Origin of the sequence: Pantoea sp. JZ2, assembly GCF_035191405.1 — a bacterium.
GTDB classification, from domain to species: Bacteria; Pseudomonadota; Gammaproteobacteria; order Enterobacterales; family Enterobacteriaceae; genus Pantoea; species Pantoea stewartii.
The window spans coordinates 172,197-284,318 of record NZ_CP045248.1 but is presented as its reverse complement, the minus strand read 5'-3'; the positions used below and the strand labels follow the sequence as shown (position 1 = coordinate 284,318).

Annotated in this window: 99 protein-coding genes, 2 pseudogenes and 1 riboswitch (1 of these 102 cut by a window edge); of the genes and pseudogenes, 45 read left to right on the top strand and 56 right to left on the bottom strand. The window is 52.9% G+C overall.

The window, feature by feature from the left end; translation table 11 throughout:
- The first annotated feature begins 618 nt into the window (after window positions 1-618).
- On the top strand, window positions 619-2,556 hold the full coding sequence (locus GC087_RS23770; RefSeq protein WP_324030699.1) for a methyl-accepting chemotaxis protein: 1,938 nt from the start codon (window positions 619-621) through the stop codon (window positions 2,554-2,556).
- Window positions 2,557-3,263: 707 nt separating this feature from the next.
- Here the strand turns inward: GC087_RS23770 and GC087_RS23765 are convergent.
- From GC087_RS23765 to GC087_RS23745, 4 genes and pseudogenes are all read right to left on the bottom strand, one after another.
- A complete protein-coding gene (locus GC087_RS23765) occupies window positions 3,264-4,061 on the bottom strand; it encodes an inositol monophosphatase family protein (RefSeq protein WP_022623065.1) in 798 nt (265 codons plus the stop codon).
- A complete protein-coding gene (locus GC087_RS23760) occupies window positions 4,058-5,119 on the bottom strand; it encodes an ABC transporter ATP-binding protein (protein ID WP_014606777.1) in 1,062 nt (353 codons plus the stop codon). Before GC087_RS23760 ends, GC087_RS23765 begins: the two co-directional genes overlap by 4 nt.
- Window positions 5,112-7,118, bottom strand: a pseudogene (locus GC087_RS23750) (ABC transporter permease). Before GC087_RS23750 ends, GC087_RS23760 begins: the two are co-directional and overlap by 8 nt.
- On the bottom strand, window positions 7,115-8,071 hold the full coding sequence (locus GC087_RS23745) for an extracellular solute-binding protein (RefSeq protein ID WP_324030696.1): 957 nt from the start codon (window positions 8,069-8,071) through the stop codon (window positions 7,115-7,117). Before GC087_RS23745 ends, GC087_RS23750 begins: the two are co-directional and overlap by 4 nt.
- A 185-nt stretch (window positions 8,072-8,256) precedes the next feature.
- Here GC087_RS23745 and GC087_RS23740 point away from each other — a divergent pair, with 185 nt between their 5' ends.
- Window positions 8,257-9,486, top strand: a complete 1,230-nt coding sequence (locus GC087_RS23740) for an ROK family transcriptional regulator (RefSeq protein WP_022623068.1) — start codon at window positions 8,257-8,259, stop codon at window positions 9,484-9,486.
- 118 nt (window positions 9,487-9,604) lie between these two features.
- Here GC087_RS23740 and GC087_RS23735 read toward each other — a convergent pair whose 3' ends face one another.
- On the bottom strand, window positions 9,605-10,207 hold the full coding sequence (locus GC087_RS23735) for a site-specific integrase (RefSeq protein WP_054634134.1): 603 nt from the start codon (window positions 10,205-10,207) through the stop codon (window positions 9,605-9,607).
- Window positions 10,208-10,420: 213 nt separating this feature from the next.
- Between GC087_RS23735 and GC087_RS23730 the strand changes: the two genes are divergently transcribed.
- The 3 genes from GC087_RS23730 (at window position 10,421) to arsC (ending at window position 12,626) form a co-directional block, all read left to right on the top strand.
- The gene (locus GC087_RS23730; protein WP_054634133.1) at window positions 10,421-10,774 is read left to right on the top strand and encodes a metalloregulator ArsR/SmtB family transcription factor; all 354 of its coding nucleotides are present in this window, start codon (window positions 10,421-10,423) and stop codon (window positions 10,772-10,774) included.
- Between the two features lie 90 nt (window positions 10,775-10,864).
- A complete protein-coding gene (locus tag GC087_RS23725; protein ID WP_054634132.1) occupies window positions 10,865-12,154 on the top strand; it encodes an arsenic transporter in 1,290 nt (429 codons plus the stop codon).
- Window positions 12,155-12,197: 43 nt separating this feature from the next.
- A complete protein-coding gene (gene arsC / locus GC087_RS23720) occupies window positions 12,198-12,626 on the top strand; it encodes a glutaredoxin-dependent arsenate reductase (RefSeq protein WP_054634131.1) in 429 nt (142 codons plus the stop codon).
- Window positions 12,627-12,692: 66 nt separating this feature from the next.
- On the opposite strand, the gene arsH is transcribed toward arsC, so the two are convergent.
- The 4 genes from arsH to GC087_RS23700 are packed head-to-tail and all read right to left on the bottom strand — an operon-like array spanning window position 12,693 to window position 15,543.
- Window positions 12,693-13,406, bottom strand: a complete 714-nt coding sequence (gene arsH / locus GC087_RS23715; RefSeq protein ID WP_324030695.1) for an arsenical resistance protein ArsH — start codon at window positions 13,404-13,406, stop codon at window positions 12,693-12,695.
- A gap of 5 nt (window positions 13,407-13,411) precedes the next feature.
- Entirely contained in the window at window positions 13,412-13,744 is a 333-nt protein-coding gene (locus GC087_RS23710; protein WP_033769959.1) for an ArsR/SmtB family transcription factor, read from the bottom strand.
- 48 nt (window positions 13,745-13,792) lie between these two features.
- Window positions 13,793-15,019 carry an MFS transporter gene (locus tag GC087_RS23705; protein WP_054634130.1) on the bottom strand — a complete coding sequence of 409 codons (1,227 nt, stop codon included), beginning with the start codon at window positions 15,017-15,019 and terminating at the stop codon, window positions 13,793-13,795.
- Window positions 15,016-15,543, bottom strand: a complete 528-nt coding sequence (locus GC087_RS23700; RefSeq protein ID WP_058702411.1) for a GNAT family N-acetyltransferase — start codon at window positions 15,541-15,543, stop codon at window positions 15,016-15,018. The genes GC087_RS23705 and GC087_RS23700 overlap by 4 nt, the downstream gene beginning before the upstream one ends.
- A gap of 98 nt (window positions 15,544-15,641) precedes the next feature.
- On the opposite strand from GC087_RS23700, the gene GC087_RS23695 reads away from it, so the two are divergent.
- The 5 genes from GC087_RS23695 to GC087_RS23675 all read left to right on the top strand — a co-directional run bounded on the left by GC087_RS23695 (window position 15,642) and on the right by GC087_RS23675 (window position 23,370).
- Window positions 15,642-16,547, top strand: coding sequence for a LysR family transcriptional regulator (locus tag GC087_RS23695; protein ID WP_028722792.1), 906 nt, complete (start codon window positions 15,642-15,644; stop codon window positions 16,545-16,547).
- A gap of 256 nt (window positions 16,548-16,803) precedes the next feature.
- Window positions 16,804-17,952 (top strand): efflux RND transporter periplasmic adaptor subunit, encoded by a 1,149-nt coding sequence (locus GC087_RS23690; RefSeq protein ID WP_058708840.1) that lies wholly within the window; start codon window positions 16,804-16,806, stop codon window positions 17,950-17,952.
- 1 nt (window position 17,953) lies between these two features.
- Window positions 17,954-21,115 carry an efflux RND transporter permease subunit gene (locus GC087_RS23685; RefSeq protein ID WP_324030694.1) on the top strand — a complete coding sequence of 1,054 codons (3,162 nt, stop codon included), beginning with the start codon at window positions 17,954-17,956 and terminating at the stop codon, window positions 21,113-21,115.
- The gene (locus GC087_RS23680) at window positions 21,115-22,545 is read left to right on the top strand and encodes an efflux transporter outer membrane subunit (protein WP_081049509.1); all 1,431 of its coding nucleotides are present in this window, start codon (window positions 21,115-21,117) and stop codon (window positions 22,543-22,545) included. The genes GC087_RS23685 and GC087_RS23680 overlap by 1 nt, the downstream gene beginning before the upstream one ends.
- A gap of 243 nt (window positions 22,546-22,788) precedes the next feature.
- Window positions 22,789-23,370 (top strand): TetR/AcrR family transcriptional regulator, encoded by a 582-nt coding sequence (locus GC087_RS23675; protein ID WP_058702430.1) that lies wholly within the window; start codon window positions 22,789-22,791, stop codon window positions 23,368-23,370.
- A gap of 1 nt (window position 23,371) precedes the next feature.
- Here GC087_RS23675 and GC087_RS23670 read toward each other — a convergent pair whose 3' ends face one another.
- Window positions 23,372-23,935, bottom strand: a complete 564-nt coding sequence (locus GC087_RS23670; RefSeq protein WP_058702578.1) for a TetR/AcrR family transcriptional regulator — start codon at window positions 23,933-23,935, stop codon at window positions 23,372-23,374.
- 505 nt (window positions 23,936-24,440) lie between these two features.
- Between GC087_RS23670 and GC087_RS23665 the strand changes: the two genes are divergently transcribed.
- Window positions 24,441-25,694 carry a chloride channel protein gene (locus GC087_RS23665; protein ID WP_058708842.1) on the top strand — a complete coding sequence of 418 codons (1,254 nt, stop codon included), beginning with the start codon at window positions 24,441-24,443 and terminating at the stop codon, window positions 25,692-25,694.
- 305 nt (window positions 25,695-25,999) lie between these two features.
- Here the strand turns inward: GC087_RS23665 and GC087_RS23660 are convergent, their stop codons facing one another.
- From GC087_RS23660 to GC087_RS23650, 3 genes are read right to left on the bottom strand one after another with little or no spacing between them, the layout of a single operon-like run.
- Window positions 26,000-26,668, bottom strand: a complete 669-nt coding sequence (locus tag GC087_RS23660; protein ID WP_058702432.1) for a haloacid dehalogenase type II — start codon at window positions 26,666-26,668, stop codon at window positions 26,000-26,002.
- A gap of 52 nt (window positions 26,669-26,720) precedes the next feature.
- Complete coding sequence (locus GC087_RS23655; RefSeq protein WP_375094329.1) at window positions 26,721-28,052, bottom strand: aspartate aminotransferase family protein; 1,332 nt, start codon at window positions 28,050-28,052, stop codon at window positions 26,721-26,723.
- A 9-nt stretch (window positions 28,053-28,061) separates the two neighbouring features.
- Window positions 28,062-29,123 carry a phosphotransferase gene (locus tag GC087_RS23650; RefSeq protein WP_324030693.1) on the bottom strand — a complete coding sequence of 354 codons (1,062 nt, stop codon included), beginning with the start codon at window positions 29,121-29,123 and terminating at the stop codon, window positions 28,062-28,064.
- A gap of 159 nt (window positions 29,124-29,282) precedes the next feature.
- On the opposite strand from GC087_RS23650, the gene GC087_RS23645 reads away from it, so the two are divergent.
- Window positions 29,283-30,743, top strand: coding sequence for a MocR-like pyridoxine biosynthesis transcription factor PdxR (locus GC087_RS23645; protein WP_058702435.1), 1,461 nt, complete (start codon window positions 29,283-29,285; stop codon window positions 30,741-30,743).
- A 570-nt stretch (window positions 30,744-31,313) separates the two neighbouring features.
- Window positions 31,314-31,796, top strand: coding sequence for an anti-virulence regulator CigR family protein (locus tag GC087_RS23640; RefSeq protein ID WP_324030692.1), 483 nt, complete (start codon window positions 31,314-31,316; stop codon window positions 31,794-31,796).
- 439 nt (window positions 31,797-32,235) lie between these two features.
- On the opposite strand, the gene GC087_RS23635 is transcribed toward GC087_RS23640, so the two are convergent.
- Entirely contained in the window at window positions 32,236-34,152 is a 1,917-nt protein-coding gene (locus tag GC087_RS23635) for a methyl-accepting chemotaxis protein (RefSeq protein ID WP_058708845.1), read from the bottom strand.
- Window positions 34,153-35,573: 1,421 nt separating this feature from the next.
- Between GC087_RS23635 and GC087_RS23630 the strand changes: the two genes are divergently transcribed.
- Complete coding sequence (locus GC087_RS23630; RefSeq protein WP_324030691.1) at window positions 35,574-35,711, top strand: hypothetical protein; 138 nt, start codon at window positions 35,574-35,576, stop codon at window positions 35,709-35,711.
- A gap of 336 nt (window positions 35,712-36,047) precedes the next feature.
- Here the strand turns inward: GC087_RS23630 and uca are convergent, their stop codons facing one another.
- The 6 genes from uca to GC087_RS23600 all read right to left on the bottom strand — a co-directional run bounded on the left by uca (window position 36,048) and on the right by GC087_RS23600 (window position 43,809).
- Window positions 36,048-39,650, bottom strand: a complete 3,603-nt coding sequence (gene uca, locus GC087_RS23625; protein WP_324030690.1) for an urea carboxylase — start codon at window positions 39,648-39,650, stop codon at window positions 36,048-36,050.
- A gap of 110 nt (window positions 39,651-39,760) precedes the next feature.
- On the bottom strand, window positions 39,761-40,396 hold the full coding sequence (locus GC087_RS23620; RefSeq protein ID WP_039339340.1) for an urea amidolyase associated protein UAAP2: 636 nt from the start codon (window positions 40,394-40,396) through the stop codon (window positions 39,761-39,763).
- Between the two features lie 10 nt (window positions 40,397-40,406).
- Entirely contained in the window at window positions 40,407-41,135 is a 729-nt protein-coding gene (locus GC087_RS23615) for an urea amidolyase associated protein UAAP1 (RefSeq protein WP_058702452.1), read from the bottom strand.
- Entirely contained in the window at window positions 41,132-41,914 is a 783-nt protein-coding gene (locus tag GC087_RS23610) for an ABC transporter ATP-binding protein (RefSeq protein ID WP_058708847.1), read from the bottom strand. Before GC087_RS23610 ends, GC087_RS23615 begins: the two co-directional genes overlap by 4 nt.
- Window positions 41,911-42,726 (bottom strand): ABC transporter permease, encoded by an 816-nt coding sequence (locus GC087_RS23605; protein ID WP_058702454.1) that lies wholly within the window; start codon window positions 42,724-42,726, stop codon window positions 41,911-41,913. Before GC087_RS23605 ends, GC087_RS23610 begins: the two co-directional genes overlap by 4 nt.
- A 24-nt stretch (window positions 42,727-42,750) precedes the next feature.
- Window positions 42,751-43,809 (bottom strand): putative urea ABC transporter substrate-binding protein, encoded by a 1,059-nt coding sequence (locus tag GC087_RS23600; RefSeq protein ID WP_324030689.1) that lies wholly within the window; start codon window positions 43,807-43,809, stop codon window positions 42,751-42,753.
- Window positions 43,810-43,864: 55 nt separating this feature from the next.
- Window positions 43,865-43,963, bottom strand: a riboswitch (guanidine-I (ykkC/yxkD leader).
- Window positions 43,964-44,328: 365 nt separating this feature from the next.
- On the opposite strand from GC087_RS23600, the gene GC087_RS23595 reads away from it, so the two are divergent.
- Window positions 44,329-44,988 carry a DUF1345 domain-containing protein gene (locus GC087_RS23595; RefSeq protein WP_058702579.1) on the top strand — a complete coding sequence of 220 codons (660 nt, stop codon included), beginning with the start codon at window positions 44,329-44,331 and terminating at the stop codon, window positions 44,986-44,988.
- Between the two features lie 94 nt (window positions 44,989-45,082).
- On the opposite strand, the gene GC087_RS23590 is transcribed toward GC087_RS23595, so the two are convergent.
- Window positions 45,083-45,304 carry a hypothetical protein gene (locus GC087_RS23590; RefSeq protein ID WP_033742263.1) on the bottom strand — a complete coding sequence of 74 codons (222 nt, stop codon included), beginning with the start codon at window positions 45,302-45,304 and terminating at the stop codon, window positions 45,083-45,085.
- Between the two features lie 954 nt (window positions 45,305-46,258).
- On the opposite strand from GC087_RS23590, the gene GC087_RS23585 reads away from it, so the two are divergent.
- A complete protein-coding gene (locus GC087_RS23585; protein ID WP_006122092.1) occupies window positions 46,259-46,615 on the top strand; it encodes a cupin domain-containing protein in 357 nt (118 codons plus the stop codon).
- A 44-nt stretch (window positions 46,616-46,659) separates the two neighbouring features.
- On the opposite strand, the gene GC087_RS23580 is transcribed toward GC087_RS23585, so the two are convergent.
- The 6 genes from GC087_RS23580 to GC087_RS23555 all read right to left on the bottom strand — a co-directional run bounded on the left by GC087_RS23580 (window position 46,660) and on the right by GC087_RS23555 (window position 50,760).
- Window positions 46,660-47,352, bottom strand: a complete 693-nt coding sequence (locus GC087_RS23580) for an aspartate/glutamate racemase (RefSeq protein WP_324030688.1) — start codon at window positions 47,350-47,352, stop codon at window positions 46,660-46,662.
- A gap of 95 nt (window positions 47,353-47,447) precedes the next feature.
- A complete protein-coding gene (locus GC087_RS23575) occupies window positions 47,448-48,683 on the bottom strand; it encodes a protein-disulfide reductase DsbD family protein (protein ID WP_006122090.1) in 1,236 nt (411 codons plus the stop codon).
- 23 nt (window positions 48,684-48,706) lie between these two features.
- Window positions 48,707-49,270, bottom strand: coding sequence for a peroxiredoxin (locus tag GC087_RS23570; protein ID WP_058702457.1), 564 nt, complete (start codon window positions 49,268-49,270; stop codon window positions 48,707-48,709).
- Between the two features lie 213 nt (window positions 49,271-49,483).
- Window positions 49,484-50,017 carry a DUF4865 family protein gene (locus GC087_RS23565; protein WP_058702458.1) on the bottom strand — a complete coding sequence of 178 codons (534 nt, stop codon included), beginning with the start codon at window positions 50,015-50,017 and terminating at the stop codon, window positions 49,484-49,486.
- 11 nt (window positions 50,018-50,028) lie between these two features.
- The gene (locus GC087_RS23560; RefSeq protein ID WP_058702459.1) at window positions 50,029-50,436 is read right to left on the bottom strand and encodes a tautomerase family protein; all 408 of its coding nucleotides are present in this window, start codon (window positions 50,434-50,436) and stop codon (window positions 50,029-50,031) included.
- Between the two features lie 9 nt (window positions 50,437-50,445).
- Window positions 50,446-50,760, bottom strand: coding sequence for a carboxymuconolactone decarboxylase family protein (locus GC087_RS23555; protein WP_058702460.1), 315 nt, complete (start codon window positions 50,758-50,760; stop codon window positions 50,446-50,448).
- A gap of 103 nt (window positions 50,761-50,863) precedes the next feature.
- Here GC087_RS23555 and GC087_RS23550 point away from each other — a divergent pair, with 103 nt between their 5' ends.
- On the top strand, window positions 50,864-51,739 hold the full coding sequence (locus tag GC087_RS23550; RefSeq protein WP_058702461.1) for a LysR substrate-binding domain-containing protein: 876 nt from the start codon (window positions 50,864-50,866) through the stop codon (window positions 51,737-51,739).
- Window positions 51,740-52,127: 388 nt separating this feature from the next.
- Here the strand turns inward: GC087_RS23550 and GC087_RS23545 are convergent, their stop codons facing one another.
- Genes GC087_RS23545 through GC087_RS23525 form a run of 5 tightly spaced genes read right to left on the bottom strand, consistent with a single transcriptional unit; the run spans window position 52,128 to window position 57,185 of the window.
- On the bottom strand, window positions 52,128-53,036 hold the full coding sequence (locus tag GC087_RS23545) for a metallophosphoesterase (RefSeq protein WP_058708853.1): 909 nt from the start codon (window positions 53,034-53,036) through the stop codon (window positions 52,128-52,130).
- A gap of 10 nt (window positions 53,037-53,046) precedes the next feature.
- Window positions 53,047-53,865, bottom strand: coding sequence for a carbohydrate ABC transporter permease (locus GC087_RS23540; RefSeq protein WP_324030687.1), 819 nt, complete (start codon window positions 53,863-53,865; stop codon window positions 53,047-53,049).
- On the bottom strand, window positions 53,862-54,779 hold the full coding sequence (locus GC087_RS23535) for a carbohydrate ABC transporter permease (protein WP_193750323.1): 918 nt from the start codon (window positions 54,777-54,779) through the stop codon (window positions 53,862-53,864). Before GC087_RS23535 ends, GC087_RS23540 begins: the two co-directional genes overlap by 4 nt.
- 4 nt (window positions 54,780-54,783) lie before the next feature.
- The gene (locus GC087_RS23530) at window positions 54,784-56,061 is read right to left on the bottom strand and encodes an ABC transporter substrate-binding protein (protein WP_058702464.1); all 1,278 of its coding nucleotides are present in this window, start codon (window positions 56,059-56,061) and stop codon (window positions 54,784-54,786) included.
- A gap of 20 nt (window positions 56,062-56,081) precedes the next feature.
- Window positions 56,082-57,185, bottom strand: a complete 1,104-nt coding sequence (locus GC087_RS23525) for an ABC transporter ATP-binding protein (protein WP_058702465.1) — start codon at window positions 57,183-57,185, stop codon at window positions 56,082-56,084.
- 320 nt (window positions 57,186-57,505) lie between these two features.
- Here GC087_RS23525 and GC087_RS23520 point away from each other — a divergent pair, with 320 nt between their 5' ends.
- Complete coding sequence (locus tag GC087_RS23520; RefSeq protein WP_054687887.1) at window positions 57,506-58,246, top strand: nitroreductase family protein; 741 nt, start codon at window positions 57,506-57,508, stop codon at window positions 58,244-58,246.
- A gap of 50 nt (window positions 58,247-58,296) precedes the next feature.
- Here GC087_RS23520 and GC087_RS23515 read toward each other — a convergent pair whose 3' ends face one another.
- From GC087_RS23515 to GC087_RS23490, 5 genes and pseudogenes are all read right to left on the bottom strand, one after another.
- Entirely contained in the window at window positions 58,297-59,841 is a 1,545-nt protein-coding gene (locus GC087_RS23515) for a sensor domain-containing diguanylate cyclase (RefSeq protein WP_058708856.1), read from the bottom strand.
- 249 nt (window positions 59,842-60,090) lie between these two features.
- Window positions 60,091-61,449 carry a cytochrome c gene (locus GC087_RS23510; protein ID WP_324030686.1) on the bottom strand — a complete coding sequence of 453 codons (1,359 nt, stop codon included), beginning with the start codon at window positions 61,447-61,449 and terminating at the stop codon, window positions 60,091-60,093.
- Window positions 61,442-63,046, bottom strand: a complete 1,605-nt coding sequence (locus GC087_RS23505; protein WP_324030685.1) for a GMC family oxidoreductase — start codon at window positions 63,044-63,046, stop codon at window positions 61,442-61,444. Before GC087_RS23505 ends, GC087_RS23510 begins: the two co-directional genes overlap by 8 nt.
- A 24-nt stretch (window positions 63,047-63,070) precedes the next feature.
- A complete protein-coding gene (locus GC087_RS23500; protein WP_324030743.1) occupies window positions 63,071-63,574 on the bottom strand; it encodes a sugar dehydrogenase complex small subunit in 504 nt (167 codons plus the stop codon).
- A 432-nt stretch (window positions 63,575-64,006) separates the two neighbouring features.
- Window positions 64,007-64,587: pseudogene (locus GC087_RS23490) on the bottom strand (ABC transporter six-transmembrane domain-containing protein); the annotation flags it as partial.
- Window positions 64,588-64,681: 94 nt separating this feature from the next.
- On the opposite strand from GC087_RS23490, the gene GC087_RS23485 reads away from it, so the two are divergent.
- The 4 genes from GC087_RS23485 to GC087_RS23470 all read left to right on the top strand — a co-directional run bounded on the left by GC087_RS23485 (window position 64,682) and on the right by GC087_RS23470 (window position 69,066).
- Window positions 64,682-65,266 carry a TetR/AcrR family transcriptional regulator gene (locus GC087_RS23485; protein WP_039339320.1) on the top strand — a complete coding sequence of 195 codons (585 nt, stop codon included), beginning with the start codon at window positions 64,682-64,684 and terminating at the stop codon, window positions 65,264-65,266.
- 463 nt (window positions 65,267-65,729) lie between these two features.
- A complete protein-coding gene (locus GC087_RS23480; protein WP_324030742.1) occupies window positions 65,730-67,112 on the top strand; it encodes a diaminobutyrate--2-oxoglutarate transaminase in 1,383 nt (460 codons plus the stop codon).
- 14 nt (window positions 67,113-67,126) lie between these two features.
- Window positions 67,127-68,593 (top strand): pyridoxal phosphate-dependent decarboxylase family protein, encoded by a 1,467-nt coding sequence (locus tag GC087_RS23475; protein WP_324030684.1) that lies wholly within the window; start codon window positions 67,127-67,129, stop codon window positions 68,591-68,593.
- 185 nt (window positions 68,594-68,778) lie between these two features.
- Window positions 68,779-69,066 (top strand): VF530 family protein, encoded by a 288-nt coding sequence (locus GC087_RS23470; protein ID WP_054687883.1) that lies wholly within the window; start codon window positions 68,779-68,781, stop codon window positions 69,064-69,066.
- A 74-nt stretch (window positions 69,067-69,140) separates the two neighbouring features.
- Here GC087_RS23470 and mqo read toward each other — a convergent pair whose 3' ends face one another.
- Together mqo and GC087_RS23460 are read right to left on the bottom strand one after the other, a co-directional pair.
- Window positions 69,141-70,790, bottom strand: a complete 1,650-nt coding sequence (gene mqo, locus GC087_RS23465; RefSeq protein ID WP_324030683.1) for a malate dehydrogenase (quinone) — start codon at window positions 70,788-70,790, stop codon at window positions 69,141-69,143.
- 371 nt (window positions 70,791-71,161) lie between these two features.
- On the bottom strand, window positions 71,162-72,094 hold the full coding sequence (locus GC087_RS23460) for an Rpn family recombination-promoting nuclease/putative transposase (RefSeq protein ID WP_205952993.1): 933 nt from the start codon (window positions 72,092-72,094) through the stop codon (window positions 71,162-71,164).
- 287 nt (window positions 72,095-72,381) lie between these two features.
- Between GC087_RS23460 and GC087_RS23455 the strand changes: the two genes are divergently transcribed.
- Window positions 72,382-73,971, top strand: coding sequence for a sensor histidine kinase (locus tag GC087_RS23455; RefSeq protein ID WP_058702581.1), 1,590 nt, complete (start codon window positions 72,382-72,384; stop codon window positions 73,969-73,971).
- The gene (gene dcuR / locus GC087_RS23450) at window positions 73,968-74,687 is read left to right on the top strand and encodes a two-component system response regulator DcuR (RefSeq protein ID WP_006122071.1); all 720 of its coding nucleotides are present in this window, start codon (window positions 73,968-73,970) and stop codon (window positions 74,685-74,687) included. The genes GC087_RS23455 and dcuR overlap by 4 nt, the downstream gene beginning before the upstream one ends.
- On the opposite strand, the gene GC087_RS23445 is transcribed toward dcuR, so the two are convergent.
- Both GC087_RS23445 and GC087_RS23440 read right to left on the bottom strand, forming a co-directional pair.
- Window positions 74,593-75,648 (bottom strand): FAD:protein FMN transferase, encoded by a 1,056-nt coding sequence (locus GC087_RS23445; protein WP_058702471.1) that lies wholly within the window; start codon window positions 75,646-75,648, stop codon window positions 74,593-74,595. The two genes, dcuR and GC087_RS23445, sit on opposite strands and share 95 nt — an antisense overlap.
- Window positions 75,649-75,715: 67 nt before the next feature.
- Window positions 75,716-78,493: an NADH-dependent fumarate reductase gene (locus tag GC087_RS23440; RefSeq protein WP_006122069.1), complete on the bottom strand. Its 2,778-nt coding sequence runs from the start codon at window positions 78,491-78,493 to the stop codon at window positions 75,716-75,718.
- A gap of 584 nt (window positions 78,494-79,077) precedes the next feature.
- On the opposite strand from GC087_RS23440, the gene GC087_RS23435 reads away from it, so the two are divergent.
- Entirely contained in the window at window positions 79,078-80,589 is a 1,512-nt protein-coding gene (locus tag GC087_RS23435) for a DASS family sodium-coupled anion symporter (RefSeq protein ID WP_039339314.1), read from the top strand.
- Between the two features lie 157 nt (window positions 80,590-80,746).
- A complete protein-coding gene (gene fumA / locus GC087_RS23430; protein ID WP_058702473.1) occupies window positions 80,747-82,393 on the top strand; it encodes a class I fumarate hydratase FumA in 1,647 nt (548 codons plus the stop codon).
- A 44-nt stretch (window positions 82,394-82,437) separates the two neighbouring features.
- On the opposite strand, the gene GC087_RS23425 is transcribed toward fumA, so the two are convergent.
- On the bottom strand, window positions 82,438-83,091 hold the full coding sequence (locus tag GC087_RS23425) for an SDR family oxidoreductase (RefSeq protein ID WP_006122066.1): 654 nt from the start codon (window positions 83,089-83,091) through the stop codon (window positions 82,438-82,440).
- Between the two features lie 89 nt (window positions 83,092-83,180).
- On the bottom strand, window positions 83,181-84,248 hold the full coding sequence (locus tag GC087_RS23420; RefSeq protein ID WP_058702474.1) for an SDR family oxidoreductase: 1,068 nt from the start codon (window positions 84,246-84,248) through the stop codon (window positions 83,181-83,183).
- Window positions 84,249-84,347: 99 nt separating this feature from the next.
- On the opposite strand from GC087_RS23420, the gene GC087_RS23415 reads away from it, so the two are divergent.
- From GC087_RS23415 to proP, 4 genes are all read left to right on the top strand, one after another.
- Window positions 84,348-85,250, top strand: coding sequence for a LysR family transcriptional regulator (locus tag GC087_RS23415; RefSeq protein ID WP_324030682.1), 903 nt, complete (start codon window positions 84,348-84,350; stop codon window positions 85,248-85,250).
- Window positions 85,251-85,495: 245 nt separating this feature from the next.
- On the top strand, window positions 85,496-86,320 hold the full coding sequence (locus GC087_RS23410; protein ID WP_058702475.1) for a CDP-diacylglycerol pyrophosphatase: 825 nt from the start codon (window positions 85,496-85,498) through the stop codon (window positions 86,318-86,320).
- Window positions 86,321-86,538: 218 nt separating this feature from the next.
- Window positions 86,539-87,741 (top strand): MFS transporter, encoded by a 1,203-nt coding sequence (locus tag GC087_RS23405; RefSeq protein ID WP_039339306.1) that lies wholly within the window; start codon window positions 86,539-86,541, stop codon window positions 87,739-87,741.
- Window positions 87,742-88,073: 332 nt separating this feature from the next.
- Window positions 88,074-89,549 (top strand): glycine betaine/L-proline transporter ProP, encoded by a 1,476-nt coding sequence (gene proP, locus GC087_RS23400; protein WP_324030681.1) that lies wholly within the window; start codon window positions 88,074-88,076, stop codon window positions 89,547-89,549.
- Between the two features lie 58 nt (window positions 89,550-89,607).
- Here the strand turns inward: proP and GC087_RS23395 are convergent, their stop codons facing one another.
- Window positions 89,608-90,144: a YbhB/YbcL family Raf kinase inhibitor-like protein gene (locus GC087_RS23395; protein WP_054687876.1), complete on the bottom strand. Its 537-nt coding sequence runs from the start codon at window positions 90,142-90,144 to the stop codon at window positions 89,608-89,610.
- Between the two features lie 342 nt (window positions 90,145-90,486).
- Between GC087_RS23395 and GC087_RS23390 the strand changes: the two genes are divergently transcribed.
- The gene (locus GC087_RS23390; RefSeq protein WP_006122059.1) at window positions 90,487-90,660 is read left to right on the top strand and encodes a GhoT/OrtT family toxin; all 174 of its coding nucleotides are present in this window, start codon (window positions 90,487-90,489) and stop codon (window positions 90,658-90,660) included.
- A 172-nt stretch (window positions 90,661-90,832) separates the two neighbouring features.
- On the opposite strand, the gene clcA is transcribed toward GC087_RS23390, so the two are convergent.
- Window positions 90,833-92,227, bottom strand: a complete 1,395-nt coding sequence (clcA, locus tag GC087_RS23385) for a H(+)/Cl(-) exchange transporter ClcA (RefSeq protein WP_033742298.1) — start codon at window positions 92,225-92,227, stop codon at window positions 90,833-90,835.
- An 83-nt stretch (window positions 92,228-92,310) separates the two neighbouring features.
- Window positions 92,311-92,460, bottom strand: a complete 150-nt coding sequence (locus tag GC087_RS23380; protein WP_155489655.1) for a hypothetical protein — start codon at window positions 92,458-92,460, stop codon at window positions 92,311-92,313.
- 22 nt (window positions 92,461-92,482) lie between these two features.
- Between GC087_RS23380 and glsB the strand changes: the two genes are divergently transcribed.
- Window positions 92,483-93,403 (top strand): glutaminase B, encoded by a 921-nt coding sequence (gene glsB, locus GC087_RS23375; RefSeq protein ID WP_006122057.1) that lies wholly within the window; start codon window positions 92,483-92,485, stop codon window positions 93,401-93,403.
- Window position 93,404: 1 nt separating this feature from the next.
- On the opposite strand, the gene GC087_RS23370 is transcribed toward glsB, so the two are convergent.
- The gene (locus tag GC087_RS23370) at window positions 93,405-94,346 is read right to left on the bottom strand and encodes a D-2-hydroxyacid dehydrogenase (protein WP_058702479.1); all 942 of its coding nucleotides are present in this window, start codon (window positions 94,344-94,346) and stop codon (window positions 93,405-93,407) included.
- A 206-nt stretch (window positions 94,347-94,552) separates the two neighbouring features.
- Here GC087_RS23370 and GC087_RS23365 point away from each other — a divergent pair, with 206 nt between their 5' ends.
- Together GC087_RS23365 and GC087_RS23360 are read left to right on the top strand one after the other, a co-directional pair.
- Window positions 94,553-94,978, top strand: a complete 426-nt coding sequence (locus tag GC087_RS23365; RefSeq protein WP_058702582.1) for a DUF2946 domain-containing protein — start codon at window positions 94,553-94,555, stop codon at window positions 94,976-94,978.
- A gap of 67 nt (window positions 94,979-95,045) precedes the next feature.
- Window positions 95,046-96,773: a DUF2534 family protein gene (locus tag GC087_RS23360; protein WP_058702480.1), complete on the top strand. Its 1,728-nt coding sequence runs from the start codon at window positions 95,046-95,048 to the stop codon at window positions 96,771-96,773.
- A gap of 35 nt (window positions 96,774-96,808) precedes the next feature.
- Here the strand turns inward: GC087_RS23360 and GC087_RS23355 are convergent, their stop codons facing one another.
- On the bottom strand, window positions 96,809-97,051 hold the full coding sequence (locus GC087_RS23355; RefSeq protein WP_324030741.1) for a hypothetical protein: 243 nt from the start codon (window positions 97,049-97,051) through the stop codon (window positions 96,809-96,811).
- 168 nt (window positions 97,052-97,219) lie between these two features.
- On the opposite strand from GC087_RS23355, the gene GC087_RS23350 reads away from it, so the two are divergent.
- From GC087_RS23350 to crtB, 6 genes are all read left to right on the top strand, one after another.
- A complete protein-coding gene (locus tag GC087_RS23350) occupies window positions 97,220-97,750 on the top strand; it encodes a YtfJ family protein (protein WP_058702481.1) in 531 nt (176 codons plus the stop codon).
- A 245-nt stretch (window positions 97,751-97,995) separates the two neighbouring features.
- Window positions 97,996-98,907, top strand: coding sequence for a polyprenyl synthetase family protein (locus GC087_RS23345; RefSeq protein ID WP_033742307.1), 912 nt, complete (start codon window positions 97,996-97,998; stop codon window positions 98,905-98,907).
- A 9-nt stretch (window positions 98,908-98,916) separates the two neighbouring features.
- On the top strand, window positions 98,917-100,212 hold the full coding sequence (locus GC087_RS23340; protein WP_058702482.1) for a glycosyltransferase: 1,296 nt from the start codon (window positions 98,917-98,919) through the stop codon (window positions 100,210-100,212).
- The gene (crtY, locus tag GC087_RS23335; protein WP_058702483.1) at window positions 100,196-101,344 is read left to right on the top strand and encodes a lycopene beta-cyclase CrtY; all 1,149 of its coding nucleotides are present in this window, start codon (window positions 100,196-100,198) and stop codon (window positions 101,342-101,344) included. Before GC087_RS23340 ends, crtY begins: the two co-directional genes overlap by 17 nt.
- 11 nt (window positions 101,345-101,355) lie before the next feature.
- Entirely contained in the window at window positions 101,356-102,834 is a 1,479-nt protein-coding gene (locus GC087_RS23330) for a phytoene desaturase (RefSeq protein WP_006122048.1), read from the top strand.
- Window positions 102,831-103,760 carry a 15-cis-phytoene synthase CrtB gene (crtB, locus tag GC087_RS23325; protein ID WP_039339600.1) on the top strand — a complete coding sequence of 310 codons (930 nt, stop codon included), beginning with the start codon at window positions 102,831-102,833 and terminating at the stop codon, window positions 103,758-103,760. Before GC087_RS23330 ends, crtB begins: the two co-directional genes overlap by 4 nt.
- Here crtB and GC087_RS23320 read toward each other — a convergent pair.
- The 3 genes from GC087_RS23320 to GC087_RS23310 all read right to left on the bottom strand — a co-directional run bounded on the left by GC087_RS23320 (window position 103,699) and on the right by GC087_RS23310 (window position 105,952).
- The gene (locus GC087_RS23320) at window positions 103,699-104,226 is read right to left on the bottom strand and encodes a sterol desaturase family protein (RefSeq protein WP_033742309.1); all 528 of its coding nucleotides are present in this window, start codon (window positions 104,224-104,226) and stop codon (window positions 103,699-103,701) included. The genes crtB and GC087_RS23320 overlap by 62 nt on opposite strands.
- A 112-nt stretch (window positions 104,227-104,338) precedes the next feature.
- Window positions 104,339-105,355: an NADPH-dependent aldehyde reductase Ahr gene (gene ahr / locus GC087_RS23315; protein ID WP_006122045.1), complete on the bottom strand. Its 1,017-nt coding sequence runs from the start codon at window positions 105,353-105,355 to the stop codon at window positions 104,339-104,341.
- Window positions 105,356-105,367: 12 nt separating this feature from the next.
- Window positions 105,368-105,952, bottom strand: a complete 585-nt coding sequence (locus tag GC087_RS23310; RefSeq protein ID WP_058702484.1) for a flavin reductase family protein — start codon at window positions 105,950-105,952, stop codon at window positions 105,368-105,370.
- A gap of 343 nt (window positions 105,953-106,295) precedes the next feature.
- Here GC087_RS23310 and GC087_RS23305 point away from each other — a divergent pair, with 343 nt between their 5' ends.
- Window positions 106,296-106,847, top strand: a complete 552-nt coding sequence (locus GC087_RS23305; protein ID WP_205954613.1) for a DsbA family protein — start codon at window positions 106,296-106,298, stop codon at window positions 106,845-106,847.
- 59 nt (window positions 106,848-106,906) lie between these two features.
- On the top strand, window positions 106,907-107,320 hold the full coding sequence (locus GC087_RS23300; protein WP_006122042.1) for an ASCH domain-containing protein: 414 nt from the start codon (window positions 106,907-106,909) through the stop codon (window positions 107,318-107,320).
- Between the two features lie 23 nt (window positions 107,321-107,343).
- Here GC087_RS23300 and GC087_RS23295 read toward each other — a convergent pair whose 3' ends face one another.
- The gene (locus GC087_RS23295) at window positions 107,344-107,715 is read right to left on the bottom strand and encodes a YybH family protein (RefSeq protein ID WP_205954612.1); all 372 of its coding nucleotides are present in this window, start codon (window positions 107,713-107,715) and stop codon (window positions 107,344-107,346) included.
- Window positions 107,716-107,780: 65 nt separating this feature from the next.
- Here GC087_RS23295 and GC087_RS23290 point away from each other — a divergent pair, with 65 nt between their 5' ends.
- Genes GC087_RS23290 through GC087_RS23280 form a run of 3 tightly spaced genes read left to right on the top strand, consistent with a single transcriptional unit; the run spans window position 107,781 to window position 109,334 of the window.
- On the top strand, window positions 107,781-108,155 hold the full coding sequence (locus GC087_RS23290; RefSeq protein WP_006122041.1) for a VOC family protein: 375 nt from the start codon (window positions 107,781-107,783) through the stop codon (window positions 108,153-108,155).
- 52 nt (window positions 108,156-108,207) lie between these two features.
- Window positions 108,208-108,810, top strand: a complete 603-nt coding sequence (locus tag GC087_RS23285) for a LysE family translocator (protein ID WP_324030680.1) — start codon at window positions 108,208-108,210, stop codon at window positions 108,808-108,810.
- Window positions 108,811-108,869: 59 nt separating this feature from the next.
- On the top strand, window positions 108,870-109,334 hold the full coding sequence (locus GC087_RS23280; RefSeq protein WP_324030679.1) for a GNAT family N-acetyltransferase: 465 nt from the start codon (window positions 108,870-108,872) through the stop codon (window positions 109,332-109,334).
- Window positions 109,335-109,356: 22 nt separating this feature from the next.
- Here the strand turns inward: GC087_RS23280 and GC087_RS23275 are convergent, their stop codons facing one another.
- The 4 genes in view from GC087_RS23275 to GC087_RS23260 are tightly spaced (at most 9 nt apart) and all read right to left on the bottom strand, a layout consistent with a single transcriptional unit that may run on beyond the window.
- Complete coding sequence (locus GC087_RS23275; RefSeq protein WP_324030678.1) at window positions 109,357-110,319, bottom strand: HesA/MoeB/ThiF family protein; 963 nt, start codon at window positions 110,317-110,319, stop codon at window positions 109,357-109,359.
- A gap of 9 nt (window positions 110,320-110,328) precedes the next feature.
- On the bottom strand, window positions 110,329-111,087 hold the full coding sequence (locus GC087_RS23270; RefSeq protein ID WP_205954610.1) for a thiazole synthase: 759 nt from the start codon (window positions 111,085-111,087) through the stop codon (window positions 110,329-110,331).
- A 2-nt stretch (window positions 111,088-111,089) separates the two neighbouring features.
- A complete protein-coding gene (thiS, locus tag GC087_RS23265) occupies window positions 111,090-111,287 on the bottom strand; it encodes a sulfur carrier protein ThiS (RefSeq protein ID WP_006122036.1) in 198 nt (65 codons plus the stop codon).
- Window positions 111,272-112,122, bottom strand: partial view of an FAD-dependent oxidoreductase gene (locus GC087_RS23260; RefSeq protein ID WP_039339581.1) — the 3' portion only. 94 nt of this gene lie beyond the right edge of the window; only the last 851 of its 945 coding nucleotides appear in the window; its start codon lies beyond the right edge, outside the window; it ends in the stop codon at window positions 111,272-111,274. Before GC087_RS23260 ends, thiS begins: the two co-directional genes overlap by 16 nt.

Below are 112,122 nucleotides of genomic sequence, written 5' to 3'. Positions count from 1 at the left end.
GTGAACACCTGAAAAATATGTAGATATGCGCGAGTATATAAATCATTCTTATCAATCGTCTAGCCCTGCTGTAAGTATCCCTATAAAACGAACCATTATTTTTAGAGGGCGTCTGGTACTCCAACTTCCGCTTTTGGCACAAAGCGGATGGGCTTATTGAGCTGGAGAGGTCCGCTATAAGCGACTTTGAGCATTGCTAACAGCACTCTGTGTGAATCAACGGGTAGCAGGTCACTCGCAGCGATCAAAGCGCCTGCCAGGTCAGATAGTTTTGCTTCACCTTACACCCCCGAGACAACGTCTTTAGGCGACATGTAAATAATACATGTGCGCGATCCGCATTTAGTTCAGCCGACTCATTCAAATCTCAGTAAAAATTCTCAGACGAAAATTCAGCAAAGGCTGATGGTGATGCGTCCAGAATTTCATCCCGTGAAATAATGATTATTTAGCTTAAGTACTTTGTTTAACGTTACTAAAAGTTTATTCCGTAAAGCAGTAAATCAACAATGCGGTATAAAGTTAATGAATAAATAACCGATAAAAAAGGTTAAGGTGCTTTACAAATGTATCTTTTGTAATTGTCACTATAACGAATTAATTCACCAGGAATCATAAATGAACAAGATTCTTAACAATATAAGTCTTACCGCCAAATTTGCCATTCTGGGACTGTTTTCCCTTGTTCTGTTCTCAGTTCCTACCATGCTTTTTGTGTCCGAAGGCAATAAATACATTCAGGACAAGCAAAGGGAGGTAACGGGTGTACCTGTAGAAAATAAGATTTTAGCCCTGCTAAATTTGATACAGCGCCATCGTGCAGAAACCGCCATTGCCATTGCAACCAAAAATCCCGCAACACCGTCCCGCGTTCAGGTCAGAGATGAAATTGAAAACATCACTGATGTTATTACCAGAGATATGGCCAGAACAGAAGGCAGCGCAGCCATCATCAGCAAAATCAATGATGTGCATACACAGTGGAGCCAGCTACAGCAAAGAATCGATTCTTCACAACTGAGTCTGACAGCCAGTCTTGATGCGCATGCCCTCCTCATCCGCACACTTTTGAACGCGAACCGTGATGTGCTGGATTTTTACGGGCTTTCACTCGATTCAGATATCAACACGTACCGTTTAATTATGAGTAATTTTTCATCACTGCCTGAGCTGACCGAAAGTCTTGGAAAAATACGTGCATTCGGCACCTCACTTCTTGCACGAAATGAAAGCATAAGCGAAGCAGACTCTGTCCGTATGGAGTCTTTAATCAGTAATGGTTCGTATAACCTGAATTTATTTGCTCAGGATTCTGAAAAACTGTTTTTATCTGATAACACACTTAAGCAAAAGTTCAGTGCAGATGCAGATGCAGCCGTTCAGGAGGCAAACAGTGCTCTCAAAACCGCTGAGGCGATTTTTATCAATCGCAGCATGACCAATCAAAACCCGAAGGACTATGCAGCGCTCTTTACGCACGCTATTAATAAATTCAGCGACTACGCCATTGCCGGGGGTAATGAACTGAATGAAATGCTGAATGGGCAGATTAAGGAACACCGGTATGAACAATATGCGCTACTGACCGTTCTTGTTTTTATCGTCCTGCTGGCAGTAATTTTCGCTCTGGTTATCATTCGCTCCGTTACCAGACCTATCAGTGCAGCATCAAAGCTGGCGCTTGAAGTCGCAGGAGGGGACCTTACGTCAACATTTACGGTAACGGGGCGTAATGAAACTGCCGGACTGCTCAGGGCATTACTGCAAATGAGTCAGCGTCTTACGCTTACGGTTGAAAACATTAAAAGCAACGCTGTCACTATTGCTACGTCATCAGAAGAAATTGCCCGTGGAAATGGTGATCTGTCTGCGCGAACGGAAGAACAGGCAGCCTCTCTGGCTGAAACCGCGGCCAGCATGGAGCAGTTATCGTCAATCATTGGTAATAATGCAGATAACACGCGTCATGCTGCTGAAATGGCCAGCTCCGCGACCAGTGCGGCCCTGAGAGGCGGTGAGGCGATGGAGTCAGTGCTGGATTCAATGGAAAAAATAAGCAACAGTGCGGGTCAGATAAAAGAAATCATCTCCGTTATTGACGGGATAGCATTTCAGACGAATATTCTTGCTTTAAACGCAGCCGTCGAAGCTGCCCGGGCAGGTGAACACGGTAAGGGCTTTGCTGTTGTTGCATCTGAAGTCAGGGCGCTGGCACAGCGATCGGCTGGAGCGGCGAAGGAAATCAAAGGGCTCATTGAGCAGTCAGTTGAGCATGCCGAACAGGGAATTTCGATGGCCCGGGATGCCGGTGACAAAGTTAAGCAAAGCGTGGAAGCTATTGAGCAGACATCGCAATTAGTTAAAGAGATTTCATCTTCTTCTGAAGAACAGAGTGCGGGCATATCACAGATAAATATTGCGGTGTCACAGATGGATCAGGTTACGCAGCAGAACGCCGTGCTGGTTGAAGAGTCTGCATCGTCTGCTGATGAACTTGCAAACCGGGCCGCAAGCCTGAGAGATGCTGTCAGCGTATTCCGCACAAACGCTGTATAAGTGGTTCAAACGCATTAGTTGTGTGCCATTTAACGCGGCAACACTTTTACAAAACTGCGTCTGTATTTGCACTTGATAAGCCATCTTCATGGATGGCTTATCTCATTTAAAGCCATGATAAACTTATACTGTTGCAATTAAAGGCCCGGCGGACTAATCAAACGCCTGTTCAAATATTTGGCATTAATCACCCAATTACCCTATGAGCTTCGCTCATAACATCCGAAGTGCGGCCTTAAGCGGGTTCCTCTTTAAAGTTGTTTCTGTTGCAGCTGGCCTTGATACTTCCTCTTGTGCCGGACGGCGCGTTACACCTTCCCCCTGGGGCGCTGTTCTGCACTCGCGCCATCCGGCCATTCAGTCAAATCTTTTACTGCGCAGTTTCATCAATCAGACTTCAAAATTGAAAATGCCGATATGCAGCAAATCATTAGATGCGGGGTTAGCTGCATAGAGGCGCTGACCTGCTCCCGGTAAACTAACATTCCATGATGCAAGCAACGTCCGCTTTTGGCACCAAGCGGACATTAAAGAATACCTGAGTCCGTTATGTGCGACACCGGTCAAAGTCGGGTCAGAAGTTAAAACGAACCCTACTGACATGCATACTTGAGGTCTGTGGTGCTCAATAGTTTTAAAAGCTATGGGCTGACACATCTTGCCTGTGCGCACTTCATATATGCATGTAGATATAGCTCACTGAGGGGTTATGAAAAGCGTTGATGGAACCAGTCATAAAGTTCAGGACGCGCTGCTACCACCGAACCTTCACGGGCTTCTTCGCCAGAAAATTGCCTGACCTGAATGCCGTTCTCCTGGGCAATCAATTTTCCTGCGGCGATATCGTAATAACTCAACCCGTCCTCAAAAAACGCGTCCAGTCTGCCTGACGCGACATAGGCAAGATCGAGCGCCGCCGAACCCAGTCGCCGGACGCCTGCGCTTTCAGCCATAAGCCGCGCCAGGCCGTTAAACAGCACCGCCCGGTCAATCACCTTTAACTGGCCTGGAACGGGCAGCGAGACTGAGCATAGTGCTTCAGCCGGTGTTTTCGCCGTCAAACCGGGAAGCGGCATACCATCCAGGCGGGCACCGTGACCTCTGATGGCGGTAAAGCACTCTTCCCGAAGCGGATCGTATACAACGCCCAGTATTTCCCCCTCGTCATCGCAGAGCGCAATGCTGACCGCAAAGTAAGGGATACCCCAGATAAAATTGCTGGTGCCATCCAGCGGGTCGACGACCCAGTATTGCGCATGGTGGCCGCGGGTAAACCCCGTTTCTTCTCCCAGGAAACCAAAACCCGGCGCGTCTTCGTTAAGACGCGAAAAGATGATGCTTTCTGCAGCCAGATCGGCGGCAGAAGCATAATCTGCGGTGCCTTTCTTACTGATGTCGGTGTCTTCCAGACTGCCAAAGCGCTTAACCAGCTCAGCACCGCCTGCCCGGGCTGCGCGTTTCGCCGCCAGAAGAAGGCGAGGTCTGTCGAGGTCATTTTTTGTCATGCCTCCTCCTTCATAAAACGTGGGTTGCCAAACGTAATGCCAACTCGCTTGCCGCGCGGCAGAGGGGCGCTGGCTTCAGCTGAGAGGCTGTGCAGGGGGCTGAATGACAAGGTGTGAACCCATGCGCGGCCAATATAACGTACATCCGTGACGGTCACGTCGCAGGCGCCAGTGCCCGGCTCACAAAAGTGAACGCTTTCGGGACGCACGAAAAAGGTTGCTCGTCCTCTGCGTGACGGATCGATGATGTTTAAAAAAGGACCGTCATCCGGTCTGAAGCCCTGGTCTTCCAGTACGCCGTCGATAAAGTTGGCCTGACCGACAAAGTCTGCCACAAAGCGCGTTTCGGGACGGGAATAGACCGCTTCCGGGCAGGCGAGCTGATCGACTTTTCCTCCCTTCATCACGGCAATGCGGTCAGACAGCGCCAACGCCTCTTCCTGATCGTGTGTGACATAAATAGCGGTCACACCGATGCGCTGCTGTAATTCACGCAGTTCCTGCCTTAACGAGACGCGGAGTTTTGCGTCAAGGTTGGACATCGGCTCATCCAGTAACAACAGTGGCGGATCGATAACAAGTGCGCGGGCCATTGCGATGCGCTGCTGCATGCCGCCGCTCATTTCAGCCGGATAGCGGTCTTCCACATGGCGAAGCTGCACCTGAGCCAGTGCAAGGCGAACCCGCTTTTGAATGTCTTCTCTACTGATTTTCCGTAACTTAAGTCCGTAAGCCACGTTATCGAAGATGGTTTTATTGGGCCACAGCGCGTAGTTCTGGAAGACAAAACCGATATTTCTGTCCCAGGGGGCGCGTGTTGACACGTCGACGCCGTCAAATAAGATGTGGCCGCTGTTAATCGCATGAAAGCCTGCCACTGAACGAAGTAATGTCGTTTTACCGCAGCCTGACGGGCCCAGCAACGTAAAGAACTCACCCGGTCGGATCGTCATTGAGACATCATCCAGAACAAGATGCGTGCTGTAGCGTTTTGATACAGACTGAATAGTCACCTCACAGCCTCGCCGCGATGCTGCGTCGTGATGAATGTCAGACATAATTGTTCCTCTCCGACTGCCCGTAGCGGACAACGGCATAAAGTGGCACATAGATAATCAGCATCAGCAAAATCGTCTGGGCTGCAGAAATGCCAAAATCGGCATCGACCAGCGTGTTTTCAAATATTACGGCCGTCATGGGCTTCCAGGGCGGACGTTAGAGGACGATTGTCGAAGACAGTTCAGTGACGATATGTAAAAAAGTCAGCGTCGCACCGGTGAGTGCCCCGGCCAGCATTAGCGGGGCCGTGATGGTCAGAAAAACGCGAGCGGGTCTGGCACCTAAGCTGATGGCGGCTTCGTCGAGAGCAGGATGAACCTGGCGAAGTGCGGCTTCAGACGCTTTAACGGTAAAGGGCAGGTTTCGGACGACGTAAGCCAGTGCCAGAATAAACCACGTCCCGGTGAGCTGCAGAGGTGCCTGATTGAAAATCAGGATCAGCCCGATGCCCAGCACGGTTCCAGGAATAACATAAGGCAACATGACAAGACCGCTAAGCGAAGGCGCAAGGAATGTGTAGCGTTTACGCACCAGAACGTAAGCCACGCCCAGTCCACCGGCAAAGGCAAACAGCGTGCCCGAAAGACCCAGTGACAGCGTGACCCATGCGGGCATCAACCCGTTTTGCCACATGGTTATATAGTTAGCCAGCGTGGGCGTCAGCGTTGGCAGGCCCACACGCCATTTAACAAAGCTGGTAACCAGGACAGTGATGTGCGGGACAAAGGCCAGCAGCAGAACACAGCCGCTCAGAATAAGGGTCAGGCAGTGACCTGCACGTGAGAGTTCGCGTTGTTTGGGACGCCGTGATGAAACGGCAGCATACCCACGACGTGAAAGATAGAGCTGCTGCATCATGAGAAAAAGGCTGGAAATCGTAACCAGAACCACTGAACCCGTGGCCGCCAGTGCAGGGTTTCTTCCCGCTTCACTCAGAAACGCGTTATAGATCAGTACAGGTAAGACATTCAAATCAAGACCAATGATGCGCGGTGTGCCGAAGTCTGACAGGGCCGCCATCATCGCCAGATAGAGCCCTGTCACGATTCCCGGCATGGCTAACGGAATCTCCACTGTCAGACGGGCACGTAAGGGGGATGCGCCCAGAGACTCTGCTGCCTCAATATGGGACGCATCCAGTTGCCGAAAGGCGCTGTAACTGAGCAAAAATATAACCGGAAAAACCAGCCAGGTGATGACCCAAGTGACCCCATAAATGCCCACAATTGACGTCTGCAAGTCCAGCAACGTCGTCACAATCCCGTTGCGTCCCAGCAGAAGCCGCCAGGCATAGGCACCAAGGAAAGGGGGAGAAACCGATGCCATTGTCACCATGAAAACAAGCGCGTTGGCGCCTGCAATTCTGAAGCGCGCGATCATATAGGCCAGCGAAACGCCAATTAACGCGGCGAGCGTCGTGGCAAAAAAGGAAATCATCAGGCTGTTCAGGGTAGCGTGCAGCGTTTCACTGGTGGCAATAAAGGCAAAATAATGGCTGAGCGTATAGGTCAGCGTCGGATTTTCTGCTGTGATAAATGCATTCGTCGCGTGCCCGAGAATGACTGTTCCGTCTGGCTGCAAGGTAGCCGTTAGCGATTTTGCCGCTGTTCGACTGAAAAGGCTTCGCGGCGCTTGCTGAGTCAGGAGTAAAGTGTCGCTGCCCACGCCTAAATGCATTTCTCCGCGGCTTGCAGAGGTAACGCTGAGCGGCGATGTACTGTGAATCACTATTTTATTTGTGCCCGAGGCGACAAAACGCAGTGGTTCATCGCCACGTTTTGTCACCGTCACGCCATCCTTATCTGTTTTCAGCGTATAGTCGCGAGTCATTTCCGGAACGGCGTCAAGCCCTCCAGCCCGACTTACAAGGGTAAATTTGCCACTGTCGCTCAGCAATGATGCGCTGAGCAGGCGAGCCTGAGGCCAGAGGATGGTTATTCCACAGAACAGCAGCATAAGGACGGTGAACCAGCGCCATGAATCACGAAGCCCTTTCATTTTGGTAACGCCGCCTGAAAACGTGCGACGACAACCTGTTTAGGGTCCTGTGGCGAGATAATATTGAGCGTGCTCAGATCGGGAAGCGCAGCGGGAGGCGCGACATCTGAGCGGGCTGAACGACGTATCGTGAGATCCCTGACTTTTTCATGCGTGTCTTTCTGTCCGAGAAAGTCGATAAACAGTCTGGCCTGATTGGGATGAGGAGCGCCCTGAACGACAGCCTGTGCATCAATCTGACCGGTCACCGCATCAGTGGGATAAACAATGCTGACCGGCAGTCCGTTGGCTTTCCATTTAGCGCCCAAATCTTCGTTTATCCAGCCTGCCGCGGCTTCGCCATCACGGACGGCGTTGAAGGCATCATCGGAGCCTGCTGCGATCCGTGCACCTTTGACCAAATTGCTGATAAACGGCCAACCAAACTGTCCGGCAAGCGCCGATATCAGGGTATAACCGGTTCCCGAACGGGCCGGATCGGGGATGATCAATGTCCCCTGTTTTCGCCATTTTCCTGTCACCATATCAGCCTGCGAGGACGGCATTTCTGTTGAAGGGACACGCTTCGTACTCACGATGATGGGTTGCAGAAGAAGGGTAAAAGGATGCCAGATATGACGTGGATCTGCGGTGATCATTGCACTGTCTGTTTTGCTCTCATAAGGCTGGAACAGAGCCGCATTTTCATCATAAATCTGTGTGGGGCCGCCCCACAGGAGATCGGCTGAAGGGTTGCCTGCTTCGGCGCGCAGCCTTTCGACCACTTCGCCAGTACCGCCTCTTACCAGTGTGACGTTAATTTCCGGATGCACTTTTTTAAACATCTCAAGGACAGGTGATGTCGTCGTTTCACCGTGAGCCGTGTAAATCACCAACTCAGAAGAACTGGCGGTGCCCGTCATTAATAACGCGCTGACGGTCAACGCGACCAAGGAATAAAACACCTTACTCATTGTCGGCACACTCCTGCATTTAAATCCAGTTAATGGTTTAATTAAATTGTGAATGTGGGCAATTAAACGGGGCTTTTATGATTTTTTTATGACAAAAATCGATTTTTTTAAAAATTGAGCGCTGGACGTGATTAGGCTCTCCATTCTATTATCCATTTAATGGATTTAAAAAAGGCGAAAGCACTGTGGCATACCCGGGTAATAACCATGCCTTTTCAGGCCGCTATAATCGCAGGCTGGTTTTTGATCTGATCCGTACGGCTGGTGTGCTATCGCGATCGGACCTGGTCAACGCAACAGGACTCCAGCCTCAAACGATTACTAACATCACAAAGGATTTGCTTGAGCGTGGGCTGGTCAGTGAGGAAGGGCGCCTGCAACACCGACGCGGTGCCCCGCAAAAGTTGTTGCGGCTTAATCATCGCGCAGGTTGTGCTTTAGGAATACATCTTGATCGGAAAGGGATTACTGCTGTCGCCTGTGACCTTGCCGCAAATGCGTTAGCCAGCCTGCACGCGCCAATGGAGTGGAATAATCCTGAAGCGAGCCTCGACACCATCGCCCACGTCATTGCCGATCTGACGCTGAAGTGTGAGGGGATACCTGTGTGGGGAACCGGCATCGCGATGCCGACCCTGCAGGAGGCCGGATACGAGGAGTACGTCGGTGCACCGGGTTGGCAGTCGTGGAGCCAGATTCCCGTCGCCGACAGGCTTGAAGCGCGCTGTGGGGTACCGGTTATTGTTGAGAATGATGCGACTGCCGCTGCGATAGCAGAACGCCATGCGGGGGCAGCCAGTGGAATGACGCATTACGTCTATATCTTTGTCGGTCACGGACTGGGTGCCGGAATCATTGTCGACGGTCTGCCGTTTCAGGGGGCGTTTAACAATGCGGGTGAGATTGGGATGATCTGCTGGCCACCTGAGTTAACGAAGTGCCCCCGCGATATTCCCCCTTTCTCATTAGAGGAGCTGGCAACCACGTTGAACGTTGACCTGGATGCGGTTGAAAAGCCCGGCTATCTTGAAAAATTGTACGTTCAACGAGACAGTCAGCTGATGTCATGGCTGGAATGCAACAGTAAGCGGTTACGTATCCTTATTTCAGTCATTGAAAACATGTTCGATCCGCAGAAAATTTTGATTGGGGGCTATCTTCCTTCAGCGCTGTTTTCCTCGCTGGTTGATCGCACCTATCCATTACTTCCTTCTGTCTCTGCCCGAAAAACAAGAGACACGTCGCGGTTAGAAAGTGCGCGTCTTGGAGCTATGGCCCCTGCAATTGGCGCTGCGCTTTTGCCCGTAATAGCTCATGGCAGCCCGCATTTCAGACAACTGTCGCTGATGCGCACCAGAACTCAAACTATAGATCCTGAGGTTTTATTTGATCGGATTGCTGGTAAGGTTGATTAAAATCGTTGCCAGTTGGATGGCATGAAAGCATATCTAACCGTGCTTTCATTTTTTAATTTGTATATTCCTCAAATGATGTCTCCTTTTGGCACCGGGCTGCTGTTGCAGCCCTCCTAAATCAAACTTCAATAGACTCAGATATCTCCAGGGCATCATCCACTTCAATACCGAGATAACGGACGGTACTTTCGAGATTTTTGTGACCTAAAAGTAGCTGGATCACTCGAAGATTCTTCGTTTTTTTATATATCAGACATGGCTTGGTTCTTCGCATAGAATGCGTACTGTACAGAGTCTCGTCGAGACCCAGCTTATCAATCCATCCATGAAAAATACGGTTATATTGCCTGGTTGAGATATGTCGTGAAGAACCGACGCGGGACTGGAATAGATAGTCGCTACTATGTAGATGAGCCATTTTGATCCAGGCTGCTACAGCCTCTCTTGTTCCTTTAGTAAGTTCAAACTGTACAGGACTTCCAGTTTTTTGCTGCAGCACTGTCGCTCTGCCCGAAACAGAGTGGCCATAGGCTACATCAGAAACTTTTAGCTTTACCAGATCACAGCCCCGAAGTTTACTGTCCAGAGCCATGTTAAACAGAGCTAAATCGCGTACTTTTCCTTCCAGCTCAAGTCTGATACGGATACCCCAGATATGAGAGATCTGAAGAGGCCGTTTCTGGCCAATAATACGGCCCTTGTTCCAGGGGGATGTTGTCATGCTCAATCTCCTTTGGGTTAGGAGATGTGATTATGGTTGTCCCATATGAGCGAGGAGCGGACCTTGATCGATTACAACTTATTTATCGACGTACTCTATATCTGACCTGCAAGATAAAAAACCACCAAAAATATATATGTTTTAACGAATGTATAGTTGCTCGCTACCCCCTACTTAGCGATACTGCTCACTGTTTGTTAAACAGGAGTTTTAATGCTTCAGCTCAATCCTCTACAGCTTTTCAAAACGCTTTCTGACGAAACACGGCTCAGTCTGGTGCTGTTGCTGCGGGAAAAGGGAGAACTTTGCGTCTGCGAACTCACATCTACTCTCAGAGAATCTCAGCCCAAAATTTCTCGTCATCTTGCATTACTTCGGGACGCCGGTCTGCTTATCGACAGGCGTGATGGCAAGTGGATTCATTACCGGCTGTCACCTCATATGCCCGCTTGGGCGGCAGCTGTAATTGAACAGGCTTATCTGTGCCAGCGGGATGACATCCTGCAGCTCAGCCAGCAGGCTGAGCTGGACAATGTAACCACCAACGGCAAGCCAATCTGCATTTAAATTTTTTAATTATTCATATGCGTTTTAACGTATGTATATCTTTAAGTTCTCTGCGCCAGGTCTGACAGGTGCAGTATTAAAGGAGAGTATATGTTTCTGGCGGGTGCGATTTTTGTTCTGACGCTGGTACTGGTTATCTGGCAGCCGAAAGGACTGAGTATTGGCTGGAGTGCCGTTATCGGGGCCGCTCTGGCGCTACTGACCGGCGTGGTGCATATCGGTGATATTCCTGCGGTATGGCAGATTGTCTGGAATGCGACGGCCACGTTTATCGCGGTCATCATCATCAGCCTGCTGTTAGATGAGTCCGGCTTTTTTGAGTGGGCAGCACTCCATGTTTCCCGCTGGGGAGGCGGCAGAGGAAGGCTGCTGTTCACCTATATTATTTTGCTGGGCGCGGCAGTGGCATCGCTGTTCGCCAATGACGGCGCGGCGCTTATCCTGACGCCAATCGTTATTGCCATGCTCCTGGCGCTGGGCTTCAGTCCGGCTGCCACGCTGGCATTTGTAATGGCAGCGGGCTTTATCGCGGACACTTCCAGCCTGCCGCTGATCGTGTCGAACCTGGTCAACATCGTCACGGCGGACTTCTTTAAGCTGGGCTTCAGTGAGTATGCTTCCGTCATGGTGCCGGTGAATATTGCTTCCGTGGTGGCTACGCTGGTGATGCTGCATCTGTTTTTCCGCAAAGAGATCCCGGCAACCTATGACCTGGCGAAGCTGAAAGCGCCAGCGGAAGCTATACGCGACATGCGCACCTTTCGGGCTGGATGGTTTATTTTACTTCTGCTGCTGGTCGGATTTTTCGGCCTTGAGCCCCTTGGAGTACCGGTCAGCCTGGTAGCAGCGGTTGGGGCGTTTGTTCTCTGGCTGGTTGCCCAAAAAGGACAGGTTATCGACACCCGCAAGGTGCTGAAAGGTGCGCCCTGGCAGATAGTCATTTTCTCGCTGGGCATGTACCTCGTGGTATATGGCCTGCGTAACGCCGGCCTGACAGATTACCTTTCTGCTGCTTTGAACCGTTTTGCTGAGCACGGCGTCTGGGGCGCTACACTTGGCACCGGCTTCCTGACTGCGGCACTCTCTTCCGTAATGAACAACATGCCTACCGTGCTGATTGGCGCGCTTTCGATTGACGGCAGCACGGCTCTGGGCGTGGTGAAAGAGGCAATGGTATACGCCAACATCATCGGCTGCGATCTCGGCCCGAAAATCACACCCATCGGCAGCCTGGCGACACTGCTGTGGCTGCATGTGCTGGCTCAGAAAAACATCACCATCAGCTGGGGCTACTACTTCCGCGTGGGCATTGTGATGACCCTGCCGGTACTTTTTGTGACGCTGGCGGCGCTGGCCCTGCGCCTGTCTTTTCAACCTTAACCCCGGGGCTGCGTCTGTGCAGCTCCTTAACGGAGTACCGTTTATGACTGATATCACTATTTATCACAATCCGGCCTGCGGAACGTCCCGTAATACTCTGGCGCTTATCCGTAACAGTGGCGTGGAGCCAACAGTGATTTTGTATCTGGAGATGCCACCATCCCGCGACGAGCTTAAAAAGCTGATAGCTGATATGGGTATTAGCGCACGCGCCCTGCTGCGCAAAAATACAGAGCCGTATGAGCAGCTGGAGCTGGCAGAAGACCGGTTCAACGATGATGAACTGCTGAATGCGATGCTGGCTCACCCTATCCTCATCAACCGCCCCGTGGTTGTGACGCCGCTCGGCACAAGACTCTGTCGTCCGTCTGAAGCGGTTCTGGACATTCTGCCTGACCCGCAGCAGGGAGCATTTACGAAAGAGGACGGCGAAAAAGTCATTGATGAACACGGAAACCGGATCAGCCACTGATTTTTTCAGTGTGCTGCCGGCAGGAAGGGAGACGCAAAAACAGAAGCCGGCAGATGCCGGCTTTTTTCATATACTGCGCTGATTAACCCGCTCAGAGAGCTGCGCGGCACTTTCTTTCCTTTCGCTGTAGCGATCGGTCAGGTACTCACTGCGCCCGCGCGTCAACAGAGTGAACTTCATCAGCTCCTCCATTACGTCCACGATGCGATCGTAGTAAGGCGAAGGCTTCATGCGACCATCTTCATCAAATTCAGCCCAGGCTTTTGCCACGGATGACTGATTCGGGATAATAATCATACGCATCCAGCGCCCCAGAATGCGCATCTGATTAACTGCGTTGAAAGACTGCGAGCCGCCGCTGACCTGCATGACGGCCAGGGTTTTTCCCTGCGACGGGCGAACCGCACCTGACGTCAGCGGTATCCAGTCAATCTGCGCCTTCATGATGCCGGTCATAGCGCCGTGACGGTCCGGGGAGCACCAGATCATGCCTTCCGACCAGAGAACCAGTTCACGCAGTTCCACAACTTTGGGATGCGTTTCAGGGGCATCATCAGGCAGCGGCAGACCGGACAGATTAAAAATTTTGACCTCTGCACCCATTGCCGTCAGCAGCCGGGCGGCTTCTTCCGTCGTCAGCCGGCTATAAGATCGTTCCCGCAGCGAGCCGTAGAGCATCAGAATGCGGGGCGGGTGCGCCACTTCTGCAGCCCTCAGCTTATCTTCCGTCAGCGGCACGTCCAGGAGTGAAGTATCAACATTTTTCAGGGTATCGTTCATGTCATTCACAATGAGGTCTCTTCGTGAGTCGTCGCGGGTGACAGGCTGCAGCTACTGCCTGCGCAGCATTCTTCTGTAAGAAAGGCCATCAGTTGTTCAAGCTGCGTATAGCAAGGTCTGCAAAACAAGGTACGGCTCTGCCGTTCCTGGCTGATCAGGCCCGCGGACATCAGCGCCGAAATATGATGACTGAGCGTGGAGGGCGGAATACCGAGGCGCTTCTGCAGAACACCGACTGGCAGGCCGTCATGACCCGCTCTCACCAGCTCCCGGTATACGCTAAGACGGGTCGGGTGCCCCAGCTCCCGAAGCGCATTTGCTGCTGTTTTTAAATCCATACGCCCTCCTTGAACTATATTTCCAGAATAATAGAAATATAATCAGCGTCAAATATTTTTCCCCGGAATGGATGGCTCGCCCTTATCCCGGTTCGGTCCAGCAGAGGAAGGATGACGACGCCAGATCACTATGGAAATCGCCGTGATGAACAGGGTAAGGATGGCAGATAAAAGCAGCGTGCCGGGTGTGCCGTATTGCTCCAGCAGTATGGCGTAAACTGACGGCGCGAGCGCCGCGAGCAAAAAAGCGGGTGACAGCAGTAAGCCTGTTTTACGGGCATACTGCTGCGGATCAAACAGCACAAGAGGCAGGACGGCCTTAATGACCGTACTCAGTCCGTTTACAGCCCCGTAACTCAGAATAAAGATGGCTGTAGCCACCGGGGTAACATTCCCTGCAAGGCCAACCAGAAAGCATAATGGCAGAATAATGCCGGTAAACAGGCTCAGACGGATCGCTGAAGTACGTGCACCGGAAGCCACGTCCAGCAGTCTGGCGCTCACCTGTCCCACCCCCCACAACATACCCGCTACGGCGGGCATACCATAAGCGGCCAGTATCTGAGGAAAATGAGCGGACACGCCGGTGGAAACAAAGCTTATCAGCGCTATCAGCGTGGCGTACCACAGGCCGCTGATGAAGGCTTTCCGGTCTTCTGCTGGTCCGATCGCCTGAAGAGCGGGCTGCCCGGCAACGGGAGGTTGACGCCGATAACCTGCCGGAACGGTGGTCAAAAAAAGCAGGCTGACAATGCCTGCACAGCCGTAAACGATAATGGCATGCCGCCAGTCGGTAAAGTGCAGTAGCGCAGCGCCAGCAGGCCAGAACGCGACTGACGCGAGACCACCCAGCAGTGTGACCAGGGTGATTGCCCGACGGGCCTCTGCGCCTGCAATTTCTACAAGCAGCGCAAATGCGGCATCATACAGGGCAAGTCGCATGCCAGCTCCCATCAGGAGCCAGACGGCAACCCACGATGTTGTTGAATGGGTAAAAGCCATCAGAAAACAACCGAGGACTATGACGAAGGTTCCCACCATCATCACCGTACGCCCGCCGGTACGTGCTATAAGGGGGCCGGTAAGTGGCGAGACAAGCCCCATAACAAGCATGGCAATAGTCAGCCCGGAGAATGTCACAACTGGTGACCGGCCTGTCTCCGACATGATGGCGGTCCCGAAGACCCCCGGCATATAGAATGTGATACCCCAGTTGATTAGCTGCGTCATGCCAATGCAGAAAATGGTGCGGCCTGTCAGATGCCCGTCAGTCAACCCGTGCTCTCCGGAAATGTGGCGTCGCCCTGCCCGAGCGTACGCTGCATGATGACCGTATCAAGCCAGCGTCCGTGCTTGAAGCCCACAGATCTGAGCGTTCCTGTAATGCTGAAGCCTGCCGCGCGATGCAGAGCAAGAGAGGCGCTATTTTCGCTATTTCCAACTACGGCCACGAGCTGGCGAAAGCTACGGTCCTCTGCCCATGTGACTGCACTCAATAACAACTTTTTTCCGATCCCCTGGCCCTGAAAGTTGGGGGCAATATATACAGAATTCTCCAGGGTGAATCTGTAGGCACACCGTTCCCGGTAGAGTGACAGGTAGCAGTATCCGCGGACATTGCCGTCCTCAACAGCCACAAACCAGGGCAGTCCTGCTGCACGCACCTTTTTCAGGCGGGCTGTCATTTCAGCCGGATCCGGCGGTTCAGTTTCAAAAGTGGCGGTGCCATGCAATACGTGATAAGCATAAATCTGCTGGATGGCAGGAATATGTCGTTCATCTGCTTCGGTTATTTCCATCGGTACGGCTCCTTCTGCGGTCATAAGCAGAGACTAACCGGAATGAATAATTTCAGACAGGCAGCAGGACTTATCAGCGGTATAAGGAAAATTTTGGCATGGCAAACCTGAACCTCGATCACCTGGCTACTTTCAGACTGGTCGTCAGCCGGGGCAGTTTCTCCGGAGCGGCTGAAGCACTTGGTCTGTCGCAGCCGGCAGTGAGCCTGCATATAAGACAACTGGAGCAGGCGCTTCAGGTCCGGCTTATTGAGCGAACCAGCCGGGGAGTAAGGCCCACGCCAGCCGGGCTGACTCTCGTTGAGCACAGCATGAAAATTGATGCAGTGGTAAGTACAGCAGTTGAATCGGTGTGCCAGCATTCTGATGAGATAACCGGCACTGTTACTGTTGGCACAGGCGCAACGGCCTGTATTCATTTACTTCCCCCCTTACTACAGCAACTGCGGCAGGCCCATCCCCTGCTGAAGGTGGACGTACGCACAGGTAACACTTCCGATATAGTGCGGGGCGTGGAGGAAAATCGTATAGATATTGGCCTGGTGACTCTGCCAGCTGCAGGTAAAAACCTGAGCATCATCCCGCTGGGTACGGATGAGTTTGTTGTCATCATGGAAAAGGATGCATCAGAGCCGAGTGCGAAAATATGGAATCCGGGCGCTTTGTTGCCGCTGCCGCTGATTATCTTTGAACCGGGAAGCGGGACACGCGCCCTGATTGACCAGTGGTTCCGGGAGACGGGACATATTGCCTGCCCGGTCATGGAGCTTGGCAGTATCGAAGCTATTAAAAGAATGGTCCGTGCCGGTCTTGGCTACAGCATTGTTCCCAGAATGTCCGTTGCATGCATTGAGGAAAGATCGGGGCTCGATCTTTACTCTGTGACGCCCTCTCTTCACCGGACTCTCGGGACAGTCATGCGGGAAGACCGGATTGTAAGCAGAGGTATCAATGAAGTGCTGAAAAACCTAAACAGCAGTTTTGCAAAAAACGAAATCAGATAAATATTCTTCGATATCTAAACCGGACAGGTCTACTCTCTCCGGCGAAGTATCACTACAGCTTTTACCAGCTACCAACGTCCGCTTCTGGCACAAAGCGAGCAGGCTGACTGAGTTGGAGGTCCGCTATGAGCGATGAGCGGACGTACGCATCAGTTTTATGTTTCCAGATCCCCTTCTTTTCGTTTTGCTGACATACATTTTGTCCCTGATTAATTAGACTGACAGGTGAGAATGAATGTTCATTACAGGGTAATTCATGAAAAATTTTCAGCGCAGTATGATCGCCGGGCTGGCGTTGATCATGGTGGGTTGCGATCAAAGCGGTCACCAACCTGATGCAGACATGACAACCGAGGTCGGGGTGAAAACGTTGCAAAGTACATCGGTAACGTTGACCAGCCAGCTTGCCGGACGCGTCACCGGCAGTATGACGTCGGATGTCAGGCCGCAGGTTGACGGTATCATCCAGAAACGCCTGTTCACCGAGGGCGATGACGTGAAAGCCGGACAGGTGCTGTATCAGATTGATCCTGCAAGCTATCAGGCCAGCTATGATCAGGCCGTCGCGCAACTGAAGAATGCGCAGGCCCTCGTGAAGAGCAGTAAACTGAAAGCCGTACGTTATGCGGCGCTGGTAAAAGATAACGGCGTGTCGCGGCAGGATGCGGATGATGCGCTGGCAACCTATCAACAGAACGTCGCCTCCGTCGATCAGTACCGTGCTGCCGTGGAAAGTGCGCGTATCAACCTTAACTATACCCAAATCAAAGCGCCGATTAGCGGTCGTATCGGTATTTCGTCGGTGACGCCCGGCGCACTGGTGACCGCCAGCCAGACCACAGCACTGGCGACGATTCGTGCACTGGATCCCATCTATGTCGATCTCACGCAATCCAGCGTTCAGTTACTCAAACTGAGACGCCAGCAGGCGTCACTGCAGCAGAACAAAGATGGCGTACCCGTGACGGTGAAACTGGAAGATGGTACGACCTACGATCATCCCGGCAAGCTGGAGCTGACGGAAGTCTCGGTAGATGAAGCCACCGGCACGGTCACACTGCGCGCGATCTTCCCCAATCCCCAACATGAACTGTTGCCTGGCATGTATGTGCGCGCCAGCGTTGTCAACGGCGTGAAAAGCGATGCCATTCTGGCACCTCAGCAAGGCATCACCCGTGATGCCAAAGGCAATGCGACAGCGCTAGTGGTCGACAAAGCGAACAAAGTCGAAAGCCGCGATGTGGTAACCGATCGCGTGATTGGCAACAACTGGCTGATTAGCTCGGGACTTAACCGGGGTGACAAGCTGATCATTGAAGGCACCGCGAAAGTCCAGCCTGGCAGTGTCGTCAAGGCGGTGGACGTGACGCCGGGCGATACCGCCGCCAACAGTGAGGGCCACTGATATGTTGGCGCAGTTCTTTATTCGGCGGCCCGTTTTTGCCTGGGTGATCGCCCTTTGCATCATGCTGTTCGGTATCCTGAGTATTGTCAGTCTGCCGGTGGCGCAGTATCCCGATGTCGCCCCTCCGCAAATCAGTATTCAGGCCACCTACACGGGCGCATCGGCGGAAACGCTGGAAAGCAGCGTGACCCAGGTTATTGAGCAACAGCTCACCGGACTGGATGGGTTGCTCTATTTCAGTTCGACCAGCACCGCCTCGACCGGCCAGGTAAAAATTAATGTCACGTTTAAACAGGGCACCGATCCTGATATTGCCCAGGTCCAGGTGCAGAATAAGGTGCAGCAGGCCGAGAGCCGCTTACCGAGCGCCGTGACCGCACAGGGCGTGAATGTGCAGAAAGCCCAGAGCGACTTTCTGCTGATTCTGGCGGTGTACGATACGCGTAATAAAAGCAGCTCATCCGATGTCGCTGACTATATGGTCAGCAACATGGAAGACACGCTGGCGCGCGTGACAGGCGTAGGTAACGTACAGGTTTTTGGTGCCGAGTACGCGATGCGTATCTGGCTCGATCCCAGCAAGCTGGCGTCGTATTCGCTTACGCCTTCGGATATCACCACCGCCCTGGAGAGCCAAAACACCCAGGTCTCTTCGGGGCAGTTGGGCGCGCAACCGTCCAGCAACACGCAACAACTGGTCGCGACTGTGCGCTCGCGTTCGCGCCTGCAAACGCCTGAGCAGTTCCGCAACATCGTGCTGAAAAGCCAGGCCGATGGTTCTGTGGTACGTCTGAGCGACGTCGCCCGCGTAGAAATGGGCGATGAAGACTACAGTGCCAATGTCATGGCAAACGGCCATCCGGCATCCGGTATGGCTATCCAGCTGGCATCGGGGGCCAACGCACTCTCTACCGCCGAAAAGGTGAAATCCACCATTGATGAATTCCGGAGCAGCATGCCTGCCGGCTACGAAATTGCGTACCCGCTCGACAGCACAGACTTTGTCAAAATCTCGATTGAAGAAGTCGTGAAAACGCTGATCGAGGCGGTGGTTCTGGTGGTGATAGTGATGTTTGTGTTCCTGCAAAACCTCCGCACGACGTTGATTCCCACGATAGCCGTTCCGGTAGTGCTCATGGGCACCTTTGGCGTACTGTCCCTCTTCGGTTACTCCATCAACACGCTCACCATGTTCGGTATGGTACTCGCCATCGGCTTATTGGTGGACGATGCGATCGTCGTGGTTGAAAACGTTGAACGGGTGATGCGCGAAGAGGGATTACCGCCGCGTCAGGCAACTGAGAAATCCATGAAGGAGATTACAGGGGCACTGGTCGGGATTGCGCTGGTTCTCTCTGCCGTGTTCCTGCCCATGACCTTTTTCAGCGGTTCGACGGGCGTGATTTACCGTCAGTTCTCCATCACAATTGTCTCTTCCATGGTGCTGTCGGTTATTGTGGCGCTCACGCTCACGCCTGCACTCTGTGCCACCCTGCTCAAACCGCATCTTCACGGCAGTGGCAGCAAGGGATTCTTCGGCTGGTTTAACCGCCGCTATGACAACGTGCAGGCGCGCTATCAACGTGGCGTCGGCCATGTCATGCACCGTTCCGTACGTTATCTGTTGCTGTACGGCGTGCTGCTGATCGGTTGTGCCGTGCTCTATATGCGCCTGCCGACCGGTTTTCTGCCGACCGAAGACCAGGGCTATATCATGGTGCAGTATCAACTGGCGCCGGGTGCGACAGAAAATCGTACCCGTGAAGTCCGTCGTCAGGTACAGCAGTACTTTGAGACCCAGGAGAAAGCCAACGTCAACGTGAGCATGCTGGTGGATGGCTTCAGTTTTGCCGGTAGCGGACAGAATGCAGGGGTGGGGTTTATCTCGCTGAAGAACTGGAGTGAGCGTAAAGGCAGCGAGAACAGTGCCGATGCTATAGCAGGCCGGGCGATGGCGGCGCTGTCGCGTATCCGTGATGCACGAATCTTTGTGCTGTCGCCGCCGTCCGTTTCCGGTCTGGGTCAGTCCAACGGCTTTACGTTTGAACTGCAAGCGCGCGGTGCCACCACTCGCGATAACCTGCTGAAAATGCGTGACCAGCTGATTGCAAAAGCAAATCAGGATCCGGGACTCAGTGCCGTCCGTGCCAACTCCCTGCCAGATCTCCCTCAACTGGATGTCAGCATTGATGATGCCAAAGCACAGTCACTGGGCCTGACTATCAGCGATATTAACACCACACTCAGCGCGGCGATCGGCGGAAGTTATGTGAATGACTTCACCGACCGTGGCCGCGTGAAGAAAGTCTATATTCAGGGCGATCAACCGTTCCGCAGCAAGCCAGAGGATATCGAACAATGGTATGTACGTGGTACCGACAGCAGCAGTAACAGCACCATGGTGCCCTTCTCGTCCTTTGCCTCGTCGGGGTGGTCCTATGGTCCGGATGTGCTCTCTCGTTATAACGGCCTGGCCGCCTATGAAATTCAGGGATCGGCCGCCGAGGGGAAGAGTTCCGGTGATGCCATTACCGCGATGGAAACACTCGCCGCGACCTTGCCAGCTGGCTACACGTTCTCATGGAGCGGGCTCTCATATCAGGAAAAACTTGCCGGTAATCAGGCACTGTCGCTGTATGGCATTTCACTGATTGTCGTTTTCCTGTGCCTAGCCGCCTTGTATGAGAGCTGGTCAGTGCCGCTCTCGGTGATGCTGGTGGTGCCGTTGGGCGTTATCGGTTCGCTGCTGGCGATTACACTGCGTGGTCTGGAAAACGATGTCTACTTCCAGGTGGCCCTGCTCACCATTATCGGGCTTTCAGCGAAGAACGCCATTTTGATCGTGGAGTTTGCCGAGGAGCACTACCGCAAAGGCGAAAGCCTGATCAGCGCGGCGGTGCATGCAGCAACACTGCGCCTGCGTCCCATAATCATGACCTCGCTGGCGTTTACTGCGGGCGTCCTGCCGCTGGCGATCTCCACGGGTGCGGGAGCCAACAGCCGTATCGCCATTGGTACGGGCATTATCGGCGGCATCTTAACCGCAACCCTGCTGGCTATCTTTTTTGTCCCGCTGTTCTTTGTGCTGGTGCGCCGTGTCTTTCCTGGCCGACCGCACAACGATGTACCGTCAACCGAATCAGCGGTGAAGGCGAAGGAATAATGACAATGACTGCAAAACTTTTCACCCTGTTCTTACCCTGCCTTCTTGCAGGATGCGTCTCACTGGATCCGCATTATGATCGCCCTGCGGATGCCGTGAATGCGGTAACCCCAACCGGAGATGCCTATCGCAATCTGGAGAGGAAAACCGTTAATTATCGGGATATCGGTTGGCAGGATTATGTCCTGGACAGCCAGCTCCGCCAGGTTGTCGGGATGGCGCTGGACAGCAGCCGCGACTTACGTGAAGCCGTGGCGAGCGTGGAATCCGCGCATGCGCAATATGCGGAGCAACGTGCCGATCTCTTTCCCGCAGTCAACGCCGGAGTAAGCGGGACACGTTCTCGCGCACTGACCGGGGAAGGCAATCAGACAGCACTGGGCAATTCCTACTCTGCCGAGGGCAGCGTCAGCGCATTTGAGCTGGATCTGTTTGGTAAAAACCAGAGCCTGTCGCGCCAGCAGTATGAAACTTACCTCGGTACACTGGAAGGAGCACGAAGTACGCGCCTGACGGTGCTGTATAACACCATTAATTACTGGCTACAGCTGGCGGCGGATCGCAGCAATCTGTCCATTGCAAAAGAGACGGCAGAAAGTGCGCGGCAGTCACTGGAGGTCACGCGGAAACGCATGCAAAACGGCGTAGATTCGATGGTCGATGTGGCTTCTGCGGAAACCACCTATCAGTCAGCACAGGCCGACGTGGCCAGTTATACCACTCTCGTGGCGCAGGATAAAAACGCACTGGACGTGGTGGTAGGGAAAACCGTTCCCGGCAGGCTGCTGCCGCAAAACCTTGAATCGATTGGCCAGGCGTTGCGCGATGTGCCGGCGGGGATAGCGTCGGATGTGTTGAATAATCGTCCTGACGTCTTGCAGGCTGAGCACAACCTGAAGGCGGCGAATGCCAACATCGGGGCGGCGCGGGCTAATTTCTTCCCAAGTATTTCACTGACCGCCAGCGGTGGCGTCGGCAGTGCCGATCTTTCGTCGCTGTTTAAAAACGGGGTGGGCATTTGGTCGTTTTCACCGAGCATTACCCTTCCCATTTTCAAAGGCGGCTACAACGTTGCTTACCTGAATTACACTAAAGCGCAAAAAGCCTATTACGTCGCGGCCTACGAGAAGTCAGTGCAGACCGCTTTCCAGGAGGTCGCCGATGCTCTGGCGCGTCGGGGAACCCTCAAAGACCAGTTGACCAGCCAGCGTAATAATGTGGCGGCCTCACAGACTTACGCCCATCTGGCAGACAGGCGTTATCAGAGCGGCGTAGATACCTGGCTGAACGCGCTAACTGCGCAGCGTACGCTCTACTCTGCCCGAACCAGTCTGATCAGTGTGGAACAGGCGTACTACCAAAACCTCAATACCTTCTACAAGGTGATGGGGGGCGGTACGGCGTTGCAGGAATCGGAAGTAAAGATTTAAGTTAAAGGTGTGCATTCAGGTGCGCATGAATGTACATCCTGTCTAACATTAAGAATAACGTCGGAGAGTTACCGTTCATGCATGGCCACCGAAACATGCAGAGTCAACAGATAGTCAGAAGCTGTAATCAGAAGATACTCTGTCTGGAGTTGTAGTCAGCATTCCATCGCACGCCGGTGTGGGGTACCATAACCTTGTGACTAAAGATGGCGGTTATCTCTCATTCTGTCAGCAGGAGATTTTTTGAGTAAGTCAGATAATGATGATTTCATACGGCAGCGGCAGCTGAAGATAATTTCGGCAGCGAAAACCTGTTTCAGCCTTTCAGGTTTTCATGGCGCAAGTATGGCTGATATAAGCCATGAATCGGGTTTGGGGGCAGGTCAGATTTATCGGTATTTTAGCAGCAAGGAAATTATAGTTAACGAGACAATAAAAAGTATTGCAGAAAAGTGGCGAATTTTTTTACTGGATAATTTTAAAGTTAATACCAGTACATCTAATATTGTCGAGACTGAATCGGAGTTCTGGCAGAATTGGTCTTTCAGAGATCGCTGTTTACTGCTGGAGATGTATTCGGAAGCATCACGTAATCCATCAGTGCGTGAGATAATCGAGCATGAAGAAAAAATACTGGTGGCGGAACTTGATACATTATTCAGGCATAAAATGCCTGCAGCGAGTCCGCAAAAGCGCAGCAATCGTATTCAGTTTTTACTGATGCTGGCAGATGGGGTAGCCTGTCGTACGTTCGGAGATAAAAATGTTGACCAGGAGGAATTAGCGCGGATCAACAGCATTCTTGCCGGCCATCTTTTTTCCTGAATCACGTGACACTGTGCTGATTAATGTCGCGGGTAACCTTATCGAAGAATGCCATAAAACTGGTATCAATTTCATGCTGTTTCATACAGCGGCGAATGATCAAGCCGTCTATCACGAGTGACATAACATACAAGCGGGTGTGAATGATATCAGCATCCAAAGTCGGATTGAGAGCCTGCTCCTGAGTGATGAAATTCTCTTTTAATACCTGCCAGGCATCATAAATAATCTGACGAATGCGTTCATTTCTTGTGGATTCTGATGATATATCAATGAGTAGTACAATGCTGCTTTCAACTTCTTTTGACAAAAGGTCGTGTGCGGAATGTGTGACCTTACCTGCATCAGCAAGTTTGTCAAAATCAGCTTTCAGTAAAGCTGTCATACGCTGCACAACATTTTCGATCAGTTCTTCGATAATCGCTTCTTTATTTTTATAATATTTGTAAATCAGGCCGACGCTGACATTTGCGTGCCTGGCAATACTCTGAACCGATGTTTGATAAAAACCTTTCTGTCGCATACAATATTCGGCTGCTTGAAGGATTTCTTTTCTGCGATTCATGATTGCGCTCATTTTTTAAATTATTTTACTTTATTTTTTACTGCTTAAGTCTATTAGATTTTTAAGAAAAATTCAATTGCAATTTTCTTTTCGGACTTAAATATCACCCCGAATAATTATATGAAAGAGATTGATTAAAGTATTGTGGTTCGGATAACTCCAGCATCCTGAAGTATAAACTTTCTGTTCTCAATGCAAACGTATTAACGATGAGAATTTATGGATTCCTGCGGCACAAACGGTGTCGAAACCAAGACAAATTTGGTCTTTACCTAAATTTCTGACCACAATAAAACAGGAAGTTAAGAACTTAAAGTTTAAGTGCCTCTGAGCACACCTAAAACGAAGCTGGAAACGTCTCATAACGGCGGTGAGCTTTTTCTGCGCCACCCGTTAATAAACAATAAAGCATGGCAATCATAGCCTTGCCTGGCTCGTCAGTGAGATACTATTGAGGTGATGTTCGTTACTATACGCGTATGAAAACTCAGGAATTCAGAAAGAAATGAAAGATTTGGCAGGAAACGCCAGTTATCTCATAAGGCTTTTTGCAGTTGTGGCAACAGGCTTAGCGGCAGGTCTGGCAGGGATGGCGCTGGGGCTGATTTTACACACAGTGCAGCACTTCGCATTTGGCTACAGCATGTCACATGTTATCGGTACGGTATCTTTTCTTCAGGGCGTCACTGATTCTTCCTCTCTGCGACGCATTGCAGCCATTATGGCTGGCGGAGTCATCGCGGGCTTCGGATGGTGGTTGCTGAGTCGTTATGGCAAACCTCGCGTATCGATCAAGGACGCTGTCTCTGTGCCCTCACGGGCAATGCCCCCGGGCACCACGACCGTTCATGCGCTGCTACAGATCGTGACTGTTGCGCTGGGCTCCCCACTGGGACGTGAGGTTGCCCCACGTGAAATGGGGGCGCTTGCCGGAGGCGCTATCGCACGCCGGTTGGGCTTAAACGAGGGCGAGGTCCGGATTCTGATTGCCTGTGGTGCAGGCGCTGGCCTGGCGGCTGTCTATAATGTGCCACTGGCAGGGGCCTTGTTTAGTCTGGAAGTTCTGCTGATCGCTTTTAGCTGGGAAAAAGCATTCGCCGCCGTCGTCACCTCTGCGCTCGCGGCTTGGATCGCCACATTTGGCCTGGGGAATGAATCGCAGTATCATTTTCTGTCCGTTGCGCTTCCTCATACCTTTATACTCTGGGCCTGTCTCGCGGGCCCGCTGCTGGGCCTGGCGGCATGGGGATTCCGGATTATCACAGGGAAAGCCCGCGCCGGGGTCAAAAATAACTGGCAGATGCCTGTTATCTGTCTGATTGCCTTTACTGTGCTCGCTGTCCTGAGTCTTTATTATCCTCAGTTACCGGGTAACGGTAAGGGACCGATGCAGATGGCCATCAGTGATGAACTTGATTATCGCCATGCTGCTGTTTTGCTGGGACTGAAACTTCTGGTGATCCTGGCCGTTCTGCGGGGCGGCGCGGAGGGCGGCCTGCTGACGCCCGCCCTTGCGGTCGGCGGGCTATTGAGTCTTCTGCTTTGTGCCGGATGGCAGCTTATTTTTCCTGGCGGTAATGCCCCCAGTTTTGCACTTGTTGGAGGCGCGGCATTTCTGGCGGCATCCATGCAGATGCCCCTTACCGCAGTCGTCCTTGTGATGGAATTTAGCCAGATGGAGCACAGTTATTTTGTTCCGGTGCTGTTATGTACGGCAGGCTCATATCTCACCTGCCGTATCCTCGATGGAAAGTATTGATACTGAAATGGCGCGAACGTCAGTTAAATGACAGCTGTAACTGTAACTGACGTCGCCGCCAGGGAATAGCAACCTGGAAAAATCAATAGTCGAACAAGGCAAAGGATATTTTCTTTCTCCACTTGGTTCTAATGTCAGGAGTAGTATTTCTGAAAGGCGGTTAAGAGCCATCAGCAGACGTTGCTAACAATATTCTGTTCGCATCGACGGGGAGCAGGTTCGACTCTTTCTTTTACAGCCTGTTTTTTTCCGGATAAATGAACCTGTGGACCGGGCGCTCATTGGCTGAGTGCCTGGTGTTGGATTTAAAGACCCAGTACGCCCGCCAGGCCACCAATATCCCTGATTTCATGATACTGATAAAAAGGCGTGCCCGGCTCGTGGCCACGCTGTACGAAAACCTTATGAACAATGCCCATATCATGAGCCGTCATCAGGTCATAACGCATGCTGGATGAAACGTGCATAATCTCTTCCGGTCCGCATCCCAGTTGATCCAGCATATATTCAAACGCCTTCATCTGCGGTTTGTAAGCCTGCGCCTGCTCTGCGGTGTACACCGCGTGAATGGGGGCCCCCAGTCTGGGCACATGGTACGTGATTAAATCGTTCATCGAATTCGTCAACAGAACCAGGGGTATCTCTCTGGCCACCTTGCTCAGTCCGGCAGGAACATCCGGATGCGGTCCCCAGGTCGTCACAGCGTGATTAATAGCCGCACAGTCCTCGTCGTGGCAGACAATTTTCCATTTTTTACAGGTGCGTCTGACGGAATTGTTCACGACTTCCGCGTAGGGTTTCCAGGCACCAAGCACTTCATCAAGACGATAAGCCGCAAAATCTTTAACAAACGCCGCCATATCGTTGCCGTTAATACGATCGGCAAATTGTGTCCGGGCTGCACCGGCCATATCGAAATTGATCAAGGTACCGTAGCAGTCGAACGTAATATATTTTGGTTTGAACAGTGACATCGTCATATTCTCCTGGTTGTCTGTTTTGTTTAAAGCATGCTGGCGATCATTTTTAATTAAACATCTCTTCCATTACGTCGGTCATGACAGCAAGAAGGTAGTGCGCGTTTTCCGCAGAGAAAACCAGGGGCGGCCGTATTTTTAAAACATGACTGTCCTTACCACAGGCGCTGATGAGAATCTGGCGCGACCTTAAACGGTTAACTACATCCAGCGCATATTCCCCGGCCGGTTTTTTAGCTGCATTATCGCTGACCAGCTCCGCGCCAATAAATAATCCACTCCCTCTGACATTGCCAATAACGGGAAAGCGTTGTGCCAGCGTATTCAGCCCGTTAATCAGTAACTGGCCTGTTTCAGCGGCGTTCTGTTGCAGCTGTTGTTTTTCGATAACATCAAGCACGGCCATCCCGGCAGCGCAACTGACCGGGTTACCGCCAAACGTATTAAAATAACGGGCTATCCCGGCGAAGCGTTGCAAACAGGCTGGCCGGGCAACCACGCCACCAATGGGAAGACCATTGCCCATGGGTTTCCCCAGGATGACTAAATCGGGAACAATACCGTGGCGCTCAAATCCCCACATGTGCGTGCCCAGTCGGCCAAATCCTGGCTGAACTTCGTCGGCAATAAACAGCCCACCCGCCTCACGAATCGCCTCTACCGCCCCCTGCAAAAAGCCTGCCGGTCCGGAATAAATTCCATCGCTCGAAAAAATAGTATCGGTGACCAGCGCGGCGGGACGAATACCGTGGCGCTGCAGATCGGCTATGGCGCTGCGCACAGCCTCTGTAAATAAATCGGCTGTATTTCCCTCGCCCTGGTGATAAGCATTGGGTGCCGGGACAACACGCACGTGATCGCCCAGCGGCACGCCCTTACCCAGCGACGGTGAGATTTCAGCAACCGCGGCGGTAATGCCGTGATAGGCATTTTCCGTCACAATGATGCCCGTACCGTCTGTGTGGCAGCGGGCAATACGAAGCGCGAGGTCGGACGATTCACTGCCTGTGCAGGTAAACATGACATTGCTTAGGGCTGACGGAAACGTTGAGACCAGCCGTTCGGCATAATCCAGTACCACCTCATTCAGATAACGTGTATGCGTATTCAGCGTGCATAATTGCCGACTGACCGCGTCAGTGACGGCGGGATGACAATGCCCCACTGCGGGTACGTTGTTATAAACATCCAGATACGCTTTACCATATTGGTCATAAAGCCATACACCTTCACTGCGAACGACGTGCAGCGGATGTTTATAAAATAATTTATATGAGGGACCCAGCACACGGCCCCGACGCGCAATTAACGCGGCGGTATGGGGATCCAGGATGGTATTTTCAGACGGTTCGTAGGCATTGACCATTAGTGCAGGTTTCATCATTCCCCCTCAGTTACAGGCCGCGCGCAGTATTCTGCGGGCAGATAAAAAATCGATCGTTATTAACCGGGAAAGTCCCAGCCACGCAGAGTGGGTATTTTTTAAGATGTATTTTCTGTTTTCCTGATAGAGACGAGCGCGATATTCGGTAATGACGATCGTCATACATAATCTGGCGATAATCAGGTCATACAGCATGTCAATTTCTCCCCTCTCGAGCGGAAAGACAGAGTGATAGCCCTGCACTAAAGGAATAATATGATCAAACGGATTCTCACCTGAAAGATGATAACTTGCTGCAATGGCAATATCGTTCACGCGCGCCGTATGCGTCATATCACCGAAATCAAAAATACCCGATATACTTGCCGGTTCGTGAGGTGACATGACAAAATTATGCGGATTCATATCGGCATGTATGATCTGCTTACTGAAGTTTCTTATCGGCCCCACAATCCGCGTATCGATGTTGTCGAAAAACTGATAAACCGCTTTCCATTTTTTGTCCGGGCAGTGACCGGGCAAAAAGACCTGACAGTCAGCGATATGACTCAGGTCCCAGTTTAAAGGCCGGAACGCACCATCATGACGAAAGTCTTTTAAAACGTGTCCCAGTCGGGCCAGCATCACACCGATATTAAAGAACTGTGCCTCACTGTGCGGTAAAGTTCGCAGAGGCACGCCGTCCAGCCAGGTGCTGAGCCAGGTCAGACGCGGTGGCGTCCCGGACTGAGCATCCAGTGTCTGACTTAATAATACAGTCTGGCCGGTCCGACTTTTTATGATTCTCGGCACTGGTAAATCCGGTGCCTGACGGGCTATCCACTGCAACGCCTGCACCTGCAGATCCGTTGTTTCGGGACAGTCAGCGGGGTTGGCCAGCCGCAATATACCGCGCTTCCCGGAAGCATCCTCCAGGCAAAAAAGCTCATCCCGCTCGCTCGCCAGCCGGTGAGCACGGGCCTCCCAGCCATAATTTCGCCTGACAAAATCCTCAATGCGCTGCGGCGAAGACGCGTCCACCGACGTGATCATACTGGCATAAAGCCGGACATCATAAGACTGCGCCATAGCTTGTCCCGGTGTTGAAGCAACCGATTTCACAGCCGCCCCGTTACCCGACAATAAAAAGTGCGGATGATGGCACAGCGTGATTATCCCCCCGATGAGGTTGGCTGAAAAATAAGACATAATGGACTGACTCTCTATAGCCAATCCGGATCAATTTTTATGTCCACTCCACAATCCGTTCTGCTCTGTGACCTTATTCTTCAGGATATTGATGCCGGTGCGCATCGTCCCCTGCAGGTCAGGATTTTCAGCATTATTCAGAAGGCGATACTGGGTGGCATGTTGATTTCCGGATCCAGGCTGCCCTCAACACGTCAGCTTTCTGCTGAGCTCGGTGTGTCACGTATGACGCTGACGCTGACCTATGACAGACTCTCCGCTGAGGGCTACATTCTTTGCCAGCGTGGCAAAGGCACCTTTGTCGCCGACATTGCACCTTCAGCAACTCCCCGGCTGGTGCCTGCGCTCTCAGAGGCCCAGGCGGCGTTGTCATCGCGGGCGAAAATCATGATTTCAGGTGTTTCCGGCGTTTCGCAGCATGCAGGCGCGTTTGTGCCCGGGGTAGTTGAAACCAGTAACTTTCCCTTTCCGGTGTGGAAGCGCATGCAGAACCGCCATATCCGTCGGCCCGCGGCGCACATGACCGGCTACGACAGCGAAGGTGGCTATTTACCTTTGCGCGAAGCGCTTGCGCATTACCTGCAGGTTTCCCGCTCGGTGGTGTGCCAGCCGGAACAAATCCTTATCACCATGGGCAGTAATCAGTCACTGAGCCTGTGCGCCCATATGCTGGCGGATCCCGGTGACAGTGCGTTAACAGAGGACCCCTGTAACTGGAGCACCGCCCTGCTCTGGCAGGCAGCAGGACTGAACGTTATCCCCGTACCCGTTGATGATCAGGGCATTGATATCAGCCAGTTTTCGTTTGCGGCCCCGTTTCCCAGATTGCTGTTCACCTCGCCGTCACATCAGTATCCGATGGGCGTTGCGCTCACGTTGCAGCGCAGGCGTCAGCTCACCGAACTGGCTGCCGAATACGGCTTCTGGATCGTTGAGGACGACTACGACAGCGAGTTCCGTTACGACAGGAGTCCGGTCTCGTCTCTGCAGGGGCTGGACTGCTACCAGCGCGTCATTTACTGCGGGACGTTCAGTAAAGTCATGTTTCCGGGATTACGCATCAGCTATATGGTGTTGCCGGAAAAACTCGCGGGCGCCTTTAAAAAAGGGCTGGTTCAGCTTTATCGCCCCGGCCAGTTTACGGTGCAGGCGGCGCTGGCTGACTTTATCAGTGAAGGCTATTTTTCCACCCATATCAGACGGATGCGCGGGATTTACGCTGAGCGTCAGCACACGCTGCGCAGCGCGCTGACTCAGGCTTTTGGCAATGAAGTCACGATGTCAGGGGGGAATGCAGGGCTGCACCTGACGGCCCTGTTTAACGCGTCAGTTGATACAAACAGGATGACGGCCAGTGCGGCCAGCAAAGGTGTCGCGTTAAGGGGGCTCGGGCACTATTATTTTCAGCCCCGTCAGAGCAACGGCTTTGTGCTGGGCTACGGTGGCATAAAGAGCGAAAACATTGCTTCGGCCGTCAACATTATGGCGGAATCAATCTGACGGGCCTTTAAGCAGGCATGAAGAGCGATAACAGACATGACAGAAATGTTGTAGAGGTGTGATATGGTGACCATCGATACACTGATGCGAAAACATTGCTCAATGTTGTTATGGTCCCCTGAAAACGGGAACTGACTTTTGTAACGGTGATTCCTGTGCTACTTGAAATACCTGACTCAGACTGAGTTGACACTTTGCTGACTGAAGAGCTCATGATAGTAACCGGGCGTAGTCTGCTATCAGCGATAAGCAGCCACTTGAACAGTAAACTAACAATAGCTGCTTACCGCCATTGCTCTTACTCGATATCTACAGCCAGTGAATTCCGCATCACATAATGATCAAACGAAATTACCTTTCCAGAAATACTTTATCTGACACAACTTGAATGCGGTTTTCTTCCACCAGTAAACAGCAAGACCATTCATTTATTAATCAACTACCGGATTACTAAAATTTTTTTTTCTCAACTCACCAAGAGGCTTTAATTTCAGACATCATGACATGGTTAAGATTGTAGCCTCGTCCTATATTTTGATGAAGCGATAAATACCTTTAAGGAAATCTTTCATGCTTGCACAATGCACTCTTAAAACAGCCTTAGCGGTGGTGATAAGTTTCGCCGTTTTTGCTGCACCTGTTTATGCAAATCCCGGCAATGGCAATGGCAATGGCAACAGCAGTCACGGTAATAATGGCGCGCACGGAAATAAAGGGCAGGGTTACACACAGTCGAAGAACGAACATGGATATCGCAAGAATGGCAGACAACCCGATCATGTCGAATCTGACATCAACTTTTCCCGTGCACGTGCCCTTGCCATCAACTATGGTCTGGTGGGCTATCAGTCGCTGCCGCCGGGAATCGCTAAAAAAGTTGCGCGTGGTAAACCATTGCCACCGGGTATCGCTAGGAAAAATTTGCCAGCATCAATGATAAATGCACTGCCTCATTATCCGGGCTACGAGTGGCGTGCTGTGGGCGATGATTTAGTGCTTGTTGCGTTAAGCACTGCGGTTGTGACCGCCATGATTAACGGTGTGTTCAACTAATCACTGTTCTGCGGCCCGGCTGAAATCAGCCAGAGCCTCAGGACAGTGATGCATAAGTTAATAACCTGTTGCCTTTAATAAGTTGCATACAAATCAGGTGGTATGTGCTTCTGGGACAAACCGGACGTGAGCGCAGAAAGTTTACGTCCGGTAATCCTGCAAGCCTGTTTTGGTACTGACGGGCTCACTGAGAAGAATGAGGGCACTTATTATCTCGTTTTGCCTTGCCGGGTCAGGCTCTTCCCTGAACAGCAGACTCAACCTGGCAATGACCTTCGCCCGGCTGACTGATTCAGCATCATAAAAAAGGGCTTCCACTGCCTTACCGATATAAACATGCGATGCATTGCTACAGTTTCCATCACACATTAACTACCTCACCCGCACTGAAGGATGCAGCCAGATGGCCTCAAGCCCGGCTCTGGCTGCAGGATGATTATCAGAACGTTTCCCAGTTCGCTTCCGGCGTTCTGACGGCCGGCAGAGGCTTTAACACGGGTGTGGCCACCTTAGCCCCCGGCGTCAACAGTCCGGAAGAAGGCACGCGGAAAACGGCAACCGTTTTTTCAAGTTCAAGCGCCTGTTCCTCGAGACTGCTGGCCGCTGCGGATGACTCTTCAACCAGCGCAGCATTCTGCTGGGTTGTGGTATCCATCTCCGTCATGGCCTGCGCAATCTGGGTAATTCCCCGGTTCTGTTCGTCAGACGCAGCGGCAATCTCGCCCATAATATCCCTGACCTGCGTTACAGACTTGACGATATCCTCCATCGTAACACCGGCGCGGTTAACCAGTTCAGTCCCGTTACTCACCCGGCTCATGGATTCACTTATCAGCGCCTCAATTTCTTTGGCAGCAAGTGAGCTGCGCTGTGCAAGGTTGCGGACTTCACCGGCAACAACCGCGAATCCCCGTCCCTGCTCTCCTGCCCTTGCCGCCTCGACCGCGGCATTGAGCGCCAGGATATTCGTCTGGAAAGCGATGCCGTTAATGACGGAGATGATTTCACCGATTTTACCTGAGCTCTGACTTATTCCGCCCATAGTGCTGATCACGTCACTGATAATTTCCCCGCCGCGGCTGGCATTGTGTGACGCCTCGGTGGCCAGCTGGCTGGCGTGATGAGCATTCTCCGCATTCTGCTTAACGGTGGATGTCAGTTCTTCCATACTTGCAGCGGTTTCGACCACCGCAGCCGACTGCTGCTCTGTGCGTGAGGACAGGTCGGTGTTACCGGCCGCAATTTCAGATGAGGCGCGGGCAACGTTATTCACACCGTCCCTGACCCGGGAGATGATGTTACGCAGGCTCTGGTTCATCGCGCCCACGGCAGACATCAGCTCGCCGAGCTCATCGGTACGGGAGGTGGTGATTTCGGAGGTCAGGTCACCTTCAGCAATGCGCTGTGCAGACGAAAGGGTTTCTCTCAGCGGGACGGTGATGCTCCGCGTCATCCGCCAGGCAATCAGGAGGCTGAGGATGATGCAGGCAAGGGTTGCAAAACCAATTTCCCAGAGTGCGTTCTGGATATACTTCGCAGCCAGCTCTGACTGAAAAAACGCGAGGCCGGTGATGGACTGACTCAGTTTGCCTGCCGCTTCGGTCATTTCATCTGAGGCCAGACTTTCAGCCTTCACCGAAAGGAGGTAATTATTTAACTTTACGGAGCCCGAACTCATTTTTTGCTCCAGGTCTGCCAGCAATGCATCAAGGGCGCTGTCAGAAACGCCTCTGAGCGGGTTCAGAAGCGGAGAAATTGTGTCACTGACTCCACTGAATTTATCAAGCACCGAAGCCTCCGGCTTTCTGATAAACTCCTGGACATAAAATGCTGCCTGCTCTGTTTTGAAGCTGAGTGAAAGAAGTGAAGTAACAATATCAGCAGAAACGGAAGCCTGGCGGGCGACCAGTTTTTCAGCCAGTGAGACCAGGCCCAGTGTGTGTATTTCACTCAGCGCAAGCGCGGCCCTGTCGCTGCTTTCAAGAAAGGCCTGACGCTTTCCCTGGTACTGCGTAAGAATCGTACTCAGGAGAGAAAGCCTCTCTTCCCCTTCGGCTGACCACGCGTATTTACTGAGGCTGTTTCGTAAACCAAAAAGCTGATTCATTGCCTCGCCGTTAAGGTCGATAAACTTTTTCTCGCGGGTGTACTGAAAAAGGGTGCGGTTAAGTCTGGCTTTCGCCAGCGTGTCCAGCATCTGAACGGTGACGTCACGCTTGGCCGAGTTATCCTGAATGCTTAAAAAGCAGCGAAACGCCAGCGCCGATATGATAACAGAGGCCAGTATGACCAGCGTAAAGCCCAGCCCCAGCTTACCGCCAATTTTTAAACCCCTAAATTTTTTTATAATATTCATTTAAATTACCCCAGTGTTGAATAATGCCCTGAGCCATATATCACCTCAGGGTTCAACTGTTTATCGGCCAGAAAGATGTATTGTTTATGCCTGTTCTGGTTGTCAGTATAAAAATAATGAATTTTATTGACGCAAATCACTTAACTTCCCCTTTGCCTTTAACACCTGAAATTAATGGTATGAATTATCCTTAAGGAAATCGTCTGGTACCTAACCTTTTTAAGCGATGCGGTACTTTTAATTTACCCTGACGGATGCTTTAACTTAATTTCAGAAAGTTAACGCAACCATTAAAAACGTGAAAGCCTGTGAGGTCAGCGACAGAAAATTAAATAAACGGGCAGGTATGGCATTCTGCAGCAGCATACATCTGTAAAAACTCAGAATTGCGTCGCATCTTTATACAGCAAGGGATAAGTCATTATGAAATTTAAAAAAACTTTCGTTCCGGTGTGAATTTTTATGCGGGGCAGGTAAGGATACTGCTGGCTGATTACCGGCAACATTTGCCGCCTCGCTTGTGAAAATCCTTTTTCACAACATAATTTGGGAGTGCAGGTGCCTGCTGGCTCCCGCCGCTAAAGAAGCCTGGAACCGTGAATTTGGTTCGCCCCCGCTCTGAGGCGGGGGCTCTTTTTTATTAACCGAACTTTCATTATGAGCATTTTATAAAGTAGCTTCCGGAGCACCACTGAACCCCGGGAAAAACGCCTTCGCATCCATTCCCCGGCATTTAATAACCGGATGAATTAATAAACCCGGAGGCTTCAGGAAAAATACGCCCGCCAGCTTTCGTTATTTAAACGTATAAACCTTTCGCTGTGACAGTTAAAAAATTTGAATTTATTTTAAAGAAAAAGGTAACCATGACGATAAACTGTAACAGACAGACCCTTAACCAGAAACGTGATAATAATAACACAGCAACACAGAACCATTGATACGGGGCCACCCTGCCCCTTTTTTTTTAAAGTATTTCATTTCTTATCTCTCAGAACACGCGCATTTCGTATGCTTTTATCACAGCATGTAGCGAAAGGTATACCGCAGATTAAATCGCCTTTTTTCGACGAAACTTTTTCATGAGCATACACAGCCAATTGTTGTCCGGCAGACAGCACCTTCGTAATCATCACGGTGAGTGATGATTTTGCCAGATCCAGACTGAGCAGATGACTGTGTCACAACGAGATGAAAACACGACACACGTCATTATCAGCGAAGCCGCACTGCATCCTGTTCTGGCGGAAAAGGCATAAACATTCATTCCCTTCTGGATGAACCCGGGCTTACGGCAACAGGCAACTGCCGCGACGAAAGCCTGAGTAAAATCTCAGAAGCCATAGCGTGGCTGGGAGAATTTATTGATTCGGGCCTTTCGGTACGGCCCGGGTCTCAACTATACATCCTCACAGGACTGAATGAGTAAAGGCATTTTAAAAAGGGCAAAATCAGGTTCTGATAAGAAGATGACAGGCGAAATGCCCTCACCGGGCTCAGGCGGTTTTATCCCCGCTCGTGATAAAAAAGTCATACAGTTGACCAGCCCCGCCTTTTAAGGAGGCTCGATTTTAGCAACGTTCACTTCTGGCACAAAGCGGACGTTTTAATCTGAACTACCCCCTGTAGTGAGAGCCGTATTCAGAATGCCGCTTCAGCGGCATTAAGGCGCAAGATGACATAAAAGATGGCGCAGAGGCTGAACGGCGCCGTACGCCCGGCGCAGCCGGTTACAGGCCTGTAAATCGTACCCTACTCCACCTTTTCCTGAACAGACTTACGGACCTTCAGCAATAAAGAAGCTCAGGTACCGGCTTCGCGCCAGACGGAGATCACCAACGAGCGTGATCAGCCCCGGCGATAACCGCTATCCGGGGCCCGAAACCGCTCCCGCTTCAGACGTTCTCTTCCCTTATCACCGCAACCCGCTGTCCCGCGCGCACAGCACTGCCTGGCTGCACGTTTATCTGCTGAATGATGCCGTCGCATGGTGCCAGTAGCGGAATCTCCATTTTCATGGATTCCAGCACGACCAGCACATCCCCCGCATGCACGCGACTTCCCGCCGTGGTTTGCACCTGCCAGAGATTGCCGGAAACCGGGCTTTCGACGCCCTGTTCGCCCTGCTGTAATGACCTATCGCCGCCCTCTTCCACCACGCTTTCCTGGCTGTCGAAATGAGCCTGCCCGCTGGCGATCCAGCGATCGCGTTCCGCATTAAACGCCTTTTGCTGATGGTCACGAAACGCCGCGATGCTCTGCGCCTCCTGAGCAAGAAACTGCTGATAATCGCTTAACCGCAGCGTGCTGTGCTCAATGCGCAGCGGATAGCGTCCCAGTGGAAAATCGCGGCGGATTTGCATCAGTTCCCCGGCGGATACGGGGTAAAAACGCAGTTGATCGAAGAAGCGCAGTAGCCAGGGTTTTCCGGCAAAATCGGTGACGTCGCGATAGCGGTTCCACATCTGAAGCGTGCGGCCCACGAACTGATAGCCACCGGGCCCTTCCATACCGTAAACGCACAGGTAGGCCCCACCGATACCGACCGAATTTTCTGCCGTCCAGGTACGCGCCGGATTATATTTTGTGGTGACAAGACGATGGCGCGGATCCAGCGGTGTCGCTACCGGCGCGCCAAGATAGACATCGCCCAGCCCCATAACCAGGTAGCTGGCTTCAAATACCGTTTTCCAGACCGCCTGCTCGTCAGGCAGATCGTTAATCCGACGAATAAACTCCAGGTTGCTGGGGCACCACGGCGCATCAGGACGTACCGTGGTCATGTATTTTTCAATCGCCTGACGGCAGGCGGGATCGTCCCAGGAAAGCGGCAGATGCACCACGCGCGTCGGCACCTGCAGATCATCATGCATACAAACTGTGAGCCACTCGCCGCGCACCCATGCCAACAGCGCGTCATGGGTGAGAATTTCAGGCTGAAAATGGATTTGCAGCGAACGGATCCCCGGCGTGATATCAATCACCCCGTCTTTTGCATGCGCTTCCAGCGCCTGCATCAGGGCATGAATGCGAAAACGCAGAACCAGATCCAGTTCCGGCTCCCCGGCTTCGAGGAGCAGATGCGTATCGCCCGAAAGCCGCGCCACCAGGCGCTTATCGGCCTCGCCGCAGGTCATAACAATCGGCGAGGTCAGCGGCGCAGGTTGCCAGGCCGTCTCCTGCGCGCAGAGCGTTGCCAGCGCCTGGCGTTGCTCCCGGGCCAACTGACGCGCGGTGGGCAAATCCACTGCGGTAAAGCGCACGTTATCACCGGCTTTCAGTTGCCCCAGCTGCCATAGGTCGGCTTCTATGACCGTGACCGGACAAACGAAGCCCCCCAGACTGGGTCCATCCGGGCCCAAAATTACCGGCATATCGCCGGTAAAATCCACCGCGCCAATAGCGTAGGGGTTATCGTGAATATTCGACGGGTGCAGTCCGGCTTCGCCGCCGCTGTCGCGGCTCCAGTCAGGCTTAGGTCCAATCAGACGAACGCCCGTGCGACTGGAGTTGAAATGCACTTCCCAGTCCGTGGCAAAAAAGGTGGCGATATAGTCCGGCGTAAAAAACTCCGGCGCGCCATGGGGGCCATAAATCACCCGCAAGGTGCGGACCTGCGGAAGATTCGTACGCAAAGCCAGAGGAAGTTTCGTGCCCGCCTGCGCCGTCTGCGGTGCCAGGTGCAGGATATCACCGCTGCGCAGGGCGCGTCCGGCATGACCACCAAACTGGCCGAGCGTAAAGGTGCTTTTGCTGCCTAAATATGTTGGCACCTGAATACCGCCGCTCAGGCAAAGATAGCTTCGCACGCCCGCACCGTTTACGGCACCCAGCTTCAGCGTTGCTCCGGCGGATATCGTAAACACACAATCCATCGGCGCGGGCTGGCCATCCAGGGTAGCGCTCAGCGATGCACCGCAAATCACCGCCTCAATGGCGGTGTTAAATTTTAGGATGGGTCCGGTGAGGGTGATTTCCAGCGCGGCTTCGCCCTCCTCATTCCCCAGCAGCCGGTTGCCTGAACGCAGGGCGCGATCATCCATCGGCCCGGATGGCGGTACGCCGACTGCCCAGTACCCCAGACGGCCTGGGTAATCCTGAACGCTGGTTTGCGTACCGGCACTCAGCACCTCAACTGTCGCCGCCTGATAACACAGCTGCTCAAGACAACGGGTCCAGGGTTCTCCGTGGACAAAGGGCGCAAACGCCAGGATTTGCTGCAGATAGAGGCGATTGGTTTCAACACCGTACAAACGCGTCTCCCCCAGCGCCTGCGAAAGCGTGGCAATGGCCTCATCGCGGCTGGGCCGCCAGGCGATCATTTTTGCCAGTAGCGGATCAAAAAACGGCGGCACTTCACAACCGGCTTCAACCCAGTGATCAATGCGCAGGCTGGCATTCTCGGTTTCGGGAAAGGCCACCTCCGTGAGCAGTCCGGGGGAGGGCTGAAACTGCCGTCCCGGATCTTCCGCATAAATCCGTGCCTGAACAGCATGGCCCTGTGGTTGAAGCCCCGAGGCCAGCTCACGCAGCGGCGGCAAGGTGCCCGCCGCCAGTTCAATCATCCATTTCACCAGGTCAACGCCCCAGACCTGTTCCGTTACGCCATGCTCTACCTGAAGGCGGGTATTGACCTCCAGGAAGTAAAACTGGCGGGCGACGCTGTCATAAACAAACTCCACCGTGCCCGCACTGCGATAGTTTACCGCTTTACCCAGCGCAACCGCCGCCTCGCACAGCGCCTGCGCCATTCCTTCGGGCAGATTGGGCGCGGGGGTTTCTTCGATGACCTTTTGATTACGCCGCTGCACCGAGCAGTCACGCACGCCCAGCGCGATAACCTCACCCAGTCCGTCGCCGAAAATCTGTACCTCAAGGTGGCGCGCCCGCTCGATATAGTTTTCGAGAAACACGCCGGCGTCGCTGAAGTTGTTTTGCCCCAGCCGCTGTACCGTATCGAACGCGTCGGCCAGCTCGTGCGCATCGCGGCAAACGCGCATGCCAATTCCGCCGCCGCCCGCGGTGCTTTTCAGCATCACCGGATAACCGACTGTCCCGGCGACACGGCAGGCTTCGGCGGCATCGGCCAGTAATTCGCTGCCTTCCAGTAAGGGCACACCTTCGGCTTTCGCCAGGGCCCGGGCCGTGTGCTTCAGGCCAAAGGTTCGCAACTGCTGCGGCGTTGGGCCGACAAAAATCAGTCCTGCGGCCTCACAGGCTTCCGCGAACGCGGCATTTTCAGAGAGAAAACCGTAGCCCGGATGAATGGCCTGTGCGCCACTTTGCTGCGCTGCGGCGATAATTTTTTCGGCGACCAGATAGGTTTGCGCCGCTGGGCCGTCGCCAAGGCTTAACGCTTCATCCGCGTCGCGAATATGCAGGCTACCGAGATCGGCTTCGGCATACACAGCCACACCCTTCACCTGCATGGCACGTAGGGTGCGCAAAATGCGGCAGGCAATCGCGCCACGGTTGGCAATCAGTAAGGTATCAAACATAAGCGGAACTCTCAGGGAAGCGGGCCGTCCCGCACAAAGTCGATATGTCCCCGGGGCCGTCCCCGGGGCTGATGTTGTTCAGGCGCGCGTAACGCTCAGCCGCGCCGGACTCAGTTCCACACCAGTACCTCGGCGGGTGTAGGGTTCCAGCCGTTGCAGGGGTTGTTTAACTGCGGACAGTTAGAGATCAAAACCACCGCATTACACTCAGCACGCAGTTCAACGTATTTACCGGCCGCAGAGATGCCGTCCTCAAAGGTCAGTCCCCCTTGCGGGGTAACAGGGACATTCATAAAAAAGTTGATGTTGGCACCGATATCGCGTTTATGCAGACGGCCATCGTGCAGACAGGCACAGAGAAAATTATCCCGGCAGCTGTGCATATAGCGCTTGTCATGAGCATAGCGCACAGTATTACTTTCCTGCGCACAAGCCCCACCCAACGTATCGTGACGGCCGCAGGTATCGGCGACAATAGTCAGCAACGGATTGCCCAGATTGGAATAGAGTACGCTGCCGGTGGTCAGGTAAGCCTTACCCTGACGGCGTAGTGTACGTTGAGGATCGTAACGTTCACGCGGGTTATCCGCGTTGTAAAACAGCGTATCGATCGCCTGATTCCCTTCCAAATCGAGCAGACGCAGTGTTTGCCCTTTTTTAACCTCAAACAGCCAGGGCTCTCCCGCCGGGATCACGTGACGGTACACGGCATCTTCAGGGCGGCGGTCGCTGGAAATCATGGTCATCACTGCCTCCTTACAGGGCAAAAAGTTGGGTATTGCGAATCGCGCGCTGGTTTTCATCGCGGATAAACAACGCTTCGGTAGCGGCCTGTTCGTCATCCGCCTGATACCAGCTCAGCTGAATGGGGCGCGGGGCATAGTCCGGGGCAGGATCCATCGGATGTGGCAGCGCGGTCAAAACGATCAGAACGTCCATAGGGGCAAACAACTCAACAAAATCCCCTGCGCGACTGTTCGCTGTGATGAAGTGGAAGTAGCCATCTTCATCTACAGTGACTTTGCTGAAGAAGTTAACGACCATGAGCAGATCTTCCAGACCCAAATCCCATTTGCCCATTTCGACCAACAGATTATCGACGCCGTTACGATGGAAGCCATTCCGCAGCTCCTGATAGCGCCCCGTGCCATATTTTTCGTGCGTTTCTGCCGCGTTCAGTACGCCACTAAACGGGTCGTGCCAGCCACAGCTGTCCGCCACGATTCCGGCGAGTACGCGGCCCATATCGGAGTAGAAACAGTGCCCGATGGTGAGCCGGGCAGTATGCTGACCCTTTAGCGTATCCGGCAGATTCAGGCGTTCACTTTTTTCGTGGGGATTGAGCATCATCATGCTGACGTTAGCGCCGCCGTCGAGATCGGTCAGGCGCAGGATCTGTCCTTTACGCAGAATGAGTGAGGTATGCGCCCCGCCGGGAAGCCGCTCTTCGCGCAGGCTGGGAGCCGAGTGAAAACGTGCGGTCATTGCTGTCTCCTTAATGCATAAACGTTGTCTTTACTGTCTGCCATTATCTGTGCCATTCGCGCCTCATTAAGCGGAATGTCGTAAGTAATACGTGCGCCCCAGGCATCAGGGGCCTGGGGATCGTGACGGACTTTGTCGAATACCAGTAGCCGGGTACCCAGGTTGAAGCCTTCGGCAAGATCGTGGGTGACCATAAACACCGTCATACGGGTTTCACTCCATAGTTGAAGCAACAGCGCATGCATATCTTTGCGAATGCCGGGATCCAGTGCGCCAAAAGGTTCATCAAGCAACAGCACGCGCGGTTGCATGATGAATGCCTGGGCAATCGCCAGCCTTTGCTGCATGCCGCCGGAGAGCTGCGCCGGATATTTATCCAGTGCATTTCCCAGCCCCACCTTCTCCAGCATCGCGCGCGCCTGCTGGCGGGCCTCGCGTTTCCGGGCACCAAACAGGCGGCCAAACAGCGGGGAAGCAGGTAACTCAAGTCCCGTCGCGACGTTATCCAGGACGTTGAGATGGGGAAACACGGAGTAGCGCTGAAACACGACGCCGCGGCTACGGTCTGGTTCTGTTGCCAGAGCCTGGCCATCCAGCGTGATCTCTCCCCGGGTAGGTTTCTCCTGACCCAGCAGCAGGCGTAAAAATGTCGACTTTCCGCAGCCCGATGCACCGACCAGGGAGCAGAATTCACCCTCTTTAACCTGTAAATTGATACGCTCCAGCACTACATGATCGCCGTACTCCTGCCAGATATTCCTGATGCTGATAAAACTCATTTCCGGTCTCCTTCCGCCCAGGGGAAACAGGCGTTGTGCAACCTGCGCAGGCCCAGATCCATCAGCCATGCCAGCAGCGTGATCCAGATGACATAAGGAATAATCACATCCATCGCCATGTAACGCCGTACGAGGAAAATGCGATAGCCGAGCCCGGCGGTCGCCGAAATCGCTTCAGAAGAGATTAAAAACAGCCAGGCCGATCCCAGCAGCAGACGTAGCGAGGTAATAAGCCGCGATAACAGCTGCGGCAGGACAACCCGCAGCACAACCGTCCAGCTATTCGCCCCCAGGGTTTGCGCTTTGATAAAGAGTTCTGCCGGGATTTCCCGCGCCCGGTGTTCAAGATCGCGCGCGAGCATCGGCGTAATGCCAATGACGATAAGCATCACTTTTGACAACTCATCCAGGCCGAAAACAATAAACAGCACGGGCAGAATCGCCAGCGGCGGAATCATCGAGACAACCGTCAGCAGGGGTGACAGGGCGGCGCGGGACAGCGGGAACACCCCTGCGGCGATACCCAGACACAGGCCGATCAACGAGGAGAGCGCCAGCCCCAGCAGCAGGCGGCTCAGGCTGGTAAACGTATCGGTCCACAGCAGGTATTCACCACTGCGCTTATCCGGCGTGAAAGCCATCCGGTCAATGGCATCAATCATCTGCGACAGGCCGGGCAGCAGTTTGTCCTGCGGATTGGCTTCGAGCCGCACCGCCGACCCGATAAACCAGGCGGCGATAATCAGCACGAAGGGCAACAGCATTAGCGTCAGGCGCATGCCCTGGCGGGGATAGCGGTTGATGAGGCGCATGGCACGAACTCCCGTGGTCAGTGGTTACAACTTGCCCGCGGCGGCCAGCTTCAGATAGCTGTCGTCGAAGCGCAGCTTGCTGTTAGCCCTGTCGCCAATGGTGACGTTGCCCGGGAACGTCATGCCGATAAAGTCAGCGCTCTGTGCGCCCTGACCCAGCAGCCCTTTATCAAAGGAGAATGTCGCCACGCGCTGCATGGTTTTTGGTAATTCCGGGGAAGAAATAAAGGCCAGCGTTTCGGCAGGTGTCCAGAACAGGTGGGTCGTTTTCAGCTGGGCCTGATAGCCCGCAAGGTCGGTACCGGAATCAGCAGCCATCTCACTCAGCACTTTTGTATCGCCTGCGTGCATTTTTGCCATCATTTCAAACCAGGCTCCGGTCAGCGCTTTGCCGAGAGCCGGGTTATCTTTCAGCGTCTGGGTGCTCACCACCATCATGTCGATGAGTTCACCGGGGACCTGGGAGGAGCTGAACACTTCAGTGGTTTGTGGTGTCTTTTTGATGACGGACAGTTGCGGGTTCCAGGCGACCACCGCCCGCACGTTGCTGGTGCCAAAAGCCGAGACGATATCCGCATCCGAGGTATTGACGACCTTCACGTCCTTTTCCTGCAGTCCGGCTTTTTCCAGTCCGCGAACCAGAAGATAGTGCGATACCGACAGCTCAGGTAAATAGACCGACATGCCCTTCAGGTCGCTGAGTTTTTTATTCACCCCTTTCAGGACTATACCGTCGTTGCCATCGGAATAGCTGCCGGTGATCAGCGCAGTCGAATCCACGCCGCCTGCCGCCGGGATAGTCAGCGCATCCATATTAGTCATGGTGCAGCCGTCAAACTGTCCCGCTGTATACTGGTTAATGGATTCGATGTAGTCGTTGAGTTGAACGATATTGATTTTGATGCCGTATTTGCTGGCCCATTTATCAATAATTTTTTCATTACTGATGGTGCCCCAGGGCATCCAGCCCGCATAGATCGTCCAGCAGATGTTGAATTCTTTTTTGACCGCGGCGAAGGAAGGAAAGCTGATCAGCAAGATCAGTGACAGCAAAAGCGTGCGGATGAACGACGTTGTTTTCATGGTTAACCTCTGGTTGGCACAAAAAAGGAGCAGCGCGACACCTCACGGTGCTGCTGTCTCCCGGGCTTTTGTCCCGCCGTGTAACCTCGCAGAGGTCGCCAGCTCTCGGACCAGACATTCACCTGCGTGAACCGGAACCCTAGCCAGCTATTGCTATCAGATTATGTGTTGCGCTGCGTACTGTTCACAGTTTTGCAATTGACGTGCCAGAAATCATGTTGCCAGAAATCAGGCAATTACCCGATTTTCAGGCCGCTAAGCACCAGAATGATGAGTAATGAATGTGCGTTGCACATTCTCGGTGCCGGTACAGAACAGAAAGACGAAATGGGGTGACATCGCACGTAACCGCATCTGTTTGCCTGACTTAAGGTGTGGTGGCTGGGGCATTTGACTCAGAGCTGAATGTCATCATTATCCCATTCACAACGCAGGGTAAATCTCGTGCTTTTTTTACGGCAGGATAATCCGGAATACACTAGAGTTAACTGATTCAATTACCAGTAAAAACCCATGACCATGCACTCTTCCTTTGGCTCAAATCTTTTCGCCCGGTTGCGCCTGCTCATCTTTGTCGTTGCGGGTATCGTCTGCTATTTTTTACTGCCCGAACAGTTGGGGCAAATGCAGCGACTCTTGATAAGCTGGAACGTGCTGGCGTGGCTCTATCTTTGGTTTATCTGGTTTCGTATGTTACGCACTGCGCCTGATCAGATTAAACGAATCGCCCAGATGCAGGATCAAAGTGCCGCACTGGTACTGGGGCTGGTGATTGTAGCCTGTACGATCAGTATGGTGGCCATTATGAGTGAGCTTCCCACGCTGAAAAGCCTGACGGGCACACCGCGGGCCCTGCATTTGCTTCTGACCGCCATAACGCTCATCGCCTCCTGGGCATTACTGCCCAGCGCGTTTGCCATGCATTATGCACACCAGCACTATTTGCATCGTAGCAGCAGCGTTACCCCGATGATCTTTCCAGAAAAACCGGCGCACCCGGCTTACTGGGATTTTCTCTATTTCTCTTTTACCATCGCGGTGGCTTCTCAGACCGCCGATGTGGCAACGGGCACAACAGAAATGCGAAAACTCGCCCTGCTGCAGTCGGTCATCTCTTTTATCTTTAATCTGACGATTCTGGGGCTATCTGTAAACGTGGCCGCCAGCCTGCTGAGCTAACGTGCGTCACGAAAGGGAGAGAAGAGATTACCTGCGGTGAAAGCCTGATCTGCCCTACACCTGTCCGCTGACGGACGGTGTAGGGAGGCGAGATTTACTGCTGCCCTTGCTGCTTAGCATCCGCTTCTTTTTGTTTTTTCTTCGCCATATGATGCCCAACCGCACAGCCAGCCGCCGCACCCGCTGCACCGTGGTTTTTCATATGCCCGGCAACGCCACCGACGGCTGCACCTTTCAGGCACCCTTTCGCTTCGACCTGAGTACTCATTGCCATGAGCAGACCTGCGGTAATAACAACAATCGAAAGTTTATGCATCAATTTGACTCCGTAACTATTATGAAATGATTTACCTTTATTGAGCGTAGCGATGTTGTACGTTTTTGCCGTTCAGGTTCTGTTACGTTTATGAGACGTTTAACTTTCATTAAAAATCTTATTTCGCCGCAAGGCGAAATAATCAACAGACGGATAAAGTCGGCGAGAACGGGCATGGTTAAGCCTGGCGGAAAAGGCGATCAACCGGGATCGAAACCCATCTCAACGCTACCTGTTGCGAAATAAGCCTGTCTTTTTTGCTTTAAAAAACAGTCAAAGCATGCTCAGAATAGGTGACTCAAATCAGGCTGCGATCCCACGGCGTCTGGCAGATGAGATGACATCGTAACTGCCTGCATTCACAAGCAAAAACGGCGGATGCGCCGCCCGCTCTGGATAGCCTGTCTTGCTGGTGTTTAATTCAGGAGAATGACATACCGCAAATAATAGCGCCTTAAGCTTTCGCCTCGTGCAATTACAGGTATGTTCGATACCGTTTTCTGGTCAATCCTTAACCATCGTGATTGCGTCAAATAGAGTGATATCCGCTAAAGGGCTGTCATAACTAAAAGGGTTAATTCATCACCAGTGCCTTCTTCAAATCCATCCCGCGATTTTGTTTATTGCAGAACAGATGAACGAACCCGTTAATTATCGCCGGATACCGTTAAACGTGATCCTTCTATTTTGTTGATAGCCTTACGCCAGTTTCAGTCGGACGATGTCGTGTGGCATTAAGTCGCAAGGCGTCGGGAAAACCGCACACTGCGCCCTTAGCCTCTGTACCGAACGCGCCGTGACCTTGCCAGGCATATTCTGCTTTAAAGACGACGGTGAATGAGCAGAAGTTTCATACGCAGGAAATTAAAACGCGCTTTGTTTTTCTGGTTTTGTTTACGCTAAGGGCAACGTGCAATGCCTGCCATAACCGTGACAATCGCTCAGGAAGAAAAAATGAAAGTACAAAAACTTGAACAACCTGCTTCGATCAGCACTCTCGAACCCTGGGGTACCGTTGAGGGATTACCTGGTTCACCTGAAATCATGATCGCCGGGCTGCAGAAAGTCATCCCGGGCCATGAGAGTATTGATATGGGCATTTTTGAATGTTCGCCGGGCAGCTATCGTCGCGGCGTAAAGCAAGCGGAGATGATGCACTTCCTTTCCGGAACGGGATCTTTTACTGCTGATGGCGAAACACCACAGCATTTCAAACCCGGCGATACGTTGTTTTTTGAAGCAAATACGGAAGGCACATGGGTTATGGACACGACCATGCGTAAGCTCTACGTGATATTTGAAACCCCTTAATGACGCCGACGAACAGACTTTTTGGTTGCCCGGATAACGGACAATCAGGACAACATAAAGTCTACGGCATCACGGGCATGAAGGCTGGTGGTATCAAAGACAGGCAGAGCGCTTTGCGCCTCGGGAACCAGCAGGCCGATTTCCGTGCAGCCGAAAATCACCGCTTGCGCGCCCTGATCGCGCAGCTGCGTGATCACATCAAGATAATACTGGCGTGCGCTTTCGGTAAATTTTCCCATGCAGAGTTCATCAAAAATGATGTGATTGAGGGTGGCGCGCTGCTCCGCCTCCGGCACGATCGTGTTAATCGAAAACCGTTGCTGTAACCGCCCCAGATAAAAATCCTGCTCCATCGTATAGCGGGTGCCCAGCAAGGCGACTCGCGTCATCCCTCTGGCTGTTATCGCCCTGCCCGTGGCATCGGCAATGTGTAAAAAGGGAAGATTGCAGTGGGCTTCTATATCGTCGGCAACCTTGTGCATCGTATTGGTACACAGCACGATGGTTTCGGCCCCGGCAAGTGCCAGTCCCCGGGCGGCTTCACCCAACTGCTTGCCTGCCTGTGCCCAGTTGCCCTCACGCTGACAGACTTCAATATCGTGAAAATCGACGCTGTGTAACAGCAGTCGTGCCGAGTGTAATCCGCCCAGTCTTTCCCGAATACCTTCATTGATGAAGCGGTAATAAGGCAGCGTGGATTCCCAGCTCATCCCACCGATCAGTCCGATTGTTTTCATGTTCATCCTGTGTGCATGCCGTGCAGGTTCAGGCCCGCCTTATGCGTGCGCAGGCCTGAATGCAGGTTTAATGGTCTGCCGCAGCAATAAGGCCATCAGGTTTTTTTACCTTTTTCGCTGGCCTGCTGCAGTGCCGTGATGACGATGCCCGGGGTTAACACCTGCGGCAGAACGACAGGTTTTCCGCCATCCGCAGGGTAAACGACATACAGCGGCAATCCGCCGCGACCAAAGTCGCTGAGCGCCTGTTCGACATCAGGATTGTACTTCGTAGAGTCCGCAATCATATAGATGGTGTCAGTGCGCGCCATAGCTTGCTTAACCGCCTGCGTCGACAGGGAAGTGCGCTCGTTAACCTGACAGGTAATGCACCATGAGGCCGTAAAATTGACCAGAACGGGTTTGCCCTGACCTTTTATCGCCTCAACATTTTGAGGTGTCCATGCCACCGCGGCCGCGGCAACGGTATCGGGCGAATCCGGCGTTGTCGTGGCGGTTTTCAATGTTAACAACGGCGGAATTAACAGAACGACCATGGCGGCTGTAGCGATGTGTAATGCCCAGTGCCGCCTTCCCATCATCTGTCGCTTTTGCGCCATACCATACAGCCAGGCGGCAAAACTCAGCACCAGGCAGCATGTCAGAATGGCTGCCAGGGCTGTCGAACCCGCCTGACGCTCCAGTACCCAAATCAACCACCCCGCCGCCCCCAGCATGGGAAAGGCGAGCCCGTGTTTGAGCGTGATCATCCAGGCACCCGGCGCAGGTAGCAGGCGGGCAAACACAGGGAAAAAGGAAATTAGTGTGAACGGTGCTGCAAACCCCAGCGCCAGTGAAAGGAAAATAACCACACTGATAACGGGAGGTTGCGTAAAGGCATAGCCGATGGCGCTGGCCATAAACGGCGCGCTACAGGGCGTGGCGACGACGATGGCCAGCGCGCCGGTGAGTGCCGATCCGGTTAGCCCTCCCCGCTCGCCTCCGACTTCACCCGCCCGCTGAAGGGATAAGCCAACCTCAAACAGGCCGAACAGGTTGAGGGCCGATGCCACCATGATTAGCACCAGTAAGGCTATCACCAGCGGCGATTGCAACTGAAAACCCCAGCCGACGGAAGCGCCCCCCATTCTTGCCAGTAACAGCACACTGACCAGCAGCACCATCGTGACAACCACACCCACCAGAAAAGCCAGCCCTTCGGCTCGCGCATGTGCGGGTTGGGCATTGTGGCGCAGCAGACTCAGTGCCTTCAGCGAGATCACCGGGAATACACAGGGCATGAGATTAAGGATAATGCCGCCCAGAAACGCGGCGGCGATAGCAGTCAACATGATGGCGCTGTCCAGATGTGAGATTAAGCCGGGTTAGCCTGACGGTATTTTTTCACGGCATCCAGGGTCTTCTGAATATGGGCCTCTGGATTTTTATCGGTGTAACTCAGCAAAATTTTGCCATCCGGCGCAATAACATACGATGTGCGGTCAGACAGAGTTTTGCCTTTCATTTCCATCGTACTTTTGTATTCGGCCGCCACTTTGGCACCCGGATCGGCGGCGACGGTGAACTTATCGCGACACTCAAGCTGAGAGAATTTCGCAATCTGATCGGTATTACCTGCGGTCACGCCAATTACCGTTGCGCCCTGCTTTTTAAACTCATCGGTTGCTTCCGCAAAAGCATGCGCTTCCAGCGTGCAGCCGGCGCTGAACGCCGCCGGGAAGAAATAAAGTACAACCGGTCCTTTTTTCAGTGCCTGCTGTAAGGAGAAGGTCGTTTCTTTACCTGCCAGAGCCGCTTCCAGTTTAAAGTCCGGTGCGGTTTCCCCTGCGGCCAGCGCAGCAAACGCAGAAGTCACAGGCAGGCTTAACGCCAGCAGCGTCGCTGCCGTCAGCATTTTCAGGCGCTTCATTTGATACATTCTTTTTCTCTCCATCGGCAAACAGGCAACAGTGCCTTATGCACATTAATACTAGATTCACTGGCAAAAAATGGAAATATTTAGCCGCATGGCCGGGCGGACAGAAAGGTCATACACACGTACCCGGCAGATAAAATAAGATAGTCATATAACCGTTCTAATAGATATGTGGTTAGTAAGATAAATGTGTGACAGAGCGTAACGGTCCGTCGGTCACGCCCGCGCAATATATCCGACCTGATAAGCGCGAGCCGGACAAGTGACGGCCTGCGGCGTTCGCCATAAGGTGAATGTCAGGCGCCGCCAGCCGCAGGCGTCCAGTGCGGACACCCGTGCCAGCGCGTTGTCCAGCGGCCGATGGTGAGTCAGTAGCGCGAGATCGCTGTAAGGTTGTACGGGGCTGATTTCACAGACGGCCCAACTCGCCTGGCTGATAGCCGTCGATATGTCGGCAGACAGCACCGGAAAGGTATCAATACGCGGCCAGCCAAAGGCCGGCGTCAACCTTTTGAACCCCTCGCTGGCTAAAAAGCGGTGCATACTGTCCGCATCCTGCCAGAGATAAAACGGGGCATAACTGTTTTCCTGGCCGTTCATATCGGCGCCCTTCTGCCAGGCGTAAAGAAAAGCTTTAAACAGCAGGCCTGGAAAGCCATCCATTTTTTTGCCGTTGTCAGCAATCCTGCGCTGAATGATTGTCATATCGTAGTCAGCGGGAAGAACAAAACGGTACTGCATCGCCAGCATATTTTTTCTCCTCAGCGTGATGAGATATCGGCCAGACTAAACACCTTGCCGTTGCCAAATGACCAGTCCTCGGGGTCACTGAAATTCACGACAATCATGACGTCAGCCGGATTAATGCCAATCGCCTTTACCAGACGCGCATTCAAATCTGCATAAAAAGCCTGCTTTTGTGCGAGGCTACGCGCTTTCCCTGCCGTAATGTGAAACAGAAGAAAGTCATCACTTCGGCCCGTCTGCGCGCTGCACAAATAGTGCCGGTCAAAAATACGTGTATGCCGGTGATAACTGTCAAAGAACTGAAAACAATCCCCGTGCGGCACAGAAAAAGAGGTCTCGAATGCGTCCTGTAACGCCGTGGAGATAGCCTCACGCCACTGTTCAATACGGTGTTCAGATATCGCAATACGACTGACGGGCATAGATATTCCTTACTCTGAGGGCGTGTTTTTAAAAACCGTGAGGGCGGAAACAGCCGCCGGCCAGCCGCAATAAAAGGCCAGGTGGGTCATCATTTCCGTGAGCTCAGCCTCAGAGAGGCCATTCGTGCGAGCCAGTTTCAGATGCCAGCTCAGTTGTTCGGGTCGGTTTAACGCAATAAGCGCACTGACAGTAATCAGACTTCTGTCTCGCGGTGAAAGCCCGTCGCGCTGCCAGATATCGCCAAATAAAATGTCTTCACTCAACGCTGCCAGCCTGGGCGCGATCTCAGCCAGATTTTCGCGCGTTAACGGTATGGGATTCATTTCTCTTTCCTTCTGTGGGTGTGATAAAAAGATAAAATGCGGCGATGATTTATAAAATCAGAAATATTGGGACAAACAGTCCCGTTTTATGGGATGAATAAGAATGGCGAAAAGGCCCGTGACGTTTGATGCAGAAAGCCTGCGTACGTTTGTGACCGGTATTGAACTGGGGAGCTTTGCGTCTGCCGCGCAGCGCCTGGGCCGATCAACCTCGGCGGTGAGCGCTCAGCTAAAGAAACTGGAATACCAGGCGGGAGCAGCGCTGGTGCAGAAGTCAGGACGGCATCTGACGCTTACCGCGCAGGGTGAGATTATGCTTGCCTATGCGCGCAGGCTGATGAGCCTGAATGACGAAGCCTGTGCCGCCATCAGGGCCAGCGGGATTGGCGGAGAAGTGCGGCTGGGTTTGCAGGAAGATTTTGGCGAAACATTCCTGCCTGCCGTTCTGGGTCAGTTTTCGCGTGCGCATCCCGACGTGCAAATTTCAGCATCCGTAAGCCGCAATCAGCCCTTACTGACCGCAATACGACAGCACGAGATTGACGTCGCCCTCTGCTGGCAAGGCGAGGAGTCGACAGCGCACAGTCAGTCACTTGGCGCGTTGCCGCTCAACTGGATCAGCGTAAAGGGTTTTGATGTCCAGAGTCTGCTGGACGCTAAACAACCACTACCCTTGCTGGTCTTTGACGCGCCCTGCCTTATGCGTAGCGCCGCCACTGCGGCGTTAGACAGGGCAAATATTCCCTGGCGCATTGCGTTCACCAGCCGCAGTCTGAGCGGAATATGGGCCGCCGCGGAGGCAGGGCTGGGTATTACCTTGCGGACACAGATGGGCTTACCGTCTTCGCTAACATTGCTGACATCAGCTCTGCCGGAGATGGGCACGATTGGCGTCAGCCTGCACTGTGCTGAAAAACCGTTATCCCCTGCAGCCGCATCACTCTGCGAGTCGATCAAAGCGCACTTTGCTGGTCTGTGACGGACCGGAACGCTTTACCTCGGGCGCGGCATCACTGGTGTGAGTCGCTAATCAGTGCAAAGAATTCACCCCACCAGATGAATGAACAAGGTGATAGTGGTGAAGAAACTGGGGGTTTTCCTTATTAGACTGCACGTTAATCTCTGCCCTGCTGCCGCTTCTCGTTACGCTGTCACGGATAGCACAAACTTCTGGCGGGCCGATGAAAGCGGGTTTTCCGCGAAAAGGTATGTTCGCAGATTATCTGCTGCTAACGCTATTTTGCCGCGAAAGTTGATGCCGGCACCCTGGCAGGAAATCGTTAAAGTATGATGTAACTAAAATGCATAACACAGCGCTGTTCGCGTTTCCCCTGCATCAGACACGCTGAACCCGCACCCACAAAACGCTAGCCCCGGCTGATTTCTCCACCAAAACCGGACACCCTGAGTTGGTCACCCGTGATATCAACCCACGCAAAGGGCACCGCTGTGGGGCCATCCAGCATGCCTTTCAGAGTGAAAAATTTCGTCCCGTCGATACAGGCATAACCTCCACGATGATCGTGCCCGGCAAAGCAGGCGCGTACGCGATAACGTGTGAATAACGCCACCAGCGCGGGGGCATTCATCAGGCGGTGCGTGGTTACGGGCGCCAGCGGATAGTGGCCAAAAACAATCACGCTTTCCCGTGACTGTTGGGCAGCCTGTAACTGCTGTTCAATCCAGTTAAATTGTTGCCTGCCAACGGCACCGTTCCAGGGCTGCGCCTGAGGTTGTTGGTCATGTTGCAGTTGCGCTAACAAGGCTGCGGCCTCTTCACGATCTCGGCCGTTGAGGGTATTACAGTACAGGCTCATATCGTTGCCATCGTAAACAACAAAGCGCCAACCGTTAAAACGGAAAGCGTAATAGCCTTTGGGTAAGGGAGCCTGATTATCTAGTCGTTCAGCGATGGTCTGCGCATCATGGTTGCCCAGTACCACGGCATGCGGATGCTGTAACCGAGCAAAAACCGGCAGTATGGCGGCATAGCTTTGCCAGTGGCGATCCACCAGATCGCCCAGCGTCACCACAAAATCCAGCGGCTCCGCGTTGAATGCCTTGATGACCTGGCTGAGTTTATTAAGGCCATTGCGGTAGTAAAGATTGTTGCTGATATCCGGGTCCACATCAGCATACTGAGGATCGGCAAGCAGACCAAAACGGATGCCATTATCTCTGACGGGCAACGCACGTAACGATGGCGGCTGATACAGCGACGCAATATCCGCCAGCAAGGTACGTTGTGACGGGCTGAGAGTGTGCGGCGTTAACATGTTATTTTCCTTAGCGAATGCCTGCGCGCATAAATGACTGGATAAACTGGCGCTGGAACACCAGAAACAACAGCAACAGCGGCAGCGTTGTCATGATCGTTGCCGCCCCAATCAGTGCCCATTGCACGCCCTGCTCCGGTGCCGAAAATAACTGCAGTCCTACCGTCAACGGACGGACTTTTACAGAATCCGTAATAACCAGCGGCCACAGAAAATCATTCCAGTGGAAACTAATGGAGACCAGTGCAAAAGCGATATAGATTGGCCTGGCCAGCGGAATATAGATTTTGCGCAGGATATAAAACCGACTGGCGCCCTCTACAATGGCCGCTTCTTCCAGCACCACAGGGATGCTTTTAAAGGTCTGCCGCAGCAAGAAAATCGCAAATGCTGAAGCAAAATACGGCAAGGCAATGCCGGTCAACGTATCGCGCAAGCCCAGCGCACCAATGGTTTTGTAATTATTCAGGATCAGGACATCCGGGCTTATCATCAGCTGTAACAGGATAAGCGCGAACAGAAAACCCGAATATTTCAGGCGAAACCTGACCAGCGCGTACGCCGCCATCGTGGCCAGGATAAGCTGATACACCACAATCATGACCACCAGCAATATGGTATTCAGGAAATAGCGGCCAAAGGGCGCGGCGTGCCAGGCATCCGTGAAATTTTGTAGCGTCAGGGGTGCCCACAGCGAGAAGCTTCCCTGATCGGCCGCCGGGTGAACCGCTACCCACAACGCCACCAGTATCGGTAACAACCACAGCAGCGCCGCCAGCCAGATAACCATATTCAGGCACAGTCGGCCCGCAGAGAATTCAGGCTTCATTGATAGTGCGCTCGCTTATCCAACAGGGAAAATTTCAGCACCGCAATCAGGGCTAAAATCAGCAGCAATACGACGGTCATCGCCGCTGCCGCAGGGAGATCCCAGTAGCTGAATGCCGTACGGTAGATATAAAACAGTAACAGGCTGCTGCTGTTGTCCGGGCCACCGTTGGTCATCGCAATCACCTGATCGACGATACGAAATGCATTCATTGAGGCATTAATCAGCACGAACAACGTTGTCGGCATCAGTAGCGGCCACTGGACGCGGCGAAAAAAATACCCCTTTGACGCCCCTTCGATTTGTGCAGCTTCGCTGAGGCGCGGATCGATCTGCTGTAACGCAGCCAGATAAAAAATCATAAAAAAACCAGCCTCGCGCCAGACAGAAACGGCCATCAGGCACCCGAGCGTCGTGCCGGGTTCGCCGAGCCAGTTAACCGGTGCGACAGAAAAAAGCGCGAGCAGCTTATTCAGGAGTCCCAGCTGTGGTGTGTAGAAAAACAGCCACAGGTTGGCGATAGCTATCATCGGCAGCAGAGAGGGAATAAAGAAGGCTGCACGCACAGCGGCGTTACCCGCCAGCCGTCGGTTAACGGCCAGGGCCATCAGTAACGCCAGGGAAACCGCAAGCGGTATAGTGATCAAGGCATACAACAGGTTATTCCACAGCGACCGGATAAACACATCATCATCCAGCAGCGCAGCGTAGTTATCCAGCCCGACAAAGTGGGCCGGATGACCTGCACGGGCAGCGCTGAACAGGCTTTCCCACACCGTTGCCAGCGCAGGATAATGGGTAAACAGCAGCAGAAAACCCAGCGCCGGTAAAATCAGCAAATAGCCACACAGCTGAAGTGAACCGCGCCGCACACGCGGTGCGGGCGTTGCTGTTGCCGCCACGTTCATCGCCATCCCCTTACTGATAGGCCTTCAGTAAACGATCGGCCTGCTTCTGTGCCGCTTCCAGTGCCTCAGCCGGGGTTTTAGACTGCGTCACCGCCGCCTCAATGGCATGGTTCAGGGCTTCCTGTATCTGCACACTGTTGTAGGTAGAGAGTTCAAGCTGGGCATATTTCAGTTGTTCACGAGCGACCAGCGCCTGAGGAACCTGCTTGACATAGTCTTGCATCGCTGGCGTTTCCCATGCTGCCGGGGAGGTAGCGACATAGCCTGTCGCAATACTCCAGCGCGCCGCCTGCTCTGGCGCGGTGACCCAACGGATAAATTCCATGGCGGCTTTTTGCTGTTCCGGTGAAGCACTTTTGAAAACGTAGAGATTACCGCCGCCCGTTGGGCTGCCGCGCTGTGTTTTTTCAGGCAACATGGCAACACCAAACGGGAATTTGGCATTTTTGCGCACCACACTCAGGTTGCCGGTGGTGGTAACCATCATGGCCGTTTTGCCACTGAGGAAATCCTGTGGTGTCGTGCCCCAGGCAATCGCGCCTTTCGGGGAAACGCCCGCCTTCTGGCCTAAATCGGTCAGCCATTGCAGCGTTTCGACATTGTTGGGCGTATTAAAATAGACCGCCGTGCCCTTGCCGTTATCCAGATGCGCGCCGTTCGTGGCCGCAAAACCCTGGAAAACCCAGTAACCATTGGGTGTCGTCGGGATTTCGATACCCCATTGACTGACGTTATCGCCGTCTTTCACGACCAGTTTTTTACCGAAATCCACCACCTGCTGCCAGTTCGCAGGCGCTGTATCAGCAGCCAGACCCGCTTTTTCAAACGCCTGTTTGTTCCAGTACAACACCACCGTCGAGCGCTGAAAAGGCACGCCCCAGACTTTGCCGTTGATGTGGCGCAAAAAAGCGGGGTAAAAGCTGTCGATCCATTTTTTACCGGCGTCATCCTGAGCCAGATCGCTGGCCGCCACAATAGCCCCTGCATCCATCAGAGAGTAGGCTTCGATATCACCAATGACCGCCATTTGCGGCGCATTCCCGCCACGAAAGGCGGTTAAGGCTTTCGTAACCGTTGTGGCGTAGTCACCGGTATAAACAGGCTGAATGCTGACCTCAGGATGAATTTTTTCGAAATCGGCCACCAGCGCTTCCACGGTATGGCTGATCTCCCCACCGACCGCGATAGGGTAGTACATTTGCAGTTTGACCGGCTCGGCGGCAAAGACTGCCGTGCTCGTCGCGATAAGTAAGGCTGAAAGCAAACGTGACAGACGAATGGCTGGCATGATTTTCCCTTAGGTAAAAGTTAAACGGCGTATTGTTTGAAAGAGGCAGACATCTGCTGTTCAGCGTGTAAACAGCGTTTACCGCTCGCAGTGTAAAACAGGTATTGCTTATCGACAGGCCATTGCAGCCCGGTCAGATGACCTTCGTTAAAACGTTTCATGCCCGGCACGGTAACGGTTAAAACGGCCTGGCTGCCTGTTAGCTGACAGACCACTAACGTATCTGCGCCCATGTATTCGTAGTTCACGACGTTGGCAGTCAACCCCGCACTGTGAGGATCAATGAACTGGATATCTTCCGCCCTGATCCCCAGACTGAGCGCCGTCTCAGACGACTCGCTGACCACAGGCTGAGTGAGCTGGCTCAAAAAGTGCCTGCCGTTGACAGAGGTCAGCGGCAGAATATTCATGGGCGGCGCACCGATAAACTGCGCCGCAAAAATACTGGCCGGATTGTTATACAGGTTGTCTGGCGTATCATGCTGCTCAATCCGGCCATCATTCAGCAGAATGATGCGGTCAGCCATGCTCATCGCTTCCGTCTGATCGTGGGTGACATAGAGCATCGTCAGGCCCAGCGCTCTCTGCAGCGCACGAATTTCGCGACGCATACTTTGGCGCAGTTTCGCGTCAAGGTTAGAAAGGGGTTCATCCATCAGGCATAAGGTGTTGTTGGCAATCACGGCACGTCCGAGTGCAACGCGCTGCTGTTGGCCGCCCGAAAGCTGTGCAGGTAACCGATCCAGCAACGTCTCCAGTTCCATTAATTTGCTGACGCGGCTCAGGCGGCCAGCAAATGTCTGCCTGTCCTCACCGCGCGCTTTTAAACCAAACAGCAAATTTTCGCGAACGCTGAGATGCGGAAACAGCGCATACGACTGAAAAACCATCGAAAGTTTGCGCTCTGATGGCTGCAGGTGCGTGATATCGCGATGACTGAAACTGACCGTTCCCTCATCCGCGGTTTCCAGTCCGGCGATCGTCCGAAGCAGCGTCGACTTACCGCAGCCTGACGGACCTAACAGCGCTACAAAGGTTCCTTTTTCCGCTTCGAAACAAATGTTATCCAGAGCAGTTTTTTCGCCCCAGCGTTTAGTGATGTTGTGAAGCGCCAAATGGCTCATAGCTTCGCCGCTCTGCCAATGAGAATGGCAGTAAGCTAGCGGAGCAAAATGAAAGATTTATGGCTGAAAAGTGTCAGCATAATGACAGAACGTGATGTGATTATGGCGGCTAACGGTTCTGCAAGGTGCAGAGACGGTTAAGCGTTGTGCCGACAGGCTATCGACGCCCTTCGTGCCGTGCTGCTGACAGGACCTGATCTGATTCGTTTGAAGGCAGTTAACCTGTTTTGGCGGGTGAAAGCCAGTACGGTTAAAGAGCACAGCGCACTCTTTTGTTATCCTCACGACACGATTTTTAAAGGATGATGTCAGGAGAGATGATGAGCGAGATAATTAACCTGTTTACCCGTCACAAAAGCGAACGCAGCTTCACCGATCAGCCGGTCGATGATGCCATTCTGGATCGCATAATCAGCACTGCTTATCGCGCGCCTACCTCCGTAAACTCACAGCAGGTTTCTCTGGTGGTGACACGCGATCCGGCTAAACGCCAGGCTATCTCGCAAATCGCGGGCGGCCAACCGTGGATCGCTAAAGCCCCTGTCTTTATCACTGTGGTGCTGGATATGCATAAATCACGGATGGCGATGGCCGCCGTAGGCAAAGAGCAAATTGCCCAGCAAAGCATTGAAAGTATTGTTTCTGGCTCGACGGATGTGGGTATTGCCCTGGGAAGCATCATGGCTGCAGCCCGTTCAGAAGGACTGGGCATTGTGCCGATTGGTGGTATCCGCCGCGATCCTGACGCCATGATCGAACTGCTTAACCTGCCAGAATATACCTTCCCGGTCGCAGGTGTGGTTATCGGCTATGTTGATCAACCCGCGTTTCAGAAGCCACGCCTGCCAATGCAGACTTTCCGTCATGAGGAAAGCTACCATACCGAAGGCCTGGAACAACAGATTGCCCACTATAACGCCGAGATGGTGCAGCACTGGAAAGATACAGGCCGCGCCGACGGCGAAAGCTGGAGTGACAGCGTGAGTGGCTATTACCAACACATCTATTTCCCCAAAGTCCTGCCCGCACTGCATAAGCAAGGCTTCGGTAGCGACAAGTAAGACACCACTGCCCGGTGCTAATCCGGGCAGCGGCACTGAATGGCGCGACGTTACAGACTAGCACCGTTTCGCCCTTCGTGTTTTGTCCGGTACAAGGCATCATCCGCACGCTTGATCAGTGATTCTGCATGCTCTGGCCCTTCGCCAGCCTCCGTAGCCGCCACCCCCGCACTGAGCGTAACGCAACCCGTTGTGAGCCCCGTTGAGACATGAGGTATGGCCCGTTGTCTGACGGTCTCGACCACACTTAAGGCAACGGTCAACGCATCCCGGGCCGACGTATCGGCCAACACAATCGCAAATTCTTCGCCGCCATAACGGGCCGCGATATCCGTGCGACGTTGGGCAAATGTTTTCAGTATCTGGGCGACCTGCTGTAAGCATTCGTCACCTGACACATGGCCATAAGTATCGTTGTAGCGTTTAAAATAGTCGATATCGAAAAGGATCAGCGACATCGGCCCGCCGCTGCTGCGCGCATGGAGCAGGCTTTTTTTCAGGAATTGATCGAAATAGCGACGATTTGCCAGCCCTGTAAGCCCGTCCGCGTTTGCCAGACTCTTCAGCGACTGATTCGCGGCGGTGAGCTCATCGCGAAGATGCGTCAGTTCAAGTTGATAACGCAGGCTGCGCCTGGCTTCATTCCGGATAAATATCCAGAGCAGAATAATGCCCACCAGCAATACAAGGCTCAGTAAAACCCCCTGCACGCGGCTTTGCATCCACTCTAAAAAAAGCCGTTTGGTATCAAATCCCGCGGTCACAACTACCGGATAACGGCTGGAGCTGACAAAACCAAATATTCGCTTTTCGCCATCCAGTTCGGCTTTCCACTGGCCGCTTCCGCGCTCGGCGTTGGCTAATAACTGATGGAAAAGTGGACTGGAGGAGAGGTTTTTGCCGATATAGCTGTCTGGCAACGGGCGCGCATACAGCACCGTACTGTCTGCCAGCATAAGCACCAGTAAATCCTGCGGGCCGATAACAAAGTAATCGTAATAATGGCGGAAATAATCAATGCTAATCGTGGCGAGCAGCACACCTTTGAAGCCGCCATAGTCGTCATTAATCCGTAAGGATACCGGGATGACATAGCGTCCCGAGCTGCGGCTGCGGAGCGCCGGACCGACATGCACGCTGCTACGAAGATTATGTTTATGGAAAATAAAATACTCCCGGTCAGCATTGTTATTTCCTTTGGGCATCTCAGTAAGCGAACTGGCTGTCCATCGCCCTTGTGAGTCAAAGTAAAACATGTCCTCCAGTTGAGGAAGACGACTTTGTAAGGTGCGCATGATGTTATTGACTTCCGCCACGTCAATATCCGTTCCGGGCTGGGACTGAATAACGCGCTGTACCTCGCGCAGAGAAAGTTCGATTTGCAAAAAGGTATCTTCTGCCTGACGGGCCTGTGCGACAGAGAGATCAATCGCACGCTCCTCGGTTGACCGGACGGTTCTCTGCCAGTCCATGTGCAGCGTCCAGGCATTAACCACAATCACGCCCAGCGTCAGTAAACTACAGGCCAGTGTTATGCTTCTGAGCAGCGGGGAAAGGCGCATCATTGCAGCATCTTTTTTACGACGTAATTCCATGCCGGTTTACCGTTTTTTCGCTATGGGATACCGCAACATATCAGAAATAACATGTTAACAATGACAACCACACAGGCCATTTCTGCCAACTGTGTTTAGTGTAGATGACGGTTACGCTTTCACGCGCATGCTGTGCATGTCAGCGAGAGGAAAGAGAATCTTCTCCGGCGGTGGAAGCATAATGCGGCAGGGCGAGTGAGCTGCTTATCAGGTTTCCCCTCTGCCCTCAGAGACAGAGGGGAAGATGCCTTAACGTCGACGACGCCACCACCAAAACAGCCCCCCAATGACCACCAGCACGCCTGCGACCATCGCCCCCCGGACCAACGGCAGCAGCAGTGAAGGCTCACCGCCCTGACGCAATGCTTTCACGCGCTCCGGAGTGATGCGCACTGCACTGTTGCCGATGTCCTGCATCACGTAGTTCGTGACATCGGCAATTTGTGTGTCATTTAAGGTCTTGGCAAAACTGAGCATGCCCTGCCCTTTTGCAGGCCAGACACCGTCCAGTATGACCATCGCCACGTTATCCGCATTGGATTTCTCCAGTACCGGATGTTTGGTTAAGGCAGGCAGGCCGTTAAGTCCCTGTCCTTCCAGGTTATGGCAGGATGCGCAGTTATTACGGTAAATCTGCTCGCCGTCCGTCATATCCGATAACATATCAGGTGTATCGTCCCCGGTGACGGGCGTCAGACCGACAGTGGGCTCCTCGCTGTCGGCATCGGCATCCGTGCTGTCGTCTTCGTGATCGACAGCAGGCAACAGGTAGGTCGCGATAGCGGCCCGATCGTCCGGCGTCATCCGCGAAAAACTTTTGTCGATGGCTTCCAGCATCGGACCGGCCGCCGTTGCACCATTATCGGCGTGACCGCTGGCGAGATAGGCTGCCAGCGACTCGCGTGACCACTGATCGTCACTTTGTAACGCAGCAGACGTAATCGCTGGCGCATACCAGGTCCCGAGAGAAGCGCCCTGTAACGATTTATCCGACTCCTCCGCCATCAGGAAATTACGTGGCGTATGGCAGGTGCTGCAGTGGGTTAACCCTTCCACCAGATACGCGCCGCGATTCCATTCAGCAGACTGGCTGGGATCGGGAGTAAAAGGCTTGCCGTCAAGGAACAGAAGATTCCACGCCGCCATGCTGAAGCGGAGATTAAACGGAAACGGCAACGCCGTTTTTTCTGGCTGTGTATCATCTGCTTTTACACCGTACATAAAATAGGCATAAAGCGCGGAGATATCGCTGTCGTTAATCCGGGCATAGGCGGTATACGGCATGGCCGGATAAAGATGGCTGCCATCCGCGCGAATGCCCTTGCGTAAGGCATCGGCAAACTGCTTCTCACTGTAGTGACCAATGCCTGCCGTTTTTGAAGGCGTAATGTTGGTACTGAAGATGATCCCTAACGGGCTGCCAATCGCATGGCCACCGGTAAACGGTGCTTTGCCCTCTTCTGTATGGCAGGCCGCGCAGTCCCCGGCTACGGCAAGGTATTCTCCCCGCTTAATAAGATCGCCCTGGCTTTCGGCATGCGCAGTGGTCCGCATGAGGCTGAGCATAAGGGCAATCGGCACCACCAGGCGCCTCAGTAACTTATCCATGCTGCGTCTCCTGCAAAATTTTATCAGCCGTGCGCAACGCAAGCGCCATCGCGGTCAGTGTGACATTACAGGTTCCGACCGTGGGCATCACGCCAGTGCCCACCATAAACAGGTTTTCATGATCGTGCGCCCGTCCCCAGGCATCCGTGACGCTGGTAGCGGGATCCAGGCCCATCGACAACGTGCCAGTAATATGTTGGCGATTAGAAAATTTGCCGCTTTTACTGTGGCGAATATTGGTCGCGCCCAGCTTTGCGGCAATCGCGTCATAACATTCACGGGTTTTCGCCGTGCCCTTTTGCACATACTCGTCCACATTCCAGTACAGTGCCGGGGTAGGCAGCCCAAGAGCATCTTTGTTACTGCTTAACGTGACGCGGTTGGTGGGATCCGGGAGCTGTTCCAGGGCATTCTTTATGCTGAGACGACGTGCCGCACGGAAGCGAATCTGTTCCTGAAGTTTTTTGCCAAAATAGCCTTCCTCCAGCACTTCTTTCGTCACCGCGGCGACCTGCGAGGCATTGGAAATATCCAGACGGAATGGCGCGTGTTCACGACGGAACTCACCGTCCCTGAACTGCCCGATTGAGCACGGGCTGACGGGGCCGCGTCCGGGCCAGATTTCTTCATCCACATCAAACGTGACGCCAATCGCGGGGTGATCGCAGAGGTTACGGCCCACAGTGTCCCGGGCATTGCCGATGCCCTGTGGGAATCTCTCGCTGGTGGACATCAGCAGCAGCTTAGGCGTTTCAATCGCATTGGCCGCCAGAACAAATGTCTGTGCCGTCACGCGATGGCGGGTTTTATTCCAGTCATAATAGTTTGCGGCCACAATCCGCCCCTGCGCATCGTGCTCAAGTTGATAAACGACAGCTTCAGTGATTACCTGTACGCCGCTGTCTTCCGCCTGCTGAGCGGCCAGGCCACCGTGATACTGCGCGTCAATGGGGCACACGGGCATGCAGTTATTGTTTCCACAGCAGGCCGGTCGGCCATCGTAACTTCGGCTGTTGCGGCCGGTACTGTCATCCAGTACGGTGAAGTCTGGCGCGAGTCGGGCCGTGACACGTTGCTGCAACCAGGAGGCCGGCACCCGTTCCATCGGAAACGGCTTACTGCGAGGCGAGCCGTTGTCCGGCGATCCGCCGACGCCAGCGATGACTTCGGCTTCATAGTAATAAGGTTCCAGATCCTGATAGCTAATCGGCCAGTCTTTTCCCACGCCATACAGCGAATGTTGCTGAAAATCATTCTGGACAAAGCGCCACAACTGAGCCGCCCAGTGCCAGCTGGTGCCGCCAAAAATACGAATATATTGCGCATTAAATGCCTGAGGCCCCAGTTGCTGCAGGTAATCATTGGGTTCTGGGGTATAGCGCGGTTGGGGTGCCATCGGTGAAAAGGGGTACGGTGACATAAAGTCAGACTTAAAGGCAGAACTGCGGAAGCGCTCCACCAGTTCTCCACGGCTGATCTTAGGTCCGGATTCAAGCAGGATAACGGACTTCCCGGCTTTCGCCAGACGCGTCGCCAGCAACGCGCCATTCACGCCTGCGCCGATAACGACCACATCAGCCGAATTATTCTTCTTCATGGATAACATTACTCTTGAAAAGGGTCACGGTTGGCTCGCCCAACTGCCACAAACGCCATAGGAGAAGCTCGGTGGAACCAGTTTGTCGTTAACGACCCGATTCGCAAGCGTGTTGATATAGGTGATATAGCGCGCATTTTTGCCTTTGCCGACAATGCCGGTATACCAGCTGCTCAGAATCGCCCCGGCCAGCCTGGCGCTTGCCGCCTCAGTTTCAGCAAACTTCAGGCGTGCCTGTTGTAACAGGTCGGGCTGATGCGTTAACAGGTTGCTGAGATGAAAAAGTGCCGCGCTGAAGTTTTTCTGCGTCTGACTGAACGCATCAAACAGCGCACTGCCTACCGTGTCATTGAGCTCGTTCTGTTGTGTCAGTTGCTGTGAAACCAGCATAAACACATCAAGGGCATCTGCCTGCATGTTCGGTTGCGCGGCGTTGAGAGGCGCCAAAGGGAACAGATGGCCGGTCGCACTGGCCACAGCGACAAGCCCAACCATCTTCAGCACGCGTCGGCGTGAATAGTGATTCATCATATTATCCAGTCAAAAAGCTGCCTTTCTCTGGCAGCAAATCCTTCTTTGGCATACGAATAGTGTGTTGCCAGAATGCATCGCGTCCTGGATGCTTTGCCTTACGTCATCGCTAAACTTGACGAAGTGATGACTGCGACGACCTGCTCTGATTAACTCTATCGACAAGCCAGCCACTGTCCTTTACGTTAGGCATGCAAGAAATCTTTTTCCTGTCAGCGGTAAACCCAGCATGATGCTGTGTGATCCTTCACCAGCGCCTGGACAGCGTTATCCTGTTGGCAGTCGTTAAACCAGATGGTTATTTGGGTTATGAATATATTAAATGGATAGTAAACAAATTTGATACGAAGCGGTACTGACTGTTGAGACGGGTGAGGTGTGTGAACCTGTTACGTCAGGCTGTCCTGCGTGTTGTGCCGGCGGCAAGCTGATCTCTTTTTCCAGTCGGTTATTTAGCCGGCCAGACAAGGCTTTATTTTTGTGTGAGAATCCCGGCAGGAAACATGCCAGGCTCAGCAAAATGATCGGGCAACCGACGCCCGTCCAGAACGCAATTGCCAGCAACACGATGGCGGCACCGCTGATGGGACGACGGATGTTATCAAGACAGGCAAATGCAGCTCAAAAAAGTCGACAAACTCACGTGACAGCGTCACACGGATAGCAATCGCTGAGGCATTACGCTTCGCGTTGCGCCACGACCACCGGCACCGCCAACTCTACATAGATCCGTGCAAAAATTCGGGTTTCCACGCTACGCCTTGCCGCACCGTTTCCCACATTGTAAAGGCCATCACCGCATGAAGCATGGCCTGGAGCGCATGTCCGGTGATAATGGCACTAATCGCGAACCCGGCTAACAGCGGGTAAAGCAAACAGGAGACATTTTCCGCCATGACCCGCAACAGGGTGAGAGTCAACTTTTTACTGTGACGTCGCCCCAGCGTTTTCAGGGTTGCGATGGCGGTATGTGGCGCGGTATTCGGTAGTGTCGCTCTGGAAGAACACATGATTTTCTTTTCGTAAACTGTTAAAACTGAGCGGTCGCTCAAGTACCAGCGCATCATAATTGCGTGATTGCTCAAAGTTAATTCAGGAGTCAGGATGCAAGCATCAACACAAACCGCCGGGGAAACACTGAAAGAAAAAATTCTGGCGGGCGCCGTCGCGCTTTTTCTTGAAAAGGGGCTCGAAAAGGCCACCACACGCGAGCTCACCGCGACGCTGGGCATTTCACGCAGTCATATCTATCACTATTTTCCTGACTGGCACACGCTGACCTTAACGGCGCTGGAGCGCTTTATGCAGGGCGAACTCGACGACTTCGCCCGTGAACTGGCCGCGCTGGATCCTGAGCAGCAACTATACTGTTTAATCGAAGGACATATTCCTGATGCGGCGGATTCCGGCTGGCAACTTTATGCTTCAGTGTGGCAGATGGCTGGCCATCACGATGATTATGCCGGACTGGCCGATAAAATTACGGCCGGCTGGGATGCCCTGCTCTGTCGCATTCTTGAGGCTGGCGTCGCACAGGGATACTTTCGGATTGAGGATGTTGCGCGCAGCGCACGCCAGCTCAACGCCATGCTGAATGGCTATGCCGATCTGCTCAGTATTAAGTCTTCGCCTGAGAGAGTCGAGCAGGTGATGTCTGATATTCATCACTTTGTAAAACTGCTGCGTTAACCGTATCCGCAACAACAGCGTGGGGTTGACGCCCACCGACATTAAAGGAATGTTAAACAGAAGTTATAATTATATTTACTCTTATCCTTATATTGTTTCATCTCTATGGCGCACGTTTTACATTTTGATGGTTGATTAATCTCAAATTTTATCGCTTATCCGCACCGAAACGGTTGCTAACACACTTTATTTTTACTTAGTAAAACGCATGCGTGATCCGATAAGCGCGTGTTTTTTGGCACTTTATTGATTATCTGTTTTAAGAAAAGTTGCTTACTTAGTGACGAAATTAACGGTAAGCAACTGTTTTATATAACAAATGAATTAATAAAAAGACATAAAATTAATCATTGAGTCCTGTGTTAAAAAACAATATATTGGCCGCGTTTTTAACATGAGTTCTAAATTTTATTCACTTATCCAACTGCAGCGTGATGCCACGCCCGGTTGTAGGAGAGATATGATGACGGATAAAGTCCGTATTGATAGTTTGAATGCGAATACATTAAACGGTAACAATGAGTCTTATCTGGCACGCCAGGCCGAGTTTGAATCAAATGTTCGAAGTTATCCGCGTAAATTGCCGTTAGCGATCGCAAAAGCTAATGGCGTCTGGATCACAGACGTTGAGAACAAACAGTATCTTGACTGTCTTGCCGGTGCCGGAACGCTTGCGTTGGGTCATAATCATCCTGACGTACTGCAAAGCATCCAAAATGTCATTACCAGCGGCTTGCCGTTACATACTCTCGATCTGACCACGCCATTAAAAGACGCGTTCTCAGAATATTTGCTCTCTCTGTTACCGGGTCAGGGCAAAGAGTACTGCCTGCAGTTCACTGGTCCTTCTGGTGCGGACGCAGTTGAAGCCGCGCTGAAACTGGCGAAAAAACACACGGGCCGTTCAGGCGTGATCAGCTTCTCCGGCGGTTATCATGGCATGACCCACGGTGCGCTTTCAGTGACAGGTAATCTGTCACCGAAAGAAGCCGTGGACGGCATGATGCCGGAAGTGCAGTTCATGCCTTATCCGCACCTTTACCGTTGCCCGCTGGGCATTGGCGGCGAAGCCGGTGTTAAAGCGCTGACCTACTACTTCGAAAACCTGATCAACGACGTTGAAAGTGGCGTACGTAAACCGGCTGCGGTCATCCTGGAAGCCGTTCAGGGTGAAGGCGGCGTCAATCCTGCGCCAGCAGAGTGGCTGCAACGTATCCGTAAAGTCACCAAGGAGCACGGCATTCTGCTGATCCTGGATGAGGTTCAGGCCGGATTTGCCCGTACCGGTAAATTCTTTGCCTTTGAACACGCCGGCATTGAACCCGACATTATCGTTATGTCAAAAGCCGTCGGTGGCGGTTTGCCATTAGCCGTACTGGGTATTAAAAAGCAATTTGATGCCTGGTCGCCTGGCCACCATACCGGTACATTCCGTGGCAACCAACTGGCCATGGCAACCGGTCTGACAACGTTGAAATTGCTGAAAGAAAACAACATCGCTGACAGCGTGGCAGAAAAAGGTGAGTGGCTGAAAGGCAAACTGGCCGAGCTGCAAAAACGTTATCCGGCGATTGGCAACGTCCGTGGTCTGGGTTTGATGATCGGTATCGAAATGGTCAAACCAAACGAAGCACAGGATCACATGGGCTGCTACCCGGCTGATGGCGAGCTGTCTGCGCTGGTGCAGAAAAAATGCTTCGAAAATGGTCTGATTCTGGAGCGTGGCGGCCGCCACGGCAGCGTATTACGTCTGCTGCCTTCTCTGCTGATCAACCATGATGAGCTTCAGGTTTTCCTGGATAAGTTTGAAAACGCCCTGCTTGCCGCAGGCGTCGAAGCAGTTTAAGTGGAGTAAGTTCGATGTCACGGTCAAATCCTATTCTGGCGTCCTCGGTGCAAAGCACAGAGGCTTATCAGCAGGCTATCGCTCAAAGCAGCGCGGCCGTTGTTAAGTGGCTGGAACAGCCTGAAATGTATCAGGGCAAAACGGTTGCAGAACTCCGCGAACGCATCAAGCTGGACTTTAATCCAGAAGGCCTGGGTAACCAGGCCGCCATTGAGCGCGCGATTGAGTATTTCCTGAAAGACAGCCTGTCTGTTCATCATCCACAGTGTGTTGCGCATTTACATTGCCCAAGTCTGGTTATCAGCCAGGCCGCTGAAGTACTGATCAACGCCACGAACCAGAGTATGGACTCGTGGGATCAGGCACCTTCTGCCACGCTTATCGAAATGAAGCTGATCGAGTGGTTGCGCGAGCAGGTTGGTTATCAGGCGGGTGATGCAGGCGTCTTTACCAGTGGCGGCACGCAGAGCAATCTGATGGGGCTGATGCTGGCACGCGATGCCTTCTTTGCCCGTCAGGGTCATTCCGTGCAGCAGGACGGCCTGACTGGCGATCTGAAAAAAATCAAAGTTTTCTGTTCGGAAAACGCGCACTTCTCAGTGCAGAAAAATATGGCCCTGCTCGGCTTAGGCTACCAGTCGGTCACGTTGGTGAAATGCGACGAGTTTGCGCGCATGGATATGACGGACCTGGCTCAGAAACTGGCACAGGCCAAAGCCAACAACGAGCAGGTGCTGGCGATTGTCGCGACGGCGGGCACAACGGATGCGGGTGCTATCGATCCGTTACGTGAGATCGTCAGGCTGGCGGCTGAGCAGCACATCTGGGTTCACGTTGATGCGGCCTGGGGCGGCGCGCTGCTGCTGTCCGAGAAATATCGTCATTACCTGGATGGTCTGGATCTGGTGGATTCCGTTACGCTGGATTTCCATAAACAATTCTTCCAGACAATCAGCTGTGGCGCTTTCCTGTTAAAAGAAGCCCGTCACTATGAGCTGATGCGCTATCAGGCCGCTTACCTGAACTCTGAATTTGATGAGGCACAGGGCGTACCAAACCTGGTATCAAAATCTCTGCAAACCACGCGCCGTTTCGATGCGCTGAAGCTGTGGATGGGACTGGAAGCGCTGGGCCAGAAACAGTATGCCGAAATTATCGATCACGGCGTCACGCTGGCACAGCAGGTTGCGCAGTTTATTGAACAGCAGGATGCGCTGGAGCTGGTAATGAAACCTCAGCTGGCGAGCGTCCTGTTCCGTTATCGCTCACATCAGTCCGCGGGCTGGAGCGATGCTGACATTGCGCTGTTCAACCAGCGCATCGGCGATGCATTGCTGGAATCCGGCCGGGCCAATGTCGGCGTGACCGAGCATAACGGTATGACCTGCCTGAAAATGACGTTGTTGAACCCAACGGTGACCCTGGAGGACATTACTGTCCTGCTGGCACTCCTGGAGAAAACAGCACAGTCATTGCTGTAAGCCTTTCTTATTCTGCCTGACTCAGGCCGGTAATTTTTACCGGCCTTATTTATTTGTGAAGACTGTCCGCAAGGCTTATCGTGCCGGTGGACAATGTCGCCCCACAGCGCCCCTGACTGAACTGACTTGCGCCACGCAGCATCGTGCTGCAGGATAAGACTTTTACAGCATTTACCGGAAAGACTATGACCGCTCACGTCTCTAACGATCCCCTGCACGGTATTACACTTGAAATGCAGGTCAACAGCCTGGTGGCACGATATGGCTGGGCTGAACTGAGCAAGCGTATCAATATCAACTGTTTTAAAAACGATCCCAGTGTGAAGTCCAGCCTGAAGTTTCTTCGCCGGACGCCCTGGGCGCGCGCTGAAGTGGAAGCCCTGTACCTGGCTTCACGGGATGACGCGCAACCGGATTCCACACCGTCATCCGATGAAGATCCGTGGTCCAGTTGGCGCCGTGATAAAACCTGATGAAGATTGCGCGCACGCTTCAGACGTAAAAAAGCCCGCGTCAGTGATGACGCGGGCTTTTTCATATTATGGCATTACAGCGCCATATCGTGCTTCGCTGGTTCAGGTGTTTTATCACTTTTCGCCGCGGGAGCTTCAGCAGGCTTAGTGCCCATGTTAATAACCGGTGGCTTCGTCAGCTGCAGCGTTGCAGCCGTTTCATCCCACACCTGCTGTGTCAGTGCAGGATTGTCGTTCAGTTTCTGACCGTAAGCAGGAACAATTTTACGGATTTTTTCCTGCCATTCCGCAGACTTGAATTGCTCCGGGAACAGTTTCTGCATAACGTTAATCGCAATAGGTGCAGCGGTTGATGCGCCTGGCGATGCGCCCAGCAGTGCAGCAACGGTTTTCTGCTGATCGGTCACGATTTCTGTACCGAGTTTCAGCACGCCACCTTTCTCTGCATCTTTCTTGATGATCTGTACACGTTGACCGGCCTGGATCAGCGTCCAGTCTTCTTTCTTCGCATCAGGATAGTATTCTCTCAGCGCAGCAAAGCGGTCATCATCGCTCAACATGACCTGACCAATCAGGTATTTCACCAGATCGAAGTTATCCAGGCCCACATGGGTCATTGGCATAAAGTTGTGAGTCGTCGTCGAGCTCAGCAAGTCAAACAGCGAACCGTTTTTCAGGAACTTGGTTGAGAACGTGGCGAAAGGTCCAAACAACACGACACGTTTGCCATCGAAGTAGCGTGTATCAAGATGTGGAACGGACATCGGTGGCGCACCCACAGAAGCCTGACCGTAAACTTTGGCTAAATGACGCTCAGCAATCTGCGGGTTTTTGGTGACCAGGAATGAGCCGCCAACCGGGAAACCTGCATAATTATCCGCTTCGGGAATGCCGGTTTTTTGCAGTAACTTCAGCGCACCGCCGCCCGCGCCGATGAACACATATTTTGCGTCTACCGTGCGTTCGCCGCCATTTTTGGCATCTTTGATGGTCACGTGCCAGGAGTTATCGCTGTTACGTTTGAAGTCAGTGACTTCAGAAGACGTTTCCAGACGGAAATTATCATGTTTCTTCAGGCTACCAATCAACTGACGGGTAATTTCACCGTAGTTAACGTCGGTCCCGACAGGCGTCCAAGTTGCCGCCACTTTTTGTTGAGGGTCGCGACCTTCCATCACCAGAGGTGCCCACTGCGCAATCTGTTTGTGATCGGTGGAGAACTGCATACCCTGGAACAGGACGGTTTTCTGCAACGCCGCGTAGCGCTTAGTCAGATAATCCACATTATCGCCCCATACAAAACTCATATGCGGCGTAGAGTTGATAAATGAACGCGGGTTATTTAACACGCCGTCTTTCACCTGAGAACTCCAGAACTGGCGGGAGATCATGAAGGCTTCGTTAATTTCCAGCGCTTTGGTCACGTCAATAGAACCATCAGCACGCTCAGGCGTGTAGTTCAGTTCCATATTGGCGGAGTGGCCGGTACCGGCATTATTCCAGCCATTCGAGGATTCAAGTGCCACACCATCAAGCTTCTCAACCATGATCTGTTTCCAGTCCGGTTGTAGCTCTTCCAGCAGGGTGCCCAGAGAAGCACTCATGATACCGCCGCCGATCAGCAGAACGTCTGTTTTTTCTGGTGAATTTTCAGCATGGGTGACTGAAGAAACGAGTAACGCTGCAAGCGAAAGTGCAGGTACGAATTTAGTTGATTTAATCATTCGGAATCTACAATTAACGTGGAGAAGTAGTTAAAAAAAGTCCCGAAAGTTTAAAATATTGTTATTGCGTAGTTAATGTGAAAATAGTTAAAAAATTAAAAGCTTCTTTATTTCGATTAATTTAGTTACAAAAGGTTAACTTCATTATCGATATATTTTAACCACACAATAAAGGGGCGTTTTGCAATATACAATGCCCTAAGGCAAATATTTTCAGCGCGCGGTGATGAGAAATGATGCGACAGCTTTTACTCGCAGGAAGGCTAAAACACAAAGAGGAAAGCGCGCCGTTCCAGATAAGATATTACGGATAGTGAGTCTCTCAACGGTGATAAAAGCGGCTCTTTATCACTGACCGGTCAAGGGGATCCTCAGTGACGGATCTGCGCCAGATCATCCGCATTAAGACCCGTCATTTTCATTACCGTCTCGTTATCCAGGCCGTTTTGCAACATAGTACGGGCAATTTTCAGCGTGGCTTCACGTTCCCCTTCAGAACGCCCCGCTTCATGTCCCAGCTGAATGCCCTTTTCGATGCCTTTTTGTTCGAGCTGCTGCGCGATGGTCATTAGTTCGTCTCCATGTTGCGGCACACGTTGTGCCAGTTCTCTGACCAGGGCTTCGGCATCCGAAGTTTCCCCTGTCTGCACAATGTAGTGTATCAATGATATGACTTGTGATGAAGAAAGATAGCCTGCCAGCAATACCGGGACAAGCGTATCCATCAGCTCCGCAAAATCACGCTGATGGATATGCTTCTGGAGCAGTGTCAGCGCGGCCATACTGCGATGACCCGCAATTTCTTCATCAGGAATCACGGTGACATCCACCAGCGGGAAGGGTTCGGCATAGAGTCGGGCTGCCAGTACGGGATCGCTGAATGCATCGAGCCAACGGGTCGAGTAGGGATAGGGGCTACGTTTCCCGGTATAGAAGAGGACAGGAATCACCAGCGGCAGACTTTTGTGGCCGGCTTCAAGGTGACGTTGCATGGCCGCCACCGCGTACCGCAGTAATCTGAAAGCCATCAGTTTATCCGGGGAGGACTGATGTTCGATCAGTACATGGATATAGCCCTCCTCGTCTCGTGTCGTTTTCAGACTGTAGAGAACATCACTGAAATACTGGCGAAGGTCGTCTTCCACAAAAGAGCCGGATTCCAGTTTCAATGTATTCAGATCACAAATAGCGCGTAATTCGGCGGGAAGATGCAATTCCATAAAGTCACGTGCAATCTCGGGCTGCGAGAGAAATTGTCGAAACGTTGCATCGTGAGGCATTGGCGTGCCGTTCTTCTTCTTCATCAACCCTGACTCCAGAATAACAAGCTGACATTTCATTGTGGCAATAAGATGCCTCTGGGGGATAAGCACGGAAAACACGCGCAATGACGCACGATAGCTTTACTTTTGGGGAGCAGCATTGACCTGAATCAGTCCTGCCTGTGTGGTGAGTTTTTTTAAACTGATGATCGCTGGCCATGAAACTGTACTGGTGGTACGACTTCGCGTATGTTGCATCGCGAACCTTACTATTGCTGATACTCACTATGAATGACTCCCGGCCCCACCGTTCGTCTAAAAAACGCCCCATGAAACTCAGCACGCTCTCGTCTCTGATGATGGCTGCTGTGTTGATGACCGTCTTGTTAAGCGTACATCTGCTTTACTATGTGCAGATTGATAACTTCACACGTGCGCATGTGAAAGATAAGGCCCTGGCCGTGGCGCGAACGCTGGCTGACAGCCCGGAAATCCAGCAGGCGCTGACCCAGCCTGATGGCAGCAAGATCATTCAGCCTATCGCCCAGGCAACGCGTAAACGTAATGATTTGCTGTTTGTCGTGGTAACAGATATGCGCGGTATTCGGTTTTCGCATCCGAATCCTGATGCGGTTAACCAACATTTTGTCGGTGAGGATATTAACCCTGCTTTACAGGGTCATGAGAACGTTGCGGTTAATCATGGCGTTCTGGTCGAAGCACTCCGAGTGTTTACACCTGTGTTTAATGCCAGACACCAGCAAATCGGCGTTGTGGCTATTGGCATCTCAGTGAATGACGTTGCCGCACAAGTCACAAAAAGCCGCTGGAATATCTTCTGGACGGTATTATTAGGCGCGTTGGTCGGCATGCTGGGCATTTTCATTTTAGTAAAACGCCTGAAGCATATTTTGCTGGGGTTAGAGCCGTACGAAATCTCCAGTTTGTTTGAAGAGCGTCAGGCTATCCTGGATTCGATTAAGGAAGGCGTCATTGCCGTCGACGATCAGTCCCGCGTCAGCCTGATCAATCAGGCAGCGTCACAATTATTGAAAGAGACGACGCGTGAAGCCTTTCTGAGTGGCGATCGCGTACCGGAAAATGCGCAAATGCTGACCCATCTGCGTGATGCGTTGCATGAAGGCAAAGCCGCATATGATGAAGAACTTAACGTGCGCGGCAAAATACTGATCAGCAACACCGTACCCGTGCGTAGTCGCAGCAGTATCATTGGCGCGGTGAGCACCTTCAGGGACAAGACAGAGATCAGTCAGCTAATGCAGCGTCTCGACGGCATGGTAAACTATGTGGATGCGCTGCGTGAACGTTCCCATGAATTCATGAACAAACTGCACGTGATTCTTGGGCTGCTGCACATGAAAAACTATGCGCAGATGGAAGAGTACATCCTTAAAACGGCCAATAACTACCAGACCGAAATCGGTTCGCTGTTGCAGAAGATTAAATCACCGGTCATTGCGGGTTTCCTGTTAAGCAAAATTAATCGTGTGACGGATGAAGGCCATCAGCTAATTCTGAGCGAAGCCAGCTACCTGCCAGACAGCGGCAGTGAACAGCAAATTGCCGCATTAATAACGGTGCTGGGTAACCTGATTGAAAACGCCCTTGAGGCGCTTGACCCGGATATGGACGGTGAAATTCACGTCATGCTGCACTACCAAAACGGCTGGTTGTCATGTGAGGTCAGCGACGATGGTCCCGGCATTCCTGCCGATCAGCTGGCAACCATTTTCGAACGTGGCGTTTCCACCAAAGGTGAAGATCGTGGCGTTGGACTGTTTTTACTCAAGCAACAAACGGAAAGTCTGGGCGGTAACGTCAGCGTCGAATCCGAGCCAGGCGTGTACACGCAGTTTTTAGTACAGCTTCCGTGGGAAAGAGGAAATATTAACGAATGATCAATGTGTTAGTTGTAGACGATGATGCCATGGTGGCCGAGCTGAACCGATGCTACATCGGTCAGATAGACGGTTTTACCTGTTGTGGCACTGCGTCCACGTTACTGCAAGCCAAAGAACGCCTGTTGCAGACCGATCCGGCCGTTGATCTTATTTTGCTGGATATCTATATGCAGCAGGAAAACGGACTGGATTTGCTGCCGGAGCTGCGCAGCGCCGGTCGTCCGATTGACGTGATTATCATCTCGTCAGCAGCGGATGCGGCAACCATCAAAACCTCGCTGAATTATGGTGTTGTGGATTACCTGATTAAACCGTTTCAGTTTTCGCGCTTTGAAGAAGCATTGACCGGCTGGCGACAAAAAAAACGGCTCATGGATAATCATCAGTTTTATCAACAATCTGATGTCGACCAGTTGCTGCACGGCAACCCGGCGAACGCCAACGAGACAAAACGTCTGCCTAAAGGACTGACACCGCAAACACTGCGTACGCTTTGCCTGTGGATTGATGCGCATCCCGGAACGGAATTTTCCACCGATGAGCTGGCAACGGAGGTCAATATTTCTCGTGTATCTTGCCGCAAATACCTGATTTGGCTGGCACAAAGCAATATTTTATTTACGAGCATTCATTACGGTGTGACAGGTCGTCCGGTTTATCGTTACCGTCTCCAGCCTGAGTATCACGCACTTTTACGTCAGTACTGCCAGTGATGTAGCGGAAGCTGTGATCCAGCAATGTAAAATCAAAGTGACGTTGTGACGAGCAGATGATGCGTTTGTCGCGCGTCACGAAGATAGCCTCTATGCCGGGATAGGCTTTCAGATAGTCGCTCCCCTTTTCAATGCCCATGCCATAGATCAGCGTGGTAAAAATATCCCCATCAATTGAGTGATCTGACACAATGGTTACGCTGAGTAGCGCGTTATCCAGCGGATAGCCGGTATGCCTGTCCAGGATATGGTGGTAGCAGACCCCTTCCTGTTCAAAGTAACGTTCGTAAATCCCGGAAGTCACTACGGATTTATTCGTTACGTTAATCACCCCAAGCAGCGCGTCCGAAGCGGCAAAGGGTTTTTTTAAACCAATTGCCCAGCCTTCCTGCGGTGCATCAGGCGGCGCGCCGAGCGTTTGCACATTGCCGCCAAGATTGATGAGCGCGCTGTCCACACCCTGCTCATGTAAAAATGCCTGCACCCGATCGGCAATATAGCCCTTGGCAATCGCACCCAGATCAATCTCCATGCCCGCTTGCTTCAGAAAGACCGAACGGTTCGTCGCATCAAGTTCAATATACTCAGGATGGGTTAAGGCGAGTTTTGCCTGTATCTCTGCCCGCGCCGGCACGCTTTTCCCCTGAAAGCCGATCTTCCAGCATTTGACCAGCGGTCCGATGGCCAGATTAAAACTACTTTCAGGCAGCAGGCTGACCGCAAGTGCACGCTCAATTAACCTAAACACGGGCTGGCTGACGCTGACGGGATGCTGACCGGCCGCATGATTAATCGCCATCACTTCGGAGTGCTCGCGATTGACGGTAAGCACATTCTCATACTGTTTGATCAAGCGAAAAACCTGACCTGCCAGCGCCTCATTATGCTCATACAGCTTAAGCAGAATGGGCGAGCCCATCAGGACGGCGGAATAGGCGTACACGTGCGAATCAGTTTGCATAAGCGACAGGACTCGGGGAGAAAGAAGAACCGGCATCCGATGTTATACGGATGCCGGATATCACGGCTTAGCGTTTGGCAAAAGCCGCTGCGTTTGCGCCAGCAAGAATACCAAAGATGATGATATCGGCAACCGCGTTTCCACCGATACGGTTTGCGCCGTGGATACCACCGACGACCTCACCACAAGCCCAGGCACCGTTAATAACCTGCTTATTGGTGTCCAGTACTGCAGTCGCCGTGTTGATAGTCACGCCGCCCATTGTGTGATGGACGCCGGGCGCGATGCGAATGGCATAGAAAGGCCCTTCGCTTAACGGATGACGCAGCGCGGTTTGACGGCCAAAATCCTCGTCTTTCTGTTTAATCACAAAACCGTTGTAGCGTTGCAGTGTCTCTTCCAGCGTACGGTGTTCCATATTCAGCTTAACCGCCAGCTCCGCTACGCTCGGGGCGCTGATCACAAAGCCTTTCGCAATATATTCATCAGCGGCCTTGTTGTTCATACGGACCTGCTCGTCAAAGATAATCCAGGCACTTTTTTCTGGCAGCGCAATAATCTGTGCCGAAACTTTATCGCGAGTTTCCATTTCGTTGTAGAAGCGCTGGCCTGCCTGGCTGACCAGGATCGCCCCGCCACCGCGAATTGATTCTGAGACCAGGTAAGATGTCGTCTGCTCGACGGTCGGGTGAATCTGAATCTCGCCCATATCGACTGTATCCGCCCCAATTTTTTGCAGCATTGCGATGCCTGCACCGGTAGCGCCTTTATGGTTGGTGGTGACAAAACCATCCAGTTCCGGGCGATATTTCACCACCATTTCCCGGTTAGCACTGAAACCGCCTGTCGCCACAATCACGCTTTTTGCGTTCAGAATACGGCTGTCATTGTATTCATCCACCACCTTCACGCCGCTGACCGCGCCATTTTCAAACAGGATCTCTTCAACTGCGGTTTCAAGCAGCACGTCGATATTACGGCTGTTGATATTTTTCACCAGACCACTAATCAGGAAGCCGCCGACAGCGGAGCGGTCTGCAGGGCGATGCGTACGGTCGATACTCATACCGCCTGTGATAGTGATATCGTTAAGCTCAATACCGTGATCTGCCAGCCAGTCGATGGCTTCCGGCGCTAAGTCAACAAACTCACGCAACAGCGCGGGATTATTTTTAAATTTACCGCCTTTGAGGGTTTCTTCATAAAACAGCTCCTTGCTGTCCTGAATCCCTTTCAGCTTCTGAAAACGCGTTTCTGCGGCGTTCATCCCGACAGAGGCTTTAATGGTGTTGCCGCCAATGGTCGGCATCTTCTCAATGACCACCACTTTAGCGCCTTCATCGTGGGCCTGAATGGCGGCGGCCAGCCCTGCACCACCACTGCCAACAACCACAACGTCATACTGCTGTGGCGCGTTGGGATTGCCGCCCTCTTCAATGACGTGTGCTTTGTTCGATGTGGTCATTGCGCGTGAGACCGCTTTTTTCAGCGCTTCACTCTGTGTCGTCGCACCGGTAATCGCGTCAACATGTGGGCTGTTTGCCACCAGAATACGATTACGCAGACTTTCAAACGTGGTGGTGAAGTCCACATCCAGCGTGTCATCAGGAACCAGGGAAATATCGGTAATACGATCGGTATCCAGCGTAACGTTGATTTTCAGCTTCAGTGCTTCAGCCTCAACTTTCTCCTGATAAACGCCCGCTTTGTATTTACGACCGGTTTCGCTCATGTCACGAATCATGGCGTCAACCAGTGAGAAACGCCACAGAGGCTCGGGGATGAGTAAAGCTTCACGTTTGTTGCTGTCGATATAGAGTTCAAGGTGCTCGTTATTGATGATGCGGTCAGTCCAGTCTGGATAAGCGATGCAGGCTTTACCGACGGCGACCAGGTCATAGCCTTTTTCCAGTGCCTTTTCTGCATCCTCTTTGTTAACCACGCCGCCGACACCTATTACCGGGACCTTCGCCAGGGTTTCTGACCGCATGGCAATAAACTTCTCAATAAGCGGTGTAGGATCGGTGGTATCCACGATGGATGGGCGCATCAACTGCCCGACAGAGAAGTGCACATAATCCAGGCCCCGTGCTGCAAGTTTCTCCAGTAAGTACATTGTGTCGTCAAAGCGGATGCCGGGCACTTCGAGTTCTTCAGGCGAAAAACGATAACCGATGATGAACGAGTTATGCGCAAAGCGCTCGGCCATCTTATGCGTGATATCCAGCACTTCCAGCGGGAAGCGGGCGCGGTTATCACGACTGCCGCCCCATTTGTCTTCACGCTGATTTGAGTTAGGTGAGTAGAATTGCTGAATAAGATAGGTGTTAGCGCCATGGATTTCTACGCCATCGAAACCCGCTTTGATGGCGCGGTTAACGGCATCACCAAATTTGGTGATCATGGTATCCACTTCTTCTGCCGTTAAGGCGCGGGGCGTCGTTGCCCCTTCACGGGGTGCCGCAATTGCGCTGGGCGCGACAGGGGTTTTACCGCCAATCAGTTCAGGCTCAACCATGCGTCCGCCGTGATAGATTTGAAGAATCGCGGTGGATCCTTTTTCCTTGATGGCGTCAGCGATGCGTTTTAAGCCGGGTATTTTGTTGTCGCTGTCGATGGCGATCGCACCCGGAAAAGCCGGACCTTTTGGATCGATAAAGCAGCACTCAACAATCACTGTTCCGATACTGCCCGCACGTGCACGGTAATATTCAACCAACTCGCTGGTCACCGTACCATCATAAAATCCGGTACAGGTTGTCATTGGTGCCATGATCAGACGATTTTTTAAAACTGCACCACGCGGCAAAGTGAGGGGATTAAGAATTGGGGTGAGTGTATTCATTGCGATTAACTCCAAAATATCAAAAACCGGGAATTCTTTCTGGACGTTTTTAATTTAATTTAAGTGGTCCGATGTCATGCCTCTAATATATCAGTTAATTTAGTTTCATAAGATATAATTTTAATTATTTAACTTTTAAATATCTTTAGACTTTTTGTTTTATTGGAGTGATTTCGTGATGTATGGTTATTGTTAATCAATAGTTACCAAAAAGCAATAGTGAAACAGCAGTAAAATAAACCCACTAAAAACAATAATTTAAAATTAACGTTCTGTGTTTTTTCTTCCTGATGTGGTTGCAAAAATTATTCAATGCTATCTTACCCACCTGTTCCTCATTGATTATTGTTTAATTTGTTAAAACATAAAAAATACAATTTAATTTTTTGATCCAGATCAAAATTTTATTTTCCAGAAGTCGCATCATATTCACATGGTTTCTTAAATTTTCTGCATCGCACGAGTAGAAACGTTAAAAGAATATAAAACACCACGGGTTATTCTTATAATGTAGAATAAATAAAATGCCTTGAAGAATTCGCCGGGGCGTTAATCGTATTATCCTTAACTCGTAGAAAAACACTATGAAAACACTCTCAAACATGAAAGAGCCCCCTAAAGCAGCCCCTGCAGCTGCGGGCAAAAAAAATAAAGCACTGATGCTAGCCCTGCCTGTCATCGTCGCAGTGCTTTTATTACTCGTCCCCGTACCGTCCGGTCTTGAACCTTATGCATGGCATTTCTTCGCCATCTTTGTTGGGGTGATTGTAGGCTTGATTTTTGAGCCGCTGCCCGGTGCCGTAATTGGTCTGACAGGCGTCGTAGTCATCGCCCTCTTCAGTCAGTTTTTGCTGTTTAGTCCGACAGAACTGGCCAATCCGACATTTAAACTGGCAACGGAGTCCTTTAAATGGGCCGTCAGCGGCTTTGGTAATTCAACCGTGTGGCTGATCTTTGGCGCATTCATGTTTGCTGCTGGCTACGATAAAACGCAGTTTGGTCGTCGTCTGGCCCTCATTCTGGTGAAATATCTGGGCCGCCGCAGCTTAACATTAGGTTATGCCATCACTTTTGCTGACCTGCTGTTAGCACCCTTTACTCCGTCTAACACCGCGCGCAGTGGCGGTACCATCTACCCGATTATCGCCAACCTGCCACCGCTGTATGGCTCTAAACCCAACGATCCCAGCGCACGCAAAATCGGATCCTACTTAATGTGGGTTGCCATCACGGCGGCCTGTATTACCAGCTCCATGTTCCTGTCTGCACTGGCGCCGAATCTGTTAGCTCTTGCTTTAGTCAAAAGCGTCATTGGCTTCGATATTTCCTGGGGAATGTGGTTTCTTGCCTTTATTCCTTTAGGTCTGCTGCTGATTCTGACCATGCCGCTGCTGGCTTACTGGTTCTATCCACCTGAAGTCAAAGTGAATGATGAGGTGCCACGCTGGGCGATGGCAGAGCTTGAAAAACTGGGTAAACTGACCCGCAATGAAATCCTGTTACTGGTGTTTGTGGTCTGTGCGCTGTTGATGTGGATTTTTGCTACTGCCTGGATCGAACCGGCCATGGCGGCACTGTTAGTCATCATCCTGATGCTGTGGACTGGTGTGCTTAACTGGAATGATATCACCAGCAACAAAGCGGCCTGGAATACTTTTGCCTGGTTTGCCACGCTGGTAGCCCTGGCTGACGGTCTGGCCAGAGTGGGCTTTATCGCCTGGCTGGGTAAAGAAGGAGGAATATTACTGCAAGGCTATGATCCACAGATCTCGGCGGTCGTGTTGTTAATTGCCTTTTTCCTGCTGCATTACCTGTTCGCCAGTACCACCGCGCACACAACGGCGTTACTGCCTGCCATGTTGACGATTGCCGCCTCGATTCCTGGCATCAATATGCCCGTGTTCTGTCTGATGCTGTGTACCTCTCTGGGCGTGATGGGCATCATCACACCTTACGGTACAGGTCCAAGCCCTATTTATTACGGCAGCGGCTACTTACCCACTAAGGATTACTGGCGACTGGGAACTATCTTCGGCGCTATCTTCCTGATTGCAATGATGCTGATTGCTTATCCCTGGATGGTGTGGATGTTCTGACCGCGCCCTGTGCAATCCAGCGCGTCATACGATAACATGCCATTACTTGCCAGCCTGCGCTTACGGCTGGCAAGCATAATAAACAACGAATTCGCCTGTGATGTTGCTCCTGTCAGCCTGTCTCAAAAGGAGCCAGCACGTCATTAAGTGAGATACCATGTCGAACAAACCTTTTTATTATCAGAACCCCTTCCCTCTTACCCACGAGGATACCGAATACTACCTGCTCACCCCTGACTATGTTTCCGTTGCTGAATTTGACGGGCAGGAGGTGCTGAAAGTAGAACCTCAGGCGTTAACCTTACTCGCGCAACAGGCTTTTCATGATGCTTCCTTTATGTTGCGCCCGGCCCACCAGCAGCAGGTGGCCTCTATTCTTGACGATCCTGAAGCCAGCGATAACGACAAGTATGTGGCACTCCAGTTCCTGCGCAATTCAGAAATCGCGGCCAAAGGTGTGCTGCCAACCTGCCAGGACACCGGTACAGCCATCATTATGGGGAAAAAAGGTCAGCGCGTGTGGACAGGTGGAGGTGATGAGGCCGCCCTGTCAAAGGGGATTTACAATACCTATATCGAAGACAATCTGCGTTACTCACAGAACGCGGCGCTGGACATGTATAAAGAGGTCAACACCGGGACTAACCTGCCCGCCCAGATCGATCTCTACAGCGTGGATGGTGACGAATACAAATTTCTCTGCATCGCCAAAGGGGGCGGTTCAGCCAACAAAACCTATCTGTACCAGGAAACCAAAGCCCTGCTCAGCCCGGGTAAGCTGAAGAATTATCTTGTCGATAAAATGCGCACCCTGGGCACCGCCGCCTGTCCGCCTTACCATATCGCCTTTGTCATTGGCGGTACCTCTGCTGAAAGCACGCTGAAAACCGTGAAGCTGGCGTCAACGCACTACTACGATGGCTTGCCAACAGAAGGCAACGAGCATGGCCAGGCATTCCGCGATGTTCAGCTGGAACAGGAATTACTGGAAGCCGCACAGCAGTTAGGGCTGGGCGCACAGTTTGGCGGAAAATATTTCGCCCACGATATCCGCGTTATCCGTCTGCCACGCCACGGCGCATCCTGCCCCGTCGGTATGGGCGTCTCCTGCTCCGCTGACCGCAATATCAAAGCCAAAATCAACCGCGACGGTATCTGGATTGAGAAGCTGGAAGCCAATCCTGGACGCTATATTCCTGAAGCGCTGCGCAAACAGGGTGAGGGCGAGGTGGTGCATATTGACCTGAATCGCCCAATGAATGAGATTCTTGCACAGCTTTCTGAGTATCCGGTGTCCACCCGTCTGTCCCTGACCGGCACCATTATCGTGGCCCGCGATATTGCGCATGCGAAATTGAAAGAACGTATTGATAACGGCGAAGGCCTGCCGCAGTACATCAAGGATCACCCGGTATACTATGCCGGACCGGCAAAAACGCCTGAAGGCTATGCATCGGGTTCACTGGGCCCGACAACAGCAGGCCGTATGGATTCCTATGTTGACCTTCTGCAGGCAAATGGCGGCAGCAAAGTGATGCTGGCAAAAGGCAACCGCAGCCAGCAGGTTACTGATGCCTGTCATAAACACGGCGGGTTTTACCTGGGCAGTATTGGCGGACCCGCGGCAGTTCTGGCGCAACAGAGCATCAAGAGCCTGGAGTGTGTGGAATACGCTGAGTTAGGAATGGAAGCAATCTGGAAAATCGAAGTAGAAAATTTCCCGGCCTTCATTCTGGTCGATGACAAAGGAAATGACTTTTTCCAGCATATCGAACGTGAACACTGCTCGCGCTGTGTAAAATAAGCTGGCAGTAACAGAAAACGGCCCCCTGACAGGGGCCGTTTTTTTTAGCGCTGCAAACGTTGCAGAGCGTGACTGATGCTTTCATCACCTGCGGTCAGTTCAATGATTTTGTGATTCAGTTGCGGTGTTTCAACGAGCGCCACCAGCGTGGCGGCAACGTCTTCACGTGGAACCGCTCCGTAGGGGATGGCGTAACCGGCTCGTACGGTGCCACTGCCCGCCGTATCCGTTAACGTCCCGGGACGCAGGATTACCCAGTCAAGCTGACTTTCCACCAGGCGAACATCCGCCAGCCGCTTCACATGCATGTAGTTCTCGAAGCCTTCAGACGTTTTTTCGCCCCGCGCCGCATCCGGAAAAACCGACACCAGCAAAAAACGGTTAACCCCCGCCTTCTCTGCTGCAGCAACCGCCAGCGCCAGACCCTGACCATCAATAGCATTGGTGAGTTCAATGCCAGCACCACCCGCCCCTGCGCTGAAAATCACCACCTCATGACCGGTCATTTTCTGCGCCAGCGTCTCAACGCTGAGTTTCTGAAGATCGCCCATGATCGGTGTCGCGCCCACAACGGTGATGGCTTCGGCCTGCTCCGGTTTACGGTGCAGCGCCGAGACCGCATGCTGTCTGGCGCAAAGCTGTTTCGTCAGGTGGGTACCTACTTTTCCCGCCGCGCCAATGATAAAACACGTTGCCATCGTCCTGGTCCTTATTTCACGTCAGTCAGACTACAAGTATAACCCTTAGCGCAGCGACGATGGCCTTCCGCTGACAGGGCCGAATCCCGTTACTGCGGGATGATTTTTTCCTGCTTCAGCTTATCGAACAGCTGGATGAATGAATCCAGCGTGCTGCGGTAGCCGGTAAACCCCGCTTTACGGCTTTTACTCATATCGGTAAAGGCTTCCATTGGACGGCCCAGATCGGCGTCAGTGTGCCACCATGACGCCAGTCGGGTGACGTCGCTCTCGCGCAGGTTTTCGCGCCCGGCAATGGCCTGCCATACGCTGGCAGCGTCCTGCATACGGCCATCGAGCGGCATCATTTTTGCCGGATAAGCAGCGGCTTCAATACCAAAATATTCAGCCAGTTTCGGCCACATCCAGTTCCAGCGGAACACATCACCATTGACAGCGTTAAAATCCTGATTGGCCGCGTCTGGACTGGTTGCCGCCCACTCAAGTTGTTCAGCCAGGAGGTCCGCATCGGTCATATCCACAACGCCGTTCCACTGTTCAGGTGAGCCCGGGAAGATAAACGGCCAGCCTTTTTCTTTACACAAGGTCGCGTAAACGGCCAGCGTCTGCCCCATGTTCATGGCATTGCCGAGCGCATAGCCAATAATGGTATGGGGACGATGGACACTCCAGCGGTAGTCGTACTTGTCAGCGCCTGCAAAAACCTCATCTTCCTGCGCGTAATAAAAGTTATCAACGGGCTGACGACCTTGTTCTTCACGGAAAGGCGTAACCGGCACCGCACCTTTACCGTAAGCCTCGAACGGCCCCAGATAGTGCTTCAGTCCGGTGACAAGGGCAACATGCGCCCCCTGTAAGCGCTCGCCGAGTGCCTCAATGACATTACGGATCATCCCGCCATTGACGCGGATATTCTCTTTTTCGGTGTCCTGACGCGCCCACACGCTGAAGAATACCGCATCGGGTTTCGTATCTTTCAGGGTAGCGCGCACCGCATCGGGATCGGTCAAATCGGCCGTCAGACTGTGGCAGCCTTGCGGAACAGCGCCGCGACCGCGGGATAATCCGCTGACCTGCCATCCGTCTTTCATTAACCTTTCAGCCAGCGCTCGTCCGATAACCCCGCTGATTCCGACAATCAAAGCCTGTTTTTGCATGTTAATTCTCCTCGTTTTGCGTAATGCTAAGCGTAATAGAGAATTTAATTCCTATTATTGGTAATTATTCACAGCATTCTCAACCTGAGTTCATCAATCATGCACGATCAACGTCTTAAGGATATTGTTCCCTTTGTTGCCAGTGTTGAAAGCGGCAGTTTTACTGCTGCGGCAGCACGTCTGCATGTCACCGGCTCCGCCGTCAGTAAAAGCGTCAGTCGGCTGGAAGCGCGGCTGGGCTCGCGCCTGCTGGAGCGCACAACACGCAGGCTGCAGCTCACCGATGCCGGTAACGCCTATTACCAAACCTGCATACGCATCATGGAGGAGCTTGCTGAAGCTGAGTCAGTTCTGGCAGCACAACGTATTATTCCGTCAGGACGCCTGCGACTCGCTGTGCCGCATACGTATGGTCGCCTGAATGTGATGCCGTTGCTGATTCCGTTTTGCCAGCAGCATCCCGAGCTTGAGCTCAGAGTGAGCTTTTCAGATCGTTTTATTGATCTCTTCGACGAAGGTATTGATGTCGCGGTCAGGATTGGCGGATCCGCCGATTTACCAGCCTCAATGGGTAGTCGCTACCTGGGACGAGAGAGAATGGTGTTTTGTGCATCGCCAGCCTGGCTGGATCGCGAAGGCCGGCCACGGGACGAACAGGCGCTGATGCAACATCGGGCCATTCTTTACGAACGCGCGGATAACACGCCCAAACCCTGGTTATTCCCCCGTGAAGAAGGACATGTCCAGTGGCGAGATATGCCGTTTCGGATGGCATTGGGTGATGTAGATGCGCAACTCCAGGCGGTCATAGCCGGACTTGGCATAGCGCAAATGCCCTCCTGGCTGGTAAACAGTGCCGTAGCTAAAGGCGAACTGGAGATTATCCTGCCACAATTACAGCCTGATGGTCTGGCCCTGAGCGTCATCTGGCCACGCCGTAAGCAACTGCTGCCGAAGGTAGATGCCTTGTTATCCGCACTGACACAGCTGGTGATTCGCTAAGTGATCAAAGATCTCACCTCTGCGGCCGATGGGCGTTCGGCACGGCCAGCGCAGAAACACGCGCGGGATGATCTTCTGTCACACACGCTGTGGCCTTTATTGTGGCGTGGCGCTAATTTATTGTGTAGCCGGTGGAACGGATAAGCCTGTAAGGACAAATAAGGTATGGCATTTCAGAACGCGAACACTTCGGATTATGCACATAGCACGGCGCCACGCGGCACGTTAACACCGGCGGCAGTCTGATGGCTCTCCTGCCCCTTCTGTGCCGTCTGTGTATTCTGGCAGGGATAGCTTTTGCGCTGTCAGGCTGTGCGCGCCAGGATGTGTTGTGGATGGTGACGAACGACGTTTGCAGGGTGAACTACGCGTACACTGGCTATCCTGCCCCCTGCCAGCAAGTCTATCTTGCAAAAGGGGAACAGCAGGGCTTCAGCGTTATTCAAAATCCACGTTATCCGTATCATTTTATTCTGGTGCCCACACTTTTGTTATCTGGTATCGAAAGCCCCTTATTGTCGTATACGACCCGCACAGACTATTTCGGTTATGCGTGGCTGATGCGTTATCGCGTAATGGCGGCGTATGGCGGAACTGTGCCGGAAGACAGGCTGGGCATGGCTGTCAATTCCGCCTGGGGGCGCAGCCAGAATCAACTGCATATTCATCTCACCTGCCTGCGGGAAGATGTCTATCGCCAGTTACAGGCTGAACGCCCTTATATTCTGGATGACTGGCATCCCCTGCCAGACAAATTGTTAACGCACACTTATTATGCGCGACGCGTCCTGCAGCCCAGTGTGATGGGCATTTATCCTGTTGCATCCGTTGCCCGCGATTTTCATCTGTCTCCGACTCAGTTGGCGGAATACGGGATTGCCGTTGTTCCTGCCACGTTTTCAGGAAAAAACGGCTTTATCCTGCTGGTGACGCGACGAGGCTGGGATAAAGGGAACCGGGCATCCGTCGAATCGCTTCTGGATAAAAATTGTGAAATTCTGCACGACCCAACACTGCTCCCTCCGCAGGCCTCCCCAGTGGCAACGATGAAGACAGTGCCGCATCAATAAGGGGATGGCACGCTATGGCATAAAGCCTGACCGCTGGCAGCCTCAGAGCCCCTCACACAGTCAGCCAGTCATTAGACTAAATTACACAAAACGTGAATTTTTTCATTTTGTAACTTTAACGTTATGTTACTGAGTATTTTTACTGCCATGATGCATTGCGTTACGCATTGAAATGTGGTCGTTACCCACACCTTCTTATCAGCTACAGGGAAAAGCACATGTCACAACGGTCACTTCAGGCGCTGTGCCTGATGAGTTTTTTTCTGGCCGACGTCAGAGACGGCCTTGGGCCATTTTTAGGCATTTTTTTGACAGAACGCCACTGGAGCCCGGATGAAATAGGCCTGGTGATGACCTCAGGCGGTATCGCCGGACTGCTCTCAACGTTACCGGCGGGTGTGGTTGCCGACGCCACACGTTACAAACGCTTTATTATCCTGGCGGGTTGTGTCGTGATTACGGTCGCTACCTTACTGCTCTGGTACAGCAATCAGTCATGGACGGCGATTATTTCGCAAATCGTCGCGGGCATCGCTGCCGCCTTCATCGGTCCGACGGTGGCAGGTATAACGCTGGGCCTGACCGGGCAAAAAGGGTTCAACCGTCAGATGGGACGAAACGAAGCCTATAACCATGCGGGTAATACGCTGGCGGCTGTCCTTGCAGGTTTTGCCGCCTGGAAATGGGGGCTGGGTGCGGTGTTCATCCTGATGATGGTCATGGCGGTATTTGCGGCTATCGCCACCCTGGCTATTCGTGCAGACGATATTGACCATGATGTGGCGCGCGGCCTGGACGATAAATCGTCGGATAAACCTACGCTCAGCCTGTGGATACTGGCGCGCAAACCGGCGTTGCTGGTGGCCGGATTGACGCTGCTGCTGTTCCATCTGGCTAACGCTGCGCTGTTGCCCATGCTGAGCATGCGTGTGGCCTCCTCAACCGGACCTGATACGGTGGATCCCGGCCTGTATGCTGCCGCAACGGTCGTAATTTCCCAGTTAGTGATGATCCCTGTCGCGATCTTTGTCTCTAAACGTGTCGATCACATTGGCTATCGCCGTTTAATCATGACCGCACTGTTAATGATGCCACTGCGCGCGGTTATTGCAGCAGAATTTCCGGAGACCTTTTTCGTGGTTCCCGTACAAATCCTGGACGGTATTGCGGCCGGGATACTGGGCGTCGCCGTGCCGGGCTATATCGTGTCGCTGTTGCGCGGCAGTGGGCACGTGAACGCTGGCCAGAGTGTGGTAATGCTGATGCAGGGCGTTGGGGCGTCCATGAGCCCGGCCATGACAGGCCTGATTGTGGCCCGTTACTCTTACAGTATTGCCTTTAGCGCATTAGGCTGCATTGCCCTGGTAGCCTTGATGTTGTGGTGGTTCTCGGGCCGGACACCCGAGGCGAAGCCTGCCTGATGTGCCCTTCTCTGCCAGCCCTGGCTGGCAGAGAGTCTTCGCGCACCACTTTTAACGGGCTCCCGGGTCACTCTCAGTGCCTTTTGGAAAACATAGCAAAATGTAAATAAAAGTAAAAACTCATTTTCTGCTATCTCACTTATAAGACAGTCTTTTTTCCCAGAGACTTGCAAAAAATGACATTCATCGACTATGTTTCTACGCTGCGGTTAAGAACGCTCTATCATTAAAGTTACTGGCCTCTTATAGCTTTCACTTCCTTCTCTTCCGTTAACCTCGCTGACTGGCTGCGAAAGCTATAGTTCGTCCCATTTAAGTCGTATGAGGAAAATATGGATACTAACCATTCATCGTCAACCAGGCCAAAAAAGCATTTCTGGAATAAAAGGCCAAAAAAACTCACTGTTGATGATATTACCGTTATTGATAATGACATGCTGAAGCGGGCAGTAGGGGCCGCGGCATTAGGCAATGCCATGGAGTGGTTCGACTTCGGGGTTTACAGCTATCTGGCGGTGATCATCGGTAAGGTTTTCTTTCCCGATGCCAATAACGCGATTCAGCTTATCGCCACCTTTGGTACTTTTGCGGCCGCCTTTTTAGTGCGTCCACTGGGTGGGATGGTCTTTGGTCCACTTGGCGATCGGATTGGACGCCAGAAGGTGTTGGCGATAACGATGATCATGATGTCGATTGGCACGTTTTGTATCGGCATTATCCCTTCTTATGCCTCTATCGGGATAATGGCCCCCATCCTCTTGTTGGTCGCCCGCCTGGTGCAGGGGTTCTCAACGGGCGGTGAATATGGCGGTGCAGCCACCTTCATCGCAGAATATTCCACAGACAAACGTCGCGGTTTCATGGGCAGCTTCCTGGAGTTTGGAACGCTTGGCGGTTACCTGCTGGGCGCGTGTCTGGTGACGGTCATGACTTCGGTAATCTCGTCCGAGGCGATGATGTCGTGGGGCTGGCGCGTGCCCTTTTTTATCGCCGCACCGTTGGGCTTGTTCGGCCTGTATGTGCGTCTGAAACTGGAAGAAACGCCGGCCTTCAAACAGCATATGCAAAAGCAGGAGGAACTGGAGCAAAGCAAACCGCGCCTGAGCCTGTTTAAGATGCTAAGTAAGCATCGTGTCCCGATGATGAAATGTATCGGCCTGGTCCTGTTATTTAACGTGTCGAACTATATGCTGACGTCGTATATGCCCAGCTATCTGACCGGCGTGCTGGGTTTACCTGAACTGAGCGGTCTGTTACTGGTCATGGTTGTCATGTTTGTGATGATGCCGCTCACGCTGATGTGGGGCCGCTGGACCGATCGCATTGGGCGCCGCCCGGTGATTGGTTTCGGTGCGGTAGGGCTGATTTTGCTCTCCATCCCCTGCTTTATGTTGATCGGGACACATAATATGTGGGCCGTCTTTGCGGGACTGTTGATTCTGGGCGTGCTCCATACCTGCTTCAGCGGCACAATGCCCTCGACATTACCGGCACTGTTTACCACGGATATTCGTTACAGTGCGCTCGCCATCGGCTTTAATCTGTCTGTATCGTTGTTTGGCGGGACAACCCCGTTACTGACAGCATGGCTGGTCGATACCACGCAGAATTCCATGATGCCAGCGTACTATATGATGGTGGCGGGTGTGATTGGATTACTGACGATTCTGACGGTCAGGGAAACCGCCCGTAAGCCGTTAAGCGGTTCATCCCCCGCTGTGGCAACCGAAGCTGAAGCGCATAGCCTGATTAGAAAACTGGATAAAAGCGCAGAACCAGTGCCACCCTCACCAGCCGACGCGAAATAAAGCAAACTAACGAAAAACACCCTGCACATGCAGGGTGTTTTTTTGATCGCATAGCACGTTAGTCATTGCCGAAACGGGCGACGGTGCTTGCAGCAGCCAGCGCATGCCCTTTAAGTTTACTCAGCAGTTGATCATGCGTTAAACCGGCTTTGAGCGCAGACGGCGGCAGGTCTGTGGCAATAAGCACAAAGTTGTAGTGATGAAGCCCAGATCCCACAGGGGGACAAGGACCATAATAGTGCGCCGTACCCGGTGAATTCTTACCGCCGGTATAGCCTTTCCCCTGCGTCAGTTCGCCCTGAGCAAATGCGCTGCGTTCAGCGGCAATGTTGTATGCCACCATATGCGTAACCCCGAGCCCTTTTGCGCCAACAGGATCGGTCATCAGCAAGGCAAAGCTTTTTGTTCCCGCCGGTGTTTCGGACCAGTTGAGTTCAGGAGAAACATTCTGCCCGGTACAGGCTGGCTTACTTTTATCTGCGCCCGCGAACTTCTTATCCAGCACGCCATTATCACTAAAATCTTTTGACTGCAGCGTCAAAGCCAATGCCGCAGGACTCAAACAAATTAATAGCAGAGAAATCAGTTTATTCACCGGGTACTCCTGTGCGAAACCGTATTGAGAGGAGGTAAGCGTGAGGCACGTTGCCGTAAACAGTATATGTCGCAAAGCCTGGCTGTGCAGAAGCATGAGGCGCTATGAAAGCGAGGGCTGTCATTAGCCTGAAGGCTTACGGTAAGCGCGAGCATGCTGTTACATAATCGCCTGAACTTTCGACGATTTCAGCATGAAATCGCCAGCTCACCTTGTCTGCTCTACGGTTTACCTTCTTAGAAAGGCATTGTTTTTTTATTTACACAAAAGGTCTGATACTTGATCTAAGTCACAAAAAACCGCATGATCGTAACAAATCATGAATCAGGGATAAGGGCTCAAATGACACTTTATCAACACATGTTGGTTTTCTACGGCGTGGTTGCTTTTGTTGCCGCGCTCATTACGTTTTTTATCGCCCGCGACAAACTCAGCATTAAATTACTGAGTGCCTTTCTGGTGGGTGCAACCTGGCCGATGAGTTTCCCCGTCGCCCTTATGTTCGCGTTGTTTTAAGGCCTTTCTCCTGCCCGTGCCGGCTGGCTTTTCCTGATCGCTTTTCTCTCTGCCAGACGTTTCCCTGCACAAGCCTGCGTGATATCGCACCTGTTCCGCGCAGTCTGCTTTACATACGGACGCCATCCTTTTACAGATGGCGCGCGCCCTGCCTGCCGTAATCGGGATGCTTTTACCGCGCCGTTGCCCCCTCCTCCTGAGGTTGTTGTTTTGCCAGCGTACGTGCCAGTATCGTTGAATACAGCGGTGTACCGCCGAAATACTGTGCAGAGAGTGTCGCACCGAGACAGGTAATAATCATCGGCAGGATCAACTGATAATTGTTGGTCATCTCCAGTACCAGAATAATTCCGGTGAGCGGTGCCCGAACAGAAGCGGCAAACAAGGCGCCCATGCCTGCTACGGCAAACGTCGCGGCTTCAAGATGATAGGCTGGGAACAGGTTAACGCACAGTTGCCCCACGCAGGTACCCAGTAAGGTGCCCAGCGTCAGCATGGGGGCGAAAATGCCCCCTGGGGCGCCAGAGGCAAAACACAGTAGCGTGACGACCGCCCGCAATAAAAATAAGGACAGTAAGGCAATCGACGTATAGTTTCCTGCGGTAAAGTCGGGGATGAGCGTAATCCCGCCGGTTACGCCCTGGGGCAATATCAGCCCCAGTAAGCCACATAAGCCGCCCAATAACGCCCCACCCAGGACCCAGCGTGATGTCCGTCCCTGATGCAGCCTTTGAAACAGATCCTGAAGGGTAAATATCAGGCGATTAAAAGCGACGCCACAACCGCCAAATAAAATCCCCAGCAGTAAATATAACCAGAGCGTCTGGATCGGAGCGTCTTTTAACTGACCAATATTGATAATGGGCTGATTACCGTTCAGCGCAAGAAAAACGATGCTTGACGTACTGACGCCCACAAACACGGCTTTAATGGAGATAAGGCTAAAGCGGAACTGCAGGCGCATTTCTTCAATGATAAACAGAATGCCCGCCAGCGGTGCATTAAAGGCTGCGGCCAGACCTGATGCGGCCCCGGTAGCCAAAATAGTGTGGCGGGATTCAGAGGAGCGCATGCGAAAGATATCGAGGCACATACGCCCGATGTTACCACCAATCTGAACCGTCGGGCCTTCACGACCCAGCACCATGCCAGAACCAATTGCGCCAAGTCCGCCAAAGAATTTAACCGGCAACACGCGCCACCAGCGCACCGGCCTCAGTTCTTCCAGCGCACCTTCGATTTCAGGAATGCCCGAACCGCCTGCTTCCGGCGCAAAGCGCCTGACAAGAAAATAGCCTGTCGCGGCCAGCACGGCGGAAAAAATAAAAGCATAGCAGCCAAGAAGAAAGACATTATTTTCATGCTGGCTCAGCCAGTTGACCCGCGAATGAATCACCCAGCCAACGGCTTTATCAAACGCCACCGCGGTCAGGCCAGTCAGCACACCCACCAGCGCGGCCATCAGCAGCAACGCGGCCGGTGTTTTGTCTCGACGTATAATATATTGCAACAGACGAAGCCGACGAGGCCGAAAAATCCCGTGTCGGTTTGAAACAGAAGCGCGCATGCCTGACCTCAAATATCCTGCTGAAAACTGACGACCCAAATTAAATCGAGAGGTTAGCGTATTTGCAGCATTATTCCTCGCTTTTATTTATCTCTGGATTTTACTACGCCAGCAACGCCTGCTGTTCTGCCGCTCGCTACACGCGAAGAACATGATTTCAGGATGTGCACGGCAATTTTATCCATAAACCATTGATTTGCGCCTGAAGGGCGCTCATCATCCTGCGCCATCATCGCTTATTCTGGAGTGAAACGTGTGACCACGCTGAGTAATGCCTTGCTGGAAGAGGTTCTTGAACAGGTTCGTCCCTTAATTCATCGCGGTAAGGTAGCCGATTATATTCCGGCACTGGCCGACGTGGCTGCCGATCATTTAGGAATTGCCGTCTGTTTGCGTGACGGCACAGTCTTTCAGGCGGGTGATGCTGAAACGCGCTTTTCCATCCAGTCGATTTCTAAAGTCCTCTCCTTAACTGTTGCACTGACGCGCTATGAGGATGCGGAGATCTGGCAACGCGTGGGTAAAGAGCCCTCAGGTCAGCCGTTCAATTCACTGGTTCAGCTTGAACTTGAGCAGGGAAAACCGCGTAATCCTTTTATTAACGCCGGCGCGCTGGTGATCTGTGATTTGCTTGAAACGCGTCTTACAGCACCGCGCCAGCGTATGCTTGAGATTATCCGTCAACTGAGCCAGCAACCTGATATTCAGTACGATCGTCATGTCGCGCGTTCAGAGTTTGAACACTCAGCCCGCAACGCGGCTATCGCCTGGTTAATGAAGTCATTTGGCAATTTTGACAATGACGTGACCAACGTGATGCAGACCTACTTTCACTACTGCTCATTGTCCATGAACTGTATTGAACTGGCCCGCAGTTTTATTTACCTGGCAAACCAGGGAAAAACGCTTGACGGCTCGGCGCTCATCACCTCCCGTCAGGCCCGGCAAATCAATGCCTTGATGATCACCAGTGGCATGTACGATGGGGCGGGTGAATTTGCCTGGCGTGTCGGCATGCCCGCAAAATCGGGCGTAGGTGGCGGTATTATTGCCGTGGTCCCGGGCGAAATGAGTATAGCGGTATGGTCACCCGGGCTGGACAGTGCAGGCAACTCGCTGGCAGGTACTGCCGCGCTGGAGTGCCTGACTGACAGGCTGGGCCGCTCAATATTCTGACTCAGCTGACAACATTTACAGGCCGGTTTTGCTCAAAGCCAGCCAGATTGACCATGATGCCTTGCAACAAATTGTGCATACCACTTTTGCTTGCCCAGGCAATATGCGGCGTGACAAGCAGATTCGGCACATCGGCCTGAAGCAGAGGATGATCGGCTGGCGGCGGCTCACTGCTCAGCACATCCAGTGCCGCTCCGGCTATCGTGCCCTGTTGCAATGCCTTCGCCAAATCAGCTTCATGAATCAGACCGCCACGCGCTGTGTTGATCAACAGCGCATGGGGTTGCATCTTATTCAGGGTTTCACTGTTAATCAGATGCCGGGTTTGTTCGCTCAGGGGACAATGCAGCGAAATCACATCGCTTGCGGCCAGCATCTCGTCAAAACTTACATAGCCCTCACGCACCCTGGTGCTGCCCCTGCGTTCGGCAAAGCACACCTTCATGCCGAGCGCCTGTGCCAGCCTGCCCACGGCGATACCAATGTCTCCTTTTCCCACAATGCCTAATGTTGCCCCCGCAATATCCTGAATCGGTGAACGGTGAAAACAAAAATGAGAAGACGCAGGCCATACTTCACGCGTGAGCGTCGCGTATTCCACTATCTGGCGACGCAACGCAAAAATAAAGGCGATCACGCATTCCGAAACGCTTTGCGTTGAATAGCCGGGGATATTACTCACGACGATTCCACGTTCCCGACACGCCGGAATATCAATGCAATCAAAGCCCGTGGCGGTGACGCAGATGTAGCGCAGGTCAGGAAGCTGCGCCAGCGTCGCCGCACGCAGCGGGACTTTATTGGTGATGGCAATGGTTGCGCCCTTTAACGCCTCAATAATCTCATTGTCGTGCGTTTCTTCACGAAAACACCAGTCGCTGCACCAGTCAGGTTGAGGAGGAGGGACGGGCAGCGTGCCGCCATCAAGCGTTACGATTTTCATGACGTATCCTTTATCACGTTTTGCGGATGAATAATGTTGCTCAAATGTATGGCAGCAGTAACAGATAAGTTATTCTTAATATCTAATTAAGTGAAGGTGTTCAAAAGGTGCTAATTTTTTGGGGCAAAAAGGCATTTCTTTTAACCCTAAACTCTCTGACGCGTTACACTGCCGCCTCTATCGTGTACCCGACTACCGCCGTTCAGATGATTAACGCCACCCATTATAATCGACAACGTTTTACCGCCTGTCTTGCGATACTGGCGGTACTGCTGTTGTTCATTGCACCGATGGTATCCAAAAATCTGGCTGAAAATCGTGACGCGATGGCGATGTCCGACATGTCGATGATGGACCAGCATAACGATATGATCATGGCCGACATGCCGATGGGGGATCACCATAGCGATATGGCCATGGGCGATCACAGCATGATGATGAGTGCCTGTGGTTATTGCGATCTGCTGGTCCATATCCCCTTTATGCTGTGGGTGTTTATTCCGTTCATCTGGTTAATGTGTTTAATTAGCCGGGCCCCACCGACTCCCGATACGTTTTGCCCCCTGTTACCGCGCCACAAGCGGGTTTACCGGCAGCGCGCCCCACCATTGCAAATGCGCGTCTCAATTTAATGTGATCTTTTCTTCTTCGTCATCCACGAAGAAGAAAAGCCCGGTATTCTCGAAATATGGAATCGCTATGAGTGTTTCACAAGAAATAACATCGCCGCCGCGCGGCACGGTACTGAATGTTTTGCGCCGTTTGCATTTTTACATTGGCCTGTTTATTGCGCCGTTTATTTTTATTGCGGCATTAACCGGCACGCTTTATGTCCTGACGCCACAGATAGAAAACGTAATTTATAAAGATGCGTTAACCGCGGAACCTGTGGGTGCCGCTCAGCCGCTGTCCGCTCAGATTGCTGCGGCGCGGCGATATGTTGGTGATGCGCGGATTTATGCGGTACGGCCTGCGCCCGGCGCTCATGACACCACTCGCGTGCAATTTACGGATGCACAGTCAGGCCCATCAGAGTCACGCTCTGTTTTCATCGATCCTTATACGCTTCGCGTCAAAGGTGATATGACCGTATACGGCACCAGCGGCGTGTTACCTCTGCGGATGTGGCTTGACCAGATGCATCGTGGACTGCTGCTGGGGGATGTTGGCCGCAACTACAGTGAACTCGCGGCGTCGTGGTTGTGGGTAGCGGCGCTGGGCGGGATCGTGTTGTGGTCTGGTACCCGGCCCCGGCGTCAGGTAAAAACGCGCAAGACGGGTTTTGCACTGACACGATACTGGCATATTACGCTGGGCCTGGTGTTATCTCTGGGGTTGATCTTTTTCTCCGTTACGGGATTGACCTGGTCGCAGTGGGCCGGGAGCAATATTGATAAAATGCGTAGCGATCTTGGCTGGCTGACACCGCAGGTCAGAACGGCATTAAACGGGGCTGCACCCTCTGCGCCTGCCGATCCCCACGCCGATCATCATCCCGACATGGACGGCATGGTGATGGAGACTTCAATGCCGGGTCATCATGCCAGTATGCCCGCCGTATTCAATCAGCCGGACGCGGACTGGGACAGCGTTGAACACGCCGCGCGCCTGGCCGGTTTACACGCTGCCAAAATTGAGCTGCGCCAGCCCAAAAACCCTGACCAGGCCTGGACGGTCAGTGAGATAGATCGTCGCTGGCCGACGCAGGTCGACTCGGTATCCGTAAATCCGCATGACTTCAGCATTGTTGATCACGTTGAGTTTGCCCGTTTCCCGCTGGTCGCAAAACTTACGCGCTGGGGCGTGGATGCACATATGGGCGTGCTGTTTGGCTTACCCAATCAGTTGCTTCTCGCGTTCTTTGGTTTTGGTTTGTGCGCCATGATCGTGCTCGGCTACCGCATGTGGTGGATTCGACGCCCGGCACTGCCGCAGGCCAATCCAGTGCAAACGCTGCTCGCGGCCTGGCTGGCGTTACCCCGCTATCTTCAGGGCTCAAGCCTGATTCTCGCCCTGGCTCTGGGTTATGCGTTGCCGCTGATGGGCGTCAGTTTAGTGGTCTTTGTGCTTCTGGATCTGCAACGCTGGCGTAAAGCGCAGCGTGCGGTACGCCAGGTGGTCGCTACGCCGGAAGATCAACAATCGCCGCTGGCGATTGTGCAGTCCCGTTTTGCAGTAAAGCGTAAAGAGATGCGCTATTTCCTGCGCAGTGTCGCCATTCTCGCCATTATTGTCGGAACGGTGATGGCTCGCGCCATGGTGAGTGGTGTAATTGAGCAATACAATATTCCGTTCAGCGACTGGACCGCGATGATGTATATCACGCAGGCCTTGATGATTTTGCTTTATACAACAGTGTTTACAGGCTTAATGTCCATTCCGCTCTGGTACTTCTTCCTGGGTGAAAGCGACGAGCAAGGTAAATAAACAATGTCGCCCGCTAAAAGCGGGCGACAGTGCTGTCAGGCATAATAACTTTTGCCCGTTCTGTGATGATAGACAACATGGGCACGTTGTAGCGCATGTTTAAACTGCCGTACATCCTCGCGTAACCAGTGACGCTGCGTTAAAGGCAGATGCTCCAGCCCCTCAGGCAACGGTACCCCATATAACGCCCCACGATTGCAAAGCGCTCTGACCAGGCTTGTTTGCGAAATACCCAGATAGGTCGCCATTTCGGGTAATGTCATAAACTCTGCATGCATGTTCACCTCCCAACCTGTCGTTAATGCTGCATTTTTGTTCAATTCAGGGCGATTCTTATTGATCTGCGTCATATACACGCATTAAACAGACGAAAGAGGGAGAAAGTTGCTAAGCTGGAAGTTCTGCTTAAGACAACATGAGAAGACCACGTGCAACGTTATGGATTGATGGTGCTTTTTCTTGTTTCCTGTTGGTCTCATGCTCACACATTTACGATGGGCAAACCTGTTCCGGCCGTTTCTGTCGCAGATAAAGGTGAAATGCAGTTACGCAACGGTCAAATTCACTACCAAACCTGGAACAGTCAGTCACTTACAGGAAAAGCCCGTTTACTTATTCATGTGGCTGGCCGGTTATCGGCTAAAGAGCAGTCCGCAGGCCTCATCAGCGCCATTCAGCAGGCCAGTCTGCCGGAAAAGACCTTTCAGACAACTACCATCGTTAATACCGACGATGCGCTGCCGGGCAGCAGTATTTTTGTGGTTAACAGCATTCGCGCCAGTAAAAAAGCGTCGCCGTGGCAGCAGTTCATCATTGACAGCAGTGGCCTTGCCCGCCATCGCTGGCAGCTTAAACCGGGCGGGGCGGCGGCAATTGTTCTTGACGCACAAGGCAATGTGCAATTTGCCAAAGACACTCCCCTGAGCGCGGATGACATTTCACAGATTATTTCGCTATTACGGGCGCTGACGCGCTGAAGAACGATCCAGGTGATTAAGAGCTGTCCGGCAGAGGGCAGTGACGGAGGTTGATGAATTTCCCCTCTTTTCTTAAAGCTCAACTAGTATTAATTATATGGGTTTAGCCCCAAAAAAACTGAAAACCCGAACGGTAAAAAACGGGTAGCCCTGCCAACGATGCTCTGGCAGTTAAAGTATCTTTTAAAATGGCATCGCACGTTTTAGCGTTGTCGTAAATGTATTCGTTAATAAGGACAGCCCGAATGACGGTCTGCGCAAAAAAACACGTTCACCTTACTGGCATTTCGGCTGAGCAGTTGCTGGCTGATATCGATAGCCGCCTTGATCAGTTACTGCCGGTTCAGGGTGAGCGGGATTGTGTGGGTGCCGCGATGCGTGAAGGCACGCTGGCACCGGGCAAACGTATTCGTCCGATGCTGCTGTTATTAACAGCGCGCGATCTTGGCTGTGCGATCAGTCACGGGGGATTACTGGATTTAGCCTGCGCGGTTGAAATGGTGCATGCTGCCTCGCTGATTCTGGATGATATGCCCTGCATGGACGATGCGCAGATGCGTCGGGGGCGTCCCACCATTCACACGCAGTACGGTGAACATGTGGCGATTCTGGCGGCGGTTGCTTTACTCAGCAAAGCGTTTGGGGTGATTGCCGAGGCTGAAGGTCTGACGCCGATAGCCAAAACTCGCGCGGTGTCGGAGCTGTCCACTGCGATTGGCATGCAGGGTCTGGTTCAGGGCCAGTTTAAGGACCTCTCGGAGGGCGATAAACCCCGTAGCGCCGATGCCATACTGCTAACCAATCAGTTTAAAACCAGCACGCTGTTTTGCGCGTCAACGCAAATGGCGTCCATTGCAGCCAACGCGTCCTGCGAAGCGCGTGAGAACCTGCATCGTTTCTCGCTCGATCTCGGTCAGGCCTTTCAGTTGCTTGACGATCTTACCGATGGCATGACCGATACCGGCAAAGACATCAATCAGGATGCAGGTAAATCAACGCTGGTCAATTTATTAGGCTCAGGCGCGGTCGAAGAACGCCTGCGACAGCATTTGCGCCTGGCCAGTGAACACCTTTCCGCGGCATGCCAAAACGGCCATTCCACCACCCAACTTTTTATTCAGGCCTGGTTTGACAAAAAACTCGCTGCCGTCAGTTAAGGATGCTGCATGAGCCATTTTGCGGTGATTGCACCGCCCTTTTTCAGCCATGTTCGCGCTCTGCAAAACCTTGCTCAGGAATTAGTGGCCCGCGGTCATCGTGTTACGTTTTTTCAGCAACATGACTGCAAAGCGCTGGTAACGGGCAGCGATATCGGATTCCAGACCGTCGGACTGCAAACGCATCCTCCCGGTTCCTTATCGCACCTGCTGCACCTGGCCGCGCACCCACTCGGACCCTCGATGTTACGACTGATCAATGAAATGGCACGTACCAGCGATATGCTTTGCCGGGAACTGCCCGCCGCTTTTCATGCGTTGCAGATAGAGGGCGTGATCGTTGATCAAATGGAGCCGGCAGGTGCAGTAGTCGCAGAAGCGTCAGGTCTGCCGTTTGTTTCGGTGGCCTGCGCGCTGCCGCTCAACCGCGAACCGGGTTTGCCTCTGGCGGTGATGCCTTTCGAGTACGGCACCAGCGATGCGGCTCGGGAACGCTATACCACCAGCGAAAAAATTTATGACTGGCTGATGCGACGTCACGATTGTGTGATCGCGCATCATGCCTGCAGAATGGGTTTAGCCCCGCGTGAAAAACTGCATCATTGTTTTTCTCCACTGGCACAAATCAGCCAGTTGATCCCCGAACTGGATTTTCCCCGCAAAGCACTGCCAGACTGCTTTCATGCGGTTGGACCGTTACGGCAACCCCAGGGGACGCCGGGGTCAGCAACTTCTTATTTTCCGTCCCCGGACAAACCCCGTATTTTTGCCTCGCTGGGCACCCTGCAGGGGCATCGTTATGGCCTGTTCAGGACCATCGCCAAAGCCTGCGAAGAGGTGGATGCGCAGTTACTGTTGGCACACTGTGGCGGCCTCTCAGCTACGCAGGCAGGTGAACTGGCCCGGGGCGGGGACATTCAGGTTGTGGATTTTGCCGATCAATCCGCAGCACTTTCACAGGCACAGTTGACAATCACACATGGTGGAATGAATACGGTACTGGACGCTATTGCTTCCCGCACACCGCTACTGGCGCTGCCGCTGGCATTTGATCAACCTGGCGTGGCATCACGAATTGTTTATCATGGCATCGGCAAGCGTGCGTCTCGGTTTACCACCAGCCATGCGCTGGCGCGGCAGATTCGATCGCTGCTGACTAACACCGATTACCCGCAGCGTATGACAAAAATTCAGGCCGCATTGCGTCTGGCAGGCGGCACACCAGCCGCCGCCGATATTGTTGAACAGGCGATGCGGACCTGTCAGCCAGTACTCAGTGGGCAGGATTATGCAACCGCACTATGATCTCATTCTGGTCGGTGCCGGTCTGGCTAATGGCCTTATCGCGCTCCGGCTTCAGCAACAGCATCCGGATATGCGGATCTTGCTTATTGAGGCGGGTCCTGAGGCGGGAGGGAACCATACCTGGTCCTTTCACGAAGAGGATTTAACGCTGAATCAGCATCGCTGGATAGCGCCGCTTGTGGTCCATCACTGGCCCGACTACCAGGTTCGTTTCCCTCAGCGCCGTCGCCATGTGAACAGTGGCTACTACTGCGTGACCTCCCGGCATTTCGCCGGGATACTCCGGCAACAGTTTGGACAACATTTATGGCTGCATACCGCGGTTTCAGCCGTCCATGCTGAATCGGTCCAGTTAGCGGATGGCCGGATTATTCATGCCAGTACAGTGATCGACGGACGGGGTTACACGCCTGATTCTGCACTACGCGTAGGATTCCAGGCATTTATCGGTCAGGAGTGGCAACTGAGCGCGCCGCATGGTTTATCGTCACCGATTATCATGGATGCGACGGTCGATCAGCAAAATGGCTACCGCTTTGTTTATACCCTACCGCTTTCCGCAACCGCACTGCTGATCGAAGACACACATTACATTGACAAGGCTAATCTTCAGGCCGAACGGGCGCGTCAGAACATTCGCGATTATGCTGCGCGACAGGGTTGGCCGTTACAGACGTTGCTGCGGGAAGAACAGGGTGCATTGCCCATTACGTTAACGGGCGATAATCGTCAGTTTTGGCAACAGCAACCACAAGCCTGTAGCGGATTACGCGCCGGGCTGTTTCATCCGACAACCGGCTACTCCCTACCGCTCGCGGTGGCGCTGGCCGATCGTCTCAGCGCGCTGAATGTGTTTACCTCTTCCTCTGTTCACCAGACGATTGCTCACTTTGCCCAGCAACGTTGGCAGCAACAGGGGTTTTTCCGCATGCTGAATCGCATGTTGTTTTTAGCCGGACCGGCCGAGTCACGCTGGCGTGTGATGCAGCGTTTCTATGGCTTACCCGAGGATTTGATTTCCCGCTTTTATGCGGGAAAACTCACCGTGATCGATCGGCTACGCATTCTGAGCGGCAAGCCGCCCGTTCCCGTTTTCGCGGCATTGCAGGCAATTATGACGACTCATCGTTGAAGAGCGACTACATGAAACCAACTACGGTAATTGGTGCGGGCTTTGGTGGCCTGGCACTGGCAATTCGTTTACAGGCCGCAGGTATTCCTGTTTTGCTGCTTGAGCAGCGCGACAAGCCGGGTGGCCGGGCTTATGTTTATCAGGAGCAGGGCTTTACTTTTGATGCAGGCCCTACCGTTATCACCGATCCCAGCGCGATTGAAGAACTGTTTGCTCTGGCCGGTAAACAGCTTAAGGATTACGTCGAGCTGTTGCCGGTCACGCCGTTTTATCGCCTGTGCTGGGAGTCCGGCAAGGTCTTCAATTACGATAACGACCAGGCCCAGTTAGAAGCGCAGATACAGCAGTTTAATCCGCGCGATGTTGCGGGTTATCGAGCGTTCCTTGACTATTCGCGTGCCGTATTCAATGAGGGCTATCTGAAGCTCGGCACTGTGCCTTTTTTATCGTTCAAAGACATGCTTCGGGCCGCGCCCCAGTTGGCAAAGCTGCAGGCCTGGCGCAGCGTTTACAGTAAAGTTGCCGGCTACATTGAGGATGAGCATCTTCGGCAGGCGTTTTCTTTTCACTCGCTCTTAGTGGGGGGGAATCCGTTTGCAACCTCGTCCATTTATACGCTGATTCACGCGTTAGAACGGGAATGGGGCGTCTGGTTTCCACGCGGTGGAACCGGTGCGCTGGTCAACGGCATGATCAAGCTGTTTCAGGATCTGGGCGGCGAAGTCGTGCTTAACGCCCGGGTCAGTCATATGGAAACCGTTGGGGACAAGATTCAGGCCGTGCAGTTGGAAGACGGCAGACGGTTTGAAACCTGCGCGGTGGCGTCGAACGCTGATGTTGTACATACCTATCGCGATCTGCTGTCTCAGCATCCCGCAGCCGCTAAGCAGGCGAAAAAACTGCAATCCAAGCGTATGAGTAACTCACTGTTTGTACTCTATTTTGGTCTCAACCATCATCACGATCAACTCGCCCATCATACCGTCTGTTTTGGGCCACGCTACCGTGAACTGATTCACGAAATTTTTAACCATGATGGTCTGGCTGAGGATTTTTCGCTTTATTTACACGCACCTTGTGTCACGGATCCGTCACTGGCACCGGAAGGTTGCGGCAGCTATTATGTGCTGGCGCCTGTTCCACACTTAGGCACGGCGAACCTCGACTGGGCGGTAGAAGGACCCCGACTGCGCGATCGTATTTTTGACTACCTTGAGCAACATTACATGCCTGGCTTGCGAAGCCAGTTGGTGACGCACCGTATGTTTACGCCGTTCGATTTCCGCGACGAGCTCAATGCCTGGCAAGGTTCGGCCTTCTCGGTTGAACCTATTCTGACCCAGAGCGCCTGGTTCCGACCACATAACCGCGATAAGCACATTGATAATCTTTATCTGGTTGGCGCAGGCACCCATCCCGGCGCGGGCATTCCCGGCGTAATCGGCTCGGCGAAGGCGACGGCAGGCTTAATGCTGGAGGACCTGATTTGACGAATACGTCATTACTGAATCATGCCGTCGAAACCATGGCGGTTGGCTCGAAAAGCTTTGCGACTGCATCGACGCTTTTCGACGCCAAAACCCGTCGCAGCGTGCTGATGCTTTACGCATGGTGCCGCCACTGCGACGACGTCATTGACGATCAAACACTGGGCTTTCATGCCGACCAGCCCTCTTCGCAGATGCCTGAGCAGCGCCTGCAGCAGCTTGAAATGAAAACGCGTCAGGCCTACGCCGGTTCGCAAATGCACGAGCCCGCTTTTGCTGCGTTTCAGGAGGTCGCGATGGCGCATGATATCGCTCCCGCCTACGCGTTCGATCATCTGGAAGGTTTTGCCATGGATGTGCGCGAAACGCGCTATCTGACACTGGACGATACGCTGCGTTATTGCTATCACGTCGCCGGTGTTGTGGGCCTGATGATGGCGCAAATTATGGGCGTTCGTGATAACGCCACACTCGATCGCGCCTGCGATCTCGGGCTGGCTTTCCAGTTGACCAACATTGCGCGTGATATTGTCGACGATGCTCAGGTGGGCCGCTGTTACCTGCCTGAAAGCTGGCTGGAACAGGAAGGACTGACGAAAGCGAATTATGCTGCGCCAGAAAACCGGCAGGCCTTAAGCCGTATCGCCGGGCGACTGGTACGGGAAGCGGAACCCTATTACGTATCATCAATGGCCGGTCTGGCACAATTACCCTTACGCTCGGCCTGGGCCATCGCGACAGCGAAGCAGGTGTACCGTAAAATTGGCGTGAAAGTTGAACAGGCCGGTAAGCAGGCCTGGGATCATCGCCAGTCCACGTCCACCGCCGAAAAATTAACGCTTTTGCTGACGGCATCCGGTCAGGCAGTTACTTCCCGGATGAAGACGTATCCACCCCGTCCTGCTCATCTCTGGCAGCGCCCGATCTAGCCGCATGCCTTTCTCTCAGCGTCGCCTGAAGTTTAGATAACGGTGGCGCGTACAGAAAACCAAAGGACACGCAGCCCTCTTTTCCCCTTACAGCATGATGCATACGGTGGGCCATGTATAACCGTTTCAGGTAGCCTTTGCGCGGTATGTAGCGGAACGGCCAGCGCTGGTGTACCAGTCCGTCGTGGACCATAAAATACAGTAAACCATAAGCGGTCATGCCTGCACCAATCCACTGGAGCGGCCAGATTCCTGTACTGCCGAAGTAAATCAGGGCAATCGACACAATGGCGAATACCACGGCATAGAGATCGTTAACTTCAAATGCGCCTTTACGCGGTTCATGATGTGAAAGATGCCAGCCCCAACCCCAGCCGTGCATGATGTATTTATGTGCCAGTGCAGCAACCACTTCCATGCCGACCACGGTGATAAACACGATCAGGGCATTCCAAATCCACAACATAATCTCTCCAGTACAGACGTCCGGCATCAAGCGTGAGGAGTTAATTTTAACAGAGATTAGCCCGTCTACTTACGGGAAAGAGAAAAGGCGCGCCAGAAAGGCGCGCCTGGCATCAGAAATCCGCCTTCAGAACCACGCGGTAATTGGCTTTACCCGCGCGTACGTGCGCCAGCGCATCGTTAATTTTGGACATTGGGAAGTACTCTACCGTCGGGGCGATATCTGCACGACCAGCCAGCTTCAGCAGTGAACGTAACTGAGCCGGAGAGCCTGTTGACGAGCCAGTAACGGCACGGTCACCCAGAATCAGACTAAAAGCCGGGACATCGAAAGGTTTCAGCACCGCGCCGACCGTATGGAACTTGCCGCGAGGAGCCAGTGCCGCAAAGTACGGCTGCCAGTCGAGATCGACCGCGACAGTGCTGATAATCAGATCGAACTGACCGGCCAGCGCTTTCAGCGCCTCGGGATCGCGACTGTTCACCACATGGTCTGCCCCCATGTCGAGGATAGCCTGCTTTTTGCTTTCAGATGAACTGAACGCCGTTACTTCCGCCCCCATGGCATGCAGGATTTTAATGGCGATATGACCCAGTCCACCAATTCCGATCACACCAACCCGGCTCATCGCCGTGATGTTGTGCATCAGCAGAGGCTTAAATACCGTGATACCGCCGCAGAGCAGTGGGCCTGCCGTGGCAGGATCCAGTTTTTCCGGCAGCGGAATAACCCATTGCCAGTTAGCACGCAGCTTCTCAGCGAAACCGCCGTGGTTGCCGATGGTCGTCGTCGTACCCTGTGCACAGTTAACGTGATCGCCACTGATGCAGGGATCGCAGTGCTGGCAGCTCTTGGCCGTCCAGCCAATGCCCACGCGCTGACCAACTTTCAGCCCTTTATTTTTTGCACTGTCGCCCAGTGCGGCTACGCGTCCGATGACCTCATGGCCAGCAACCACGGGATAAGCCGAAATTCCCCACTCGTTATCGATCATCGACAGGTCGGAGTGACAGACACCACAATACTCAACCTCGACTTCAACATCTTCAGCGTCCAACGGGCCGGGATCATAGTCGTAACGCTCCAGCGCTTGTCCCGCCTGCATGGCTGCGTAACTCTTAATTGTCATTCTGTACCTCTTTTAACGCGTTGATTTGGCAGTCAGCGTATTCGCAACGGTCACGAACTGACCACCGCCAAGATGATGTAATGTATGGAGCGCGGGATCCACGGCCTCGAAATGCCAGCGGCCGTCATAAAATACCCGGCTGTCAGCCGCCGCAGTGATCACCTCACCAAACAGCGTGTCATAGGCCTGTTGCGCTTCCGTTTCAGGCAGCAGACGGCACTCCATCCACGCGACACAGCTCTCTTCCAGCAACGGCACGCCATAGTGCGGACTTTCGTGTGCCTGAATAGCGAAGTCGGCAAACTTGTCCTGATCGCGCCCGGACGTGCTGCCCACCGCATAAGCCATATCCACAAAACCCGCCGCCGGTACACAAATGCCAAATGCCCCGCTGGCTTCAATGATCTCACGTGACAATGTGGATTTATCCACAACGATAGCCATTCTTGCTGGTGTGAACTCAACGGGTACCGACCAGGCTGCGGCCATGATGTTGCGGCGCTTTGACTGACTGTCGCGACTGGTAATTAACACCGTGGGACCGTGATTAAGCAGACGGCTTGCGTGTTCCAGCGCTACCGGACGAAAATGCGACATGCAGTGTTCCTCAGACCTGAACCAGGCATAAATGACGCGACTGAACCCCAATATCAGGGAATAAAGCGCGTTACCTTAGCGGCTTTTATTTCGCTTCAGTTTGCCGCTTTGTGCCTTAACGTTAAAAATAATGTTTAATATCATGATTTAACATTGATGAAATCTGATAGTGCTGGCCTTTAAAGCGAAACCGCCGGATAGCTAATTCTAGTTTGGTTTGGTTTGATGTGGGAGAAATGAGATTAATCCTTATCGGTTTAAAATAAGGTCTGCACTGGCAGAACCTGGCTAAGTTTGTCACAGTCATTGAAGCCAACTTTCATGCTTTACAACAGGAGCCGCTATGAACAATGAAACACTACGGGCAGAACCGCTTACCTGGGGTCATGGGCCTCATCTTTTTGAAGTTTTTATCGAGCCCACCTGCCCTTTCTCCGTTCGGGCTTTCAATAAGCTGGATGCGCTCCTGAGCCTGGTCGGAGAAGATAAGATGACGCTTAAAGTCCATCTTCAGTCCCAGCCCTGGCATATGTATTCCGGGGTTATTGTGCGCTATATTCTTGCCGCCTCAGTACAAGGTAAAGCGGCGGCTAAAGCCGTCCTCCAGGCGGTGGCCGATCACCGCGAAGCGTTTGAGTTCACTGACCACTGCCGTGGTCCTAACATGGACACCACGCCTAACCAACTCCTGGCACGGCTCAGGGATTACAGCGGCATTGATGCTTATGCGGCTTTCGATCGCCCTGACTTACAAAATCTGGTGAAATGGCACTGTAAGTATGCCCGTCAGAACGGGATTCATGTTTCGCCAACCTTCATGATTAATGGTCTGGTCCAGCCCGATATCGGCAGCGGCGATTCGGTTGAACAGTGGGCAGAACGCCTTCTGGCCTGATATTCCCCTGCGATGCACACAAACTGAGTGGATAACCCATAAACGGACGTAATATTCCCATGACAATGAATGTGGAACAAATAAAGGCTAAATATCCTGGCGCACTGTCGTGGTCATTTGGCGATTCACCTGAGCTGGCGAATGAACTGGCGACCCTGGTCCTGACCGGGAAGAAAATTGCCACCTGCAGCTCGTTGCAGGGCTGGTACGATGACGACGTCAGGCCGCTGCCTGGCGGTTACAACATTATTTTAGATGGCGAGAAAAAACCGCTGTGCGTCGTCAGAACGACCGGGCTTTTTCTGACGCGCTTTGATCGCGTCACGCCGGAAATGGCCATGATGGAAGGAGAAGGCGACCTGAGTCTTGAATACTGGCAGCGTGAACATCAACGCTTCTTCCAGCGCAACGGCGGATTCAGTCCCGAAATGGAGCTGATCTTTGAAACCTTCCAGCTGGTGGAAGTCATCTGACAAACCGCCCGTTCGCGCCCGTATTACATCCGAACGGGCGTTTTCATTCCGGGGCAGCAGGCCGAATCAACGGTGCAGCGCCATTGACCATCGCTGTCCCGGCGAAACAAATAGGTGGCGCGCCGGGTCGTTTCAACATGGTTTTCCTGCTGACAGGGATAACGCAGCACGGTTTCCATGATCACCAGCGCCGTTTTCCCCCTCTCAATGACCGCCATTCGGCCCTGCTCAACCACCCGCTTATCCTGAACAATGGCCTTGCGCGTTACCCTCATTCCCGGCTTTACCACCAGGCTGGCACCCTCTGCATAGTGCTGCATCAATGCGTCGTAATCACGGGAAGTCATCGCCCTGTCGCATCGTCTGATAACCTGTAAAACAGGTAGCTCATTCATCAGCTCTTCCGCACGCATTGCGGGTATGTTAAGTATATGCTTACCGATGTTAAAAGGAGTTAATCATGTTTAGTCATATGGTTGTTGGTACAGACGATATTGAGCAGGCAAAAAAATTCTATGACGCCATTTTTGCCGTAATAGCGTGTGAAGAGCAGGGAATTGATGCCATAGGCCGCCCTTTTTATTCGAAAAATAACCAGCGTTTTATTGTCACTAAGCCCATTAATGGTCAACCGGCCACCTTTGCCAATGGCGGAACCATTGGCTTTGCGATGCCCTCATCTGACGCCGTCTTCCGCTGGCATCAGCAGGGTCTCGAAAACGGCGGAACCTCGGCTGAATCCCCACCGCATATCAGAGAAACCGATGGTCGCTGTGTCGCTTATCTCAGAGATCCCACCGGTAACAAGCTGTGTGCTTTTTACAATCCGTCATAGTGTATGACCGGTTCTGTACACGCAGCGAAAAAGCCTTGTAAACGGAGAGCCGTTGGATATTAATCTCGCTGGCTTTCTGCCTGCACTGTTGCCGATTGCGCTGTCACCTGGGGCGAGTTTCACTCTGGCGATGAACAGTGCACTTACATCAGGCTACAGAGGCTTGTTTAAAACACTGTTCGGCACTGCGCTGGGTATTTACACGCACGCGCTGCTGATTGGACTGGGGCTGTCGACGGCGCTGGTGGCGTCATCCACACTGTTCACCTGGTTAAAAATCGTGGGGGGCGTTTATTTACTGTGGCTTGGCGGACTGCTGTTTATCACCGGGATAAAGACAAAAACCTTTACGCTGAACGCTATGGACAGCGCGGTGACGATAAAAGGCGCCTGGCTGGCCAACGTCATTAACCCTAAAGCTATCCTGTTCTACCTGACGGTGGTTTCCCAGTTTACAGGCGACAGAACCGATTTGGCTGCCTTCCTGAGCCTGGCCACCGTACACATTGTAGTGATGTGTCTCTGGCTCACGCTTATCAGCCAGCTACTGTTTTTTTCAGCGCAAAGCGTGAATCCCGTTGTTCTGAAACGCTATGTAAACATGGCAGGGGGCCTTTTGCTGATAGTGATTGCCGTACACAACCTGGTATCCTGATCGTCAGCTCAACGCGGTCATCATAACTTTCATTCATATCGGAAGGCAGAGGGAAACAGATGGTAGCCGTTCAGCAATGGTATAAAGACGATTATCTGATCACGACAGATCACGCAAGGATGGATATTGAGGCGATTCATCGCTATCTCACCCGCTCAACATGGGCAGCCGGTATTGATGGAGAAACCGTGGCCCTGTCGGTAGAGAACAGCTTAATTTTTGGCCTTTTTCATCATCAACAGCAGATCGGATTTGCCCGCTTTGTTACTGATTACGCCACCTTTGCCTATTTATGTGATGTCTACGTGCTGGAAGAGTATCAGGGCGCAGGTCTGGGAGGTTGGCTGATTACCTGCTGTCAGTCCCATCCCATCGTGGATAAACTTCGCAGGATGCTACTGTTCACCTCAACCGCGCCATGGCTATATAAAAAGTTCGGTTACGAGCCCGTCAACCGGCCCGATTACGCCTGGACGATTACCCGACCCGATATCTATCAGGCCCGTCGTTCAGACCGGGCCTGATAAGCCTGCTTTTCCGTCAGATTTAGCGGTCGGCGATGATGGCCAGCCGCTCACAGCCACGCGCCTCCAGTGCCTGCGCGGCCTGAGCGGCACGCATGCCGCTGGCGCAGACCAGAACAATGCGCTTATCCGCGGGCGGTTGCCAGCAGGCAATATCCTGTGGCAGTAGCCTCTCAGCATTCGTGCTGACGCTCACGGGGGCTTCATCCATCCCACGTAGCTCCACCACGCAGTCGTCTGGCGTCAACAAGGCAGGATCAATAAACGGAATCCCGGGTTTTTCCGGTTCCGGTGCCGCGTCAAAGCGGAACTGACGCAGTTGCCATGACACAAAATCACAGTTAATCATGCACCCTAACGGTGACGGCGACAGCGTTAGCAGTATGCTGAGCGCCATCTGAGCCTGCATGGCGCCTAAGGTGGCGACCGCCGGGCCTAAAACCCCCGCAGTGTTGCAGTTGCCTGATGCTTTGGGTAAACGGGGAAACAGCGCGCGATAGCTGGGCGCTCCGCCGCAGAATCCGCCAACATAGCCTTGTCTTCCCAGCACTGAGGAACTCACCAGGGGAATTCGTCGGGCATAGCAGTTGTCGGAGAGCAGATAGGTCACTGCAAAATTGTCTGCGGCGTCAATGACCAAATCAATCCCTGTCATTGCCGTATCGATAATGCTGGCACGCAGGGCATCAACATGCGGCTCGATGAGTATGTCAGGATTGCGTTGCGCCAGCGCACGCTGCGCGCAGAAAACCTTGGGCTCGCCAATGTCGGCAACGGTAAACAACGTCTGGCGATGCAAATTATGCAGCGTCACGACATCATGATCATACAGCCGGATATAGCCCACGCCGGCACCTGCGAGCAGGGGCAACAGGGTTGACGCGAGTCCACCCGCGCCCACGACCAGAACGCGGGCTGCAGCCAGCGCCTGCTGCCCCTCATCCCCGACTTCGGGCAACATAGTCTGTCTTTGATATCGCGACATTTTCGCTCCTTAACTGAACTGCGCCAGACCAAAAACGGGCGTGGAGGCGACCGCCATATCCCGACGTTCCATCATGCCGGCCAACCGCGCCTGATGTCCTGACTGAATGGCACTGGCAAACGCTCCCGCCATGCGTACCGGATCGTGGGATTTCGCGACGGCGGTATTCAGCAACACGGCATCAAAGCCCAGCTCCATCGCCTGCGCCGCCTGGCTGGGAGCACCGATCCCTGCGTCAATGATCAGCGGAACGTCTTTAAACCAGGCACGCATGGTGCGTAAACCGTCAATATTGCGTAGCCCCTGCCCCGAGCCAATGGGCGCGCCCCAGGGCATCAGCACCTGACAGCCCGCTTCCAGCAGTTTTTCGCCCACAATCAGATCTTCTGTGGTGTAAGGAAAAACATGAAAACCTTCGGCACATAAAATACGGGCGGCCTCCACCAGGGCGAATGGATCCGGTTGCAGGGTATCCGCGTGCCCGATCACTTCCAGTTTGATCCATGGCGTGGCAAACAGTTCGCGCGCCATATGCGCCGTCGTGACGGCTTCCCTGACGGTATGGCAACTCGCTGTATTGGGTAACACGCGCTTATTCAGCGTTTTCAGTAAATCGCGAAAGGCCCCACCCTGATTCCCTTCCCGACGCAGACTGACCGTGATGATATCCGCACCGGAGGCCACAACAGCCTGCTGAAGAATATCCGGTGAGGGATAACCGGCCGTACCCAGTAAAAAACGGGAGTCGCCCTTGTAGTCGTAAAACATGATCAACCTCCCTGCATTGGCGACAGCACTTCCAGACGGCAGTTGGCCTCAAGCAACTGTGAGGCATAGCGCTCTCTGGGAACAAAGGTTCCATCGAGGGCACTGGCCACACAGCCAGCGTCAATGCCCTGCTCTTCTAACAACTCCGCAAGCGTCCCGGCTTTCGTCTCGATAGCACGACCATTTAGTTCGATTCGCATAGTAGTCTCTCTGTTGCAAGTTGATGCATGAGCTTTTCGGCCATAACCGGTGCCAGCAAAAAGCCATGGCGATACATACCGTTAATGGAAAAGACACCGTTTTCATAACGCACGTCGGGGAGGTTGTCGTGATAAGCAGGACGTAACCCCGTCCCGCTTTCGATAATGCGCGCTTCGGCAAGCGCAGGATGAATGCTGTAAGCAGCGCTCAGCAGCTCCATCATGGCGCGCGCGCTGATGGGGCTGGTATCCTGACTCTCAACCATGGTGGCCCCGAGCATAAAGTGCCCCTGCGCCCGGGGAACCAGATAGCAAGGAAAACGGGGATGCAGCAGGCGTAAAGGTCGGGAAAACGTGATCTCATCCGTTTGCAGTATTAGCATTTCGCCCCGCACCGCACGCAAGGCTGGCTGTGCCTCACGCGCATGAATACCGCGGCAATCAATAATGCGTCCGCTGGGCTTGCCAGCGTGAATACTGACGCCCGCGCTGACCAGACGTGCACGTAACTGTTGCATTGCCTGACGCGGATCGAGATGCGCTTCAGCCGGGAAAAATAATCCCCGGGCGAAGCGGTTTTCCAGCGCGGGTTCGATGTCACCTGGCGCAACCCACTGATGCGCTGTGGTCATGCTGGCAAACCGGGTAAGTTCAGCGCTGTCACGCGGTGGCGCGAGCACGAGTGTGCCCTGCTGTTCAACGCCACTTATGCGGGCCGCCCACCACGCTGCAGCGTGCTGTCCCCATTCAACGACCTGCTGAGGCGCACTTTCTGCCTCACACCAGGGTGCCAGCATGCCGCCAGCCCAGTAGGACGCCGCCTGACAATTCGGTT

Coding starts and splice junctions, on each gene's coding strand:
- GC087_RS23770 (WP_324030699.1), top strand. CDS start 619: ATGAACAAGATTCTTAACAATATAAGTCTTACCGCCAAATTTGCCATT.
- GC087_RS23765 (WP_022623065.1), bottom strand. CDS start 4,061: ATGACAAAAAATGACCTCGACAGACCTCGCCTTCTTCTGGCGGCGAAA.
- GC087_RS23760 (WP_014606777.1), bottom strand. CDS start 5,119: ATGTCTGACATTCATCACGACGCAGCATCGCGGCGAGGCTGTGAGGTG.
- GC087_RS23745 (WP_324030696.1), bottom strand. CDS start 8,071: ATGAGTAAGGTGTTTTATTCCTTGGTCGCGTTGACCGTCAGCGCGTTA.
- GC087_RS23735 (WP_054634134.1), bottom strand. CDS start 10,207: ATGACAACATCCCCCTGGAACAAGGGCCGTATTATTGGCCAGAAACGG.
- GC087_RS23730 (WP_054634133.1), top strand. CDS start 10,421: ATGCTTCAGCTCAATCCTCTACAGCTTTTCAAAACGCTTTCTGACGAA.
- GC087_RS23725 (WP_054634132.1), top strand. CDS start 10,865: ATGTTTCTGGCGGGTGCGATTTTTGTTCTGACGCTGGTACTGGTTATC.
- arsC (WP_054634131.1), top strand. CDS start 12,198: ATGACTGATATCACTATTTATCACAATCCGGCCTGCGGAACGTCCCGT.
- arsH (WP_324030695.1), bottom strand. CDS start 13,406: ATGAACGATACCCTGAAAAATGTTGATACTTCACTCCTGGACGTGCCG.
- GC087_RS23710 (WP_033769959.1), bottom strand. CDS start 13,744: ATGGATTTAAAAACAGCAGCAAATGCGCTTCGGGAGCTGGGGCACCCG.
- GC087_RS23700 (WP_058702411.1), bottom strand. CDS start 15,543: ATGGAAATAACCGAAGCAGATGAACGACATATTCCTGCCATCCAGCAG.
- GC087_RS23695 (WP_028722792.1), top strand. CDS start 15,642: ATGGCAAACCTGAACCTCGATCACCTGGCTACTTTCAGACTGGTCGTC.
- GC087_RS23690 (WP_058708840.1), top strand. CDS start 16,804: ATGAAAAATTTTCAGCGCAGTATGATCGCCGGGCTGGCGTTGATCATG.
- GC087_RS23685 (WP_324030694.1), top strand. CDS start 17,954: ATGTTGGCGCAGTTCTTTATTCGGCGGCCCGTTTTTGCCTGGGTGATC.
- GC087_RS23680 (WP_081049509.1), top strand. CDS start 21,115: ATGACAATGACTGCAAAACTTTTCACCCTGTTCTTACCCTGCCTTCTT.
- GC087_RS23670 (WP_058702578.1), bottom strand. CDS start 23,935: ATGAATCGCAGAAAAGAAATCCTTCAAGCAGCCGAATATTGTATGCGA.
- GC087_RS23665 (WP_058708842.1), top strand. CDS start 24,441: ATGAAAGATTTGGCAGGAAACGCCAGTTATCTCATAAGGCTTTTTGCA.
- GC087_RS23660 (WP_058702432.1), bottom strand. CDS start 26,668: ATGTCACTGTTCAAACCAAAATATATTACGTTCGACTGCTACGGTACC.
- GC087_RS23655 (WP_375094329.1), bottom strand. CDS start 28,052: ATGAAACCTGCACTAATGGTCAATGCCTACGAACCGTCTGAAAATACC.
- GC087_RS23650 (WP_324030693.1), bottom strand. CDS start 29,123: ATGGCGCAGTCTTATGATGTCCGGCTTTATGCCAGTATGATCACGTCG.
- GC087_RS23645 (WP_058702435.1), top strand. CDS start 29,283: ATGTCCACTCCACAATCCGTTCTGCTCTGTGACCTTATTCTTCAGGAT.
- GC087_RS23640 (WP_324030692.1), top strand. CDS start 31,314: ATGCTTGCACAATGCACTCTTAAAACAGCCTTAGCGGTGGTGATAAGT.
- GC087_RS23635 (WP_058708845.1), bottom strand. CDS start 34,152: ATGAATATTATAAAAAAATTTAGGGGTTTAAAAATTGGCGGTAAGCTG.
- GC087_RS23630 (WP_324030691.1), top strand. CDS start 35,574: ATGAGTAAAGGCATTTTAAAAAGGGCAAAATCAGGTTCTGATAAGAAG.
- uca (WP_324030690.1), bottom strand. CDS start 39,650: ATGTTTGATACCTTACTGATTGCCAACCGTGGCGCGATTGCCTGCCGC.
- GC087_RS23620 (WP_039339340.1), bottom strand. CDS start 40,396: ATGACCATGATTTCCAGCGACCGCCGCCCTGAAGATGCCGTGTACCGT.
- GC087_RS23615 (WP_058702452.1), bottom strand. CDS start 41,135: ATGACCGCACGTTTTCACTCGGCTCCCAGCCTGCGCGAAGAGCGGCTT.
- GC087_RS23610 (WP_058708847.1), bottom strand. CDS start 41,914: ATGAGTTTTATCAGCATCAGGAATATCTGGCAGGAGTACGGCGATCAT.
- GC087_RS23605 (WP_058702454.1), bottom strand. CDS start 42,726: ATGCGCCTCATCAACCGCTATCCCCGCCAGGGCATGCGCCTGACGCTA.
- GC087_RS23600 (WP_324030689.1), bottom strand. CDS start 43,809: ATGAAAACAACGTCGTTCATCCGCACGCTTTTGCTGTCACTGATCTTG.
- GC087_RS23595 (WP_058702579.1), top strand. CDS start 44,329: ATGCACTCTTCCTTTGGCTCAAATCTTTTCGCCCGGTTGCGCCTGCTC.
- GC087_RS23590 (WP_033742263.1), bottom strand. CDS start 45,304: ATGCATAAACTTTCGATTGTTGTTATTACCGCAGGTCTGCTCATGGCA.
- GC087_RS23585 (WP_006122092.1), top strand. CDS start 46,259: ATGAAAGTACAAAAACTTGAACAACCTGCTTCGATCAGCACTCTCGAA.
- GC087_RS23580 (WP_324030688.1), bottom strand. CDS start 47,352: ATGAAAACAATCGGACTGATCGGTGGGATGAGCTGGGAATCCACGCTG.
- GC087_RS23575 (WP_006122090.1), bottom strand. CDS start 48,683: ATGTTGACTGCTATCGCCGCCGCGTTTCTGGGCGGCATTATCCTTAAT.
- GC087_RS23570 (WP_058702457.1), bottom strand. CDS start 49,270: ATGTATCAAATGAAGCGCCTGAAAATGCTGACGGCAGCGACGCTGCTG.
- GC087_RS23565 (WP_058702458.1), bottom strand. CDS start 50,017: ATGCTGGCGATGCAGTACCGTTTTGTTCTTCCCGCTGACTACGATATG.
- GC087_RS23560 (WP_058702459.1), bottom strand. CDS start 50,436: ATGCCCGTCAGTCGTATTGCGATATCTGAACACCGTATTGAACAGTGG.
- GC087_RS23555 (WP_058702460.1), bottom strand. CDS start 50,760: ATGAATCCCATACCGTTAACGCGCGAAAATCTGGCTGAGATCGCGCCC.
- GC087_RS23550 (WP_058702461.1), top strand. CDS start 50,864: ATGGCGAAAAGGCCCGTGACGTTTGATGCAGAAAGCCTGCGTACGTTT.
- GC087_RS23545 (WP_058708853.1), bottom strand. CDS start 53,036: ATGTTAACGCCGCACACTCTCAGCCCGTCACAACGTACCTTGCTGGCG.
- GC087_RS23540 (WP_324030687.1), bottom strand. CDS start 53,865: ATGAAGCCTGAATTCTCTGCGGGCCGACTGTGCCTGAATATGGTTATC.
- GC087_RS23535 (WP_193750323.1), bottom strand. CDS start 54,779: ATGGCGATGAACGTGGCGGCAACAGCAACGCCCGCACCGCGTGTGCGG.
- GC087_RS23530 (WP_058702464.1), bottom strand. CDS start 56,061: ATGCCAGCCATTCGTCTGTCACGTTTGCTTTCAGCCTTACTTATCGCG.
- GC087_RS23525 (WP_058702465.1), bottom strand. CDS start 57,185: ATGAGCCATTTGGCGCTTCACAACATCACTAAACGCTGGGGCGAAAAA.
- GC087_RS23520 (WP_054687887.1), top strand. CDS start 57,506: ATGAGCGAGATAATTAACCTGTTTACCCGTCACAAAAGCGAACGCAGC.
- GC087_RS23515 (WP_058708856.1), bottom strand. CDS start 59,841: ATGGAATTACGTCGTAAAAAAGATGCTGCAATGATGCGCCTTTCCCCG.
- GC087_RS23510 (WP_324030686.1), bottom strand. CDS start 61,449: ATGGATAAGTTACTGAGGCGCCTGGTGGTGCCGATTGCCCTTATGCTC.
- GC087_RS23505 (WP_324030685.1), bottom strand. CDS start 63,046: ATGAAGAAGAATAATTCGGCTGATGTGGTCGTTATCGGCGCAGGCGTG.
- GC087_RS23500 (WP_324030743.1), bottom strand. CDS start 63,574: ATGAATCACTATTCACGCCGACGCGTGCTGAAGATGGTTGGGCTTGTC.
- GC087_RS23485 (WP_039339320.1), top strand. CDS start 64,682: ATGCAAGCATCAACACAAACCGCCGGGGAAACACTGAAAGAAAAAATT.
- GC087_RS23480 (WP_324030742.1), top strand. CDS start 65,730: ATGACGGATAAAGTCCGTATTGATAGTTTGAATGCGAATACATTAAAC.
- GC087_RS23475 (WP_324030684.1), top strand. CDS start 67,127: ATGTCACGGTCAAATCCTATTCTGGCGTCCTCGGTGCAAAGCACAGAG.
- GC087_RS23470 (WP_054687883.1), top strand. CDS start 68,779: ATGACCGCTCACGTCTCTAACGATCCCCTGCACGGTATTACACTTGAA.
- mqo (WP_324030683.1), bottom strand. CDS start 70,790: ATGATTAAATCAACTAAATTCGTACCTGCACTTTCGCTTGCAGCGTTA.
- GC087_RS23460 (WP_205952993.1), bottom strand. CDS start 72,094: ATGAAGAAGAAGAACGGCACGCCAATGCCTCACGATGCAACGTTTCGA.
- GC087_RS23455 (WP_058702581.1), top strand. CDS start 72,382: ATGAAACTCAGCACGCTCTCGTCTCTGATGATGGCTGCTGTGTTGATG.
- dcuR (WP_006122071.1), top strand. CDS start 73,968: ATGATCAATGTGTTAGTTGTAGACGATGATGCCATGGTGGCCGAGCTG.
- GC087_RS23445 (WP_058702471.1), bottom strand. CDS start 75,648: ATGCAAACTGATTCGCACGTGTACGCCTATTCCGCCGTCCTGATGGGC.
- GC087_RS23440 (WP_006122069.1), bottom strand. CDS start 78,493: ATGAATACACTCACCCCAATTCTTAATCCCCTCACTTTGCCGCGTGGT.
- GC087_RS23435 (WP_039339314.1), top strand. CDS start 79,078: ATGAAAACACTCTCAAACATGAAAGAGCCCCCTAAAGCAGCCCCTGCA.
- fumA (WP_058702473.1), top strand. CDS start 80,747: ATGTCGAACAAACCTTTTTATTATCAGAACCCCTTCCCTCTTACCCAC.
- GC087_RS23425 (WP_006122066.1), bottom strand. CDS start 83,091: ATGGCAACGTGTTTTATCATTGGCGCGGCGGGAAAAGTAGGTACCCAC.
- GC087_RS23420 (WP_058702474.1), bottom strand. CDS start 84,248: ATGCAAAAACAGGCTTTGATTGTCGGAATCAGCGGGGTTATCGGACGA.
- GC087_RS23415 (WP_324030682.1), top strand. CDS start 84,348: ATGCACGATCAACGTCTTAAGGATATTGTTCCCTTTGTTGCCAGTGTT.
- GC087_RS23410 (WP_058702475.1), top strand. CDS start 85,496: ATGGCTCTCCTGCCCCTTCTGTGCCGTCTGTGTATTCTGGCAGGGATA.
- GC087_RS23405 (WP_039339306.1), top strand. CDS start 86,539: ATGTCACAACGGTCACTTCAGGCGCTGTGCCTGATGAGTTTTTTTCTG.
- proP (WP_324030681.1), top strand. CDS start 88,074: ATGGATACTAACCATTCATCGTCAACCAGGCCAAAAAAGCATTTCTGG.
- GC087_RS23390 (WP_006122059.1), top strand. CDS start 90,487: ATGACACTTTATCAACACATGTTGGTTTTCTACGGCGTGGTTGCTTTT.
- clcA (WP_033742298.1), bottom strand. CDS start 92,227: ATGCGCGCTTCTGTTTCAAACCGACACGGGATTTTTCGGCCTCGTCGG.
- GC087_RS23380 (WP_155489655.1), bottom strand. CDS start 92,460: ATGATGGCGCAGGATGATGAGCGCCCTTCAGGCGCAAATCAATGGTTT.
- GC087_RS23370 (WP_058702479.1), bottom strand. CDS start 94,346: ATGAAAATCGTAACGCTTGATGGCGGCACGCTGCCCGTCCCTCCTCCT.
- GC087_RS23365 (WP_058702582.1), top strand. CDS start 94,553: ATGATTAACGCCACCCATTATAATCGACAACGTTTTACCGCCTGTCTT.
- GC087_RS23360 (WP_058702480.1), top strand. CDS start 95,046: ATGAGTGTTTCACAAGAAATAACATCGCCGCCGCGCGGCACGGTACTG.
- GC087_RS23355 (WP_324030741.1), bottom strand. CDS start 97,051: ATGCATGCAGAGTTTATGACATTACCCGAAATGGCGACCTATCTGGGT.
- GC087_RS23350 (WP_058702481.1), top strand. CDS start 97,220: ATGGTGCTTTTTCTTGTTTCCTGTTGGTCTCATGCTCACACATTTACG.
- GC087_RS23345 (WP_033742307.1), top strand. CDS start 97,996: ATGACGGTCTGCGCAAAAAAACACGTTCACCTTACTGGCATTTCGGCT.
- GC087_RS23340 (WP_058702482.1), top strand. CDS start 98,917: ATGAGCCATTTTGCGGTGATTGCACCGCCCTTTTTCAGCCATGTTCGC.
- crtY (WP_058702483.1), top strand. CDS start 100,196: ATGCAACCGCACTATGATCTCATTCTGGTCGGTGCCGGTCTGGCTAAT.
- GC087_RS23330 (WP_006122048.1), top strand. CDS start 101,356: ATGAAACCAACTACGGTAATTGGTGCGGGCTTTGGTGGCCTGGCACTG.
- GC087_RS23320 (WP_033742309.1), bottom strand. CDS start 104,226: ATGTTGTGGATTTGGAATGCCCTGATCGTGTTTATCACCGTGGTCGGC.
- ahr (WP_006122045.1), bottom strand. CDS start 105,355: ATGACAATTAAGAGTTACGCAGCCATGCAGGCGGGACAAGCGCTGGAG.
- GC087_RS23310 (WP_058702484.1), bottom strand. CDS start 105,952: ATGTCGCATTTTCGTCCGGTAGCGCTGGAACACGCAAGCCGTCTGCTT.
- GC087_RS23305 (WP_205954613.1), top strand. CDS start 106,296: ATGAACAATGAAACACTACGGGCAGAACCGCTTACCTGGGGTCATGGG.
- GC087_RS23300 (WP_006122042.1), top strand. CDS start 106,907: ATGACAATGAATGTGGAACAAATAAAGGCTAAATATCCTGGCGCACTG.
- GC087_RS23295 (WP_205954612.1), bottom strand. CDS start 107,715: ATGAATGAGCTACCTGTTTTACAGGTTATCAGACGATGCGACAGGGCG.
- GC087_RS23290 (WP_006122041.1), top strand. CDS start 107,781: ATGTTTAGTCATATGGTTGTTGGTACAGACGATATTGAGCAGGCAAAA.
- GC087_RS23280 (WP_324030679.1), top strand. CDS start 108,870: ATGGTAGCCGTTCAGCAATGGTATAAAGACGATTATCTGATCACGACA.
- GC087_RS23275 (WP_324030678.1), bottom strand. CDS start 110,319: ATGTCGCGATATCAAAGACAGACTATGTTGCCCGAAGTCGGGGATGAG.
- GC087_RS23270 (WP_205954610.1), bottom strand. CDS start 111,087: ATGTTTTACGACTACAAGGGCGACTCCCGTTTTTTACTGGGTACGGCC.
- thiS (WP_006122036.1), bottom strand. CDS start 111,287: ATGCGAATCGAACTAAATGGTCGTGCTATCGAGACGAAAGCCGGGACG.